Below are 115,343 nucleotides of genomic sequence, written 5' to 3'. Positions count from 1 at the left end.
CAAAAATGATTACATTATATTTTGAACTATGTAATCCCTTTTTTAAATATATTATTAAGATTTTCGAAAAAAGGTAGCGTTTAGTAGATTTATTTTACATCATAATTGATATAATATTATACATTAAACACAATTTTTTAAAAATTATACACTCAATATACCAAATAAATTGTGATATACTACGATTTTCATTTTTGATAAAAATAGTGATGTTATCATAACAAATTACTATTTTCAGATTAAGTAACTTTTTACGATAACTATTTAATGCGTTCAATTAAACTCGCTCTTTATAAATGCACTTTTAAAGTGTGTTTTTGACAAATCTCGGAAGAGTACCAAAATATGGCATTGAGGTATATTATGAACCAACAAAAAGTTCCCGAAATTAAGTATGTTCCGACGACTTGTCCATTTTGCGGGGTAGGCTGCGGCCTTAACCTCGTTGTGAAAGATGGGAAAGTCGTGGGAGTCGAACCATGGAAAAGAAGTCCGGTTAACGAAGGAAAATTATGTCCGAAGGGATATGGGTGCTATGAATTCATTCACAGCCCCGACAGGCTTACAAAGCCATTGATCAAGAAAGATGGCAAATTTGTCGAGGCGTCGTGGGATGAAGCGCTTGACCTGGTCGCAAGCAAACTGAAAGAGGTATATGGAAAATACGGGCCTGACGCCCTTGCATTCCAGGTATCCTGCAGGGTGCCGAACGAGGAATGCTACCTAATGAACAAGCTGGCAAGGGTCGGGTTCAAGACGAACAACGTGGACAACTGTGCCCGTATATGCCATGGCCCGTCAGTGGCAGGCCTGTCGCTTTCCCTGGGTTCAGGAGCGGCTACAAACCCGTTCGCGGACCTTCTTAACGCGGACTGTATATTCGTCATAGGCTCCAATGCGATGGAAGCACATCCGCTAGTGGGCAGGCGTCTTATACAGGCCAAGGAGAAAGGCACGACATTAATAGTCGCTGACCCGCGTTATACCCTTACGGCAAGGAAAGCCCACATTTATATGAGGTTCAACCCGTCCACCGTCATACCTCTTATCAACTCTATGATGTACTGGATCATCAAAGAGGGCAAAGCGGACATGGAGTTCATAAAGAACAAGACGAAGGACTTTGAAGAACTGAAGAAGACCGTCGAGAAATACGCTGACGTAGAAGCGCTGACAGGAACGCCCACGGAACTTGTCAAGGAAATAGCGTTAAAGTATGCCAGCGCAAAGAACGCTGCTATCGTATACTGCCTTGGCATAACCGAGACCACTAGCGGCACGGACAATGTCAGGTCACTGGCGAACCTCGCTATGCTGACCGGCAATATTGGAAGGCCGGGAACCGGAATTAACCCTCTCAGGGGCCAGAACAACGTGCAGGGCGCATGCGATATGGGAGCTTACCCGAACGTTTACTCCGGATATCAGAAAGTCGAGCTGGAAGAGAACCGCAAGAAGATGGAACAGGCATGGGGCGTAGAAGGGCTGCCGGGTAACTACGGCCTCACTCTCATGGAACAGATAGACGCCTGCGGTGACAGGGTCAAAGCGATGTTCATGCTTGGTGAGAACCCGATGATATCGTTCCCGGATATCAACCATGTGAGGGAATGCCTTAGTAAGCTCGAATTCTCTGTGGTCGAGGATATTTTCCTGACCGAGACCGCACAGCTGGCCGATGTAGTATTACCTGCGGCATGCTGGGCAGAGAAAGACGGAACGTTCACGAGTGGCGAAAGGCGTGTGCAGCGTGTAAGGAAGGCTGTAGATGCACCGGGAGAGGCGAAGCCCGACTGGGAGATCTTAAGCCTGCTCGGTCAGAAGCTTGGGCTGAAAGGATTCGATTTCAAGAGCGCCGAGGAAGTCTTCAACGATATGGCTAGGGTGACCCCCCAGTATGGCGGTATGACCTATGCCAGGCTCGAAAAGCCTGAAGCGCTTGTATGGCCGTGCCCCACCGCAGACCACCCCGGTACCCCGATACTTCACACACAGAAGTTCGCGACAGCCGACGGCCTGGGCAACTTCTTTGGAATAGACTACAAGCCTCCTGCGGAAGTCCCCGACGAGGAATATCCGTTCGCGCTGATGACAGGCAGGCTGCTGTTCCACTACCACTCAGGTACCCAGACCAGAAGGTCCAAGCAGCTCCACAACGAGGTACCAACAGGCTTTGTCGAGATAAGCGAGGCTGACGCCGCCGAACTGGGCATCAAGAAAGGCGACCGTGTCTTGCTTAAGAGCCGCCGTGGAGAGGTCGAGACCAATGCACTGGTAACGAAGGACATACCGAAGGGCGTCTTGAACATGACGTTCCACTTCAGGGAATGCCCTGCTAACCTGCTGACCAATACAGCGAGAGACCCGCTCTCGAAGATGCCGGAGCTGAAATACTGTGCCGTTTCAGTTGAAAAGGTAAAGGCGAGGTGATCGAGATGGTAAACATTGGAGACAAGTTCTATGTTAAGGCAGCGGACGCCGGCATACAGGCAAAAGGCGAGTGCGGCGGAGCTGTAACGGCAATATTAAAGTACCTGTTAGAGAACAAGATGGTGGATGCTGTCCTGGCAATGGGCAGAGGCAAGGACATATATGACGGCGTGCCAACGCTCGTCACCGACCCGGCAAAGATATCCGAGATATCCGGGTCACTGCACTGCGCACCCCTGCTTCAGTCCAAGTTCCTGCACAAGTATCTCGATGACGCAAAGGGCCTTAAGATCGCGGTCGTCGGTGTCGGTTGCGACGCTATGGCTATAAAGAAAATGGCCGAAAAGGGTGTTATAAACCTCGATAACCTTGTCCTGATCGGCCTTAACTGCGGCGGCACTCTGCCCCCAGTAAAGGCACAGGAAATGATACAAAAGTTCTATGAGGTGAACCCGCAGGACGTGGTCAAAGAGGAGATAGCGAAGGGCAACTTCATTATCGAGACCAAAGATCACCAGCACAAGGAGATCAAGATCGACGAGCTCGAAGAGCTGGGCTACGGCAGAAGGGCTAACTGTCGTCGCTGCGAAGTCAAGATACCCAGAGTAATGGATATCGCATGCGGCAACTGGGGAGTAATCGGGTCTGACGCCGGCAGGGCGACATTCGTAGAGGTCTGCTCCGACCTCGGTGCCGAACTTATCGACGGCGCCATCAAGGCCAACGCTGTCATCGCTACGGAACCAATACCCAAGGGTATCGAGATCCGCGACAGCATTGAAAAGTCCATGCTGAAGCTTGCCGAAAAGTGGCAGAAGCATGACTTCGTCGATGATGCGAAGAAAGAGGAGTACTGGCTCCAGCAGTTCTCAAAGTGCATAAAGTGCCTCGGATGCATCAAGGTATGCCCCGTATGCCTTTGCGCTGACTGTAAGATAGAGAGTACCGAGCCGTACTGGTTCGAGACTAACAAATACCCCGTGTCACCCAAACTTCAGTTCACCAGGGCCGCCCACCTTGCCAGCGACTGTGTGAACTGCGGGCAGTGCGAGGATGTTTGTCCTGTAGAGATACCGCTCTCGACCTTCTTCCAGCAGTCCGGCAAGGACTACGAAAGGATATTCAAGAAGTTCGATGAACTTACATCCTTGTAAAATAAATAAAATAATGGGTGTGATACCCATTATTATTTTTTTTATTAAACCGTAGATAATTTTTTCACACCTGTTCCGTAATTATAAAACGTACCTATAAGAACAAAGTTATAGTTTCTATTCTATACGGTCAATGTAAATTATAATAGGGCTTGATAATTTTCAGGTCTAAAACACCGTCGTTATCTTACATATAAAATAAATATGATCATAAAAATGCATCACATGATCCTTAATAGTTACCCGGAGTATATTATGGCTATATGGTCTGAGCACTTAAAATATGATCCTATACCTGCGTTTTTATCCTCGAACAATGAGGCTATCATATATTATGTTAAACGAGACCTGCTGGATGAAGAATCCGGGCCTGTCAGTCAATTATGGAAATTACCGGAAGCACAAAAGATCATCAGGAAACAACAGGCTGACGGAACATGGAAATATCCCGGTAAGCAAATAGTTGTTTATCCCGGGCATCATTACCGGCTTGTCGAGACATGGAAGCAGTTCAGGTATCTCGTGGAAAAGTATGAGATCACAAAAGAACATCCTGCCGCTGAAAAGGCTGCCGAGTTTCTTTTTTCATGCCAGACTGATGAGGGGGATATCAGGGGTATGATAGGTAATCAATACGCTACGTATTATACAGGGGCTATTATGGCGCTTTTGATCAGGGCCGGATATGCAGATGACCCCCGGATCAAAAAAGGGTTTAAATGGCTATTACCGATGCGGCAGAAAGATGGCGGGTGGACGATACCTTTATTGACTGTTAAATTTGACAGGAAGACGATATACCGGCTTACAAGCGAATATTGCGAGCCGGTGGAGCCGGACCGGTCCAGGCCGTTCTCTCATAACTGGACCGGGATGGTGCTCAGGGCTTTCGCGGCGCATCCGGAATACAGGAAATGCGAGGAAGCAAGGCTTGCAGGGGAACTGTTGAAATCCAGGTTTTTCAAAAAGGATTCATATTCTTCTTATATGTCGGCAAGTAACTGGATAAGGTTCCAGTATCCTTTCTGGTGGCCGAACCTGCTTACAGCATTCGACTCGCTTTCACTGATGGGCTTTTCCGGGAAAGATGCGGATATAAGAAAGGGATTAAACTGGTTTATAGGGCACCAGGAAATGAACGGCTTATGGAAAACAACTTATGTCCCGGAGAAAAAAGGATCGTCTAAGGATAAGGCTGAAGATACCCAATACTGGATAAGTCTTGCGATCTGCAGGGTATTTAAAAGATTTTATGGATCATGTAAATGATGGATATTAATTTTTTAAGATCATGTATACTTGTGTCTACTTTCCTATTTTTTATTATAGCTTACTTTATATAATAATCAATTATTCATTATCCATAAAAATTAGTGTGCAATGCTAGTATATTTTCGCTTAAAATCAACCTTATTATTATATATTCTGGATAATATGTTTTATTTGGTGATAATAATATGGCCAAGGAAGAGATGAGAGGAGCTGTATGCGCCGAATGCCAGCACTGTGGAGCAGAGATCCACAAAGAGGACAAGGAGTGTCCCGGCTGCAGGAGAGACGTAAAAGAATGCATCATCGATAAAGACGTAACGAGCTCAGTCTATCCGATGTAAGTATCTTTTATTAGCGGTAGTAAATACCAATTATGTCAAAACGAGGGGCGAAGTAGTAGAAAATTTTTTTGCTTTACGCCCCGATTTTTATTTAGGAGACGGCAATGTCATTGAAGAACATGCAAAACGGTATCATTCCCTTATCGATCACTGCTTTAATGATAGCAGTAACGGTATTTGCCTCCAGTATATCACTGGCACAGGATGTTTCGGCATCGCCGGTATTGCCTGAGCAGGTCAGGTTAGGGGACATAACGGGCACAGTAGTCACTCTTTACTATTATGATGAGGAAACAGGTGGTAAGGGAAATATCGTGCCTTTGCCTGATAATCCACAGGTGGTTACCGCGGACCCGGCCAAAGCAGCCCCCGGAACATACACTTTCACAAGGGTCCCTGTCGGGAAATATTACATTGAAGCGGTAAATGACGGTAATGTGTACTTTGCCATAATGGAGCTGAAAGAAGGCCAGGGGACAGGCACTGCGAACATTGCGATACCGAACTGGCAAAGGATAAGCGGTACTTCTGACGATACCGATAGCGTTCCGGAGACCATTCCTTCGCCGACATCAATAATTTCACCGACACCATCGCAGATGCCCGCATCGGCGACAAAGGCATCAACACCCGGAATGACCGGAGCTATGGCATTTATGGCGATCATGATGTCTTTATGTATCATAGCGCTGAAAAGAAAGTAATAGGATAACATTATTTGATATGCTCAAATAATGGCCGGCATCAGCTTAAAAAAGACAAAAACGACTAATTAAGGCTATTTTTATAGCCCTTATCCTGTCTCGTAATTTAATTTTTGAATGGCTTTTCCCGACGATATATCTCGTCTTACGTTATTCCGGTTTTTCAGAATAATGTCTTCAGAGCACCTATGGCGATCGCAGTTCCGATCAACAGGATCGTGGTTACTCTCATTATATTTATGCCAATGTTTGAATTAACCATGCTATCACCTCCTCGGACGGGCCCTGTTCTTACAGGTATATGCGCCAGATCCGAGAACAATAGCTTTGCTATCTTTTATTCCTGAAGTAATATGATAATAATACAGTCTATATAAATATTATTGATTAATTATGTACAATAATATCCATATTTTTAAAAAAACGTATTTTTTCGGACCGAATAATGAAATTTAAGGTTAATGGGAGCTTTTTTACTATTGCAGCCCTGTCTTTATTGTATATCTGAAAAATAAATTTTATAACTAAAATGATGCTTAACGGACAATTTATTTTAATGAATGGCGACGTTTTCTTATTTTATACCGGTCATTTATGATCCGTTTTCTGGATATTTTCATCATTCATTTAGAATATTCCTATATCCTTTCAGTAATTACGGGATCGATAAGTCTATCCTTTGTACACAATATCCAGTGAAAATTTCGCCTCACAACTATATCCCTGTCTTCCCTGCCCCTGGCAAACCGGGCATGGCATATAACCTTCAATATGTACGGCCTTTCCACGATAGGCAGCGGATATGAGATGCTTTATGGAATAGACGCCGTCGCAATCAACGTATTCGCAATTCACGAAATTGATATTAAGCCCGTCGCCGACACGGTAAAAATATTTCTTTTTAATATTTTTAGGATCAAAGTAATCTCTGACCTCGATATATCCCTCAGCATCCTCTATTTCCGGAAAATCCCGGCTAAAGCTGATCATATCAAAAAAAGATATCCCATGAGTAGAATAATTCGCCATCGTTTTTCCTGTAGCAAGGATATGCTCAGAACGTTTTAAAATATTATCAAAAATAATATCGAAATGCAGGGTATGACGCAAAAAAAGTTAAAAAATCGATGCCGTTAATATCACTGGTTCAACAGCATCTCATGCATTAACGCAGGGTTAAGCCATTCTATCGGGAATGTGTACGGGAGCTTAATGTACCCGAACTTGTTCAGCGCCAATATTACCACTATCGCTATCAGGATCAATAATACCACGATCGCGATGTATTCTAAGGCCTTTGACTTCTTTTCCCCGGTGGCTTCGGCTCCTTCACCCGGCATAACTACTGCCTCCGCCGCTTCGGGCTTTTGGACTCCCAGCTCCTTTAATATCTGGTCTACCACTAGCTCGACCTGGGTTATGCCATTCTTGCCGATCATGAGTATCTTATAGTACAGGTCCGACTTGATGTCTTCCGGCAGTTTCGTGCGGCTGACGATATTCTTCAGGCAGGACTCCACTATTCTGTAATCCTCATACATGCCGGTGTCCATTTTCGCCAGTTCTGTCGAAAGCCTGTATATCTGTGCGGAAGAATCGCCATCTTCCCCGGCACCGAAGCTCGCTAACAGGGTATTGAGCTTTCTCTGGATGATCTCAATATCCTTATGCAGCGTCGTAAGCTCTTTCTGGGACGTTCTTTTAGCCGTTTCCATTATCTCGGCTTCCTCGGCCAGGAACTCTTCCATCGTAAGGCAAAGGTCGACATATTCCGCGAACTTGTTGACGAACTTGTAGTTCTTATCCTCATAGGCGGTGCGCAATTGCGCGAGCACTCTTCCCAGAAGGAAAATTATCTCTTTCTTGTTCGCAGCTTTCTCTGCCTCTTTCTTAAAGTCATTGATGTCCTTATCGATGTAGTCCATTATCTCCGGCGACTTCGAGGTCATCAGTTTCAGGTATGAGCCGTATAACAGCCTGTAGGTTTTAGCGATGATGTTATCCTTCTCTATGAGGGACAGATCAAAACACTTGACAGACGTCTCGACGTTGGTCATGAAGTCCTCAATGTTAGACGGGCTTAAAGCCCTTGATACGTAGATCTTACCCAGGGAGTAGAGAGTATTATAGTTCAGGAGCATATGGGGCTTTAGCTGCTCTCCGAGGGTGTCGAGGAAACTGTTGATACCCTTATGTCCCTTCAAGTGCTGATAGTCCCGGGCCACGATGTTCGCGAGGCTGATCAATGACCATGCCTTCACGCTCTCGTCCATCGAGACGTTATAGATATTGTAAAGCACGTCAAACGATGTCACGCCTCCGGCTATGCCCAGCGCATAAATCACATCTTCACTTGCTTGCGGGCCTTTCTCGTTCAATGCGTTAATAAGGGCGGATTCAGCCTCCGGGCCAAGCTTACCCAGAGTGTAGGCCGCTATCCATTTTATTTCGCGGTCCTTATCCTCCAGCAGTTTAATAAGGCCGGGGACGGATGCTCTTCCGATCTTTATCAGGGCGTCGCTTATCCTGGAACGGACTTCGATGTTTCCCGATTGTATGTGGCTGATGAGTGGCTGTACGGACCTTTCATCTCCTATCTTGCCAAGTGTATAGATCGCATTTATACTGACTCTCAGGTCATCGCTGTCAAGGCATTTTACAAGCTGCTCCACAGTCATGTAGCCTATCGTGTAAAGGGCGTTGACGGTCTTGATGTCGAGGTCGTACCAGGTATAAAATTGCTTGCTCTCAAAGTTCTGAATAAGCGACTCTACCGCCTTATAATCGGACTTTTGCCTTATCTCGTTCGCGGCGAACCTTATCATGTCCTCGTTGGTGCTCTCCATCAGCACTTTAACGAGCCTTGGGGATGCCTTCGCAAAATCGATCTGCCTGTATGCCCATAATGAATATAACTGTACGTCTTTGTCCTCATCCGAGACGATGTGATATAACAGTGCGATCACGGCAAGCGGGTTCTTTATTTTGCCAAGCGCTATTGCAGCGTTGATCCTGACGAGCCTTTCCTGGTCGTTGAGCGCCTCTATCAGAGGTCTGACATGCTCCTCCTTTGGGTTTTCCTGCAATACTCTAATAGCGCCCAGCTTCATCATGACGTCACTGCCTTTGAGCGCTTCCTTTAACTTTTCCTGGTCCCAGCCTGCAGTCGGATATTCTACCACTTCAATCACCACACAATCAAAATTATATCTGCTCGAGCTTTCCCCACCTTAACCCCGATCGATTAATAAGGTATTTAAACTACTCGTAATAATTACACCCCTAAGTATTAATATTTACCTCTATCGCCGGTATTTTATTTTTTTACATGGGGGATACGCTTGCCCTTTTTTATTTGGAGGGCTTTTAAAAAACGAATACAAAGTCCTTTACATCATAATGCCTTTGCTTTGCAGGAATACCGTTTTCCAGCATTGTTTTCATGAGGCCTTTTTGCTACATGAAAATATTAAACGCCCGGGTTGCCGAATAGCAACATTTTATCAATATCTATCAGTCATAATTTCATATTAATTATTACTTTTGCATACCTCTTGATAAAATCATGACCAAAGCAAGTATTATTTGGAATTCCTGTCATACCTTCCGACAAGTTTATTTAAACTAAACATTATTTTAACCTATCCTATCAAAACGGTGATTACGTGAAACAATTTCGCATTAGTGATTCGGTCCTAAATTACATAAAGGAGCAGAAGAGGGATTACCGTGTGTGCACCTCCTGCGGAGGCGCGATACTTCTGCCGACCGCGATTAAGAGGCCAAAGCCCTCTGATATTAAGATCCCGGTAGGGGACAATTATCTTTATGTCTCCGCTATGCAGGCTAAATATATTGATATTATTGATGACAGCATGTTAGTGAGCTATTTATATTAGCTGTCAAATATTTTTTAGTGGCGTATTCGTATGAAAGCAGATTTTGAGTATTTGGAGCATACGGCAGACGCCGAATTTATCGCTTATGGCAGGACTGTCGACGAGGCGTTCGTCAATGCCGCCAGGGCGACATTTAACCTGATAATCGATGCCGGGAACGTAAATACGGATGTAGTCCGCGACGTGGAGGTCACTGACGATGACCTGGACTTTTTACTTCATGGCTGGATATCCGAGCTCTTATACCTGTTAGAGGTTGAAAAGCTCGTCTTCGGAAAATTCGAGGCCAGCGTGAAAAGATCCGATGGGCAGTATACTTTGACCGGAAAGGCTTACGGAGAAAAAATCGACGATGAAAAACATCAGATATCGATGCACATCAAAGCCGTCACTTTTCACGATCTTCGCGTTGAAAAGAAAGATAACCTATATGAAGCACAAATATTATTGGACATTTGAGGGAAACAGTCATGGTTGAACTTGTAAAGGTGGACGAAGATATCTGGGAAGTCCCGCAGAGCTACAAACCGGATATGAAAGTCCCCGGAAGGATATTTTTATCGGATAAGCTGATCAAGGACCTCGAGGATGGCAGCATAGAGCAGGTCGCGAACGTCGCCACTCTGCCCGGCATCCAAAAGTATGCCATGGCGATGCCTGACGCCCATATAGGCTATGGGTTTCCCATCGGCGGCGTAGCTGCTTTTGACCTGGATACCGGCGTGATAAGCCCCGGCGGCGTAGGCTTTGACATTAACTGCGGAGTAAGGCTGTTAAAGTCAGACCTTAAGGTCGAGGATATTAGAAAGGATGCCGATAACCTTATAGAACGGCTTTATCATAATGTGCCTTCCGGGCTTGGCTCGGAGTCAAAGCTGCGCGTTTCCGACACGGTGCTTAACGAAGTATTCGAGAAAGGCGCGAGATGGGCAGTAGAAAATGGCTATGGGGTCAAAGCTGACCTTGAGCACTGCGAAGAGAACGGGGAGATGAAAGGCGCCAATTTTGCGAAGGTCAGCAAAAAGGCGCATGAGCGGGGCAGGTCACAACTGGGCACACTGGGAAGCGGTAACCACTTCCTGGAGATACAGTACGTTGAAAAGATCTATGATGAGCAGGTAGCCAAAGCTTTCGGTCTCGAGGAAGGGAAGGTCACTGTCATGATCCACTGCGGCTCAAGAGGCGCCGGGCATCAGATATGCACTGACTATATTAAGGTACTGGAAAAGGCTTCAAGAAAATACGGCATAAAGCTCTACGACAGGCAGCTTGCATGTGCGCCGTTATCTTCTGAAGAGGCAAAAGACTATATTTCGGCGATGGCAGCAGCTGCTAACTATGCATGGGCAAACCGCCAGGTGATCTCTCACTGGGTCAGGGAGACGTTTAACGATTATTACAAGTCGGAAATAAAAATGGACCTGCTATATGATGTCGCTCACAATGTGGCCAAGTTCGAGGAGCACGACATCAACGGTAAGCGGGTAAAGGTCTGCGTTCACAGAAAAGGGGCTACAAGAGCGTTCGCGCCGGGCAGAGAGGAAGTCCCTGTCGCTTTTAGAAATGTGGGCCAGCCGGTCATAATCCCGGGAAGCATGGGAAGCGCATCATATGTCCTTGTAGGCACTCAAAAAGCCATGGAGACCACATTCGGCAGCACATGCCATGGGGCCGGCAGGGTCATGAGCAGGCATGCCGCTAAAAAAGAGGTCAGGGGAAGCGAGATCAAAAAGGAGCTTCTGGAAATGGGTATCATTGTCAAGGCTCCGAAAGACTCCGCCATTGCGGAAGAGGCCCCCGAGGTTTACAAAGATATAGACGACGTCATAGAGGTCGTTCACAGGCTTGGCATCTCCAAAAAAGTCGCAAGGCTTGTGCCGATAGCGGTAGCGAAGGGATGACCCTTCGCTGTACTATTTTAGTAAGGTCTTTTTTCGTCTGGTTATTTTTTACAGGTTGAAGGAGGGTTACCTTCAGAGTGTCTTCAACCCGGGCAAATATGATCCTGCACTTTATATTCTATATGTTCGTATCAATTTGCATCATTGAAAATCAGTCTATTTGGGTAAATATTATTTTCCGGACAGGTCATGAACTCTAAAATCCACAAATAAACCAATGGTGAGGCAATCGTGCTATCCGAAAAATATAGGCGATGTGATGCTGTAAAGGCATGTGACCAATGCAAATGCATCTTTAGTTAATTTTTACTCTTTCCTTTAGTTTACAGGTCTGACATACGCCTTTTATTCCCGGCTCTCCGCATATCTCGCATTTATTTAGAGGTACCTGCTGATACTTCGTTTTGATACAGTCGATCATATCGTCGAAGCCTCGCATTATGGAATACTTCGTTCCGGGGTGCCTGTTCTCAAAATCGTTGAGCATGTCCTTTATTTCGCCTCTCAGGGATTCCCTGGCGTAAGGGCATTCTCCCATATAGAACGGAAGGCCTTTTAAGAATGCATACAATGCTATCTCTTTCTCGGGCACATCCATCAGGGGCTTTATTCTCGGGACCAGCCCGTCCTGTATCCTGTCAGGGCGCATCCTCGCCAGCCTTTCGATGTCGCCGTTCATGATGTTCATGATTACGACCTGTGCGTCGTCGTCAAGATTGTGGCCGGTCGCTACCTTGTTAGCGCCGATGCTGCGGGCTGTCCTGTTCAGGAGAGTCCTTCTGAAAACGCCGCAGTACGTGCATGAAGCCTCTTTGCGCTCACGTTTCAATATATCGTCAAGAGTGTGACCGATCTCTTCCTTGAACGATACAACGATATGGTCTACTCCGAGCTCATCGCAAAGCTCTTTGACCTTTGGGATAGAAAAGTTCCTGTACCCGTCGATACCTTCGTCTATCGTTATGGCGGTGAATTTGATGTCCGGCCGCTTGCTGAATGTTTCGACCAGTATCGATAGCGTCACCGCGCTGTCCTTTCCGCCGCTCATACCTACGGCTATGTGGTCGCCGGGCAGGACCATCCTGTCCTGTCTCATCCTGCGCTTTATCTTACGCTCAACGTCAGCCATCTGGTGGGTCGAGCACAGGTGCATCCCGGAATATTTTTGAAATATGACAGCTTCCTTGTTGCACTTATCGCATTTCATTTGATTTCCGCACTCTCTTGTGAATTTCTAATATATATCCATTGTGCATTTCTATAAAATTTTGAACATATTAAAAATTAAACATAAGTTATAAGTACTAGTAATTCCTTTGTAGTGAGATGTCGGGCCCGTAGCTTAGCCAGGTCGGAACTGCTCAAAAAGCAGCGACAAGCGCTCGGCTGATAACCGAGAGGTCCTGCGTTCAAATCGCAGCGGGCCCATCAAACTCCGACAGGTTTAAGGAGCTTATAAATTCCAGCTTTTTTCTAAATTTTCATAAATCGTTCATGTTAAGGTTTTAAAAAATTATATTGCATATAAAATTTATAATATATTTTATTCATGTATAAATTGTTCAATACTTGATATGAGCCCGCGACCTTCCTTAAAAGGCCTCAGTGATGAGGAAAAAACCAGAGAAGAGCTTCTCAATGAATTAAAAGAGCTTCGCTTGCAGATGTCTGGCCGAAAAGAGCGAGGTTCAGGTCAATTAAAATATATGGACATGTGGGGGGATCGTGAAAAAGAAGTCTATACGATCCTTGATATGTTGCCTGCGTATGCGCTGATAAAGGATCCGAATGGTGTCATATTAATGGCAAACCAAAAATTTTGTGACGCGCTGGGTCTCTCCAAAAAATTTGTTTTAGGGAAAAAATTATCCGATATTCTTCCAGACTATCTGGCCGATAAATACCGCCTGGAAGATGAGGTGGTACTAAGGACCGGTAAGCCGTTATTCACGGAAGATGAATTTTTAGATCAGGGGAATCGTATCACAATAGACCTACGTAAAGCTCCCCTGATAGATGACAAAGGAAACATCGAGGGTGTAGTAAGCCTTGGATTCGATATCATCACTCGCAAAAAATTTGAAGAATATATGCGTCTCACCCAGTTCTCGATCGACAGGGCCGCTGATACCATTTTATGGATAAAAAAGGACGGGTCTTTATTTAATGTTAATGATACCGCTACAAGGAAACTGGGTTATACCAGGGGCGAATTAAAGTCGATGCATATCTGGGACATCGACCCGAATTTCCCGAAGGATATCTGGCCCGAACACTGGAAAGAGGTTAAAGAACGCGGCTCCTTCAAATTTGAGTCGGCTCATATAAGAAAAGATGGTGAAATGATCCCTGTAGAGATCACTGTGAATTTTCTTAATTTTAAAGGCGAGGAGTATAATTGTGCGTTCGCTAGAGATATCAGCGATCGTAAACGGGCTGAAGAGGTGCTGCGGGCAAGGGAGGCTATGATCGACAGCATATTCCGGGCGGCGCCTGTGGGCATCGGCCTTGTATCGGACAGGGTGATCAAGGAGGTTAACGTCCGGCTGTGCGAGATGCTTGGGTATTCGCGTGAAGAGCTCATAGACAGGGACTCTTTAATGATATACCCTACATTTGAAGAATATGCGCTGGTCGGAAAAGAAAAGTACAGGCAAATTGCCGAACAGGGCACAGGTACTATGGAAACACGCTGGAAGCGCAAGGATGGCACCATATTTAACGTCCTCTTAAGCTCAACACCCATAAATCCCGGTGACATATCCAAAGGCGTCACTTTTACCGCCCTGGACATCACGAAGCGCAAGCAGGCGGAAGAAGCTTTGCGGGAAAGCGAGAATAAGTATCGTAATATCGTCGAGACCGCGCAGGAAGGCATCTGGGTCATCGATAAGAATGACAAAACAGTCTTTGTCAATAAAATGATGGCAGAGATGCTAGGATATGATACAGGCGATATGATAGGGAAGACCCCTTATTTTTTCATGGACGAAGAAACTGCGGCAGAAGCCCGGTTCAGCATTCAGAGACGCCGTAAAGGGGTGATCGAGAGGATCCCTAATTTCCGCTATCGCCGTAAAGACGGAAGCGACCTACTGGCAATTGTCGCTGCCAGCCCGCTCTTCGATCAAAACGGGGAATATACCGGTGCTCTGGCAATGGTCACAGACATAAGAGAATTAAAACGGTCGGAGGACGAGATAAAGGTGGCAAAGACCCAGGCAGAGCTATACATGGACCTTATGGGCCATGATATTAACAACATGAACCAGGCGGCCATCGGGTTCCTGGAACTTGCGCAGGAAAAGATCGAATTAACGGGAATTCTGGAAGCCGATGATATGTTTTTAATTGAAAAGCCGATTGAAGTGCTTAAAAACAGCTCGAGGCTCATAGATAATGTAAGAAAGGTCCAGAGGGAGACAGCTGGCGAATTTAAGCCCGAGGTCATGGACATTGGAGAGCTTCTGGATGATATAAAGGCACATTACTCGGAGGTACCCGGCAGGGACATCACGATAAATTACGTTCCTGTCAGGTCATTTTATGTAAAAGCGAACGAGCTTTTAAGGGACGTGTTCTCAAATATCGTGGGGAACGCGATAAAGCATTCCACAGGCCCTCTTATCATAAATATCGTGGCGACAAGAGAGAATTATGAAGGGCGGGAATATTACAGGGTCACGGTCGAGGATGACGGCCCGGGCATATCAGATGAGCTCAAAAAGAGACTGTTTGACGGATTATGCCTGGTCGACGTCAGGGCCAGGGGTAAAGGGTTCGGGCTTTGCCTGTGTAAAATGCTCATAGATGACTATAATGGCAAGTTCTGGGTGGAGGATCGTGTGCGCGGAGACTATTCCAGGGGAGCCAGGTTCGTGATCATGCTGCCCGCGGCGAAAGAAATGCTCTGATGATGTCCTGTTATGTTTTATTCCTGGTAACATGGCAGTAAAAAATGAAAAAACGATCTTATTTTAGCCAATATCCTGTATTTAGAATTGTACGATATTTCCACTCCAAATTAATTAATATCTATACGTTAACAATCCATTGGGGTAGTTATGAGGGAGTGGTCTGAACTTTTCATATTGTCACTTATCTCGTTCATGGTAATGGCTTTATCATGCCAGAACGTTTTAGCCATGAACATAGGGCCGTCCATGGATTTTAGCGAACATGTCCCCGTAAACAAGGATGCTCTTGCCAGCAGCCTTTCATCAATAAACGTCGGGGAAGAAGACGACGGTAAGACCATAACGGTCAATATTGGGGAAACGTTAGTCGCAAATTTCCTTGAGTATGAATATGTATGGAATATGAGGCCAAACCAGGATGTCAGGATAATTGACAATATTTTCATGGAGTCCTATCCGGTACAGCATAAGATCAGCATGGAAGTCCTGAGGAGCACGCAGATATACTTCGATAAGGTCGATAAGAAGGATAACAGGGTCTTAAAGACGATAGTCATCAGCCTGGCGGTGGAAAATGATGTCAAGGGTACTAAGCCGGGAAATATCATTGATAGCTATCATGACATTGGGTCGATATTCTCGATCCCCGCATTTTCTGTGCCTTCCGTTTACCGGGAAACGTTCAGTATGCCATCATTCATGGAAAAAAGCATATTCGGCATATTTTCTTTTCCGCTGTAAAGGGAATAAAATATCCTTAAAATCAGTCGTCATATTCAAATCCCTGTTAAATAGCTACACCCATCCCTTTTTAAGGAACATAAAAGGGTGACTGAATATGCCGATCGCAAAAACCGGTATCAGGGCAATAATGAACCGGAGCCTTTTTTAATATTTATCTTTATGCCGCCGGAAGTTATCTCGAATACGTGGCTTTCCAGGGATATCATAGTGGAACGCATCTTCGAGATCTCGATATGCCTTTCCCTCATATTGGTGTAAGGATTATCCTTTATGCTAAGTTTTATGACTCCATGTACGGAGTATGTAGCCACTCCTTCAGTACGGCTGTTGGAAGTATCGTCCATTATATAAAGTGTCGTATATCCCTTCTTAGCCAGCAGTAAGTTCAAAGTGTCAAGCTGTTTCCTGAACTCGTCCATCGACATGTTCAGCGTGAACACGCCAAGGTTGTCTATTACGATAAGCTCTGTGTCCTTCGGGACTTTTTCGACGAGGCTTATGATGTCGGACTGCAGGCTGTCGATCTTTTCAAAACCTAAGGACATGGTCTGTATGGTGGTGTAAGCCCGTTCCTCGTACAGTTTTATGATCTTGAGCTGGCCGGATCCATAATGTTCGCGCACGTCAAGCCCGACGCTCTCGGCCTGGTATAATAAGTCCTCGAGCTCTTCCTCTGTGGCAATATATACGCATTTCTTGCCGTCCTTGCATCCCCTGTATATGAAATGAAGGGCTATTATAGTCTTGCCGGAACCCGCAGAACCGGTGATCAACACACCTTTTCCTTTAGGATAACCACCATCCGTGAGTTTATCAAGCTCCGGTATTCCAGTTGATACTCTTTCCATGGCCAGGCCTTTCTATTCAGTTGTGACGGTTAAATTGCATGTTATGGTATAAATTTTTTTATTATGGGTCATCAGGCATACGCTTAAGCCCATTTTTACCGTGTCCACCAATCATCCCTTTATTTATCCTTAAACGATACAGCCGTTAACTAATAATGAATTTGTATTTTAATGGATTTTATACTTTCGTTTGATTTTGTGTAATATTACAAATTTATGATAAAAACTTTCTCCAAAATTTTTATCAAACAAATAAAAATCCCGATATACTTTCGAGGTCAAGGTAAGTTTAGTTTATTCTCTAGAAACTATTTAAGCTATGTTTATCAATACGGTAATGACCTGATAAATAGATTGCAGCACTCCATTTTATATTATCGTATGCTGGCCGGATACATGGTGAGCAATAGATAACTATATATAGAAGTGCAAACATTATCTAAAAACCGACCATTGTAATATTGCCAGAAATGGAGGACTTTTATGGGCTCAACTAAAAAAACCGATGAAAACATCGATGAGGCCGAAGCCGATGAAAAGGTAAATAAAAAGGACCTTGAGGCCGAACTTATAAAAAAGACAAAACTTGCAGACGAATATCTTAATGGGCTGAAGTATCTCCAGGCAGACTTTGAAAATTATAAAAAACGCGTTGCCAGGGAGAAGGAGGACTACGTCAGGCAGGCTAACGAATCCTTGATCCTGGAGCTTATCGATGTGTATGAGAACCTCGAAAGGGCTCTCGATACTTCTCGAAAGTCCGGGGATGATAAGTTCTCTCGCGGACTGGAGATGATATACTCGGAAATGAGATCGGTCCTGGAAAAACATGGGCTGAAACCCATAAAAGCCGTGGGAGAAAAATTCGATCCTTACCTGCACGAAGCGATGATGCAGGCGGATTCCGGGGACCACGAGGACGAGACCATTCTGGAAGAGTTCCAGAGAGGCTATATGCTGAATTCAAAAGTCATTCGTCACTCTAAAGTAAAAGTATCCAAGAGGTGTTAAATATGGCAAAGATAATCGGTATAGACTTAGGTACCAGCAATTCAGAAGCATGTATACTAGAAGGCGGAAAGCCGGTCATAATTCCCAGCTCTGAGGGGGCCAGGATGTTCCCTTCGGTGGTAGCATTTACAAAGTCTGGCGAACGCCTGGTAGGAGAGGCGGCAAGGCGTCAGGCCGTCACGAACCCGGAAAGGACCATACAGGCGATAAAGAGAAAGATGGGAACAGATTACAAGGTCGAGATCGACGGAAAGAAATACACTCCCCAGGAGATCTCTGCCATGATACTGTCCAAGATAAAGCAGGACGCAGAAGCTTATGTCGGGGAGAAAATCACAAAAGCTGTCATTACCGTCCCGGCTTACTTTAACGACAACCAGAGACAGGCGACAAAGGACGCAGGGACAATAGCCGGACTGGAAGTCGTCAGGGTCATTAACGAGCCCACCGCAGCTTCGCTGGCATACGGGCTTGACAAGCAGGGAACCCGCAAGATCTTAGTGTTCGACCTTGGCGGAGGAACGCTGGATGTCACCATAATGGAGATGGGCGAAGGCGTATTCGAGGTCCTTTCGACGTCGGGCGACACACAGCTCGGCGGCACGGACATGGATAACCGCATCATTGACTACATCGCCGGCGAGTTCAAGAAGGAGCACGGCATCGACCTTCGCAATGATAAGATGGCGATGCAGAGGCTCAGGGATGCTGCAGAAAAGGCCAAGATAGAGCTTTCAAGCACTATACAGACAAACATTAACCTCCCGTTCATTACCGCTGACGCGAACGGCCCGAAACACCTTGACATGACTCTCACAAGGGCAAAGCTCGAGGAGCTTGTCCGCGATGTCGTCGACAGGTGCTATGCGCCGATGAGGCAGGCATTATCCGACGCAAAGCTTGCCGCGAACCAGGTGGACCACATCATACTGGTAGGCGGGCCGACCCGGATGCCCGTGATCCAGGAGACCGTCAAGAAGTTCTTCGGCAAGGAACCGGAAAGGGGAATAGACCCGATGGAATGTGTTGCTACAGGTGCGTCCATCCAGGGCGGCGTGCTCGCAGGAGAGGTCAAGGACCTGTTATTGCTTGATGTGACCCCGTTATCCCTGGGTATCGAGACTCTCGGTAACGTATTCACCAAGCTCATCGAAAGGAACACCACCATACCGACCAGGAAGAGCCAGGTATTCTCAACCGCCGCGGACAACCAGACCTCTGTAGAGATCCACGTCCTTCAGGGAGAAAGGCCCATGGCGTACGACAACACCAGCCTCGGTAAGTTCCATCTTATGGGAATACCTCCGGCACCGCGCGGAATACCTCAGATAGAGGTCACGTTCGACATAGACGCCAACGGTATCCTGAACGTCAAGGCGAAAGACCTTGGCACAGGTAAGGAACAGACCATAACCATCACGGCATCGACCAAGCTGTCCAAGGACGACATAGAGCGCATGGTCAGGGACGCGGAGAAATATGCCGATGATGACAAGACTAAGAAGGAAAAGGCTGAAGTGCTTAACCAGGCAGAGACCTTACTATATTCCTCGGAAAAGACTCTGTCGGAAGCCGGCGACAAGCTGACCGCAGACCAGAAGGACCGCATAACTAAGGGTATAGAGAGCCTTAAAGAAGCTCAGAAGACCGACGACATCCCGAGGATAAAATCTGAGACCGAGAACCTGACCAAGATCATGAACGATGTTGCCACTGTCATGTACCAGCAGGCAGCCCAGGCATACCAGGCCCAACAGCAGGCCGAGCAGCAGGGACAGCAGGGACAGCAGGGACAGCAGGGACAGTCATCAGGTGCCGGCTCCGCAGGCAAAGATCCCAACGTTGTCGATGCGGAATACGAAGTAGTTAACGATGATAAGAGGTAACACTCTTTTCATCCCCCTATATTTTTAAACAAAAACCATAATGGTGAGTACTGTGGCCAATAAAAGAGATTACTATGAAGTTTTGGGTGTAGAAAAATCGGCATCTGTGGACGATATAAAAAAGTCGTACAGAAAGCTCGCGATGAAATACCACCCTGACGTTAACAAGGAAGCAGAGGCCGAGGAAAAATTCAAGGAGATCTCCGAAGCCTACGCCATACTCTCCGACGAACAGAAAAGGGCGCAGTACGACAGGTTCGGCCACGCAGGCATGGAAGGCTATTCTCAGTCCGATATATTCAATAACTTCGATATTTTCAGAGATATGGGCTTTGGAAATTATGACAATCTTTTCGATATGTTTTTCGGAGGAAGGGGCAGAGGAGGCCAGAGTAACAGGGGATCAGACCTCCGCTACGATCTACAGATCGATCTCAAAGAAGCCGCTGCCGGCTGCGAAAAAGAGATAGTCGTGCCAAGGATGGAGACCTGCAACACATGTAACGGCACCGGGGCAAAGCCGGGCACACCCATAAACACATGCTCCGCATGCAACGGCACCGGGCAGGTGAGACAGGTATCCCAGAGCCTGTTCGGACAAATGGTCCGGGTCATGCCCTGTAACAAGTGCGGCGGTAAAGGTAAGACGTTCGATACGCCATGTCCCGAATGTAACGGCAGGACAAAGACCCGCAGGGTCAGAAAACTGACGATAAAAGTGCCTCCAGGCGTCGATACCGGCCTTCAGCTAAGGATGCCGGGCGAGGGAGAGTCAGGCACCGCTGGTGGGCCACCCGGAGACCTCTATGTGTATCTCTACGTGAAAGAGGACCCGCTGTTCAAGAGGAACGGTGTCGACCTGACATACGATCTTCCTATAAGCTTTAGCCAGGCAGCGCTTGGCGACGAGATAGAGGTAGAGACTCTCGACGGAAAAGTAAAGCTCAAGATACCCGAAGGCACCCAGACACATAAGATATTCCGTATCCGGGGAGAAGGTATGCCGAGCTTAAGGGCCTCCGGCACTAAAGGCGACCTGCTTGTCAGGGTGATAGTAAAAACACCTACGAAGATGAGCGAAGAACAGAGAAAGCTGTTCCTGGAGCTAGCCGAGAGAGATGGTATAGGGATAAAAGCCCAGTCGAAGGGCAAGAATATCTTCGAAAAGATCGGGGACGCGTTCAAGCCCTGATCCTTTGTTTTTTCCTTTTTAATTATCATAAAAATTAGAAACTCAATTTCTTTTTAATTATACCTACTCTGAGTTTTTCTAGTCGCCTGCAGATTTCTCACCACAAAGGCAATTATGGTTCACTAGCTTAACCACAAAGGACACGAAGGCTACTAAGGTTCACTATTTTTCACCACAAAGTACACAATGGCAACCAAGTAACACAAGCCTAACCACAAAGGACAGTAAGGTTACTAAGGTACACTAGCTTAACCACAAAGGACACAAGGGCAACCAGGGAACACAAAGAATTTTTTAAGTAGAACTTATAGAACACATATTTTCCTGTAACATAGATCTAGCTGCCTTAAAGAATGTGAAAAACGGGCCCGATCAGGACTGAACCTAACTTATCATATTAAAAGAACCTTAGTGTACCTTAGTAACCCTTGTGTACTTTGTGGTTAGGCTTGTGTTCCTTGGTTGCCATTGTGTACTTTGTGGTTAGGCTTGTGTTCCTTGGTTGCCATTGTGTACTTTGTGGTTAGGCTTGTGTTCCTTGGTTGCCTTCGTGCTCTCCCAAATATTCTCGAATATAGATAAAAATATCAATCTTCCATTTCATCCTCATCCGGGCGGACCACTGGCTCTACCCTGCTCGGCTTGCTTATCATGATGTTATACGAGTCGTTCTCTTTATTATAGCGAACAAGCACGTTATAGAGCTCAAGCACCTCGCCATAAGCGGCGGTTTTAATATACTCATTCTCAGGCGTGGTATTATGCGGTGGAAGTATCGCATATACCGGCTTTTTCGCGGTACCGTCACATATCTTGTAGAGGTGATACTTTTTATCGCCAAGGTCACCTGACATCAGAGAAGCGACTATGTTTATACGCTTGCCAGTATGCTGTTCCAGCTTTGACAGCCTTGCGAACTTCGCTTTCGGAGGTACCCTGTACTTTACACGCGTAAGCTGGTCTTTTCTTATTATCGCGTAGGAATATTTTATGTCAGTGTTCATGTAACGATACGGCTCGTCGCATTCAGCCAGCTTACTCATCAGGCGTGTAGGCTTAATGTCCTCTTTCTGTTCAAAGCTCCAGCATTCTTTCGGATCGCATCCCGTGCACCAGATGAACGAGCACGGGCTGTATATACCCATTCCCATGTTCTTAAGCGCGATGCTGAGCTTTCTGAACTCTATCGAGTTGAGCTTATCGGCAGGCTCGATTATCACAATATTGCCGTCATCATTCAGGTGTCCGGATAAGTGGCGTACGATGTCCGCTTTTTGCTCTATTCCGAAGCCCCTGATCTCATTAAGGACGTTGGAAAATACGATAAGATCCAGGTTTTCCGGAATATTCACATCCTTTATGTTCTTGATATCGGCCTTTATCGGGGGCTCTATCTCTGCCTTTGACTTTATGCCGGCATACTGCGTCACTATCGCATTGTACGCTTCAATGTTCTCGTCATATAGTTCAAGGGAATATATCATGGCCTCGCAATCGTCAAGCCTGTTCATGAGGTCGATGATAGATAGAGGTACTACACCGGGACCTGTGCCGATATCTAATATTTTCATCCTTGTCTTTAAGAGACCGTCTTTCGCCATACCGTATAAAATATGCTGGAACTGTACGAAATATACCGGGAACTGGTATGCGAGATACCCTAGCACGCTGTATCCCGTCTCATATGTCACCTTTCTTTTTTTCCCTTCCTTCCAGTAATCCTCTTTCTGCGAGACTATGGCCTTTCTGATCTTTTCAAGGACCGCATTGTCTTCCCATTTTTTGAAGGTTTTTTTCTCGATATACTGCTCAATGACCCTTTCCAGTCTTCTGGGGACTCTGGGAGATTTAAAGAATACTTCGTTTCTTTGAATTTCTTCATTATTTAGCTCGAGAGGCTTTTTCGGCTCCGTGCGGATTATCCTGTAATCATTTTTCTCATGCACCGCTTTAAGCCCCATATCAAATAGCATAGGATGGATGATATTGAATATCTCGCGTGTAGATAAGTCGCCCTTAATATAATCCCTGATCTCCGAAAGTAAGAATTCCGGTTTCATCCGCGAGACGTATTTTATCGCGGACACCACTTCTTTATTTATCATATCGTTGAGCCTGATGTTATCCATAGCATAAAACATTTTTTATGGTCTTTATATTTAGATATTCATAAATTGCTATGGAAATCTGATAAATCAATTAATAAAATCAATAAAAAAATTTGTGAAGGCAGAGCCTTCACATTGACCTTACCTTACATACATGGTATATGTTTGTATATCATATACTGCCGGGTTGGACTTCGATATCACTTTAACGGTAAACGTGTACGTTCCGACTGCTGTCGGCGTGATGACCACGTTCCCGTAACGTCCGTATCCCGGTGATAAGGCCTCGTCTCCATACATCGCTATCTTGCACCAGTTCGCCGGTATTCCTTCTATGACCACTGTATACGAGTCTTTCTTCGAGCCAGTGTTCTTGTAATATATGCCCTGCTCAACCGCTGTGTTGGGCTTGATCGTGACCTTCTCTATCGGTCCGAAATACCTGCTGTATTTTGCCCATCTGCTGGTCGTGTCAACGCCATACCCGTTCGGGTCCGGCGCTGGTGCCGGTGTCGGGTTTATGGTCGGCGTAGGTGTCGGTGTCACCGTCGGTGCCGGTGTCGGGTTTATGGTCGGCGTAGGTGTCGGTGTCACTGTCGGTGCCGGTGTCGGCGTCACCGTTGGCGATGCCGGTCCATCTACATACATCGTATATGAGACTGTGTCATATACCGCATTATTTGCGTTAGAGACCACCTTGACAGTGAACTGATAAGTGCCTCCGCTGGTCGGCGTGATGATCACGTTACCGTACACTCCCATTCCGGGGGATAACTGTGTGGACCCATACATTGTCACCTTGCACCAGTTCGCCGGTATTCCTTCGATCATGACCTTATAGGAATCGGTCTGCGAGCCGGTGTTCTTATAGTATATGCCCTGCTCGATCCCTGTGTTGGGCTTAACCGTGGTCTTTTCTATCGGTCCGAAATACCCGTTGTATTTTGCCCATCTGCTGGTCGTGTCAACGCCATACCCGTTCGGGTCCGGCGCAGGGGTTGCAGTCGGAGTTGCCGTCACTGTGGGCTTTGGAGTAGAGGTCGGGGTCACAGTCGGAGTGATCGTAGGCGTCACCGTAGGTACCGGCGTGCCTCCCGATACGACCTTGCTAAGGTATCTTGGATTTGCGACCCCGTCCTGGAATGCTTTTAATGATTCCGGACTTGAGCGGATCTTCCAGTTATCTTCCTTTATCACGTTGAACCAGACGAAAGCCTTTATCTTGGGATACTTGGTGTTCATCAAGTTGAACATGTCAGTTATCCACTTTGCCTTGTTCTGGGCTTCCGGGTTCTCGAAACCGGGATCCGGGTTAAATACTTCGGCGGATGATACCTCTCCGATCATGATCGGCTTCCTTCCTGCATATTCTGCATAAAAGTCCTTGACCATAGTATCGAAAGTCCTCGGCCATCTCGCCCAGTTATAAACGTCTATGCCTACCCAGTCGACATACGCGTCGCCAGGATAATAGTTCAGCCAGTTCTTTTTGCCGCTTGTATCAAAGGCCGGGCACCATACGAAAGCTACGTTGGTGGCTCCCTCTTCCTGGAATATCTGGTATATCCTTTGCGAGCTCTTTATGACATCGGCGGGATATTTTTGCCAGTCATACCATGCGCCGTTGGCTTCATGGGCATAGCGTATGAACATCGGCTTGCCGAATGCCTTACACTCTCGCGCCCTTTCCCTGATGTACGCATCATATTTTCCTGCGGCAATGTCGCGGACATAGGTCTGCGGCTGCCATGTAACTACAGGCGTTACGCCGTCCGCTGCCATTCTGCTGAGCGATTGCTCCTGGTGTGTCGGTCGGTTGTCAAATACATCTGATGGGAAATAAACGAACGTCAGCCTTAGGGCGGGCTGTTTTCCTGCATCGTTGACAAATTCGTACCATTGTCCGTCGTAAGTCCCGCCGCCAATATAGACCCCATCCTGAGGCTCAAATTTGGCAAGCGTAGCCTGGGAATCACTACCCATTGCTACCGGAAGTGCGGCGAGTAGTACCGTAAACAGCACTACCAATGCTACGACTTTCTTATTTTGCCTCACCTTCTTCATTGTTTAATCCTCGTCAAAATTTTAGCAATAATGGTGTATATAAAACTTTCTTAAAATGCTAAAAATTTTGTTTTTTTATATTTTATTGTCGAAAATTTTTTACTTTTTTCTGGTTTAATTTTAAAAATATTTTTCTAAATAATTGATAGCATCGACATAATTTTAACATATTTGAAAATAAATATGGTTTTTTTAGGAAACAACAAAATCTTGAAAATTTGTGTAAAAATTTTTGAAAGTGCTTGCTTAATGTGCGCACGTCACTCGTGTACGGCGATTTAATAGGCCTGCCGATAACGGGAAAAATGCGACCTTTTTAATTAACGGCTTACAGCACTCGTATTTTCTAATATCGTCCGTGCATCAAGAACATTATATTAGCCTGTTAGTTAAAAGAATAAATTCTCTCGTTCTATCATTACTATCATACGACCCTTATCTATCCGTCTCACATAATGTTAAAATGACATTTAACCATGTTGCGGCCTCTTCTTGAGCATGCCTGTTATTCCCGGATACCGTTTTACGATATCTTTTTTAAATGCTTCGGCCTCTTCCTGTTTTCCGAGCAATGTCATCGCCTGGTCTATCTGGCCGTATGCGAATAACACCCCTTCAAAATAGTCGATGCTAAAAGAATAGTTAAGCATGGACTTAAAATAGTCTATAGATGACTTATGGTCCTGTTTTGACTTATATACAAGGCCAATATTGCCGATCTGGTTGGCTATGCCTTTTTTATTCCGTATCTCCTTATTGACCTTTAGCGCCTTTCTGTAATATTCGAGCGCTTTATCCGGCTCTTTCATATTCAGGTATACGATACCCATGTTTCCATATGCAACCGATTTAAGGAACTTGGCTATGTTGCTGCCCATATACCTGCTTAATTCCTCCACCTCGTCAAAGGCGTTCAACGCACCCTTGAGGTCGCCGAGCAGCATTGAGCATGTACCAATATTGTTGCAGATGTTCATGAGGTCTATCTCATCCTCTATGCCCACCCGGGCGTCCTTGAAGCATTCGAGCGCATTCGAGAGATCACCGCACTCATAGTGGACTATTCCCAGGTAGAACCTGGTCATGGATCTCATTCGCTTGTTCCTTACTATGGCTGAACATTTCTCAAGATTTTCAATGGCTTTTTTGTGCTCATGACGGTTAATATATACGCAACTTTTTAAAACGCAGGTGTATGCTCTTTTTTCCTCGTCGATAGCTACCTCAAAAGCGCTTGTCGTGTATTTCTCGGCTATGTCGAGCTTACCCATCAATAAATAGTTCAATGCCATTATAGAATTGTATTCGTAGCACAGGAACTGGTTTTTTAGGCCGGGCTCAAGCTTTGACAGGTATTTGACTATCATCGGCGAAGGATATATATTAAAAAGCAATATTCCCAGTGCTGTCAGCAGGTCGTTTTTTTCCTGCCCATCCGCCGCCTCTTTCTGAAGCCAGGCTATCGATGTCAACACTGGCTTGATCTCCTCCATCTTTCTGGAATGGTCCATCACTCTAAAATAATTCGGATAATTGGACAGCTTGTCCATCATGTCGAGGATCTTTATGCAATCTTCATGAGGGATAGGGTCGTTCTCATACTTTTTCAATAAAGATTCCACATAAAGCGAGATCGATGTCGGGGGCCGCATCTTACATATCTCCCCAAAGTTCAGCTCGCCAAATCTCCTGCAAGGCAGCGATCTTAATTCTTCCACGTAATCCTTTATGCCGGAATTTTCCAGGCTGACGATCTCCTTATTTAAGCCCAGTATGAACATGATGCCATTCATGGCTGCCTTAAATCTTTCTAAAAACTCTTGAAAGAGCACATCAAACCCCTCGAACGAAATCTCCCCTGTATATTTAATACGTGAACAGGTCCTTCTGAACACATCATACGACAATGACCTTCTAAGTCGCTGCCCGTCACCTTCCAGGTCATCGAACCCGGTATCGAACACCGTCTCTACCAGTGTGTCGACTTCCGGCCCCGTCAGCTTATCCCTGAAGACGTTCGCGGCAGTATCCCGTACGATATTCATAAATTCTTCGCGATCATGCCGGCCTTTTATCATCTCGATAGCCGTCTCATCGATCTCAAGCCCTATGCATCTGCCGATCTTCTCGACTGCTTCCCACTCCGTCATAAATCTCATATCCCCTCTCAGGATGGACTATAGTATGTGTGCAGGGCTTTGAGGATACATGATAGATTTTATATTAGTAATTTTTATATATTCTCGAAAAAAAGGCCATAAATATCATTTTAAATCCTTGATTATTGCGATAAAAGTCAATAATTCTCAGCCGGATCATCCCTGGATAATTAACCGAAAGGTGTACTATCCATGTATCCTGGGCGGTTTTTAGAAAGCATTTATCTTACCATATGATATGCCAGGGTCACTGAGGATAGGAATACTTTAATATGGTCATGACCGACATGAGTCATGTCCCGGTATAGCAGGTCGGACGATGGTCGTTCACCACAATCTCTTTTAAAAATATGGGACAATTTTTCGGGGTCGAACGTTTTGAGTCGCCGGCCACCATTGTCTATGAAAAAAATAAGGCCTATATGTTCCCTCTTACCACAAGCACCGGACAGGGCGCTTTTTTGACGACTTCTTCCGATACGCTTCCTATGAGTAAATGCTCCAGTCCGGATTTTCCCAGGCTTCCGACAACTATCATGTCGACACGTTCCTGGTCTGCAAGTTTTAAGATCTCCTCTCCCGGATATCCTCTGGCAATGAACGTGTTCACTATCACTCCGGATTCGTTCCCTTTCCTGACGGCATACCGAAGCGCTTCTTCTCCCTCGTTTCTTAATTTACTGTTCGCCTCTTCATATCCCCTGATGTCGTCATGATGTCCCATGGCATAGATCTCAAGGGTTTTCATGCTGATCACATATAGTGCGATAACTTCGGAGCCGAGCCTCTGTGCCATGCCAATACAATAGTCGACGGCTTTTTCACTATACTTTGAGCCGTCCGTGGCGATCAAAATCCTGGATGTCATGATACCACTCATAGATGTAAAGATTATTTTAATCTATCAAAATAGTATCGAGATATGTATCCAAAAACAGTGCTGATTTAACGGCATGAACGTTAAAAACATTCACTTTTCTGCTTTTAAGATACTTAACAATTCAACTGTCTTCTTATCCACTAACGAGTAATATACCCACTTGCCCGACTTTTTATCCGATATTATGCCGGCATACTTCAGCACTTTGAGATGGTGTGAGACAACGGTCTGCTGCATGTCCATTATTGCCATAAGCTCGCAAACGCATCTTTCTCCGCCCGCCAGCGCATATACTATCTTTACTCTTGCAGGGTCGGATAGGGCCTTGAAATATTCTGCCTGCTTTTTTATATGTTCCTCATCGGGAAGATCCTGCTTACAGCAAATGATCGCATCACCGATCATATCCTCGCAGCATTTAGAGTCTTTTTCCATGCGTACTCCGATCGAATTCTTTGCAACAAAGCATACATTCCTGTGAAAAAATAAAATGTTTTTGGGGTCTCATTTTATTATCTTTAATATTACGTCCTCTTTACGCGGAGGCGTATACTGTTCGTCATTCCCGGGATATCCGAATATGACGGGGGCCATAAGCGTATGCCCTTCAGGGATTCCTAATTCTTTCATGACCTGGCTATCTGAGCCTATCGGCATTCCCAGGCCGATCCAGCAGCTCCCTATCCCGTACGACCTTGCCGCAAGCATCATATTCTCTGCTGCCAGCGCACAGTCAACCTCCGGCCTGTATGCGTCCGGCGACGAAAAGATAAGCACGAGCACCGGGGCGTCATAGAATATGTTAAACGTCGGGCTGGATGCCATTCTGGCAAGGGATGCTATCCCCGGATCGTTATTATTATTCGCTACCTTTTCCAGCCATGCTTTTTTAGCTATGTCTGATAATCTTTTTATCAGTTCCCTGTTTTTTATTATAACAAATCGCCACGGCTGCCTGTTCATCGAGCTTGGCGCGTACGTACCTGCCTTAATTATGTCTTTCATGATCTCGTCGGGAATATCTTCCTGCCTGTACTCTCTAACAGACCGCCTTGAATATATTGTATCTAAAATGTCGCCCATGATCATGCCTCTTTTGATTTTCACGGCTTGAAAGCCACGATCTTCACGGTCGCAACATTACTTTTCCCCGTCATTCCGGCAAGCTGTCCCACATCATCAGAGCCGCACCCGCATCCGCACGAGTCGCTGCAGAGCAAGTAATAAAGCTCGTCAAAGCCATATACATGTTCGCTTTCGACTTTTACGCCCACAAAACCGGCCGCTTTCATTTTTTCTAAATAGTCTTCCAGCTTTATCGCTCCGCCTATGCAGCTCGCCCAGGTCTTGAGCTTTTCTCTTTCGTCCTGGCTTACATCCCTGGTAAGGACCATGTCCGATACGGCAAGCTTCCCTCCCGGCTTCAGGACCCTGAATACTTCCTTGAAGACTCTGTCTTTGTCCGGGCTCAGGTTTATCACACAATTGCTTATGGCAACATCAATCGAGCCGGACTCTACCGGCATGCATTCTATTTCCCCGAGCCGGAATTCCGCGTTCTCGACACCTATTGTTTTAGCCGACTTCCTGGCCCTCCAGATCATCTCGGGAGTTGCATCGACACCGATGGCTTTTCCGGCAGGCCCGACTTCCCTGGCCGCGATAAAAACATCAATTCCTCCGCCGCTGCCGAGGTCCAGTACGGTCTGCCCTTTCTTCAGATCTGCGATGGCTGTGGGGTTTCCGCATCCGGCACTTACCGAAAGGACTTCGGCGGGCAGTCCGGACATAGTCTCAGAAGAATACCCTATCTTAGATACGTATTCCTTTCCGCATTCGCAGTCCTGCCTTTCCGTAGACGCGAGCTTCGAATATTTTTCCTTGACCACCTTTCTTACAGAGATTTCATCGATTTTATCGCTAATGTTATCACCGACTAGATATTAACACATTTACATATTTAAATATGTTGATATGTTATTTGTACAAAAAACCGATAGAAAAAATCTTAAAAATTATATCTTAATAGTATGTCACATTAATTCCCTGTTATTTTATATTTAAGAAATCACGGAGTTAAGGGCTTAGTTCCTACGACTGACAATTATTATTACTATTTTGGGATTCCCTTTTTCTTTATGTATACCATCGCATTTATCGCCGCACTTGCCCCTTCGCCGACGGCTTTTGATATCTGGTGTATACCGCTCGTCACGTCTCCTGCTGCAAATACTCCCTCGATGTTCGTTGTTTGTTCAGGCCTGTTCACTTTGATATTACCTTTGGCGTCAAGGTCAATACCTAGTTCGCCGGCAAGCAGCGTGTTCGGTATGCCTCCCTCTATGAACACACCCTCGACTTCCTCAGTTCTCTCTTCTTGCTTATCGAGTACATACCTGATCCGCTCGACAAATTCTTTCCCTTCGATCGCCACGACTTTTGCGTTTCCTGTGACCTTGATCCTTTTAGAAGCCCTCATCTGTTCTTCATACATCGGCGCTTCGAGGTCTTTCTTTTCAGTAAGCGCTATGACCTCGCTGCAAAGTCCTGCAAGGTAGAGGGCGGATTTTGCCGCCTGGTCGCCATGCCCGACAAGCGCGACCTTTTTCCCTTTGTATAGCGTGCCGTCGCAAATAGAACAGTAAGATACGCCTTTGTACACGAATTCTTTTTCTCCCGGAATGTGAAGCTCCCGGTATTTCGCCCCTGTCGCTATGATCACGCTCTTACTCCTGTACTCTCCTTCATCGGTATAAAGGGTGAATAGCTCTCCCCTTTTTATGCGGGTTATATTAGATGGTATTAAATTGACATCATACTTTTTTACCTGCTCATCGAATTTTTCGATAAGGTCTATGCCCGGGATCGATTCTATGCCGGGATAGTTTTCCACCTGTCCGGCCTTGGCTATCTGTGACTCAAATATGTTGCCAAATACGATGGTCGATAGATCCGCTCTGCCGCAATATAATGCGCTTGTGAGCCCGGCCGGACCCGCGCCTATGATGGCGACGTCGTATACTTTTTCGCTCATACACTTATCTCCGGCTTTTAAACTAATATACTAATATTTGATAAACCATGATATATTTTCATCGGTGACGCTCTTTGTTTGTACTTTTCGATGAAATTTTTTGACCGACCTCGGCCAACAGGGAACGTTTGAACTTAAAAAAGAGTATGACCAGGTATTATCAATAAGAGAATATCCTGTAATGTTCATGCTATTACAAATACCTCTCATCATTCAGGTCTTGTTGATCCATCTGTCCTTGTAGCCAGAAGTTCTTTTCCTTTTTCTACGACGATAGCTACATTTTCGTCTATGGCCGGCGTCTTACCTTTTTTCATTCCCATGTCCGATAATCGAATATGCTCAATGTCTCTGTAGCCTGCCAATATCAGGGTATTTTTTCCACAATCCATCGGGCATCCGTCGATGACGAGTATCTTTGAAGCGACCTCTGCCACTGCCAGTAATCCGCTGATATGGCCGCCGATACCTGCAAGGCATGACATCTTACCTGCGCCGTCAGCTGAAAGCAACCTTGCTGCCCTGTCTGCTATTTCCCCGACATCTGCGGAACCGGAACATGCATATATGATATTCGGCGCTTTACTGCACATACACCCCTGTTCATCATTCTTCTCGGAGACCTTACTGTTATCCATTTGACAGCACCTGCCATAGTCATAGTATCAATGTGATCGTTATAAAGAGATGCGATCAATACCGCACTAATTTTAACAACTATTAAAATTAAAATGTTTATATTCATCGATTATAAAATTTTATTTAGCGTGCCTCTGGGAACTCCTCGTCATAACAAAAGAACACTTACCGGTGAAAAGATTAAAAACAACCGGAAAGCATACTCCAACAATCACTGTACCTTGACCACAAGAACCCTGCAATCGCAAAAACCCGGCTAATACTCTTACAGAGACTCGATTTTTTAAGTACCCTATCGACAAACTCTAAAAAACACTACTTCTTAAACCATTAACCAAAAAAAGAACCCATTATCCAAAATGCCTGTTTAAAACCAAAAAACAGAAAATACCTAACCACTACTCAAACAATCGCATAGAAATCATCACAACTACTAGATACAACATGACTTTCATTCTACAAAAGCACAAAAACCCGGAAAAATAAAAAAATCAATACTCGACCTTTCTAAGATTGAGTTTCTGCATCACGCTGAGATTTTTTATTTGGATATTTTTTAAGCTTAATGCTTTGTTTTCGATCAGGTGCCAGGACATCCATGCCAAGGGCACTGTGATAAGAAGCGTAGCGATGAGCAGAGTTAATGTATCGAGACTGAAGAAGTTTAATAGTGTCTGCTGGATCGGGTAGTGGAAAATGTATAGGCCATAGCTTATATCAGCTTTACTGCCTATCCCATTAATGTAAGGTATGCTTGTAAATGCGATGCCCAATACGATGTATGGTATGCAGATGAATGATGTCAGGAGCAATAGTTCATAGTTCGAGAATGATAGCACCCAGACAATTGAAGCCATGAGTACAAGGCGCTTGTCGTACTTTATTTTATCCTGGTTGAGGTAATAAATCGACCCGACCATGAAATACAAGGGATAACCTAACATCTGTGAATATAGCTTAAGCTGGTCTAGTATGTCATGAGATATGACCGGCAAAATAGTATGTAATGTATGAACGTTAATATAAAGATGGGCTCCAAGTATCAATAAAGTAAAGAGTGTCACAAAGTATTTTCTATATAATATGCCAAGAACTCCTAATGCCAATATTATCAGATACATGGTAGATTCTACAGGTAATGACCATAAAGCGGCATTTACCATGTTACTGGGGTTGTGTATGAAAACATCGGGAAGGTAGTAAGACGGGAAGAACACCGTTATAATGCTTAAGTAACCCCATGTGGCACGGCTGGTAAAATAGTCCCACAGGTTTTGATGTGTGGTTAGGGGACCAATTATAAAAATCGTTACTAGTGCTACCCCTGCGAGAGCCGGTACCAGCCTCAGGAATCGTGCCCATAGGAACCTTGGGATGTTGCGCCTTTTATACCAGCTCATCGTTATCAGGTAACCGCTTATTATAAAAAATATTGCCACGCCTATGCTACCAGTGGTTAGTGCGCCGTTCGTCAGTCGAAACAACGGGTCAAACTTGTAGGCACCCAGGACACCGTAAGTGGTGAAGAAGATTACCAGTAATGCGCCAGCAAGTCTCAAAAAGTCAAAATTGTTATCGTGTCTGTTGATCTTATCATTCACGTTCAATCCCCCAGTATATCATATTTTAACTATTTAAAAATAATTTGAAATACTCATATTAAAATATAAGCAATTGAATGCGCGATTTACCGGTAATTAAACAAAAAAATACCAAGCTTAGTAATTCTATATGTCACTTTATCAAGTGATGATGTAATTCATATTATTATTACTGTTCTTGGGTTTGTTTCTTGTTTTGCGAGGTAGAGTACTTGTATTTGTCTTGTTATCATTGTTACTCCGATTTTTTTCTTGTTCTAACCATTCCCCGGGTATTTACTTCTGTCATGTCCAGGTGTTCTTTTAATAGGTTATTTGTGTATTCGCAGTCCATACTGTTTTTATATAATTTGTTCAGTCTGTTTCCGTGTACAGGGGTGATGGTCTTGTAACCTGTATTTTCTCTCTTTTATGGGTGTTGCATTTATTTCTTCTGCATATCATGGGTATTCCCGGGCTCAGATCTTTTTATATTCTCTTTGGAGCCGTATCCCCTGTCAGAGAAAAATCCTTTTATGTTAAGCGTATTTGTATCGAATATTTTTTATGAGTGGTCTTATCTGTATGTTGTCCTGAACGCTCGCTCTTATCAGTGTGAAACATAGCAGGATAGCGAGGAAAGATCGTAGAGTATGTGCACACGGTATCATTTGTAATTTTCTTTGCTTATATCATCGTAACAACAATCAGTGTCACAGTCTTTCATGCTGTATTCCTGTAATATCGTGCTGACTATACAGATAAGACTAATATGATCTTGATTGACAAGCCCCTGTCATACTGTTTAAAAGTGTCATAATGCGGTCAAGGTGCCCGGATAACAACTTTGTAAATTTGCTAGAAGTGTTATGGTCAGGCAAACGGTCAAAGCCAAGAATTTTCTTAATATATTTATCACTTCTTAGAACATTTACCAGTTGCCTGACACTTCTGATACTTCTCAATTATATGTTTATTAAAGACATGAAAATAGCCACCTTGCTATGAACAGGCCTTATAAAAGAGTTACATTTTCAAAAAACTTGTAAGAACCCTTATCAACCGCTTCCGTTACAGCGATATTAACATCAGATAGTCTTTTACAATGATAATCCAAAGATAAATGGGGCTTCTATAAACTCATAACAACGTTTTTAATCGACATAAAACGCCCATTTCAGAAGCCTAAAACACTTTTACCTCATTAAGCCGCATCCTCTATATAAATATATAAAATTATAACTATTATATATCTATGTTTTTCTGGATATGAAAAGAACGATTGATCAGGAGGATCAATATGGGGATGAACGGTGCTGGACTGGGTTTCATAAGTAAATTTTTGACCCTATGGATATTTCTGGCAATGGTGGCGGGAGTAGCTATAGGTTATGTATACCCGGAAGTCGTGGATGTGCTGGACTCAGTACGCATAGAAGAAGTATCCCTGCCTATTGCCATAGGCCTTATCTGGATGATGTATCCTCCTCTGGCTGCCGTAAAATATGAGGAGCTATACCGGATCAGACAACAGGGCAAAGCTTTAAGTCTGTCCCTTATACAAAACTGGTTTATCGGCCCTGTACTGATGTTCGCTCTGGCATGGATCTTCCTTCCCGACCTTCCGGAATACCGTATCGGGATCATTATAATAGGGCTTGCCAGGTGCATAGCGATGGTGCTCGTATGGAACCAGCTGGCAAGCGGCGATAATGAGCTTTGCGCAGTGCTTGTGGCACTCAACTCTGTCTTTCAGGTCTTCCTCTATTCAATACTGGCATATATCTTCGTCACGGTGTTATCCTCATGGATCGGCGGGGCAGGAGCAGGGGCGGTCGTTGATATATCTATCTGGCAGGTAGCGAAAGCTGTGTTCATCTACCTGGGAATACCTTTCATCGGCGGTATTTTAACGCGATATATGCTTATCAGCCGTAAAGGTAAAGGCTGGTATGACAATGTTTTTATGAAGAAACTCGGGCCAACGGCATTGATCGGCCTTCTATTCACTATAATCGTGATGTTCTCAATGAAAGGCGAATATATCGTCACGCTTCCATTTGACGTCGTAAGGATCGCAATACCACTATTGATATATTTCGCACTGATGTTCTTTATTTCTTTCATCATGTCATATAGGCTGGGGTTCAAATATGCGGATTCCACAACGCTGGCTTTCACGGCTGCCAGTAATAATTTCGAGCTGGCTATTGCCGTAGCTGTCGCAGTCTTCGGGATCGGGTCCGGAGAGGCTTTTGCGGCCGTGGTCGGACCTCTTATCGAAGTACCGGTCATGCTGGCGCTTGTGCATGTGGCCAGACGACTGAGCCTTGCATGGTATCATCCCGACGGACGTCCAAATTATATGCACGTAGAGCCATGCGATCGCGGAGGAAACTAGGGGGATTGGAATGTTCGAAAAGATATTATATGCTATTGATTTCTCAGAGCATTCACAAAAAATGCTTGAGTGCTTATGCGAGATCCCCGGGGCAAAAGAGGTTATCCTATTGCACGTTATCGACTCAAAGACACTTGGGTACTGGGAATATAAGGAAATTGATAATATAAAGGTCCGGGAAGCCGAACTTTTGATCAATGAAAAGAAAAAAGACCTGGAATCCCTGGGATTAAAGGTCGATGTAAAAGTTGCTATCGGCATACCATCAAAGGAAATACTCCGTATGGCCGACGAAGAATGCGTATCCCTGATCGTCATGGGGGCTAAAGGCATGAGCCTTATAAAAGGGCTTTTACTTGGAAGCGTATCCTCGGAAGTGATGAGGTATTGTAAGACTAACCTGTTAATCATGAGGTACCGTGTTATAGAAAATATCGACGGGGAACTATATGAAAAGTTTTGTGAAAGGACATTTTCACGCGTCCTGTACTCGATAGATGAACGGACAAGGGCTGAAGCGATGGCTGATCTGGTAAAAATGATGCCGAAAGCCGATGAGGCCATACTGGCATATATTGTCGATAGGGGCGAAACGGGGGCTGAAATTGAAAGCCTGGTCACTTCAGGAAAAAATAAGCTCGACGCTATCAAGGAAATGCTGGATAATATAATACCTGTAATTGATTGTCATGTGCATATCGGCGAACCCGCAAAAGAGATAAGCAGGGTTGCGGAAGAAGAAGATGTTTCTTTAATACTCATCGATTCCAGGCCTTACGATAACGGCGAAGGTCGTACCGGCACGGTAGTAGATAATATTGTCAGATATGCAAAAAGGCCTGTAATGATGATCAAATTTTTATGACTTTAAAAAAAGAAAATGGATTTCTATTCAGATCTTACTAAAAAATACCAAATATATACCTTAAAGAGTAGTATAAGCCCACGGCTATGAATAATATGCCCGTGATCCTTCTTGCTTTCGTCTCTATCTTTGTGATCTTATTGAAGGCTTTGCTGACTGACCTGGCGCTAAAAGCGATCAGTAAAGCGAAAAAGACTACTGGCAACGCTGTGCCTATTCCATATAGTGCCGGATACAGTGTGTTTGACCCGTCCCTGACAGATAGCGGTATCAAACCGCCGAAGAATAATGCCGCCGATACCGGGCAAAAAGCCATGGCGAATATTATGCCTAATAATCCAGAGCTCCATACGTTATCGCTCTTCACTTTCTGCAAAGCCTTCTGGCTTATGCCGGTGCCCCTAAATTCAAATTTGATCATTTCCAGCAGCATCATCCCCGTGATGATCAATATCGGACCCAGAAGCTCATTCATATATTTCTGAAGGAATACGGCAACTTCCTGTATCGATAGAACGCTGGCCACTAAAAGTGCTCCAAGGATTACATATACGACTGATCTTCCTAAGGTATACAGGATTCCTGAATATATGACGTGTCGTACATTTTCGATACGCTTTCCTATGAATGATATGGCCGCAATATTGGTCGCAAGCGGGCATGGGCTGATCGAAGTGAGTATGCCGAGCCATAACGCGGCCATTGAACCTACTATAAGGCTATCCATTATATGTCCTCCAGGTATTCTTTGGTATTTTCCTGAACATATCTTATAAATGAGCTTTTATCTCCCAGTAATTCCCAGACTCTGTCCAGGTTCTTCCAGTTTACCTCTTTTCCGTCCCTTATCCCGGAAACTATGACCGATTTAATATAAAGATCATAATCTTTTATATAATGCCTGTTTTCCAGTTTATCTATATTGACCGCATGCCATTCAAGGGTCCCGTCGCTTATCTCTTTCGGAAACCCTTCCATAAGTGCCTGTTCCGTATATGACTCCATGTTCAGGCACGATGTACACCTGGCGTTAGTGTAAAAATAGTACACTACGACTTTATTTGCCGGACCCTGAATGCCGACAATGTCCCCGCTGCCTTTTACCGCCTGTGCTCCGGAGTCGTCCGGTAGATGTTTAAAGACTAAAAAAACAATGCTTATCAGCACGAAACAGATAAGCATGATAGCCAGCAAGTTTTTAGCTTTATCTTTTTGTGTCATTATTCGCTAAAAAGTCTAGGATATTAATAGCTCTTCGCCTTTTTCAGTCACACTGGCGATGTTCTCTTCATTGACAGGTGTCTTACCCTTTGCCATGCCCATATCGGATAACATTATATGCTTAAATTCCATATAGCCTGCTTTTTCAAGGGTCTTTTTCGCACAATTCTGGGGACAGCCATCAATGACAAGTATGGCTGAAGCACAATCTGCCACTGCCAGAAGCCCACTGATACCGCCTCCTATTCCGGCAAGGCACGACATCTTTCCGACCCCGTCTTTGGTGAGCTTTCTTGCTGCTCTATCAGCTATCTCTCCCACATCTGCCGATCCCGAACATGGGTAAATGATTTTCGGCGCTGTCCCACAGCCACAGCTGCAGCCCTCCTTATTCTCAACTTTTTTATTGTCCATTGTATGATCTCCTTTTATTATATATGGGACGGCCGGTAGGCATCATGACCTATATGGCCTATCTATTTCAATATTTATTGAAATAACAGGTATTAAAACATTTCGAACTTATATTTTTCGATACGGCATTATTAAGATAAAAAAAATATCTCAAGAGGTTACGCCCTCTTGAGTTACCATTATTTCCTTTTTCTCAAACCACGCGTATTTAGCATATCTCGCAAAATACACTAGTGACAGCATGACCGGGACTTCGATCAACGGCCCTATTACTGTGGATACGGCTACCATGGGCATCGCAGCAAATGCTGTTAAAGCGATGGCTATGGAAAGCTCGAAGTTCCTTCCAGTACTGTTAAACGCTATGGCTACGGAGTCCTCGTAGTCGCATTTGAACAGCTTTGCCGTAACGAACGTCACCATGAAAAGCACGCCGAAGAAAAGAGTCAGCGGCACTGCCATGTAAAGGATAAGTTCCGGTGTCTGAATGATCACGTCGCCTTCTAGCGAGAACATCACTATGAGCGTGAAGAGAAGCGCCAGAAGCTGTATCTTGCCAAGCGGCGGCAATATCCTGTTATCATACCATTGCTGTCCCTTCCACCGGATCAAGTACTTCCTTGTGAGATATCCTAACAGCAAGGGGAGGCCAAGATATAGCACAACGCTTTGCCCTATCATCCACATGTCCAGCGCTATCTGGGCGCCTATGATAAGGGCAATATAAAGGGGCGTGGTCAGCATCTGTATGAGCGAGTTCCAGGCCATCAGCGTAATGGCCAGGGCATTGTTGCCATATGAAAGATCCGTCCATACGAGCACCATCGCTATGCATGGTGCAACCCCAAGGAGTATCAATCCTATCCAGAGGCTCTGCGCCATCTCCTGGCTTATCATGCCCGTGTTCTGGAAGATCAATATGAAGAACAGGTAGCCGAAAGCCCATAGAAGGAACGGGTTCACGGCATAATTAAAGAAAACTACGATGCCAGCTTGTTTCCCTCCTGTCAGTGCTTTTTTAAGATCTTCCATCCTTATCTTTGTCATTGCCGGGTAGATCATCAGGAACAACCCTATCGGTATGCCTATGCTTGCCGCTTCCCCGAAAGAAGGCATGTATTTCCCGAGCAGCAATCCGATCGCCATACAAACGATTATCCATACCGGCAGTAATTTATCTATAAGGCCAAGCTCTTTTCTCTCAACCATACTGTCACCTATTTAATATCCTCTTCTCAATATCGCCTCAAGCTCCGACGCATGCGGCATAGATGCCCGGATCTTTCCGCATGTCTTCTCAATGTCGTAGTCAAGCCTGATGATCTCCGCTTTCCTTGATAACGTATCAAATACCATGCAAGAAGCTCTTATGTCGCCGTCACGGGGCTGGCCCGCGCTCCCGGGGTTCAATATGGTCATCCTTGAGGTATTTAATATAGCGGGCTTATGGGTATGTCCGACTACCAGGTAATCGCTATCCAGTTCAGAAGTTATTCGCTCAAGTATTTCTCGGGTAGTATCCGGGTAAATATATTCGAAGAAAGAAGACGGACTTCCGTGAGTAAAAGTGAACTTAACGCCGTCTATCTCTTTGTTTATGATAAGCGGAAGCGAAGCTAAAAAATCTTCGTCCTTCTGTTCGATGTTATCCCATGTATATTCGCGCGTCGCTTCTGAAAGGTGTTTATATTTATACCCGCATCCGCAATCCACATGCATGGCAACCGCATTATCATGGTTCCCTTTTATAGTTGGCACCTTATTGATCCGCACCCACTCGATGCATTCTGAAGGGTCCGGGCCATAATCCACAAGGTCTCCCATACAGAAAATCTCATCGTAGCATACATTATCGACTATGGCTCTCAGGGCCTCAAGATTGGCATGTATGTCCGATATTAACAATAATCGCGTCATATTCCTCTACTGGATCATGCGATCCGAGCCATTTCAATAATAGTACAAATGAGCAGTATTTATATGTTTCTATTTCAACATTTCTTGAAAAAGCTATTTATATGAGATATTTCAATATGATTTGAAATGTGGTAGTATGATAGAACATTTATTCTTGGTAGGCGTTGAAGCGCTTAAAGAGTATATGGCGCTGCACGTCCTTTTCTGTCTTATCCCCGCATTCTTCCTGGCCGGGGCTATAGCCGCTTTATTCTCTAAGGAGTCCGTATTGAAATTCCTGGGGCCTGAAGCTAATAAATTCATGTCATATGGCGTAGCGGCTACCAGCGGCATATTACTTGCTGTTTGTAGCTGTACGGTGCTTCCATTATTCACAGGCATATATAAGAGGGGTGCAGGGATCGGTCCTGCTACAGCATTCCTGTTCTCGGCGCCCGCCATAAATGTCCTGGCTATTGTGTACTCAGCCCAAAAGCTCGGGCTGGATATCGGATTCGCAAGAGCCGTAGCTGCCGTAGGCATGTCTGTGATAATAGGCATCATAATGGCGTTCATTTATCAAAGATCTATCAACGAGGAGAAGAAAAAGGAAAAGGTAAAACCATTTATCGTGACCACAAGCGACGGCGGAGATACGGGATATAAGTACAGGACACCCATCACATTCATACTACTTGTTTCTATACTTGTCCTGGGCGGATGGACTATCGACTGGCTGCTAAAAGGTCCCGTCCTCGTATTACTGATCCTTGCAACTGCCTTCACATCATATCGATGGTATACCAGAGACGAACTGACGATGTGGATGAACGAGACGTGGTTCCTGACCAAGAAAATATTCCCGCTGTTACTTATCGGAGTGTTTTTCGGAGCCATTATCATAGAGCTGATACCTATCGAATATATCGAGACGTTCCTTGGCGGCAACGGGCTGTTCCCGGTCACGGTCGCCTCCGTGTCCGGCGCATTAATGTACTTCTCGACACTTACGGAAGTCCCTATCGTCGGCCTGCTCATGGCTCAGGGCATGGGAAAGGGTCCCGCTCTCACGATGCTTCTTGCCGGCCCGGCGCTTAGCCTGCCTAACATGCTCGTAATCACAAATATTATGGGCAAGAAAAAAGGATTTACATATATAGGACTTGTGATAGTGGTGGCAATTGCCAGCGGCTTAATATTCGGGGCAATAATCTAAAATAATCGTTAAAATATATAATATGGTGATAACATGAAAGTACAGGTATATGGCACCGGCTGCGCAAAATGCAATATGCTAGAGAATGTAGCAAAGCAGGCTATTAAAGAGCTTGGCGTGGAAGCGGAGGTCGTCAAGATCAACGACATTGACGAGATCGTCGATGCGGGCATACTGGCAACTCCCGGATTTGCCGTAGACGACGAGGTCAAGTCCATGGGAAGAGTACCGTCTATTGACGAGATCAAGAAATGGATACAGGCTAAAAAATAACGGTGGAAAAAATGAAAGAAGGATGTTCCTGCGGGATTAACTTCGCTGACCTGGCAAGGGGAACGCCTGCAAAGGACCTGGGCTTTCGTAAGGTCCGGTGCGTGAAGTGCGGAAAAGAGTTCTATACCGATATAAAGGATAAAATGCACTGCTTTGATTGCGAGAAGTGTTAGCGAGGGTATATGGAAGATATATGCGAGACTCCTTATAGGATAAGCGGGGAAGTGCGAAGGGAACTATCTAAGATCAAGAAAAGTGACGGTAAGCTCACCTCAGATATCTTTAAATCTCTCGCGGACCCTGCCAGGATCAAAATTATCGAAGCACTGGGTATGCAAGAATTATGCGTTTGCGTGCTTGTAGAAGTGATCGGGCTACAGTATTCGGCTTTGTCCTATCATCTAAAAAACTTGAAGGAGTCAGGCCTCATATCCTGTGAAAAGGAAGGGAATTTTCTTATTTATAAGTTGACAGAGAAGGGTAAAGCCGCTAACCAATTTATAAGCCTCTCAAAAAAATTAAAATGACCCGGGATGTCATTAAAAATATTGGACACCAATCCATAATATTGAAAATAAAAAGGGCAGATCAAATACTGCCCTGATAATTTTTATTAAAACGTTGCCTTGGTCAGCGGCTTGAAATTAAAAAGGCTTTCAGCTCCATTGAATGGATTGAGACTTTTCGAGATCGCCGGCATGCTGAAACTGTTCTCGGTCTTGTCCGCAGTGTTTTTCAACAGGTCAAAGCCATTATTGTTATATAAACCGCTTTGTTTGCTTAACAGTCCCGGTACTAACCCTTTTAAGCTAAATGCTGAGGATGATGGCATATTTTGGCCTATTCCTGCCGTGTTTGAGATTCCTATTGTGCCCTCAGGATTACTTATGGTGCCGGATTGAGCGGGAGTATCGCTGACCGGGGCATTTCCACCTGCAGGAGCCGTCGCGACGCTTATGGGCGAATAATTCGATACTGGCTGCTGTGCCTGTGAGCTACACCCGCACCCGCCAGTGCTCTGCACTGCCGGCTCTGCTTCCTCGATAATGTCGCTTTCCCGTGTCTCTGGGGCCGGCGTATTATATTCATTAACGAAATTTTGAGCGTTCGCCCACACTCCCTGCTCATCTACCAGCATCCCATCTCCCGGATTATCGTACGAAACTGATGAAGACGAGCCTGATGGCGGGCATGAGCCGCTGCAAGGGCATGCGGGTGCAGGAGCATCCACGCTCTGCGCCTCATTATTTATGATCGCGCAATAACATTGTGCCGGAATAAAAACAAGGCTGATGATCATCATAAAGATGATAAGCTTTACAGCTCCCGATCCTTTCTTTAAAAACATGCTTTCGGTCGAGCGAGACCTGCGATGTACGCCCGGATTGACCTCCCCTGGCATTTTAATAATTTTACTCATTTTACCCTCCTCCACTACTCATACATATTATTGGACCGATCGCTTTTGTCACAAGGACCCTATCGATCATATGTATAGAAATTAGTATTATTATTCTAACAATTAATATAATAATTTTATTATATTTAATTTTATTTATTGAGTTTGGGATCATCACGATCGTAGCAATAAAAAAACAAGGCGACGTCAACCCGCTATTCTGGAGTTTTAAAAACTATTTCAAATTTTATTTGTAAATATTTATGGTTAATAACTAAGTACTTTTACCTTATTCGATCGAATACAGAATATACTATTTTGTAAAGATTTAGGGTGTATTCATTATTTAAAATTTTGTTGAAATTGAAAATTTTTCACACACTATTCGATATTTATTTGGAATTAATATATAAATGCTTAATAATAATTGATTTTTGTGGTAGTATGAACATTATAAAAGCAGGGATATCAGTCACTTTAGTAATAATCGCTATACTGGCAGGGGTGGTTATTTTACAGTCTTCGGACCAGCAGGTCGTGAATAAGTCGGTCGATGTCACCGGCGAGCCTGATATGATCGAACTACTGTATTTCCACAGGTCCGAACGATGCATATCCTGTAACGATGCGGAACAATATGCACGGGATACCCTGAACAAGTATTTTAGCGATGAGGTCAAATCTGGTAAGATCACCATGCAAAGTATAGATTACCAGAAAGATAAGGAAATGGCCGAAAAATATAACGTTAAAGTACAGGGATTAAAGCTCAGGATCGTAAAGAACGGGCAGGAAACAGTCAAGGACGTCCCGGAAATATGGGCTTATGTGAAGGATAAAGATGCCTATATGAACTATCTAAGATCTGTGCTGGATAAGGAACTGGGCAGGTAGGCAGGCATGGATCTCTCCGCTCTTGTCTTCCTCAAAGATTTTCCTTTAATATATGCCTTTGCTATCGGTATTATCACGGCAATAGGCCCGTGTCCTCTTTCGGCAAATATCACTGCGATCGCGTACGTATCGTCAAAACTGGCGGATTCTCGCAGCGCCATGATCGCAGGGATCATGTATACCCTCGGGCGCGCTTTAACATATACTCTCCTGGGTATCATGATCTATCTTTTCGGGTCTGCAGTCATGGATAACGCACCCGCGCTTCAGGATTATGAAAAACTACTGCTCGGTCCTGTACTGATACTTGTAGGGGTGATCATGCTTGAGGTCTATAAGCCGAACATAATGTTCGGCGACGGGCTAAAGTCAAAATACGGCATTCAGCTATCCGACCGGGGGACAATGGGTGCGTTCTTGCTGGGTGTGGTATTCGCGCTGGCTTTTTGTCCGTACACGGCGGTGATGTTCTTCGGGCTTCTGGTGCCTCTGGCTCTTAATTCGGACCTGGTAGGGATGAGCTACCCGTTACTGTTCGGTATCGGGACCGGCCTTCCCGTCCTGATCTTTGCTCTGTTGCTGGGAGTGAGCGCCGCTTTCGCAAGATCCTATGTTAAAAAGATAGTCAAAGCGGAGCCATATATAAGAAAGCCCATCGGGGCGATATTTATCATATATGGCATTTACCTGCTCGGGAATTATCTCATGCAGATCATATGATGAGATATTCCCATTTATCCAATTGACCTATCTTTAGGGCCTATCCGTACCTTTATGGGTTATGGTATCATTGACTTGAACTTTAATATTAAGCGGTCCTTAAAGGCACCTAAGTTCGCTGATATTCCTGAAGTGCCCGGTGAAAACCCGGTTTGCCCTGAATTAGAATACCAATTTTCCGTCCCATACTCATCGGACACGTTGCCGATATCTTCACTCATTGCATTTATCGCAGTATCGTTATCGTCTAATGCTGCCGTATCATTACCTGACATGCCTTGATCTTCTGTTAACACGTCATATGCCTGATTTGTATACTGGCCGGTCCCTATTGCCGGGCTCTGCGAAAGCCATCCACCGGCACTTGCCGGGGCGAATGACATGGCATCCGATACATTCATGCCCGAAACACCCTGGGGGACAGATGTGCTATTACCAGCCGTACTGCTTTGCAGGCCAAACGGGACATATACATCTAACTGTATTCCGTCCATGGGCCCGGCCATACCGTTCATCGACAGAATGGCGATCAAAGGCACTGACATTAATAACACAATAGGCCATTTAAAAAATGAGCTCCGCAGTATCGAGCGTTTTTTTAGGGCTTGCTGCTCCCTGTTATCATTTGATATCTTAAAATAGCGTTCAGACCTCACCTAATTACCCTCCTAATAATTTTATTTTTATATATTATCTAAATAAAGCATCGTACAAAATTAAACAGTCTATATAGCAATAATATGGAATTTAACTAAATGTGTCCATAAACAGAGAAAATATGGCTTTTCATAAGTCTATTGTATATTTTTCGCTTTGCTGGCATTGGTTATTGGTGGCGGACCCGGAGGCAGAGTCCTGGCAGGCGGCGGCGAAAACACTTCCAGATCGGGGACTCCGAACCCTGGCGGGAACATATAGCTGAAAAAAGATGAGATTATGGGGGTATTCATCTTTAAGATCTCTCTCGTATAGGTAAGTTCGGGTATTCGGCTGCTTCCGTATCTTCCTGACGGCGCATATGGTCCAAAGCCCTCCGGGGACGGATAACCCGGAACACCCGCTCCTACGCCTATCGGGCAGGTCGGACATGTCCGATCAGCCGGAGGTGCCATGCTTTCTATCTGTAAATTAAAAACATCATTATCTATGGTATTATCCGGTTCGGCAGCAGTGATCGTTACGGTAAAAAGAAAAACAATCGAAATGATCATTAATGGAATTGCCTGTTTTTTGGCTTTTAGCCATGAAAAGTTCTTATGATCGTTTTTTGATCCTGCCGCGTGTTTATCTCCCATCCTGATCAATCCCCCGATATCCCGACGATCGATCGCCCATCTCAAGTATGGGTTTTATGATCTTTTCATTATAATATAAATCAAATTTATATAAAAAATTAATTATTAAATTATGGTTAAAGTGCACTAATATCCCGGGGGCCGGTGTATTGATCTTGAAGTCCTACAGGTTAAAGCCCTTGATAAGGTATCTTATCAGCAATAACACCGGTATGATCTCAAGCCTGCCGATCCACATATCGAAGATGAACAGTATCTTGCCGAGATAATGCAATCCGGGGCCGACTATTCCGCAGCTCAGGCCCACATTGCCATGCACGGAGCACACTTCAAATATGATCTTCGCGATATCGTACTGCGGGCCGAGGATGTGAGACATTATCATCACGCTCGCCAGAACTGAAACGACCCACAGGAAAGAGATAAGCGTGGCTTCAGACAGCTCCTGGTTCAGGGCATCTTCCGTGACTCTTTTGTTGCCCAGTTTTATAGTCACTATGGCGCTCTTTGACATCAGCGTCTTCTTTGACCATAGCTTAAACTGGTTAGTGAGGAAAATAGCCCTGGCCACTTTGATACCGCTGGCCGTGGAACCCGCGCATCCGCCTATTATCATGGCTACCGACATTATCAGCATCGCCGTCGGCGTCCAGCTTGCGATGTCCGCTGTCTGGAAACCTGTCGTCGTCACTGCAGAAATGAACTGAAATAAGGAATACCTGGCGGAATCAATGATATTGCCATATGTAAAGTAGTTCTCGGCAGTAAGGATCATAGCGCCAAAAATAATGATTATGAACATTGCCCTCGCCTGAATATCCTTAAAAAGGGCCATCTTGCCATCCCTTATCGTCCTGTAGATGACAACGAACGGCAGAGCGCCTATGATCACAAGCAACGATATGGCCATCTCTATCCAGATACTGTCGTATGCGGCGATACTCTCAGGGTATATCGAAAAACCGCCGGTCGCGAAAGAGGCTAAAGAATGGTTAAGGGAATCCCACAGGGGCATTCCTGCAATGTATAAAAGAAATATGCCCAGTATCGTCAATATCACATACAGTCCCCACATCGTCCTCACAGTGGACCTGACGCTGGGGTGGATCTTCTCTTTATGTGACTCGGACTGGTAAAGAACGTAAGTACTCGTACCCGGTCGTATCAGGATGGTGATCATCAGCACTATGACCCCGAAACCGCCGAGCCATTCTGTCGTGCTGCGCCATAGCTGGATCACACGATCCGAATTTTGAGGGTCCGCTATCATGGTCATTCCGGTCCCCGTCCACCCGGACATTCCCTCGAAAAACGCGTCAAGGGGCGGGATACCCTGTATCACATAATACGGTATCATGGTTATAGCGGCCACTATGGGGTATGCAAGGGCTGCAATGATTATGGCATGCCGAAGCTCAGGCTCCGGGATATCCGGGAATACCATCCAGAGTAAAACGCCAATTCCCAGGCTTACGATAAACGCGTCGATAAAAGCTATGGAGTTTTGTGGCTCGCCGAGCAGGAAACACACCCCGGCCATCACTAACATGATGATGGACATGACAAGGAATAATTCCTTGGTGTTACTCAGGATGACCTCAATGTCCCTGCCCGATGTCATCTTATTTCTCCAGGTTTCCTATAGAGAACAGGTTGAACACTCTTTCGACGAGGTTCCTTCTTACGAAAATATACACCGAATCCCCGGCCTGGATAACCGTATTGCCTTCCGGTATTATGACATCGTCCCCTCTTTCAATGGCGATGATAAGCACATTACCCGGCAGCCCCATCTCTTTCACGGTCTTATCCGCGGCATACGATCCTTCCTTGATGATTATCTCCAGGATCTCGGCTTTTCCGCCTGCCATGCTGACGAACTTATTGATGCTCGGCCTCAGCATCGTGTTATATATGTCCTCAGCGACAATGGCGGCAGGATTTTTGTGGATGTTAACTCCCGCACGTTTGAATATGTCTGTGTGCTCCCTTTCGTTGACGATCGTCGTGAGCTTCTTAACGCCTTTATCTTTAGCCAGCAGCATTATCATTAAATTATTTGCATCACTGCCGGTCGTAGCGATTACCGCGTCCGCTTCGTTAATGCCGGCTTCTTCCAGCACAACCATAGAAGTGGCATCGCCATGGATACTCACAAGGTCGATCTTTGTCGCGACGTCCTTACATCTATCGATATTCGTATCGATAACGACAACATTATGCTTCTCGGCGACAGCGATCATTGCCAGATTTCTGCCAATGGCTCCCAGCCCCACTATGATCATATACATAGTAAATCCTCAACAAGTCTAAAGCAGGTTAAGCTTTTATCTATAATAAATATGCTTAAAGTCTGGATAGATATTGCCTTTTATCATATATAAGGACATTAGTTTTTCACCCGATAAAAAAAGTGCCGACTATTTTGGAAAAGCATAATGATCGCGAAAATACAAAAAATCATTCTCTTCTCCTCCATTTCAATATTTCAAGATATGCTATCAATGTAAAGTTTTAAATTAAAAAAATGTAAATAGTAATCGAATGGACTTCGAGAAAAGGATCCGGGAGATCGCAGAGGGACACGGCGCGAACTTTTTTGGCATCGCCGACCTATCGACGGCAAGAGATGCGGTCCTTGACCAGGGCGGCCAGATGATCGCACAATACCCGCGGGCAATATCCGTCGGTATCGAGCTATTACATCCTATCGTCGATGAACTACCTAACCGGAACCGTCGCGAGGTCTCTATCAGCTACAGGCTCCATTGTTATGACATTATAAATCAAAGGCTTGACCTCATTGCCTCTCACATAAGCAGCGTTTTACAGAAGGAAGGTTACAGGGCATTCCCTGTGCCAGCTTCAGAGCGCGTGGACGACGAAAGGATATGCGCAATATTCTCTCACAAGATGGCGGCAAGGCTTGCAGGACTCGGGTGGATAGGCAAAAGCTGTCTTTTAGTGACTCCCGAAGCAGGGCCCAGGGTAAGATGGGTGACAGTGCTCACCGACGCTCCTTTAAATGCGACCGGTAAGCCTATAGAAGACCGATGCCGCGAATGCAGGGAATGTGTCAATATATGCCCCGTCCGGGCTTTTTCCGGCAGGCCTTTCGATGAAAAAGAGCCAAGAGAGGCACGCTATGATGCCTCAGTGTGCGAAAGGTACCTTCATTTTTTGGGCGAGACGACAGGGTCGGCAGTTTGCGGGCTTTGCCTTTACGTTTGCCCGTACGGTAAGGAGACGGTTTTCAAGCTATTCGGGAAGAAGCTTTTCTCAAGGATAGTACAGCAGTCTGATCTATCCAGCTACGATGGCCATGAAAAAAGGAAATAGCGGCCAGTTATCTACTATTTTAAACGCTATCATATTCCCTCTGAAAATTTTTCCTACAAATTTATTTCGTTTTTGAAATTTCTAACCTGTTACAAACTCTTTTTATACCCTTAGCCCGATAAAAGTTAAATTAATCCATAATAGATTGGTCCTAAGAGGCGATCATTCAATCCGGCCAGCGATCAAGCGATAATGAACTGGGCTGCGTGCTGTGGATAAGACTCATCGTATCAATAGATCAAAAGAGGTTCTAAAATGGCAGAAAATACGGGTATAAACGATACTCAACTCGTCGTGTTCCGCCTGGGGCAGGAAGAGTTCGGTGTAGACATCAGCCAGGTAAGAGAAATTATCCGCGTAAGCGAGATAACAAGCATACCGAACGCGCCCTCCTACATAGACGGCGTGATAAACCTTCGCGGACAGATAACGACCGTAGTAAATTTAAGAAAGAAGATGGGGCTTGAGGATAAGCCCGTCGACGGCAATTCACGCATCATCGTCGTAGAGATCGATAAGAACATCGTCGGTATGATGGTTGACAGCGTAACAGAGGTCAAGTATATTGCCGGCAGTCAGATAGAAATGCTTCCGGGTATGATCTCAGGCAGCGTTTCCGGCGAATATATCCAGGGAGTATGTAAGCTTCCTAACCGTCTTCTGATACTTGTCGACCTGAAGAAAGTAATAAGCGAGGTCGGGCTTGGTAACCTGATCCCGGCTGAGGCATGATCTTTCTTTTTTAATTATTTTTACTTTTTATCTCTGTTGCGTATCAGTTTTCCAAAAACCTGCATCCTGTGAGAACTACCAAAAACTTCTAAAGCATGTCTATAGCGGCAATCTTTACTTTTCCATATATAATGAAAACATTTTCAAAACATTGATGAAGACCAACACTATCAGAATTAGCACTATCAGGTAAATTCCCCACGTGACCTGCTCTCTCATGTAGATCCAGAAGAACGCTCCTATGGCGAGTATTGCGATCACCGACGCATAGTTTAGAGCCTGTAGCAATCTGTCACCGGCCGGATCATATTCTGCCTTTCCGCCCGCTTTTCTCCGGACATTGATACGATCAAAAAATAATTTTCTAATATTGATCCAGACCAGTAGCGATATGATCAGTATCGCTAATATGATCCCCCACATGAACTGCTCTCTCACATAGAACCACATAGATGCTACAACGGCTAGAGCCGCGATAACACCCAGGACGTTAATGATATTCAGCCATCTTTCCTTCATCATATCCATCTGATCAACTTTTAATTTGAACTATTTAATAGCCTGTCGAGTACGTATACCGCACAGTTACAGGAATAAAGCCCGTAGTATTACCCGGGATCGTTTCCCTTATAGTATACGTATGGAACTCGAAGCTTCTCACACCCTCCTCGGATGCGTTCAGCTTGTTATGGTTTAAATTGACCCTGAGCATGATCGAGATGTCCAGGCTGCTATTCTCGTTCAGCGGCCGTAAATTCTCATCGATATAGATATATGACATATAATCCTGCGGCCCCGAAGACTCTTTCACCGCCGGAAGCAGCGGGGAATCAAGAAACTTCGCGACCTCACGCCTGCCTTCCTCCGATGTCGAATAGTCCAGAAGGGCAACACTTCCGCCTGATAATACACTGATATCATCAAACGACCAGCTTTTATTTATCCTGTCGGGAACGACCGTCGGCACAGTAGACATGTTTTGTCCGGGGCTGACAGCGATGGGTGTCACCCGGGCATAACTGAGGTAATAGTCGGTCATATTGATATTCACCGCAAGCATGGGGCCGTAACTTGTATTCAACGGCCCGACACTTTCCGTACCATGTCGTTCCTGATCATACGGGAAACGGTCATTAGACGTCCATCCGTCCGCAAGAATCGGCGATCCGTACACTGCAGGCACAGGCAGCATGATCGTAGCCGAACCGTTTTCAGTGGCAAAATCTTCCAGTCCGGTAACCTCAGCAGAATACTGGTAAAACGGCGCCCTCGGCAGAAACGGATCGTCACAGCCGCAAACGGCTACCGATAAGATAATGATCATAAACAGAAATGCCAGCCTGTAATTCATGTTATCCCCTTTCGGGATAATATATACAAAGCAAGATATAAAAGGGCTCTCTCACAATCCGATAACTGCCAGAATTAATGAAATCAAAAATATGCCTTTCTATGACCACAATTGTCGCGTTCGGCGAGGCTTTTAGGGTCTGCCCGTAGCGAGCGAACGAAGTGAGCGAGCGAAGGGATGCGTAGATGGCAGGGTAATGGACGCGGCCTCAGTCCGCGTCGCTTAGGGCTTGCGAGCGAGCATTCTGCGAAGCAGAAATGCGAGCGGGGTGCAAGCCCGGCCCTGACATCGGAGCACCCTAAAAGACGAGTAGCGAGGCCAAAAGGCCGAGCGTCGAACCGCGTGAAAGAACAAATTAAAGACCAACAAACAAAACGAGCGTCGAACCGCGTGAATGTAGAAAATATAAATAATCAAACAGAACTATCGTCGAACCGCGTGAAAGAACAAATTAAAGACCAACAAACAAAACGAGCGTCGAACCGCGTTAACCAATAAGATATGGATTACCGAATAAATCAAGAATCGAACTGCATGAAAGAATAACATTTAGACGCAGGAAAACTTTTTGAAAAAAGTTTTCCGCTGGCCTTTCAAAAACTTTTAACCATAGCAACTCCTTCGGAGTTGCAAAATATTTTCTTAAAAACTAATAAAGATAATAAAATAGGAAGCGCTCGGATCGGGATTTGAACCCGAGTCGGAGCCTCGACAGGGCCCCATGATAGGCCTCTACACTATCCGAGCATTGAATTAAAATTCGGGAATCCTACTAGCACCCGATCGCATTTATACTTTTCCCTTCAACGAATAAAGGGAAAATGTCCCGCCTCCCGAATTTGAATCGGGGACCTGTCGGTTTCCGCAGTCGTAAGGTCTACAGCCGACCGCTCTAACCAGGCTGAGCTAAGGCGGGATTTGTACCTCATCACTGGGGTACAGCACAACACATATACTTCAACGTACTTAAAATTTTCGGAATATAACTCTCTATTTTAATGATGATATAAATCTTTTCTTTATATCAACAGCCGACATGGGGATATTCGGTACGTCAGCATTCACAGCAAGTATCACCGCATGAATAAAACGCGGACCTCTGCCGTCCTTTTCAAGAGCTTCAAGCAACTCTTCCGGCATAGATACCTTTGAGGTGTTCTTAATGCCATAAACCCTGGCCAGAAGCTCAAGGTCCATGCACGACGAAAACGTCTTCTGGTTACCCGTGGATCCGTGTGCGCTGTTATCAAAGGCGATGATGGTCAAATTATCGGGAAATTCCTGTGCCACGGTACCCAGCGTATTGGGGTTCATCAGCAGGCTGCCGTCTCCGTCCAGAACGACGACTTCCCTTTTTTGTCCCTGTGCAAGGCCATTCCCTATGGAAGATGCAAGGCCCAGGCTGCCCAGCATGTAAAAGTTCGTCGGCTGGTCAAGCGCCGCATAAAGCTCTTTGCAGGGGACCCCGATGTTCGCCACGACCACCTTATCTTTAAGGTATGGCACGATACCGATGATCATGTCAAACCTGGACTGTGTCGCTTTCGGGATGATCGTGTTGCATGCGATGTTGAATTTTCTCTCTTCCTGAGATATCTCCGGGATGAAAGGTTTTGCCGTCGATCCTTCCCATATCCTGGGGGAGAGCAGGATCACATACGGTGTGCATTTTTCGAAAGAAGCCTCGATCGCGCTCTTGACCTTTGGCAGGTCCTCGACGGTCTCAGCCACGACATAAGGTATCCCCGCACTATCCAGTATCCCGGGTAAACATTTGCCAAGGTGTAACTGGGCTTCGATTCCTTCTTTATAAGGGCCTCTCCAGCTTGCCAGTATCGGAAGGGGGATCTCAAAGGTCTTATGCAGTGATGACAGTGCATTGATCGAATTACCCAGCCCTGTGCTCTGGATGACCATCACAGGCCTCTTCCCGGCCATATATAGTCCTGCTGCGATGCCTATTCCGTCCTCTTCCCTGGTAAGGGGGATCTCATTAAAATTTTCAGAGATCAGCGGGAACAGGTTCTTCATCCTGTCGCAGGGCAGCGTCAGTGCCGTGTCGATCCCGCAAGATCTCATGACATCCACGACTTTTTGCTCGACATTGGTCATTCTATCACCTTTAAGATATCGTCCAGAGGCACATCAGGACCCTCAACTTCAATGCACGGCTTTACCGGGTTAAGCTTCATGTCTTTCTTCAGCCTCTCATAGCCGCCTCCGGTGATGTTTAAAAGCACCTTTTTGTCCGGGCTTATGGTGCCACGGTCACATGCCTGTATGAGAGCGCTCACGGCCACTGCCGATGCCGGGAGCAGGTCAATTCCTTCCAGGGACTCGAAGAGTTTTTTCGCCGATATTGCCTCTTCGTTAGTCACGCCATACATTATGCCGTCCGTATCTTTCATCGCGTCGTAGACTCCGCCTTTTACACTGTAAGGCGGGTTCCTGTTAGACAGTATGTCCGTGTACATCTGCGATATGAGCTCTTTTGCCTCGGGCATGTCCCTTTCCGGCATTATGTCTCTTCTTCCCTCCTCCCATGCATGCAGCATCGGGGCGAAAGGCAGGTTCTGCGCAAGATGAAGCCTCGGGAGCCTCTGCCCGAAACGGCCATCATCGCGTAATCGCAATGCCGCTTCCCAGGCTGCAACACCTCCAGTGCCGCTGCCTATCGCCTGGAAATATTCGTCGGGGAGCGTTTTCATGAATACCGCCCCATCCAGCATCACCGTGGCCATACCGTCTCTCCTGGCAACGTTCTTTGCGCCCCCCTCCGGGAGCAGTCCCGGTACTGATGCGATACGCCCTGCCAGATTAATGGCGTCTGTATAGTCATTACCTTCTCCCATCGCGATAAGATGTACGGACTTACCCGGTTCCCTTCCCGGTATCCACAGGTTACCCAGGTTTTTGCCGGGTACCACAATTATCAGCGGGAACCCGGTAATAGTCGATAGATAAGCAAAGGCCCTTGCAGTGTTACCCGCGGACGCCAGCACCATCGCCTTTCCCCCGTGCTCCATTGCCCTGAGGATCGTCGGAGGCGCTTCAAGCTCCTTAAAGCTGCAGGTGTGTATCATCGCGCCTATTTCGGGCCAGTAGCCGTTGAAAGCTATATAAAGCTCGCGAAGGCCGAGTTCCTTTGCCAGCGCCTCGCTTTTATAAGTGACAGTCTTGCCCGGTATGTCGATGAACCCTTTCGTAGGGAGCCAGTCGTAATACTTCCACATTCCCGGCATATCCCTTACAGTCAGCTGCCGGGCGTCATAAGCCGTCCTTACGAACCCTCCGCCGCAGGGGCAGCTAAGAGTATAGTTATCGACAATTGTACGATTGCATGAAAGGCAGATGAGCTTATAGGATCCCAATAGTAACTCTCCTGATTTTTACAAATTTAGTTTCATTTCAAATGTGATATATGTTTTTCTTTTTTCATATGTGTTCTTTACATATGGGTAATATTTTCTAAATAATAACCTTTTTGTATTATTTTTATATCTATTTGGGAAAGTATTAATACGTGCCAGATGTAAAATAATTTTTATGACACCGGAAGTCGGGAGAGGCACAAGGATAAGCCTTGCAAAAAAGTATGCCAGCCCTGATGATGTTCGCATCAGGTCCAGCGGCTATGAAAAGTGCTTACAGTGCGGACGATGCACTGCCAGTTGCCCTGCCGCGTACGCTTTCGGAGATTATGCGCCCCGTGACATAATGAGGCGGCTTTCGCTAGGCGAGATCGGCGAGCTGGCCCGCAGCGAGGACATATGGAAATGCGGACAGTGCTATTCCTGCCATGCCAGGTGTCCCAGGAATAACAGCGCAGGTCTTGCAATTTTAGCGTTGAGGGAGTATGCCTTGAAGCACGGCATTGCCCCGGAAAGCATCAAACGCCTCGCGTCACTGATAAAAAATAATCTTTATGATAAAGGCGAGATCTTACTGCCTTCCACGTTCGCCCAAAACGGCAGGGATAAAGTAGGGCCCCGAACTTATGCGAGATACCTTGAGAATCTGGACAAAAGGGTAAAGCTTGGATATTGCCGGGACGATGCCCGGAAAGTCCCCATACCTGAAGAGTCGATGGCAGAGATAAGGGCTATAATCGATCTGACCTATGCCGGGGAATAATGACATGCTGAATAATACGGCCATGGGAAAAGTACCAGATAATAATTATTATCTTTTCAAAAGCTGCGTCGCCGGGTCGATGTACCCGGGCATAGAGATAGCCATCCGGTTCGTGCTGGACAGGATCGGCGTAGATTACTCGGATGATCCCCGGCACTCCTCCTGCACCGGGTTCGCATATCATACGGGAGTAATGCCGCTGAGCACTAACCTGGCACTCAACGCAAGAAATTTTTCGCTGGCAGCAGGAGATACTAATAAAAACATCGTATGCAGCTGCCCTACCTCGTATGGCAATTTAAAAGAATGTAAGGACATCCTGTCAAAGGACGCGGACTTACGCGATCGCACAGCCGGTGTTCTTTATAAGATCGGTAAAGATTACGATATTTCCCCTTCGGTCAATCATATTTCTGAGATATTTCTAGCAAGGCTTGACGATATAACGGCAAAGTCAGTACGCTCGTTATCGGGCATAAAAGCCGTAACCCATCACGGCTGCCATTATACGAAAATCTTTTACAGGGACGTGGCATCGGGTAATTTCGAGCGTCCCATGGTGCTGGATAATATCGCTAAAGCTTTCGGCTGCGATATAGTGGAATACGGGGAACGCTCGCTATGCTGCGGCATGGGATTCCACCATACGCTCACGGAAAGCGAATACCCGGAAGAGGTACTTAAAAGAAAGTTCTCAAGCATCAGGGACGCCGGCCCCGACGTCATAATAACACAGTGTCCCGGCTGTATTTTTAATCTTGACCATTACCAGGAATCGCTGGCCGGCTCCATTGGCGACATTGACATACCCGTCCTGTACATTTCCGAGCTCGTAGCGCTCATGCTCGGGGCAGGCCCGGAAGAGATAGGCCTCGACATGCACATCGTGCCTGTAGACGGTCTTCTGGAAAAGATAGGTATAAAGGGGACTAAAAAATGAAAGACCCATCTATAGGCGTATTCATATGCCACTGCGGCGATAACATCTCCGGCACGGTGAACATCGAGGAGCTAAAAGCTCGCGTATCCGCAGAAGGTGTAAGGTGTGTAGAGGATTTTCCATACCTGTGCTCTGTAGCAGGCCAGTCGCTGATAAAGGACAGGATAAAAGAGCTTGGCCTTGACCGCGTCGTTGTCGCCGCATGCTCCCCGAACGTCCACGAGGGCACGTTCAAGGAATGCGTGACCGATGCGGACCTGAACCCTAATTTTGTCGACATAGCGAACATCAGGGAGCAGTGCTCCTGGGTCTCCGGCGATGATCCGACCGGAAGGGCGGCCGATATCGTGAGATCTTCGATATTTGCAATGAGGCAGGCAAAGCCTTTGAAAGAATACCATGTCGACGTCGAGAAAAGCGCAATGGTCATCGGCGGAGGCATTGCCGGCATCACAGCAGCTTTGTCGCTTGCTAAACATGGCATTAAGGTATACCTCGTCGAGAAAAACTCGAGCATCGGCGGAAATATGGTAAAAATAGGGAAAGTTTTCTCGCCCGAAAGGCTCACCGAAGAATGCGCCATGTGCTCGCTTGCGCCCTTGATGGGCGAAGTATCCAGGAATAAGAACATAGAGGTATTGACTCTTTCAAAGGCGGTAAACATAGCAGGCCATGCAGGGGATTTTCGAGTCACGATAGAGCAGGGCCCTGTATACGTGGATCCCGAAATATGCACATCATGCGGAAAATGCTCACGTGTATGCTGTGTAAGCGTGCCGGACGAATGGAATGCAGGGCTTTCGAAAAGAACTGCCATATACAGGCCTTTCCCGCAGGCGGTCCCGACGGCATATACTATAGATGATGAAGCCTGTAAAAAATGCGGCAAATGCGTCAAGGAATGCGGCGCAGGCGCCATAGACCTGTCAAGAGAGCCGGTTAAAAGGCTTTTAAGGGTCGGCGCCATTGTAGTGGCAACGGGCCACAACGAGCTTGACCCGTCGGAAAAATATGAGCTTGGCTATAAAAAATACGAAGGCGTGATCACCCAGATGGAACTCGCAAGGCTTCTTGCGGTCAACGGGCCTACACTGGGCAAACTTATGCTGCCGGTAAGCGAAAAGGTCCCGCAGCGTATAGTCATGGTACAGTGTGTCGGCTCAAGGGATGAAAAGCCCGGCTCATTACCGTATTGCTCAAAGATCTGCTGTATGACGGCGTTAAAACATGCGAACTTCATTTCCGATCATTTCCCGGGCACGGAAGTGTATATCTGTTATACTGACATACGTGCGCCGGGCACTTTTGAGAACTACTATCGCGAAGTCCAGAAAAAGGGCGTAAAGTTCGTCCGCGGCAGGGTGGGCGAGGTCATTGAGACGCCAGAAAAGACGCTGCTTGTCAGAGTCGAAGACACTCTCGGTAACGGCCCTCTTGAGATAGAGGCGGACATGGTCGTGCTGTCTTGTGCGCTGGAGCCTTCGGAGGGCACGATAGAGACTGCCCGGGCGCTGAATATCGGACTTACCCAGGAACTTTTCATCAAAGAAAAACACCCGAAGCTGGAGCCGGTATCGACTACGTCGCGCGGGGTTTTCGTATGCGGTACGGCACAGGGAGCAAAGGATGTCACCGACTCTATCATACAGGCAAAGGCAGCCGCTTCCATGGCGGCGGAACTCGTCAACGGCGGAACGATATCAATAGAGCCAAAATTCGCGGTCATCGACCCGGAAAAGTGCAGCGGATGCGGCAAGTGCATAGAACTTTGCCCTTACAATGCCCCGTATAAGAACGGCACGATAAAGATCGACCCGCTGTCATGCATAGGTCTCGGCGGCTGTATCAGCAGGTGCCCCGAGCACGCCATCAGCATGCCTTCGAACAGCGACGAGGAAATTTATGCCAGAATAGACGCCTTGCTGGCAGGAGGGCCTAAGATACTGGCTTTCCTTGATGAGATGATCGCATACGTGGCTGCCGATAACATAGGCACCAACAGAGTGCCTTATCCGTCATCGGTCCGTATAATACGGCTGCCTTCGGTTATGCGTCTTGAAACGAAACACCTCCTGTACGCTTTCGAAAGGGGTGCGCTGGGCATCTTTCTCGGCGACGGCACAGTGAACGCATCAAGCGGTGCCATTAGAGCTAACGTAGCAAAGCGTGTTAACGAGCATAAGGAAAAAGCGGCTGCTCTCGGCATAGATCCGGACAGGATATTTTATTACGAGGCTTACCTGCCTCACTTCCGCGGCATGGCGAAAAGGATGGAAAGATTTGCCCATATGCTGGAGTTAAAGAACATTAACGGGACGATCCAGGCAGGATCACAGGCAGTTCAGAACGAAGCGATACCTCGATAGCATCTTTCGGCGGTCAGCCATATGATCGTAGTATTTTTCCTGACGACAGGCATATAAACGTCTATAAAGAGCCGTTCGACCGATCAAAACCAAAATAAGCCCGATGGTCTGGTTTTTTATATTTGGTAGAGAAACTTTTTAATGTTATAGGTAGTCTAATATCTAAAGTGATCATGCTATACTTATTACTTTGATCCTTATTATATCAGAATTTCAGGAGTGACTTACATGAGCGAATCTACTACAATAACTTTAATCGGCAGTAAACTTGCAAAGGTGGGTACAGAGTTTATCTTTCGCGGCGCTGTGGGCGAGTGTGAAAAGTGCAAGTTAAAGAATACCTGTATAAACCTTGACCGGAATAAAAAATACCGTGTTGTCGCCTTAAGGAACGGCATGGAGCACGACTGCTACCTCCACGATACAAGCGTCAAGGCCGTCGAAGTGGTCCCATGTCCGATAATAGCGATGATAGAGTCACGCAAGGCTTTCAACGGATCCAGGATCATATATGAGGAGCCCGAATGTGAAGATTCCTGCCCTCATTATGAGATATGCCATCCTACCGGACTTGTCAGCGGTGACAAGTATACAATAGCCGAAGTGCTGGGCGATGATCACATCACATGCCCGAAGGGGCTGACCCTTAAAAAAGTAGAGCTTAGAGTATAAAATGACCTGGCTGTATAAATACAGCCTTCTCATCCAGTTTTCAAAGTTTTCCATCGCTGTTCTTGTATCGTTAACTCTTGCCGATATTTTGATATCCGCTCCGTGGCTTCTTTAGCTCTTATCTATTCTATAATTACATTGCTTTGGATCAGGGAGGATGAAAAAGAGCTATTTTTCACCACGAAATCTTTGATGAGCGGGGTCTTGATCAGGTTTTATGAATGAGAAATGTCTCTTACTAAATGGTCTTTGAGATATAGTTTTTATGGTTATGCCTGTCGGATGGCAGGTAGGCACGTAACCTCACAGAAACACGGAAACACAAAAATTTTTTATATGATTTTTTAAGGGCTCAAAGACCCCAAAATCCGACTCACAAAAACCACGAAGGGCTCCAGTATCACCGTCAACGCACTAACACCTCAAATGCACGGCTCAACGCTCGAAGTGCTCTAAGTCACCAACTCTAATACAAGGCCCGAACATTCTCCAAACCACTAAAGTTTAATATCCCGGTCTGTGTTCGCCTGACATATGGCAGGGATATATTAGTCGTGTAAGCGTCAACCGTGCAGTTAAACTTTCGTGTTTTTGGAGAATGTTCGGGTCTTGTTTTAGAGTTGGTGACTTAGAGAAGTTTGTGCGTTGAGCCGTGTATTTGAGGTGTTAGTGCGTTGACGGTGATACTGGAGCATTTGTGGTTTGGTGAGTGAACTTTAGAGATTTCGTGATCTTAAATTCTAAAAAAATTGTGGTTCTGTGTTTCTGTGAAATTACGTGCCTACCTGCCATCCGACAGGCACAACGGCAAAACATCGATCCCATGATGGATGTACATACACGTCTTTACAGAGACCATCAAAAGTGTTCCTTGTTCGCCTTTGTGGTAAGAAAAGGGTTTATCAACATATTAACTAAAAACCAGTAACTTGCAGGACAGATATACTTATTACAAAAAACAGGGATAGGGAAGCTGTTTACTTCCCGATCGCCAGTATTATCGCCTGCCAGAGATTTTTTACCGCCCCGAACAGCGTCATGATCAAGACAAACGCCAGCAGTAATTTTATACCGAGGACAATTTCCGAAATCAGTTCCGGATTGAACGGGAACATGGTGATCAGGCCGTATATCAGGATCGCGCTTGCTATACCGAGAACTGTCTCCAGTGCCGACGGTATCCATTTACTTTTTATCAGCAAATACAGGAGGTTAACGATTATCGTCGCAATTATCAGCATATTAATGTAAGGGATGAATGTCGCAAAATCCGGAGAGAATAACGACACAATGCCTGTGGGCTTATCTCCCTCAAAGACTATGATGGCAGGAACTTTATCCCAGTAGAGATTTATTACTGCCAGGAATACCAGGTTACATATAGTGATTATAGCCACTCTTATTGGTGAAGACGGCTTCTCAAGGTTTTCGTTCATCTTTTTGATCTTTTCCTCATAAGTCATCTTTAGCCTGGACTCGTAAATATAAATTATCGCGAAGATAATGCTTATTACAATGACAGCAATGATCATGGCCGGAACGACACCGGTCAGGATGAGATGTACCGGAAGCCCTAATTCCGGTGCTATCATCGTCATAACGATACCGGCGATAGTGAATGCTACAATTAATCCTGCCAGTACTTTTAACACGTCCATGAATTCTTTTGCTTTCTTGGATCCTTTCCTGGAAGGATACCTGGAGGCTATCTCTTTCGGGGAACCCATTTTTGAGATCACTTCTCTTACAATGTTCTCGTCCGCAGGAACATACCTCTCCGATGCAAGCGCTTCTGCGCTATCAAGGATATGCGTCTTAAGCTCTCTTTTCACGTCGCTCTTTAGTTTCGGGTCCATATCCCTTGTCACATCATTCAGGTAGTCATCTATAATCTTATCGTACATGCTCTCCCTCACACCATTTGTACAGCTATCTTATCCACTGCGAACATTATTGACCTTAGCGATGCCAGCAGTTTTACTCTAACATCTTTACCTTTGTCAGTAATGATATAGTACTTTCTTGGTCTCGGGCCCACGGTCTCCCAACGGCTCGACAGAAGCCCCTCATCTTCAAGACGCCTCAGTATGGGGTAAAGCGTCCCTTCCTCAACGTTAAGGCCGTTCTCCTTCAGGCTCTTTATGATGTCATAGCCATACATTTCCTGATCCAGCAGGCACATGACGGCTACCTGCATCACGCCTCTTTTAACTTCGGTCTCGAACCTTTCCAGGATATCAGCCATTCGCATCACTCATAGTCACTCTAAATATTATGTGACTCATATAGTTATATAACACACTATACTGTATATATCTAGGTATATAAAACTTGGGATTACCCCATAAGTAATGAGAGAATAAAAATGAGCGCCAGTCATTCAGGGTTCAAAAAAAGATCACGAAAGGTCTGAACAGGACTTTCGTGATACGGCTTCAATTATATCTCTTCTTTGAAATCGTTCTCATCTATGGTCTCGATGAGTGTCACTTTCTTGACATCGACGAACCTTATCAGGAACTTTGATACTATGAACTTGCCGATAAGCCAGTTGTCATCGAGGTAAAGCCCTTTGGGCACCTCTATCGTTACCATGTCCTTATCGACCTTGTATTTAGCGTCTTTGCCGACGTATTGCTTTATTATCTCGCCTATCTTTGTGTTTTTATCTTCGATCACGTCCTCTATCTTATATTCATAGACTATGACCTGGCCTGCGAGAGGGTCGTTAAAGTCGACCTTTACCCGGCCTCCTGACATGCTTTGCACTACGCCCATCCTGCCCTCGACCTCTACTGCATCTCCGGGCTTGACCTCAAAACCAAATTTCTTTTCAGGGATAGTCTCGACGAGCTCGACCCTCCTTAAACCGAAGCCGACCTCTGGCTGTACAGTGACGCTGCCTTTGTATCCTGCTTTTTTACCCGTGATGTCCTCTTCGAAACCCTGGACCAGGAAACCCGAGCCTATGACGACCGCTAAAGGACCGTACGGTCTTCCTTCCTGATGTATCCCATTCTCTTTGGCCACAGTCTCGTCTGTCGTATCAAATATAGTGCCGTCTTCGAGCCTGCCCGTATACGTAAGCTTGATAATATCTCCGATCTTTGTCGACATAATAAAAACCTGCAATAGTCGTTAAGACTTTATTTATAAGTTAAAACTAATTAATCTATTTATAAAAAGATCTAAAATGTTAATTGAAAGACAATGGCAGCCTTTCAAGTAACATCATAAGAGCTTATTCGCTCTGTTCCTCTGCCGCAACTTCAGCCTCTGGGGCTGCTTCTTCCTTTTTGTAAGTTTCCTGGAATATGACTGCGTTGACGTTCTCAAGTTCCATTATCTGTGCGGCTATGGCGCTCTTGGCGAATCCCCATCTCTGGTTGAAAGTGAACTCTTTCGGAACCTCAATGATGACTCTGTCGCCGTCTATGCTGTACTCGATGTCGCGGCCCGTGTACATCTCAAGGGTCGCTGCTATCCTTTCCTCTTTGCCTTCGATGATGGAGTCTACCTCGTACTGGTAGGTAAGCGTCTCGCCTGCCAGGGGTGAGTTGAAGTTTATCCTTGCCCTGCCGCCTGCTACGCTTTCGACCATGCCGGTCTGCTGGCCCATCGTGACTCTCATTCCCGGCCTTACAGGCTCCTTGAATTTCTTTACGGGCACTGTCTCGATGAGCTCAAGGCGCTTGATACCGAATCCCTTCTCGGGCGGTAATGTCACCTCGGTCTTCTTTCCGATTTCCTGTCCGATCAAATCCTCATCTAATCCCGGTACTATGAAGCCCTTTCCGACGATAACGGTCTGAGGCCCATATTTCGCGTTTTCATTATACAGGCCGTATTCCTTTGCCACGTTCGCATCCGTGGTGTCAAATATGGTGCCATTCTGTAGCTTACCGGTGAATGAAAGCTTAATGTAATCTCCTTTCTGAACTGCCATGATTTACACCTGTTAAATTCTTTTAGTCATAATTACGCTTTAGTTTGATAATTGTTACGGTGAAAAAGTGTGTCACCAGTATGAACTAATAATTATCCCATCACCTTTTCATGTATCGGAGAAGATCAGCCTTAGCGTCTCATCGGGTACTTCCTTCACCGCCAGGTCGCCGCGGACCATGTCGGCCACGAATAGCGACCTTGTTATAAGCAATATCGGGGGCTCGCCGGATAATTTTGGGATCGTCGACACATAATCCGCCCACCTGCCCATACTTTCGTCGAACAGCGCTTTTTGCCCGCGAAACATGCGTGAGATGATCATGCTGGTGACGTATGCCGGGAACGGGTTCGGCGGGAATAGCGGGTTGCTAGACGTAGAGTTCAGCATGTAGTCAAAAGCGCCCGGTGAAAGGCGTAAAATGGCCGAAAACTTTTCTCTCTGGCTTTCGGGGATAGCCAGCTCAAACATCAGCCTGCTGAATTTATCCCGGGCAGCTCCTGTATCCATCACACCGCTCAATTGCACGAAATCGTTCATGATGTCGCCAAGCCTGTCGATGTCTCCGGACTTTATCGAGTCGAGTACCAGCAGGAAGCCACCCGAATCCATATCGTCACGGTCATGACACCTGATCCTGTCCATCCATGCGATCAGCATCGCCCTGTCGTCTTCGGAGATGTCCCGCAGCAACGACTTGAGCTTTTCGTACTTTTTGTCGTCCATAATGCTATCGTATAGCGCCAGCGTCGTGTTCCGGCTGATGTTGGCCCTTGCCTTGACTATGAAGTCCCTTGAGGTCGTATAGTCACGGAAGTACCGGGTTTTCATCAATGCAGGCACAGCGCCGTATCTATTCAGGAAGTTATGAAGCCTTTTCAGGCCGGTGAAGCCATCCCTGATACGGTATGAATTAGCGTTGCCGTTACCATGGGGGATCTTGTCGATAAGCGCAAACCTGTCGTCGGATGCAAGGTCTTCCAGGTGCAGCCTTACGTCCTTGGAACTTTTTATGTTACACTGCTCCTGCAGGTGTATCCTGATCTGCGTGAACGTGCTCTCCCCGTTATTGGCCAGATACAGGAGAATGGTTGACTTGGTTTTGCCTGTCGGCTCTTTTTCTCCTCTCGCTCTTGTTCTGCCGCCCATCGCATATCTTACTCCAGAGTATTTAAAATTTAATGATATACCATGGTATATTAACTTAATCAATAATCAATAAATAGCTTACATAACATCGATTTAATTGGTAATAACAGTATGTTAAACATACCTTTTTACCTGATATTATGAGCGCTTCCCGCGAAATATCCGGCGAAGCCGCTATAAAGCCGATGATCGACAGGAAAAACACGAACCGAAATGGAGGGATCATCAATTACTCAAAAAATATCCAGTAAGACATATGATGAAAACATTGATACAAGAGATTGCTTACCGCTAAGCTCTTTATATTATTATTTAAAGACAAGGGTGACCGGCAGCCTGAATGAAAAAGACCTTGACGGACTTTACAGGTGTGCATTATGTAATAACTGCAGGCTGGCGGACCTGAATCTGAGCGTAAGAAACACTGCTGTGAACAAAGGCCTCGTTGCGCCTCATTTGACCAGGATAAACAAAAACATCAACGAGTTCGGTAATCCATACGGCATGATGCCTGTACGCAGGGAAAATACCGGGGGCATCAAAGAGACCGTGCTATTCAGAGGATGCACACCCACCTATAAAACTCCGGAAATACTAACGGCGGCAGAAAACCTGCTAAAACGCAAGGGCATCGAATACAGCACGATAAGCGATGAGACCTGCTGCGGCAACATATTATTCAACATGGGGGACCGGGCATCTGGATCCGGGGCCGTCAGGAAAAATATACAAAAATTCAAAACGGCCGGCGTTAAACGGATAATAACGATCTGTCCGGGCTGTTACAATGCTTTCAATAAATATTACCGGGGACAGGATGGATTCGACCCGGAGGTCATCCTTGCCGTTGACTTATTGAGCGGATCGACTACTTTAGAAGGCGACTTCGCGATCCAGGATCCATGCCATGCCAGAGAAAAAGCCGGTACCGTGCGTAAAATACTCCCGGGTTCCAGAAAGGAAAGCGCAGGCCCATGCTGTGGCGCCGGAGGGGGCGTTATGTCCTTCGATAAGTCACTTGCAAGCTCAAAAGCAAGGAAAGTTGTAGACGGAAATTCCGCAAAGATAGTCACATACTGCCCGTTCTGCTACGTTAACCTGTCATCTTTGAAGCCGGGTAAGGTCTCGGATATCTATATGTTACTGGATGGTCACGGCTGCTGACAATCCATTATCCTTTTCCAGCACCATTACTGTCATTAATGCTTAACGTCTTTACTGTACGTTACTTTGATCGTTTTTATCATGAAAAGCGCAATCATTCTTTTCTTCTATCAGTTTCTTTAGCTCGCTCCATCCATCGACCACAAGATCGGCAAAATCAAATCTTATGGGCGGGTAGCTAGTCGTTATACCCACGCTGAATATGCCGAAGTCCTTGAATACTCTGAGATTCCGGGGAGTATCCTCCATAGCCCATAAAATATCATATTTTCTTTTCAAAGAAGATATGGCGTCTTTTTTAAAGTCCCGATCATGTACGCTCGACGAGGGCTTGAAGATAGCCACGTCGCCGTCTTTGTAAAGGTCATGCCTCTTCATATGCTCTATCGTGATCTTTTCCTTATCCGCAGGGCTTTTGAACCTGCCGGAAAGATACACGATCTTCACGCCTCGGTCCCTTATGACCTCTATGGTATCGACAGCCAGGGGATACGGCACGTCGACGGACATCAGGCGTGTTGATAAAAATGCGTTAAAATATCTCTCCTGCATTTTCCCGGACAATAACCTGCTGCAATAAAGGTCATGCCTGACCTCTTCCTCGGAAACATGCCTGCCCAGGATCTCCGAACAGAACAAAGCCCGCCTGAGGTCGCACGAGAGTACTGTATTATCTATGTCCAGTATGACCGCCTCAGGCTTGTTTGATACTGTCATAAAATACTATTTAAAATGGATATTTAAAAAATTATCCGGTAACAAATATACTTCATGATACCGGGTCGCGCCATATTATCTGCAATATATCGATATAAGGCATTATCATAGCCCGCTAATGTCATCCGTTTATCTTTTTCAACTTTTCTAAGGCCGCCGAAGCTTCCTTATATGCTTCGAGCCTCATCTCTTCGGCTTCCCACAGGTCAGATCTCACATCCAGTCTCATAATGGTGCGGAATAGGTTATATGCCCGTATATTGTGATCCCCGGCCTCCGATAAGTACACGGCTTTTTCGCTCGTAAGCCCGCTATTCATTCTGATCCTTTTAATATCGCTCCGCATCGAGGCGGTCAACGCGCATCCTTCGGCGCTGGACGGGAGTAATTTGATCAGATGCCATTTATCAAATATGCCCGTAGTCACTTTATTAAATCCCGCCTCTCCCTTCGCCGATGCAATTTTTGACCCGAGCTCCTTGAGCCATCCTGTGCCTTCCTCAAGCTTTCTGATCAGCCATCTCTTCTCTTCTTCGCTTATCGACGCAGCCTTAACCCTTGACTTTGCCAGTTCTAGCCTTGCCCGCGTCTTATCTGCGCTGGAAATGTAATATTGCTTATACTTTTCAAGAACGTCTCTTGCGGATACTCTGTCGCTCCCTGCCAGGTATTCCATCAATCCGGACATGTCCACTGCCTTCATGGCATCATAGCTCATGCCGCCCGCTACCGATGAGGCTCCTTTCGAAAACCGGTAGGTAAATATACTTATTAAAGCAAGCGCTTTGGCCAGGTCTAATGCGCTCATGATATGATTTATTACACTCCGAACTCATCACTTATACTGCCATTTTTTACGGGATAATCTAAAATGATGGGGCAAATATCTGAAAAGATTATATCCATTATTGACCTTTGATACATGGATGATAGAAGTTGAAATGAAAGTAAGGTCCGGCAATAATGACATAATACAGGTTTTAAAGGACGCCGGCGCAGTATTTGAAAAATCGGTTCGCCAGACGGACTCTTATTATAACGCGCCTCACAGGGATTTCGGGGAGACCGATGAAGCGTTAAGGCTAAGGGAGCAATCCGGTAAAGTCTATATGACCTATAAAGGTAAAAAGCTCGACCTTAAAAGCAAGACCAGAAAAGAGGTTGAGGTTGAGGTCGATAATTATTCAAAAATGGAGGATATTCTCCTGTCGCTGGGATTTAAGAAGACTCTGAGCGTATCAAAGCAGCGTGAAATATATCATTTAATGGACGCGGAGATATGTGTTGACAGAGTGGACGGTCTGGGGGATTTTATCGAGTTCGAGATGCAGGCGAACGGCATGGGCGAGGTCGATGAAAAAAGGGAAAAGCTGTTCTCTTTGATAAAAAGCCTTGGCATCGAGGGAGAGTTCATTCGCGAATCTTACCTTGAAATGATACTTCTAAAAAATAAAGGGCTTTAAGGATTTTAAAGCTCCATGATTTTTTTATGATGGTATAGTTAATTGATGGATTTTTGATCGTTTTAATGAATTAACTCGTCTTTGAGTCGTTGAGATGAACTTAATAAATGGTGTGTCCTGTTAATTCTAAGTTTTATAGTTTCTTTTTCACCACAAAGCGCACGAAGGCGAACAAGGAACACTATATTGTTAACCACGAAGCGCACGAAGGCGAGTAAGGTACACTATACTGTTAACCACGAAGCGCACGAAGGCGAGTAAGGTACACTAGACTGTTAACCACGAAGCGCACGAAGGCGAACAAGGTACACTAAACTGTTAACCACGAAGCGCACGAAGGCGAACAATGAACACAAATTTTTTTTAGTATATGCTAATCTTCTAAAAAAGTTCTTTGTGTTCCTTGTTCGCCTTTGTGCGCTTTGTGGTTAACAAATAACTTTCGTATATCCTTCATTTCTGTAATCAGGATATCCATATGACTCACGAATATGGGGAATAGACTACTAAGCGTTACTGTTGTTAACGACTCAATCACCTAATATCTAATACCGGGCCATGAGCATATATGCAGTTACCAGCCATTCCAGTGCTCTATCCTGTCTCCAAGCCTGGGCGGCGCTTCGGGCTTTTCATCCGGATATCCGAGAGGAACTATTGCCACCGGGCGTACGCCGTCCGGTAAACCCAGTATTTCCGCAACTTTATTTTCATCGAAGGCTCCCACCCAGCAGGTGCCCAGTCCCAGATCTCGCGCCATCAGCATCATGTTCATGACCGCGATGGACGCATCCTGAATAGCATACATCGCGGCGCGGGAACCGTACTTGGAGGCGCTTCTGGGTGTATTGGCGCAGGAGACTATGCAAACAGGGGCCTCCATGATGAACGTCTGGCCAAGAGCAGCTATACTCAGGCTCCTCTTGATACTGTCCTCCTCGATAATGATGAAATCCCTTCCCTGAAGGTTCCCCGCGGAGGGCGCCATATGGCCCGCATGTAATATCCTTTTGATCTGCTCCTTTGACGGCCTTTCCTTTTTAAAAGACCTGATCGCACGTCTTGTTTCTATCGCTTCCGATACATCCATTGTCGCACCAATAAACTTATATTTGTCCGGGCTACTAATAGTATCGAGCCTTTTAAACGGTCAATTGTACAGCGGAAGGCATTTTTATGAGAATAACGATGGATCTAGAGCTAAAGGACATCCCCGGACAGCTGGTAAGGGCCCTTGAGCCGATATCGGACGCGGGAGGTAATATTGTAAGCGTAGTGCACCACCACGAGAACCGGACACCGCGCGGCACTATCCCCATACAGGTCATAGTCGACATGGAGGACGGCCTGACCGAGCTGAAGAATAAGCTCGAATCGAGGGATATAAAGGTGGTCAGGGTAGATGAGGCAAAGCTGCTGGTGCACGAGACCATTCTGATAGTGGGACACATAATCCATTCCGACATTCGCGATACTATTGACCAGATCGACTCAACGGGCTATGCGGAGGTAGTCGACCTCGCAATGAGCATGCCCGGCATTAACTTAAAATCATCCGCACGCATCGGGATAAACGCGACCGGCAAAGATGAGATGAAGAAGGCTGTAAAGCTTCTCAGGGACATCTCAAAGGAAAAGGAACTGCTTATCATAGAGCCCATAGACACGGAGGGGATGTGATTGAGGTCATTTAAGGTCGCTATCGTCGGCTTCGGAAGTGTCGGCCAGGGAGTCGCAAAGGTCATCGCGTCCCGCAACGGCATATTCGATGAGGCGCATGCCGAATTCAAGATAGTCGCCATCACAGATTCTAAGGGCGCAGTGCTGGACCCGAAAGGGATCGATATATCGTCTGCGCTGAAGCAAAAGCGCGAAGGCACACTAAAAAGGGTGAGCATGTCAAGCTTGGACGTCGTAAAGAACGTCGACTATGACATCCTTGTAGAGGTCACGCCGACGGACGCCAGGACCGGAGAGCCTGGCTTATCCTATATAATCGAGGCATTATCCCGCGGCAAACATGTTGTGACCTCGAATAAAGGCCCACTGGCAAACCAGTATAAGATGCTCCTGGGCCTGTCGAAGGAGAACAACGTTAAGCTCTTATTTGAGGCCACCGCAGGGGGCGCTATGCCCGTCTTTAACCTGGCCCGCACTCCGCTGGCTGGTAATAAGATAAAGAGCATTATGGGCATATTCAACGGTACCTGCAACTACATTCTCACGCGCATGATCACCGAGGAGCTGCCTTATGATATGGTCCTGTCCGAAGCAAAGGAGCTGGGCTATGCCGAGGCGGACCCGACCTATGACGTGGAAGGCATAGATACTGCACTTAAGCTCGTGATACTGGCTAACGCAGTATTCGGCATGGACGTAAAGCTGGACGACGTCGACATCGTAGGCATCTCAAGCATCACCCTTGACGCCCTGAAACTGGCGAGCGATGACGGCTATGTCGTTAAGCTTATCGGAGAGGTCAGGCCGAACGGGGAGGAGAGCATCCTTAGAGTAAGCCCGAGGCTTGTGCCGAAAACACATCCGCTGGCAGTCCAGGGAACACTGAACGCCGCCCTCATGCAGACCGAACTCGCCGGAGACATCATGGTCATAGGGAAAGGCGCAGGGTCTATAGAGACAGCGAGCGCGATACTCAGCGATATGATGTATATCGCATCGAGCAAAGACTAAAAGCTCTAACTATTTTTGGCTCAGGACATATGGCGTTTAGCCATAGTCCTCATAATTTCAAACAAAAACGAAAAATAAATTAATATTTTTGTACTTTTTATCATCAACTGATTTCTATATACCATTTCAAGTAAAATGGGGATACGAAATTGACCAGGAAAAAACGGTTCATTTTATCATCTAATTGTCTTCTAAACCCTTTTTGCAGAGTATATCTCTCCGGCAGGAATTTTCAGTTGTCGAGCAGGCTGTTCTCATATCTGCTGGAAAATGGGGTGGGTATAATACAACTTCCATGCCCTGAAACTACGGCCAACGGCCTCATAAGGTGGCCTATGGGCAGGCAGCAGTATGATAATACCTTTTACCGAAAACACTGTAAAGAAATAATGCAGCCAGAAATCGACCTTGTCGAAGAGTTCGTATCAAGACACTATCAGCCTGTATGCTTTTTGGCAGTCGAGGGCAGCCCAAATTGCGGACTTTCATGGGGCAGCCACAGGACTGACAGGCGTGGATTCGAGATAATCGAAGTGCGCGAACTTGAGTCCGCATGCGAGGTCAGGTCATCCGGGATAAACGTGGAGATACTTGCGGAAGAGCTAAGAAAAAGAGGTATCTATATACCGTTTATGGAAGTGCCCATAAAAGCTCCGAAAGACTCGGACAGGGAAGCTTCATTTTTCAGGGAACTAAGGCATTTACTGGGGGATCATCGGGGGGATACTGTCCCTTTAGCATCCGGGGCTGCTGAAACATCTTGATATGCGATATACCCCGAATAAGCCGTCATTCGTTTTATCCGGCTTTAACAAAAAAGTTTTAAAGCTTGTACGTGCATGATAACCCCGTTAATCTGGTGCAGTAAAATGAAGATCGGAGTTATAGCTTTACAGGGTAACGTAGAGGAACATGTCGAGGCCGCTAAGAAAGCGCTTAATGGTAAAGGCGAAGTCGTTAAGATAAAGCATAAGGGCATAGTCCCCTCCTGCGACGCGATCATAATCCCCGGGGGAGAAAGCACTACTGTTTGCAGGCTCGCATGGTCCGAGGGCATAGCTCAGGAGATCAAGGACCGGGTAAAAGAAGGCATGCCCGTGATGGGTACCTGTGCCGGGCTTATCATGATGGCAAATAAAGGCGACGATCAGGTCGAAAAGACTTGCCAGAGGCTGCTGGGGATCATGGATATATCCGTCAACAGAAACGCTTTCGGAAGGCAGAGAGAATCATTCGAGATGGAGCTTGACATGCCTGAGCTAATAAACGGCCCGCCATTTAATGCTATATTTATAAGGGCGCCAGCAATCACCGGGGCGGGGGAGAATGTCGAAGTACTGGCTAAGATCGACGACCTCATAGTGGCCGCCAGGCAGGGAAATTTACTTGCGCTTGCATTCCATCCGGAGCTTACGGATGATCTCCGGATCCATAAATATTTCTTTGGTATGGTAGAGAGTAAAAATAAGTAATGACATTACTTTTTTTTAAAAACAAAAATACGTTAAATTTATTTTCATTTGATTGATATGTTTATTATTTATACTTAAAGGATAATTATTATAAATCGATTATAAAACATTGTACAGTAAGGATAAGGCCGACCTTATATAATAATTGCTTGCTCTAATAATGATTAATATACTTAGAAATATATAAAATGAACGAATAATATGAAAAATGGTAGTTAGCGTAGAAATAATGCTGGCGCATAGATATGTTCGAGAGAATAAGCTCACAGAAGAATAAATTCCGGCTTATTATACTGGGATCGCTTCTTTTATTATGCATACTCCTGACCATCTATGTTAACATATACCTGGGTATTGACATCGTTTTCACTCACCTATTTTATATCCCTATTATCCTGGCAGGCCTCTGGTACCGTAAAAAAGCCATATATGTCGCTCTGTTCCTGGGCTTGTTCCATGTTATATCTAACGTGATAATTTCAGGCACGGTCATGCCTAACTCTTTAATAAGGGCGATAATATTTGTCATAGTGGCGGTCGTCGTCGGGTCCCTGTCAGAAAGAAAGGACCTCCTGTACGATAAATTGAATGAATCGCACAGGATGCTATCTAACATCATAGAATTTTATCCGGATGCCACATTGATCATCGATAATAACCATAATGTCGTAGCATGGAACAAGGCCATGGAGGATATGACCGGTGTCCAAGCCGGAGACATGATGGGAAAGGGCGATCATGAATACTCCGTTCCGTTTTACGGGCGAAGAGGCCCGATGCTGATCGACCTTGTGGACCTGCCTGATGAGGAGCTAACAAAATATAAGTATGTGTATAAGGCTGACGGCAAGCTCGAATGCCCTTCGATAAAGGCCAGGCTCAAAGGTAAGAACGTTTATCTACACGGCACTGCCACAAAGCTTTGCGATAAAGAAGGCAATTTCATCGGCGCTATCGAGTCCCTGAGGGACATCACCGAAAAGAGACTTGCAGAAGAAGCTCTTATGGACGCTTTAAAACGTTTCGAGGCTATTTTTGAGAACACGCCTCTTGTGGCTATACAGGGCTTTGATAAAGAGGGGACGATCCTTCACTGGAACACGGCCAGTAAGGATCTGTATGGATACAAAGTCGAAGAGGTCATCGGGCGTAAGATGCAGGATATACTGATATGTCCGGACCAGACGGACACCTTTGAAAAAACGCTAGGTCACATAGTGCGAACAGGGGAGTCTTCATCGGGTAATGAATGGAAAGTCCTTACAAAGGCCGGTAAACAGCGATGGGTATATTCTTCGATTTTTCCCATATTTGAACACGGCTCGGTCGTTGAAGTCTACTGCATGGATGTAGACATCACCGACCGCAGGAATATGGAGGAGGAGCTGCGAAGAGCCCGCGATCAGCTTGAGATAAGGGTTGAAGAAAGGACTGCTGAGCTCGCCCGGGCCCGCGGGACGTTACAGACGATCCTGGACACCGTCCCGATAGGGGTAGTCGTGGCTGAATCCAACACAGGTAAGATATCGTATTTTACGAACTGCGCAAAAGACCTTTTTGATATACCTGCGTTCGGATATGCGGAAGATATGGGGCCGACCTCTTATGAGCTTTTAAATCCGGACGGAAGCCCGGTACATCCGGAGGACCTGCCGCTTTCCAGGTCATTGTACCATGGCGAATATATCAACAACAAAGAAGTGGTGATCTGCCATAAGGACGGCAGGAGACTGACAGTGCTCATGAGCAGCGCTCCGGTGATAGATAAGGATGGCCGTATCATGTCTGCAGTCTCGAGCATCGTCAATATCACAAAGCGAAAAGAGGCCCAGGAAGAGCTTGAATTCAAGTCGCTGCTGCTTGACAGCGCCACAGACTCCGTTTTTGTACATGACTTTGATGGTAAGATAATTTACGTAAACGAAGCCGCATATAAGACCCGCGGATATACCAGAGAAGAGCTCCTGGGAATGAAACTGAGGGACATTCTGACGGAGGACTACAAAAAGCTCATAAGGCCTCGTATGGAGTCACTATTTACCACGGGACGTGCAGTGTACGAGTCCGCCCACTTGAAGAAGGACGGGACTGTAATGCCGGTGGAAGTCCATATCCAGGTGGTGAACATAAAGGGCAGAATGCTGTACGCGAGCATTGTAAGGGACGTCACCGAGCTTAAGCGCGTGGATAATGCGCTCAGGGAAAGCGAGGCAAAGTACAGGGAACTCGTGCAGAATGCGAACAGTATCATTTTAAGAATGGACCCCGCAGGCAATATAATATTTTTCAACGAGTTCGCGCAGTCTTTCTTCGGATATAATGAAGAGGAGATAATGGGAAAGAACGTCATTGACACCATCGTTCCGGAAACAGATACTTTTGGCCGTAATCTTTCAGGTGTCATCAGAAATATAATCTCACATCCTGAACAATATCAGTACAATGAAAATGAAAATATCCGTAAGAACGGAGAGCGTGTATGGGTCGCATGGACTAACAAGGCTATTTTTGACGAGACGGGGAAAGTCTCCGAGATCATCTGCATAGGCACGGATATAACCGGACGAAAGAAGGCAGAAGAAGAGCTGTACGAGAAGCGGGAGATGCTTCAGCTTGTTATAGATAATATCCCCCAGTCAATATTCTGGAAAGACCTTAACTCGGTATATCTGGGATGTAACACTAATTTCGCGAAGGTGTCGGGTATCGGTGCCCCGGAGAACATTGCAGGAAAGACCGATTTCGACCTTGCTTGGAGTAAAGACGAAGCGATCACATTTAGAACGTATGACCGCCGCGTGATGGACTCTGACAGGCCGGAATACAACATAATCGTAAAAGTCAGGCAGGCGGACGGTAAAAAGGCATGGCTTGACATAAATAAGATACCCCTGCATGATAAATGGGGTAACGTCATCGGCATGCTGGGTACCCATGAGGACATTACCGAAAGAAAGCGCGCTGAGGAGGCTCTGAGAGAGGCTAAGTCTCAGGTAGAGCTTTATCTCGACCTCATGAGCCATGATATCAATAATATGAATCAGGCGGGGATGGGATATCTTGAAATGGCCCTGGAAAAACTCGAACTCTCAGAAGAAGACCGGCTTTTGCTGATCAAGTCCCTGGATTCATTGAAGAACAGCTCCCAGCTTATAGAGAACGTTCGAAAGATCCAGATGGTCAAAGAAGGGGAGATAAAGTCCGAGATAATCGATGCGGGAGAATTACTAAAAACCATTAGCGAAGAATATTCTCATATACACGGTAAGGACGTGACCATTAATTATGTTCACCGACCCGGATTCAAGGTCCTTGCTAACGTATTATTAAAGGACGTTTTTGAAAACCTCGTATGGAACGCTATTAAGCATTCTGCGGATAGTGTGACCATAGACATCAATATCACTAAAATATACGAGGACGGTAAAAAATATTATAAATTCATCATAGAGGATAACGGCCCGGGCATATCGGATGAAATGAAGGAGATCATATTCACCCGGCTTCAAAGAGGTAAGACGAAAGCCACTGGAAAAGGCATAGGTTTGTACCTTGTGAAAACCCTTGTGGAAGAGTTCAACGGCAGGGTCTGGGTTGAGGACAGGGTCCCCGGAGACCATGGCAAAGGCAGTAAATTCGTGGTGATCGTGCCTGCCGCTTACGAAGAGAACGTTTCTGTCGAATGATTTACTTAGTGATGCGTTTCGGTAATTCATAATATTATTATATCTTCTATTTCAACACAAAGGCAACAATGGAACATTAGCTTTCACCACGAAGCGCACGAAGGGCTCAAAGGACCACCATTTTTTTAAGATATGTTAAACCTTCTAAGAAAGTCCTTTGTATACCTTATTCGCCTTCGTGCGCTTCGTGGTTAACAAATTAGTGTACCTTATTCGCCTTCGTGCGCTCCCATGAAAAACTTTTAGATGGTCATTGTAAAGACGTGCATATAACAATTCATTACGGGATTGATGTTCTGCCGTTGTGCCTGTCGGATGGCAGGTAGGCACGTAATTTCACAGAAACACGGAAACACTAAATTTTTTTAGAATTTAAGATCACGAAATCTCTAAAGTTCACTCACCAAACCACAAATGCTCCAGTATCACCGTCAACGCACTAACACCTCTAACGCCCGGCTCAACGCTCGAAGCGCTCTAAGTCACCAACTCTAAAACAAGGCCCGAACATTCCCAAAAACACTAAATTTTAACTGCACGGTTGACGCTTACACGACTAATATATCCCTGCCATAGTTCAGGAGAGCACAGACCGGGATATTAAACTTTAGTGGTTTGGAGAATGTTCGGGATTTGTTTTAGAGTTGGTGACTCTGAGAGGTTAGTGCGTTGAGTCGGGCGTTGGTGGTGTTAGTGCGTTGACGGTGATACTGGAGCATTTGTGGTTTGGTGAGTAAACTATTAGGGTTTTTGTGACCTTAAAAAATCATATAAAAATTTTTGTGGTTCTGTGTTTCTGTGAAATTACGTGCCTACCTGCCATCCGAAAGGCACAACCATAAAAACTTCATCTCAAAGACCATTGAGTAAAACACATTTTCATTCTTAAAACCTGAGCAAGAACCCGCTCATCAAAGATTTCGTGGTGAAAAAACCGTGTCCTTAGTTGCCTTGGTGATTGACTTGATAAAAAATGAAATGATATTACATATAAAAAAAGGGATAGATACCTTAGCAGGCGCGTTTAAATGTCGACCTTGATACCAAGTATATCTTTTTCTCCCGCATAGACGTCTCGTGCTATCTGCGCAAGTCCTATGGCAGCCGATAATTTTCCGAGGACATGGACTTCCTTTTTGATAAGTCCCGATATCCTGTCCCTGACCATATCCATTGAACCTACCGATCCGGCTGTGAACACGGTGCATTCAGGGCATAGCATCAGGAAAGAGGCAATTTCCATCGCGGCAAAAACAGCTATCGTATCGAATGCCCACAACGCATCTTCATCGTTCTTATCTTTAGCCGCAAGCAGTTCGTCCAGGCTTTTATGCGGTATCACCCTGGTCACGCCTGCCGTAGAAAACGCGTCATTGGCGCTCATCAGTCCTGCATCAACGTCCCTTATGGCGTCAAGGTCAAGGGGCCCGTGATGCACTCCCGGGGCGAAAATGCATGCATCGATGGCGCCAAGCATTTTCAAATCCTGTACGCACATAGTTACAGTGTTCGAGCTTATGTCGGATACGATAAAGCTCCTGTCCTTTCTTGCCATATATGCGTTATAGGCGATCCCGAGCTTTTCAGGGCTGGCTCCATGTGAAAATAACCTGAAGCAGGGGTGAGCCGAATTATGGCGGTGTATTCCCGGTATCACGACTGCCCTGATCCCCGATGAAGCTATGGCGTCATAGACGTTGGTACCTCCTCCTATATGTACGCCGGCTCCCTTCTGGCTGATGACTCCCCTGTTCTCTACTTTGTTCACGCCGGTGATCTTAGATATTCCGTCACCCATGGAATATGTCAGAGCTATCAGCTCTATATCATTTACTTTGACGTCAAAGCTCGAAGTCATCTTAGAGATTATCTGCTCCTTTGTCATATCCCGGGCCTGCTTTCTCGATATCTCGAACCATTGCCCTTCGGTGTTAGCGAAACGTATGCCTGTGGTGCCATGATCTATGCCGATGAACAAAATATGACCTTCCTTGTAATTACTGGTCTTACTCTATCATTTATAATACATAATAAGTTTTACTTAAGCTGCACGTGGATTCAATTAATATTATATGAAAATATTTTATAAAACGGTAAAAGCTATCTAATATGACAGGATAGTATATGCGGAGCTTTTTCCGGTAATGACGCCAGAATTAATACCTTTGATAGACTCCCCGGCGCTCGAGGTCAAAAACGAGGATGTATCGCTTGTCATCGCGGATATACACCTCGGCATAGAATATGACCTCTATTATAGCGGCATCAATATCCCTTCGCAGATAGCGAAGCGTATAGATCGAGTCAGGAACTATATCGCGGAAGTCGGCCCCGACCGTATAATATTGCTGGGCGATATCAAACATAACGTCCCGAGGACATCTTACCAGGAAGTCGACGAGGTGCCGAGGTTCCTGAACGAGCTGGCAAAGCATGCTATCGTAGACATTATTCCCGGGAACCATGACGGCGGCATAGAAAAGCTGATACCGGACAACCCGGACATTGACCTTCACGATCCCCGCGGAGCGGAGATCGACGGGGTATCTTATTTTCATGGGCATACGTGGCCGGACGTTTCGCTACTAAAGAACTCATACCTTGTAATGTCGCATAACCACCCTACCATAAAGCTCACTGATGCGCTGGGACATACTCTCACGAGACAGAGCTGGATACGCGCAAAGCTCGACCGCGACATCGTGGCGGCTAACTATCCGGGCGAGTTCGATTGGGGCGATCCGGAGCTTATCATAGTCCCGTCCTTTAACGAGCTATGCGGAGGCATCGCTTTTAACGAATCCTGGCATGATGACCTTCTCGGCCCGCTGTTCACATCAAAAGCCGTGCACCTTGAGGAGTCGCAGGTGTACCTGCTGGACGGCACATACATGGGCACTATAGATAACTTGCGAAAGTATTCCCGGGAAAAATACCGGTCTCCATCCTCTGAAAAAAAGATACGTCGCCGTAGAAAAAAATCATTCAGGCCGTAAAATATTTTAATTTCAGATAGCTGCTACAGACTATACTTTCGCTACATCTTACCGAAACCATCTTTAGCCTATGGAATTCAATCTTTATCCTGTCTGAGTGATAAAATGATAGGATATTCGGAGATCGGCATATTTGGAAGCATATTACTGGCCCTGGCGTTCTTACCCCAGTGCTACAGGATACTTAATACGAGAAAAGTTTCCGATATTTCTCTATACTATTTACTAGTACTGGTAGTCGGATCTTTATGTCTGACCCTATATGGATACGGCATACATGACATCATTATATTCGGGCTGAACCTGTACGCATTCCTTTGTAATACGGAATTGCTCGGTTTAAAAATATATTATGATAGAAGATATCCTGCCAATTATCATATTCCGGCATGATGTTTTTGTGTTTACCTGCCATCCGAAAGTAACAACACTAAAAAAACATCAAAAAACCAAATAACTTGACCTTTAATGTAAGCTGAATTTATAAAAAATAGATGTCAGGACCGGTATTTGCCGGTCCTTTACAATGGATTTTACTCTAACAGTATCTTTGCCATCAGGTCGTTCTCAAGCTCGGATATCATCGGGATGCCGGTAACTGCCGCGGCTCTCTCGGTGAGCGAGGCTATGTCGCCCCTGGATATGTACTTGAGCTTGAACTTCCTTGAGCCGGCCATGAGCTGCTGTAAGCCAACACCTAAGCGGTCGTGCCAGTAGGTGTACAGGCCGATAGCTCCGATCGGGATGTTCTTGGCATCGTTGCCGTACTTGGCGACGAGATCGCTGTAGGCGATCATGAACTTCTCGGGGTCTGTGGAGTATGCCCTGGTAAACTGGCCTGGCAGGTCGTTCTTCTGGGCAAGCTCGCTGAAGTACTGCGCCTTCATGACTGCAGTGATTGGCGGGCGGGCCATTGCTATTGCCTTGACGGTCGGGCCGCTGCCGAGGTCGGACATTGCCATGGACTTGAACATCTGGGTCTCGTTGACGAAACCGCCTGCAAATGCTATGTCCGGGACATACATTCCGTTCTCTTTCATGATCTTGACGCAGTCCATGACCTGTGCCTGTAAGTATACGGTCGGGGTCGAACAGTCGTTCATCATGGGCACCGGGCTCATTCCGGTTCCTCCGCCTGCGCCGTCGAAGGTCAGCAGGTCGATCTTTGCGGCCGATGCGCACTTAAGCGCGAACGCGGTGGTGACTGGCCTGTATGCGCCGGTCTTTAAGAATACCTTCTTTGCGCCCTGGTTGCGGAGCCACTCGATGTCCTCTACGAATCCCTTGAATTCCGGGAAGCCTACCCTGGAGTGCCTCTCGAAGGTCTTGAACGCGCCTTCCTTGAACGCCTTCTGAACAGCGGGGTCCTCGGGGTCCGGCAGGACTATGTAGCCTCTCCTCTTCAGCTCGAGTGCTTTGTTGAGGTCATAGATCCTAACTTCGCCTCCGATGGCCTTTGCTCCCTGTCCCCACTTTCTCTCGATGATGTTAACTTCTAATTTTGATAATGCGTAAACGTCAGTGCCGAGCCTCTGGTCCTCGACGTTGGTCTGGACGACGATCTCTCCGTTCTTACCGTCCCAGAAGTCCCTGAACCTCTGGACCCTGAACGTAAGGTCCGGCGAGTGAGTGACTTTGCCGCCGGTTATGACTGAGTCCATGTCCATGCCGCATACGTTCTCTCCGATGACCTGCATGGAGCCTGATATTGCGGCACCTACTGCGAGGCCGTCCCAGTAGTTCTTGGCCACTGCGGTGGAGCCGAGGCCTGCCGTGAATACAGGTACGCTTAATGGTACGCCGCCTGCTACGGTTCTGATGTCCACTGCCGGGAACGTCGCTGCGTCCGGGTTCGGTGCTATGCCTTTTGCACCTATACAGTCGGTCAGTATCTGGAAGTCTGACCAGTCAAGGCCATAATCCTTGTTTGATGATGCGGTCGAGTGTCCGAACTGTTCGGTATCCGGGTAGAGGACTTCTCTGCCCCTTAACGCGGACTTGCCTACTTCACAAAGGACCTTACAGTCTTTTATGCATATCGGGCACATACCGCTGGTCGGATTTACGTCCCTCTTTCTTACAGACGTATCCGTAGTTGAACGTGAGTTTGCGTATATGTCGCTCATGATGGTTTCACCGACAATAGGCTACACAGTTCTTATTTATAAATATTTCCGTAACATTTTTAAATAATGGTATAGCCACAACTTTCCTACTTAAATATATTAATATATTAATATTATTCGTATCATTTTTTTTAAAAAGCCAATAAAATTATTCGATATTTCTTGATAATAAGAAAGTATTTAATTATAGATAATATTTTTATATTAAAATCATAAGGGTGCAAATGTCTTCTATACATATACAACCCATATCCCATGCCACTAATTATACTAGACTGGAGCTTTACCGCATCTCAGGAAGGGTTATCGATGGGGATGGCTACACAGTCAGAGGGGCTGATGTGCTTTTAGAATCCTGCGTCGACAGGAAAATGACATCATCTTCCGAAGGCGGCAGGTTCGAACTAAATATATATGTAAGCGGCAATAACGATATGATAACCATTCAGGCATTTTTTGGCCTAAAAAGCGGATGTGAACGAATGTCCGCCCGCAGTATTCCGGGCCATCTGGAGATCGTAATAGGGGAATCCTCTATCGATGACCTGTGTAAAAAGGTCGGTCAATAGTGTTTTCCTACCAAAATATTTATATTCTCCAAATGCTTGATTTTTTCCATCCTGGATTCAGTCGAATTTTACTTATATAAGTAATGCAATAGTACGCGGACAGGTAAAACTTATAAATAATCATCAGTATGTAGATGAGAGAACCTTAAGGAGATATTAAAATGGCAGATTTCAAGTTAGTAGTTTCAGACCCTAAGACCGGAAAGGCATACAAGTTCGATGTTACCGGCGCAAAATCCAACAAGTTCGTCGGTAAGGAGATCGGCTCCGAGATCGAAGGAGAGACCGCAGGTCTTCCGGGTTACACGCTCATGATCACCGGTGGCTCCGATAAGACTGGCATCCCGATGAGGAACGACCTCCCCGGACAGGTCCGCAGGAAGCTTCTCGTAGCGGGCGGCGTCGGATACGATCCAAAGACCCAGGGCATAAGAAGGAGAAAGCTTTTCAGGGGTAACGAGATCAGCAGCGAGCTCGTCCAGATCAACGCAAAGATCACCGCATACGGCGATAAGCCCATAGAAGAGCTTTTACCGAAGGAAGAGCCCAAGAAATAATTTTTTTAAAAAGGAGCTTTGGCCCCTTTTTATTCTTGCATTTTATTTTCTTAACTTTGACAATTTAATTCATTTTAGGTTTTAAGCTTGCTCACAGATCATTTGAGCTTTTGTTCAAGCTATAGATATGCAGGTTATTTTTGCCCTTATTTTTAGATTTACCTCATAATTACTTATTTTATTTATAAAAATCATATTTATCATGTTAAATTGAAATTATAGAATTATTTGGCCATTTAATTCACTACAAACGCTAATAATATATTTAAAAATGAATAATAAACATTGTCTTGCCTATTGAGGAGGGTAGTATATGAGTAAGGTGATAAGATACGGAATGTTTTTAGTGCTGGCTCTTGCCATCGCGGGTATGATCTTGCCTGCAGGTGCCAGCCTTGTCGCGACTCAGTTTGGTTTCCCGACCATTTACCAGGCTGGCGAGACTCTTGCGTTCAACCGTGACACAGCGGCAGCTTTTGATAATGAGGCAGTAGCGATCTGCTTCACTCCTGCAGTGACTGAGACCAACGGTCTCTATCTCGCACAAGAAGGGGCAACCGCTATCCCGTTCTGCGGAGCATCTCTTGCGTTCCCGACCATAGTCCAGACTGTTGATCAGGCTCAGGTCCTTACGCACTGTGACTTCGCACAGACCAAGGAGACAGCGTGCTTCTCATATCCGTTCGCAGGCGTTGGCGGCGTACCATTACCTGGCTTCGGCTTCGGGTTCTAAGCTGGTTGAATGAATGTGGCAGGAGGATAAACTCCCCTGCCGATCAATTTTTAAAAATTTCATCCATATTTTTTTATCAATATCTTAACTACAAAAAATATTATTTTCTTTCCAGGAGAAACCGGATCTGATCATAAAAAATGATAATGATCTTTTCTATGTACTCCTCTTAATTCACTCATCACTTTATACATGTCTTTATATCCATACTTTCATATCAAAAAAGTGATAAAAAACGGAGTCGTATATCATATTATAAGATCCATTTTACATGATATACTAACGCTATGTTTTACTATGCCCGGCTTCCATACGTTGTGGTTATGGCAGTCGATGATTGCTTTTATTCTACCAGGATTTAAGGATTTATTTGTTATAAGCCCGTTTTAATGGCTTATTATTCGCATTTATGATTAAATATGTATTAATTCAGGGTTGTATAACACTCTTTTAATAATTGAGGAGGGTAGTTAATGAAGGTGAAAAATTTCGGAATTTTCCTGTTACTGGCTATCGCAGTAGCTAGTATGATAGTACCGGCCGGTGCGTCTCTTGTCGCGACTCAGTTTGGTTTCCCGACCATTTACCAGGCTGGCGAGACTCTTGCGTTCAACCGTGACACAGCGGCAGCTTTTGATAATGAGGCAGTAGCAATTTGCTTCACTCCTGCAGTGACTGAGACCAACGGTCTCTATCTCGCACAAGAAGGGGCAACCGCTATCCCGTTCTGCGGAGCATCTCTTGCGTTCCCGACCATAGTCCAGACTGTTGATCAGGCTCAGGTCCTTACGCACTGTGACTTCGCACAGACCAAGGAGACAGCGTGCTTCTCATATCCGTTCGCAGGCGTTGGCGGCGTACCATTACCTGGCTTCGGCTTTGGGTTCTAAGCAGGTAGTGTTATGCTAGCAGGAGGATCACTTCTCCTGCTAATTCATTTTTTTTAAACTTTAGACAAAATCAGTCTATTCAAATATCTCTAAAAAATTTCAAGAAAATAACATTTACTTTCTTTAATTTTTAGGGTTATGTTCCCCCATGCGAACCAATTTGCCATTTATTTATGTGCGATCCATGTGTGGATAAATACTATGGAATAGGCCAGAAGCTAAAAAATCACAAAAATTCTCGAACAAAAACCTGTAACGAAATTATAAATTTAGAAAAACGTCCGTGAAAAATTTTAACGTATTGGAATATCAATCATCTTTACATTAAGCGATATATCTTATTATCTATCATTTAGTAGATCTATCTGTTAATACCCCGCTTTTATGGCTTATTATTCGCATTTATGATTAAATATGTTTTAATTTTTAGTTATTATACTCTCATTAAGAAATTGAGGAGGGTATTATATGAGTAAGGTGATAAGATACGGAATGTTTTTAGTGCTGGCTCTTGCCATCGCGGGTATGATCTTGCCTGCAGGTGCCAGCCTTGTCGCGACCCAGTTCGGTTTCCCGACTATTTCTCAGACTGGCGAGACTCTTGCGTTCAACCGTGACACTGCGGCAGCTTTTGACAACGAGGCAGTTGCGATCTGCTTCACTCCTGCAAAGACGGAGACCAACGGTCTGTCTCTCTGCCAGGATGGCGCAGTAGCGATCCCGTTCTGTGGAGCATCTCTTGCGTTCCCGACCATAGTCCAGAGTGTTGATCAGGCTCAGGTCCTTACGCACTGTGACTTCGCTGAGACTGCAGAGACAGCGTGCTTCTCATATCCGTTCGCAGCCGTCGGCGGATGTGCATTACCTGGCTTCGGCTTCGGGTTCTAAGTAAGCATAAGTGAATATGATGAGAGCCCTTAAACCTCTCATTATATTTTCATTTTTTTAGATCGGATTTACGGCGTTTTACAGGTCTTTTAAAACCCTGTAATTATGCGGTGCTCCCATGCGTTTGATGAACAACGTATTTTATTTGGATTATTATTGGTTAATACTGTATAATATTGGATTAAATGGCTGAATATTCGTTTTTATATATACTAATATATTAATTATCGTCCGCGATACATATTCAATAATTATTGAGGAGGGTAGTATAACATGGTGAGAAAATTAGTAGCTATTATCATGCTTGCCTTTGCTGTTGCTCTGATCACGTTGCCCGCGAGCTCCAGCCTTGTGCCTATGTCCTGGGGTTTCCCGACGATGAGTTCGGATCACTCGCTTACCGTATTCGAAAACCAATTCGCACAGGCAAGAGATGTACAGGGCGCAGAGATAGCGTTCGGCAGCGGATTCTCGGATTTCGGCGGTGTAGGTGTCAGCTCGGCATTCCCGACGATCCTTCAAAACGCGGACTCTGAAAGCTTATTCAAGCAATGCAGGTTCATGGAAGAGCGGGAATCGTTCTGCTTTGCATACCCGTACTTAAGCATCGGATGCTCGCCCATACCATCTATGGGATTCATCTAAACAAAGTAAAGCATATATGATGCGGGCGGAGGGATACAGGACCCTGCGGGTTCATCCTCCCACACTTTTATTTTTTCCGGACCTATCATAAGGTACGTCTGGCATCATAAAAGTGTAATAAGACATCATATATTACGGGCTCTCGGTCATAATTGGATAATTAGCAACTACAATGACCCATTCAGCAAATAATATCTGTATTTTTTTATCCGATTGCTGTGATAATAGAATCGGAACCGGTACGATTTCGTTATAATAAATAATAATATATTTATTATCGTTTCCTCTATTTTTAGATTGTCAAGTAGGGGGGATTGTATGAGTACCTTAAAGAAATCGGCAGTACTTACGATGCTGGTCGTATTACTTATTGCCTTTAACATACCAGCATCCGCTCAAACAACAGGAATATCCAGTTCAAATGTGGCTCAGACGCAAGCAGTGGCAGCCACTTCTGCTGTCTCGACAGCAGCAGCGCCTATAGCCGCGCCTGCAGCTGCGCCTATCGCAGCACCGATCGCGGCAACTACTGCAGCGGCAGGATTCGGACCATTTGGCGGAGCCTACTTCCCATTCAACTGGGGATTCGCACCATTTGGCGTAGGCTGCTTCCCGTTCAACTATGCTCTTGGGGGAGGCCTGTCACCGTTCGGACTTTGCTGGAATAAGTTCAGCCCGTGTTTCGGCACAGGGTGCGGAGGATTCTTCAGCCCGTGCTTCCTGGGAGGCTGCGGTGCAGGATTAAGCTATCTAGCGGCTCCGTTCATTCTTGGTACGGGTTCTGTTGGCGGCTTTGGCTGGGCTCTTTCGCCGTGGGCGTTCGGTCTTGGAGGTTGCACGAAATCTGCTCCGTTGTACTTCGGTTCGCATGGCTTCGGCTTCCCGTTCACCATCGGCTGTGGACGCGTAGCATTCACGCCTGCGATCTGCGCGGCGGCTCCGTTCATTCTTGGTACGGGTTCTGTTGGCGGCTTTGGCTGGGCTCTTTCGCCGTGGGCGTTCGGTCTTGGAGGTTGCACGAAATCTGCTCCGTTGTACTTCGGTTCGCATGGCTTCGGCTTCCCGTTCACCATCGGCTGTGGACGCGTAGCATTCACGCCTCCGTCCATCTGTTAGGCGTAACAAAAGTCTAGACCTGTATCGCTGACGAGAAAGACTGGGGAATTTCATTCCCCATTATTTCATTTGTTTTTTTATTTTATTCTCAACAGTTTGACTCGATATTTGTGTATCTTGCGTATATGATCGTTTAATCCAGGATCTTTTTCATATATTCTGTTCAGTCTCTGGATCGATCCCGGCATATGATTATTACCTTTATATTCTGCTCTCGTAATACTCATGATACAATTTTATAATGCTCTGTAATTTTTATTTAGATCAAACGATTATACCCCGGCTAATTCTTATTAGTGGAGTTACACTTTATAAAAAAGCATTCCAAAAACAGGTATTTATTGTAAAAACACTGATAATATCGATAGATTGGGTATTTTAAGACTGATTTTGGATTAAATTTGATAATATAGTATTGTTAAAGGCTTTTTGATACTATAATTAAATATGGGACCTTTTTTCGTGAATTAATTATAATAATATTTTTATCATTAATCGGAATGTTTTATATTGTAGGGGGGAACGAAGTGAAACACTGGACAAGAATTGCATTATTCGTTCTTCTCGTATTAGCTGTGTTAGCCCTTGTAGCTATTGCACTTCCAACAGTCACCGCATGGTGGGGTGGCTGGGGCTTCGGTCGCGGCTTTGGCTGGGGCGGCTGGGGTCGCGGCTTTGGCTGGGGCGGCTGGGGCTGGCCTGGCTGGGGCGGCTGGGGCTTCGGTCGCGGCTTTGGCTGGGGCTGGCCTGCATGGGGTGGCTGGGGCGGCATGTGGTGGTAATCACCTTACCGCTTAATACCCACACCATATCATGCACAGTAATATGAGAAGCGAAATAAAATATTTGTTAGTAGGTGACACCCACCTACTATCTTTTCTTTATTGTTTTCAAGAACTTCTTATGAGGCGATCAATACGGGCTATTTATGCCTTGTTTTTATTCCTTGATAAGTCATGATCAGCCCTATATTCTGATAATTCTATTTTTTAAGCTTTTATTCCATTTAATTCTAAAATATATGGTTAATTCGCTTATTGTATTACTAATATATTTAAAATCAATGGTAAAAGATATACGTGCTATTGAGGAGGGTAGAAAATGGATAAGGCGAGAGTATTGATCGTGCTCGCCACCTTGTTCCTCGGGCTTTCGCTGGCAATGCCGGCAGGAGCTTTCGTGGGTGCGGGGGTGAGCGTAAATAAACATCTTGGGGACACCTTAAACTTTAATTTTGGAAATAACATAAACGCTTTAAACACGGGATATAGTCTTACCGGTCTAAACATCGGGGTAGACTGGGGCGTTGACGTTGATGTGGGCAGTATGGCAGGATATCCATATGGTTATGGTGGACTGGGCTCAGTCACGGTCGGAGACCTCGGGTATAACCTGGGCGTGACTGTAGATCAGGCTGTCGGGACCGGGTTCGACGGATCCGCGTTTGGTCTGCCGATAGCTCAGGGAGATCTCCAGACCACTCATCTTGGCCAGTTCGTCCAGAACAACAGACATATCGAACAGACACAGGTAATGCTCCCGTTCGCTTTCCCTGTACTGGCTTAAAAAAGCAGGAAGGTACGCCCCCTCCATTTTTTTAAAGGCCAGTAAGCTTTTTGTCTATTTACGGGTGTTGTTTAGTTCATCCTGTTGATAAGAAAACCGTATAAAAATATGCATCTATTTTTCAAATACAAGCCTGATTATTCAAATAAGGGCTATCGCATTTAAAATAGATGGTATTTTATCAAATTAAGCGTATTTATTGTTCTAATGTTAGGTATTGCCCTGCATTAACTCTCTTTTTAATTATTATCATTGGTTTATACTTAGAATGCGATAAAGCGACCTAAAACGGTTATATTTCGTATTTTTATATAATAATATATTTATTTTGTGTAGTAGGACATAAAAGTGCAGTTCAGAGGTGTAGTTATGAAGATGGCAAGAAAAGTAACTGTAGCTATTATGCTGATAATGGCTACTCTGTTAGTTACATCACCCGCTTTAGCACAATGTGGATGTGGAATCCCAGGCGGATGCGGTTTATGTGCAGCACCTGTTGCATATGGCCCGCCACAGGATTGTGTAGCCCAGGTCTATTGTAATATACCTGTTACGAGCCAGGTACCTGTAACAGTACCAGCGACAAGTGCAGTCCAGGTCCCGGTCACTGTACCGGTCGGAGATGTTTGCCCTGTCACCGTCCCCAGGGCGGTCATAGTCCCGCAGACAATACCCGTGCCAGTAGTCAGGCCTGCATGTACTTCTACCACCGTGCCTGTCACAGTACCGGTCACGACTACCGTACCTGTCGTGTCTAAGATACCCCAGGTATACACGATGCCAGTAAGCTCGGCATGTATACCTGAAGGTGCTCCTGCAGCAGCTGCCCCATGCGGCCCGATCGGAGCAGGTCTTGGCGGATATGGTCTCGGAGCAGGTCTTGGCGGATATGGTCTCGGAGCCGGTATCGGCGGATGCGGCCTTGGAACCTGTGGCATTGGCGGATATGGTCTCGGCACAACCGGCATTGGTGGATATGGTCTCGGCGCTGGCATTGGCCAGCAATTCCCGATGATGCAGCAGCAGATGCCGATGATGCAGCAGCAGATGCCGCAGATCCAGCAGCAGATGCCGCAGATCCAGCAGCAGATGCCGATGGAAATGGCACCGCAGCAGGTACAGCAATAAACACCCATATCCTATCAAGTAGATAACCTCCATAATCAGGAACATAGGTTGGGAAAAATCGGCTTGAACGAATTGGGGCATTGCCCTCAATTCGTTAACTTATTTTTAAAATATCGCTGGCCATATGCTATCTATCCAATAGTTATATTAAATACCGATAAATATAGCTCTATTTGTTATAATATATGCTAATTGCAGTTTAATTTTTTATATTTGGGCTATTGAATCGTTAAATTAGTTAATAATATATTTATTTAGCCGGGACTAATTGTATTTAAGGTTGGAAGGGTGTTGCATGGTACATTATAGAACCCCTGGCATTATTATCGCTTTAACGCTATTATCTGTCATATCGACGAGCTTTGCTTTCGCCGACGATGGCCTGCAGTACGGCGGAGCGAACATATACGGTTTTCCTATGTCCATAGGGCTCGGCGGCACGAACGGTGCCGGAGTGCCCGGCCAGGGCGTGACCTATAATAACCTCGGGGTGAACCTTCCCGGAGATCTTACGACAAGGTACGGCGTGGTCGCGAGCGAAGTATCCCCTAACTATGGCGTTCAGGGAAGCACAGGGGGCTATTTCGGCCCGAACTGGAACGGCATCACGCTCGGGATGTCTACCTACGGTTATCCCGGAGTAAATTTCGGAAGCTCCGGCGCATTCCGCGACGCCTCGACCACTATGTTCTCAAAAGATCTCGCATATGAAGCGGCAACCGATAATACGTTCATAGGGTTCCCCGGATTCGGGGTGGGCTCCGCAGGCCTATCGTTCCCGACAATAACATCCGATAAATCCTATGTTAAATACGCCGAAAGCATAGACCTCATGGTAGCAAAAGAGACAGAACGGATCGATTTCGGCAGCGCCTATACTTTCCCGCTGGGGCTGGGACTGGGCTATACCGGTGCAGTGATGGACGGCACAAGCTCCTACACGCCCGCGACACAATATTTCTTCGGTTATTCTCCGTAATTATTTTTTAATGCCTGCACATATCATTGTGTATGTATCAGACCTCCACGCCCGGCGTCACCAGATTGACATCCTATCTTGAGCTCGCGAACCTGTTGATAGCCAACGCGGACAAGATCGCTATCTCAATCGGGATCATAATTATCGCATATTTGCTGAACGGCGTGTTCATCGGTATCCTGGACCGGTATAGCCGCGATAAAAAAATGCCTGCGGAGATGCTCAAGTCGATAAAACGGCTCGTGTCTTACCTGATCGCAGCACTTGTCGTGGTAACTGTCCTGGGCATATTTGGCATACGACTGGATTCATTGATACTCAGCCTCGGGCTTATCAGCCTTGTAGTCGCCTTAGGCTCACAGACCCTGATATCTAACCTTCTGGGCGGAACTATCGTATTCCTTGAACGGTCGTTTGTCATAGGTGACTTAATAAAGGTCGGCGACAATATCGGGGAAGTCCAGAACATCAGCATAAGGACCACCACCATCAAAGGCCTGAACGGCCTTAACATCGTGGTGCCCAACGCCAGTTTCCTGAACTCGCCCATAATAAACTATACCCGTAACAGGTCATATCTCATAAAAATACCATTTATGATGCCAAGAGGAGCGGACATATCCGGACTGGAGGGAGAATTGATGGAGCGGGCAGGGGAGATACCCGGCTTAAAACCTGAACTCGGCATCAACATCTATAAGACTAACATAAATAAGGATAATGTCAGCTATGAAGTACACATATGGATAACCGATCCCCGGGAATCCGAAAAGGCGCAGACCAGTATTATCAATATCATCAACGGCTTTTATCCTTCTTAATTGTCATATGATGAAGAAAAATCCTTTGAACTATCAGAAAAATTTTTTAATATGTAGCTTGATATGCAACTGGCTCTGCCATAAAGAGCGGGCAGTCTCTTTAATATTTAGAAACGTTCGCATCGAAAGTTTCATATAGGAAAATGGCATTAAGAGATTCGCACTATTACATAGTCAGCAATCAAACCGTAGGATAGCCAGGTGCTATCCGGCGCAGGGATATGAAAAATGTCCGAACGTGCCGCATTTCCCCTTTCACGAGGGCTTTGCGCTATGGCATGTGAGTCAGGCCGAATGTGGCCTTACGGAGGATAACATCATGAAGAGAGTTAAAAAGACTAACCCAAGGTTGTTAAAGCTTATCAACGACCTCAAAGCAAAATCCAGGGAACAGAACGTTGGTTTCTGGAGAGACATCGCCGAGAGGCTGGAGAAGCCGAACAGGAATTTCGCAGAGGTCAACCTCAGCAAGATAAACAGGTTCAGCAACGATAACGAGTTCATTATAGTCCCGGGTAAGGTACTGGGCGCAGGAAGCATCGACCACCCGGTGAACGTTGCGGCACTTAACTTCAGTTTAACTGCAGAGGTACTGATCACCGGTGCTAACGGCAAGTGCATGTCAATCGAGCAGCTTATGCAGGCAAATCCGACGGGCAAGGGAGTCCGTATCTTAAAATAAGGAGGACCTAAGATGGTATTAATCAACGCACAGGGACTTATTGTCGGCAGGCTCGCAAGCATCGTCGCGAAAAAGCTTTTAGAGGGCGATGAAGTCACTATCATCAATGCCGAAAAGGCAGTATTATCCGGTTCTAAGAAGAGCACTTTCGAGGAATACAAGCAGGCATACGAGCGCGGTACCAAAGAAAAGGGCCCGTACTTCCCGAAGAGGCCGGACGCCATCCTTAAGAGGACTGTCAGGGGCATGCTCCCGTACAAGAGACAGCGCGGAAGGGACGCAATGGCAAGGCTTAAGATCTTCATCGGAACGCCTATTGAATTCAACGGCCAGCCCTCCATAACACTGGAGAAGGCAAGTGTAGACCGCCTCAGCTCATTCAGGTACATGGAGCTGGGCGAACTCTCAAAGCAGCTAGGAGCAAAGTTCTGAAGGTGAGATTATGGTAAAAGTATTGACCACCAGCGGAAAGAGAAAGACCGCCATCGCAAGGGCCGTTGTAAAGAAGGGTACCGGCGTGATAAGGATCAACAAGCAGCTCTTGAAGAACATGGAGAATGAGCTTCTGAGATTAAAGATATCCGAGCCCTTATTAATAGCAGGGCCCGAGATAGCAAACAGCTTCGACATTGACGTAGATGTCCGCGGCGGAGGCATAATGGGCCAGGCAGAGGCCGCAAGATGCGCCATCTCAAGGGGCATTGTCAACTGGACGAACGACGTAGCACTTCGTGACGCTTTCCTGACACATGACAGAAACCTTCTGGTCAACGACGTCAGGCAGAAAGAGTCGAAGAAATACGGCGGACCCGGAGCAAGAGCAAAGATCCAGAAGTCGTACCGTTAAATTGATCGCGGAGGTACATTAAAATACCTCCATGATATAATTTAAAAGGTAGAATAACTATGATACCTGTAAGATGTTTCACCTGCGGAAAGGTCGTCTCAAACGTATGGGAAGAATACAAGGCCCGCGTTGAGGAGCGCAAAAAGAACCTTCCCAAGGGTGAAGTATTAAGGGTCGGGGACATCATGGATGACCTTGGCCTTGAGCGATACTGCTGCAGACGCATGCTGTTATCGCACGTCGAGCTAGTCGACGTACTGGCACCGTACCAGTAATAAAGATATCAGTATGGGATCGTGGGGTAGCCTGGTCCATCCTTTCGCGTTCGGGACGCGGAAACCTGAGTTCAAATCTCAGCGATCCCACCACTAATCTTTATTCCCGTGCAAAAATGCATGGTGTGTGAACCTCTCAAGGGGATCCTTGAGCAAAATCCAGGGCGTACTTAACCCGTATGAGATCAATCTTCACAAAAGGATTATCAGTAACTCTATTTTCATACATTAGTTTACATCAGGAACTTTTTATAGAGGTGTCTCTTTGAGCAATAAGGCAGCAAGTAAATTACAAAAAGAAGAGTATACACGCTATGAGCGTGCCCGTATAGTAGGCGCCAGAGCATTACAGATATCAATGGGAGCGCCTGTCCTCGTAAAAGACATTAACACGGTCGAGCCGATAGAGGTGGCATTAATAGAGCTGGAGCGTAACGTTATCCCAATTACTGTTAAAAAGACCAATAAATCAGCGAGGCGGGAAGTAACAGCATCCTAATATTATATAATCACGTGCACAATATTTTATGGGAGGTATATTGTATGACAATAATTCAGGATATTCTCGCCAGAAAGATCTTTGACAGTAGAGGAAACCCGACCATAGAGGTCGAAGTATATACTGATAGCGGCTTTGGCCGGGCAGCAGCACCTGCGGGCGCATCAACGGGCACGTACGAGGCTGTCGTGATACCGGTGGACGATGCAATATTAAAGCTCGAGACCGAAGTGGCAGAGCAACTGGTCGGCGAGGACGCGTCAATGCAGGCCGATATCGATTACCTGCTCCATGAAATAGACGGCACGGATAATTTTAGCAACATAGGTGGAAACACTTCCGTCGCAATATCGATGGCAGTGGCCTGGGCGGCAGCGGACGCTTATAACTTACCGCTTTACAGGTACCTGAGCGGCCCTTACCAGAGAATACCTTACCCGCTCGGAAACGCACTGGGCGGAGGAGCTCATGCGAAGGGCGCTACCGACATTCAGGAATTTCTTATCACACCCGTAGGCGCGTCTCTCATCGACGAGGCTGTATATGCGAACACACTGGTCCATAAGAGGGTCAAGAAGCTCCTTACGGACGAGGGCGTCGTGTGCGGCAAAGGCGATGAGGGCGGATGGGCGCCACAGGTAACTGATGCAAAGGCGTTCGAAATAGTCAGCAAAGCTGTAGACGAAGTTTCCGACGAGATGGGATTCGAGATAAGGTTCGGCCTTGACGTGGCCGCTACCGAGCTCTGGAACGGCAGCCATTATGTCTATAAGGACCGTAAGCGCACCACAGAGGAACAGATCGAATACATCGCAGGCCTCATCGACGAGTATGACCTATACTACGTCGAGGACCCATTACATGAGAACGACTTCGAAGGCTTCGCGAGCCTGACGGAGAAGGTAGGCGACAGATGCATAATCTGCGGAGACGACCTCTTCGTGACGAACGTTGACAGGATCACAAAAGGTATCGAGATGTTCGCCGCTAATGCGGTACTCATCAAGCCGAACCAGATCGGTACGGTCACCGATACCTTCAACGCGATACAGCTCGCCAGAAAATATGGCTACTCATGCATTATGTCACACAGGAGCGGCGAGACGACGGACAATACAATAGCACACTTATCCGTCGCTTTCGGATGCGAACTGATCAAGACGGGCATCGTAGGTGGAGAGAGGATCGCTAAACTAAATGAACTGATCCGTATAGGAGAAGAGATAGGAAGCGACAGGATGACGGAAAGCTAAGGCTTTCCCGTTCCTTCATGCTTACACAATACAGAAAAACAGAGATACAGAATATCGAAAACACAGGAGTGTCAAAAATGGCAGAAAAATCAGACGTAAGAGAGATCAGAGACGAGACTTACCAGTCATTAATACCGATGGACGAGTACCTGGCAGCAGGAGTTCACATCGGTACGCAGCAGAAGACCGAGGACATGAAGAAGTTCATATACCGCGTCAGGAGCGACGGTCTATATGTGCTTGATGTCCAGAGCACCGACGAGAGGATCAGGTCCGCAGCAAAATTCTTAGCACACTACGACCCCGCAAGCATTCTCGTCGTATGCGCAAGGCAGTACGGCCAGCACCCGGCAGAGATGTTCGCAAAGGCTATCGGCGCAAAGCACAACGTAGGCAGGTTCATACCGGGAACTCTGACGAATCCGGACTACCTGTTCTTCACCGAGCCGGACGTCGTGGTCATCACTGACCCCATAGGCGACCAGCAGGCTGTCTCGGAATCCATAAACATCGGCGTACCCGTAGTCGCGATGTGCGACACGAACAATATGACCATGAACATCGACCTGGTCATACCGACGAACAACAAGGGTAGAAAAGCACTGGCACTGGTATACTGGTTGCTGGCCCGCGAAGTCATTCGCGAAAGGGGCGAACAGGGCTTCAACTACACCGTAAGTGATTTCGAATCGGAGATATAATCAGATCATTATGAGAAGACCGGCAGTTGCAGGGCAATTCTACCCGGGTAACGAAAATGATCTTCGAGAGCTTATCAAAAAGCTCGCACCGGAGCATACTCCTTCGAAGATCCCCGCGCTCGGTGTGGTAGCCCCTCATGCAGGTTACATATATTCGGGAAGGGTCGCGGCCGAGGTTTACGCATCCATAGAGGAGGCGCCGACATTCGTCATCCTGGGCCCTAACCATTACATGTATGGATCCGCAGTCGCACTATCCACGCAGGAGTGGATGACGCCTCTGGGGAATGTCCAGGTCGATGAAGATTTCATCGACTGTCTGCCGATCGGTATCATAGATAAGGATGAACTGGCTCATCGAAGCGAGCACTCGATAGAAGTTCAGATCCCCTTTTTACAATACTTTTTTAAGGATTTCAAGATCGTCCCGATAGCATTGGGGCTTCAGGACTACGATACTATAAAAGAATTAGCCGGCGAACTTGTCAAAGCCATAGAAAAATATGATGAGCGTGTCGTGATCATCGCATCAAGCGACTTCACACATTATGAGGACGTTGACGTTGCGCACAGGAAAGACCGTGCGCTGATCAAGACTATAGAACAGCTTGATGTCCCGGCATTCTATGATGAGCTTTACAGGATCAACGCGAGCACATGCGGCTACGGACCGATAGGCGCGATGATGATGGCCTGCAGGGAAAGGGGAGCTAAGTACGGTAAACTTTTAAGATACGCTACGAGTGGAGATGTCACCGGTGACCGCCAGGTAGTAGGATATGCAGGAATAGCAGTTTATTAGTCAGGGATATCTAATGGTCATCTGTTCTGCCCCGGGCAAGATATTTTTATTTGGAGAGCATGCGGTAGTCTATGGAAAACGCGCCATCGCATGTGCGATAGATCTAAGGACTTCTGTCGAGATAACGAGCGCCAGCGGAATTCACATTAATTCTGTTTTCAAGGACGATCCTGATAAAAATTTATATATTAAAACAGCAATAAAAAAAGTGCAGAATTATGCGGAAGTCAATAACATAAACATTTCAGTTTCATCTAAAATACCTGTGGCATCAGGTCTGGGATCCTCTGCAGCAGTTACGGTCGCTACTATAGCGGCATTGAATAAAGAGTTCCAGGCGGGACTCGATAATGATCAGATAGCTTTTTTGGCATATCAGACCGAGCTAGAGGTCCAGGGAGCCGCAAGCCCCACAGACACTTTTGTATCCACCATGGGAGGCACGGTCATAGTGCCGGACAGGAAAAAACTTCCGCCCATAACATGCGGTGTCGTCGTCGGCCATACCGGCATATTCAAATCCACGTCAAGGATGGTCTCTCGCGTAAGGGGATTAAAGGATAGATATCCCGAGGTCTTCGAGAATATACTGAACGCTATCGGGCAGATGTCCGAGAGAGGAGAAAAACTGGTACTGGAGAACGATTATCGCTCCATAGGGGAACTGATGAACGTTAACCAGGGCCTGCTTGACGCAATGGGCGTTTGCATACCTGAGCTGTCTCATCAGATATATGCAGCCAGGCAGCATGGGGCGTACGGCGCCAAGCTTACCGGAGCAGGTGGCGGCGGCTGTATGGTCGCCATATGCGACCCGGATAAATGTAAGGATATCGCAGATGCCATAGGAAGGTCCTATGGGGATAGCTTTATTACCAGTCCTACCGCAGAAGGTGTGCGGATAGAATGAGAGACCTGGTAGTCCTAAAGGTCGGGGGCAGCGTCCTGACCGATAAAAATAAAAGCTCTACTGCAAGGCCGGAGCAGATCGCCCGCGTTGCCCGTGAGATCCACGAGGGGTTGAGCGGCGGCCTGGTCCTGATACACGGCGCCGGCTCTTTCGGCCATCATCAGGCAAAAGAGTACGGGCTGAAGAACGGCCTTAACGAAAAGAGCATCAAAGGTATATGGCCTACTCATTATGCCGTTAAATCTTTAAACAATATGATAATAGAAGCACTAGCTAAAAACGGCGTCAATGCTCTGCCCGTGCATCCCTTATCCGCATGCACGCTAAAGGACGGGCGCATTGATAGCATGTGCACGGACGTTATCGAGCTAATGCTCGACGCGAACGTCGTCCCGGTATTACACGGCGATGCCGTCCTCGATAGAGAAAAAGGCATCGATATACTCTCCGGGGACCAGCTTGTGGTTTATCTTGCAAGGGAACTCAGGGCAAAAAAAGTCGGTATCGGGACAAACGTCGATGGCGTCTATGACGTGAAAGAATTTAATGTAATACGTGAAATTACCCCCGGGAACATAGAGTCCGTTAGGGGTATGCTGTCCGGGTCAAGCGGAGTGGACGTGACCGGCGGCATGTATGGCAAGATCATGGAATTAATGGAACTGGCGAACGCAGGGATACCCTCGCAGGTGTTCAACGCTGAAAAAGAAGGCAACATTGCCAGGTTCCTGAACGGCGGCGTGTGCGAAGGCACGTCAATCAGAGGAGAATGATCATATGGTGACCTCAAAAAGGAAGATAGAACACCTGGATATTTGTACTAGAGAGAACGTGGAATCATATGGCAACGGCTTTGACGACATCGAGTTCGTTCACCGGTGCCTTCCAGAAATAAACAAGTCTGAAATATCCACGAAGACGTCTTTCCTGGGTCACAAGTTCGAAGCGCCCATCATGATAGCATCGATGACGGGCGGACATCCGGAAACTAAGGCGGTCAATGCGAACCTTGCCGTCGCAGCCGAAGCCTTGGGGATCGGAATAGGAGTAGGGAGCCAGAGAGCCGCGCTGGAGGACAGCAGGCTGGAAGACTCTTACCGGATCGTAAGAGACAGCGCTCCCAGCGCTTTTATTTACGGTAACATCGGAGCACCGCAGCTCTCCAAGTACAGTATAGAGGACCTTGAGCGTGCAGTGGAGATGATAGACGCTGACGCAATGGCTATACACCTCAACTTCCTCCAGGAGGCCATACAGCCCGAGGGAGATATAGATGCAAGAGGATGCCTTGAAAAAATAGCCGAGGTCGCCTCATCATTATCAGTGCCCGTCATAATAAAAGAGACCGGGGCTGGCATATGCCATATCGACGCGTACACGCTGAAAAAAGCAGGTATAGGGGCGATCGACGTTGGCGGAAAAGGCGGCACGAGCTGGGCAGGCGTCGAGGTCTATCGCGCAAGAATGGAGTCCGACGAGCTTGGGGAACACCTGGGAATGAAATTTTGGGACTGGGGAATACCCACTGCGGTGAGTATTGTTGAAGCTGACATAGGCCTTCCGTTAATAGCTACGGGCGGGATAAGGGATGGCATCATGGTCGCCAAATCCATTGCATTGGGCGCATCCATGAGCGGTATCGCCCTTCCGCTGGTAGCACCGGCAAGGGTCAGCGCTGAAAAAGTAAAAAAACAGCTGGAATTATACATCGAGGAACTTAAGGCTACGATGTTCCTGACAGGCTCAAAGTCTGTGGAAGGCCTTAAGAGAGCCCCTATAGTGATCCATGGGAAGACCAGGGATACGCTCGAGGCTAGGGGCTTTAACTGGAAGAATTATTCTCAGCGCTAAATTAAAAAAGTGTGATCATAAATGAAAGATGTAGGAATTATCGCGGTCGGAGGCTATGAAGAAGTCGGCCGCAACATGACAGCGATCAGAGTTGGAAAAGAGATAGTCATTATGGATATGGGAATAAGATTAGACCGTATCCAGATCCATGAGGAGACCGAGATCGAAAAAATGCACTCGCTGGACCTTATCCAGATGGGCGCTATTCCCGACGATAAGATAATGAACAACGTTGACGGCAACGTCGTGGGCATCGTATGTTCCCACGGCCACCTGGACCACATAGGCGCCGTGCCAAAGCTGGCACACAGGTATAACGCGCCCATCATAGGGACGCCGTTCACCGCAGAACTGATCAAGCAGGAGATAGAGTCCGAGAGAAAGTTCGAGGTTGCGAACAAGGTTCACCCCGTACAGTGCGGAGAATTTTTTGAGCTTTCAAGGAACATATCCGTCGAGCTCATAAGAGTGCAGCACAGTATCATCGACTGCGCGTTCGCAGCGTTACATACCCCTTACGGTATCATTCTTTACGCCTGTGACTTCAAGATCGACAGGACGCCCATAATCGGCGAAATGCCGGACTTCAAGAGGCTCAAGCAGATCGGAAAGGAAGGCGTGCTCGCAATGATAACGGAAAGCACTAACGTTGACAAGTCGGGTAAGACCCCCTCGGAAAAGATCGCCCGCGACCTTGTATGGGACACATTGCTGGGTACCGAGGAGACCGAGAACGGAGTGCTCGTAACGACATTCTCATCGCATATCGCAAGGCTTAAGTCTATCATAGACGCGGCCGAGAAGATGGACCGCATACCCGTGCTCCTGGGTAACAGCATGGAGAGGTACTTCGGCACGGCATTGAAGATGGGATATGTCAAGAAGCCGGACAACCTCAGGATATTCGGCTACCGTAAATCCATTAACAAGGAGTTCAAGAGAATAATTGATGACGGTAAAGAGAAATACCTGCCTATCGTCACAGGGCACCAGGGCGAGCCGGACGCTATCCTTGGCAGGGTGGCAAGCGGCGAGACCGACTATAAGCTCGAGTGCGGCGATAAGATCATATTCTCCGCCAACGTCATACCGAACAGGCTGAACGAGGCGAACAGGTACTCTCTCGAGACCAAGCTTAAGATGAGGGGCGCCCGTATATACGACAATGTGCACGTATCCGGACACGCTTTCCGTGAGGACCACTGGGAACTCCTGAGGATGGTCAAGCCGGAGCACGTCATACCTGCACACGGTTCGCTTGATATGCACGCAGCTTACACTCAGATGGCCGAAGATACCGGCTACGAGTTTGGCGAGACTGTGCACATCTTAAGGAACGGACAGGAACTGAGCCTTTAATAAGGCTCACATATCTTTTTTTCTTTTTTGAAAAAACTTTTTATTAATTATTGTCATTTTAGTTATGATATCATGACCAATATTTTTCCAGAACCTATCTTAAGGCTGCCAGAAGCTGATATACCTTTGAAAGGCATCAGTGCATACCTGTCCCAGGGCGAGAACCACCAGGTGATCTTCATGTACTTCGGAGAGGACGTCGACCTGCCGGAGCATTCTCATAAAAGCCAGTGGGGCGTGGTCTTTGAAGGGAAACTGGACTTGACGATAGGCGGCGTTAAAAAGACTTACCTGAAGGGTGATCACTATTTTATTCCCGAAGGCGTCAGGCATTCCGGGCACATATATGCCGGGCTTAATGTCATGGATTATTTCGACCAAAAGGACAGGTATGGTATAAAACCCGGACAAAGATTATAGCTTTAGGACTATTCGGTTAACTTTTTTGTATGGAATCAACAAAAATTTATTTTACAAGCTCACCACAAAGGCAACCAAGTAACACAATTTTTCACCACTAAGGACACAAGGGCAACCAGGTAACACAAGCTTAACCACTAAGGACACAAGGGTTACTAAGGTACACGGTTTTTCACCACTAAGGACACAAGGGTTACTAAGGTACACGGTTTTTCACCACTAAGGACACAAGGGTAACCAGGGTACACAAGAAATTTGGTAGTGTCCATATTTGTCTGTAAATCTTATATGACAGCCTTATAGCACTTGCATAGATTCTCAAATTACAGCAATATGGGGACTGCACCAAAAATTTTTAAAAAATAAATAGTTTGTAGTGTTTTTATATTTTAATCCATATATGTGGTAATAGTCATTATATTGAATATATGGAAAAAGGAACCACTATAAAATGTTTTTGAATATCTTAAAAAAATTTTGTGTTACCTGGTTGCCCTTGTGTCCTTTGTGGTTAAGCTTGTGTTACCTGGTTGCCCTTGTGTCCTTTGTGGTGAAAAATTGTGTTACTTGGTTGCCTTTGTGTCCTTTGTGGTTAAGCTTGTGTTACCTGGTTGCCTTTGTGTCCTTAGTGGTGAAAAATTGTGTTACTTGGTTGCCTTTGTGGTGAGTTTGATAAATGTAAAACCAGTATATTATATTAATGAACTTAAGGGGTAGAATCGCGGTACATATATTATAAAAAATTGAAACGGGAAATCTTGGTCGTTCCCGTCTCTACTTTAAGTGATTAGATCATTATACCTAGATCATGATACCTTGTGCATCACCTTATCGAACCGCTTTAGCAGTAATCCGATCAGTATCAGGTGGAACACGATCGCGCCCAGCACGTATAGCCAGAAGTTCGGGCCGTTTATAGTGCCTACCCAGAACGCTTTTACCGGCCAGAAAGTGGGGATGATATAGAATACGAACTCCCATTTCGGGTCCAGTAAATAGGCGATCATCGGTATCATCAATAAGGAACCCATCATCTTCTGTATCGCGAATCCCTGCACTTTGTTTTCTGCGAAACAAGCCAGTACCAGCGCGAAGAACGGCGCCTCGAACGAAGCCACCAGCGCTACTACTATCAGGATTAACGGGTCGATGCCTGTCAATCCGGCTAGCGGGTATGCTATCAGCGTAGACACAAAGCTCAACAGCATAGGCGCCGTGATACGGTATACCAGATAGCTGGATAGTGATACAGGGGTCACTTTTAGCGCAGTCAGCATTCCTTCGTCTCTTTCATCCAGCAGTAGGAACCCTATGCATACGCCGTACATCGCGGGTACGAAAACGACCACTATCGCCATGATCATCGGATAGTACGGCACCAAGTCTATCATAGGGGCCGCCCAGGCTGTCAGCTCCGGCACAAGGAACCTCAGCAAAATGGCTATCATGAACGGCATCGCTATCATCCATTTTAGCAGAGGGTCACGTACCACGTTCAGGAGATCGCCAAGCCCGAAAGACCTTATGATCTTGATATAGTTCATCTCAGTTACCTCCGATCCTGTTCACTATGTGTTTATTGAAGGCTCTCTTTGACAGTACGAACGCGACGACGATCCATACAAGCGAATACAGTACGCCATATGCAAGCTGCCATGTTTCTACCGGCACGAACGCTGCTTTCATGAGTATCAGCGGCGCCTGCATCGGGTGCAGGTAGAACAGCGGGCTTTCCAGCACCTTCAGGTAATCCAGTAACGGGATCATAAAAGCGAATGAATAAACGACCGACGGCATCAGATATTCGCTTATGGAACTGTACTTGGACACGACCATGAATCCCAGCAATATGTATATCATTGCTGTTATTATTGTGCCGAGAACCAGCAACAATACATTAAAGCCGGTGCCAAATACAAGGGTCACCATCGCTATGTTCTCCGCTATCGCAAGCGCTGTCAGCGTGAACACTTTTGAGCCGAGGTACTCCTCTATTTTCAAAGGCGTCACTATAAGCCCTTGCAGCACTCCCTCGCCCTTTTCAAAGAGCACCATGCCGGCTATGAAATAAAACGTGCTGAGAAGCAGGTTGGTCAGTAAGAATACCGGTAGGAATAGTAATGACCCATGAGTGTCCAGCTGGCTGAGCATCAGGACAAATATGATCACCGATAATGCCGCCACATAGACAAAGCCGTACCTTACCTGCATTTTAAAGTCTAGCTTTACCGTAGGGACGAACCTGTTGATCATGCGAGACTCCTGCCTGTCACCTTTATGAATATGTCTTCAAGCGTCGCCTCTTCAGTGTGAATGGTCTGGACTTCCTTGCTGCGGAGTATCTGTATAAAGTCGTTGTTGTTCGCCAGGTCATTTAGCTGGAATTCGCGCGTCTCGACATGCGAGTTCTCGTTGTACTCAACCCTGACGACACGCTTGCCGTGCTGAAGTTTTAGCTTACGCGGCGAGTCTATGAGCTTTATCTCTCCGTCAACTATGAACCCGATGCGGTCGCAAAGCTCATCGGCCAGCGTCATATTGTGAGTTGTAAGGAATATTGTTTTACCTTCTGCCTTTTTCTTAAGGATGATGTCTTTGATAATACGGCCGTTCACAGGGTCAAGGCCTGTCGTGGGCTCATCCAAAAACAACAGCTCCGGCTTGTTTAACATAGCCCTGACGAAACCCAGCCTCACTTTCATACCTTTGGAAAAGTTTGATACTCTGTTGTTTGCGTCAGTCTCCAGGCCGACCAGCTTCATGAGTTCCATCGGGTCCTCTGTCTCTCCGCCATACAGTGCGCGGAAGTAGTTCAGGTTCTCCATCGCGGTCAGCTTGAGATAATGGTTCGGTATCTCGAAAGACACGCCGATATTCTCGTAGAAATCGGACTTTAAAGAAGCCATGTCTTTTCCCATGACCGAGATCTTGCCTTTATATCCCGTCAGCTGGCCGGTCAGTATTTTCTGAGTAGTGCTCTTTCCGGCGCCGCTCGGGCCGAGGAAACCAAAGATCTCTCCCGGCTTAACGCTAAAGGAGATATTCCTTATCGCCTCTTTCTTACCCCCGGGATACGTAAAGGTTAAGTCTTTAACTTCTATCATGTAGTTTCAACTCCCTGTTAAAGGTGAGCATTGTTCACTAGGTATTATAGCGTAAGATATTAATAAAGTTTTTGAACATTGTTCACTTTATATGTATAAAATATTGAGTATACTTTAGAAGCGTGTGTTAAGGATGGAAGCTAAAAAATACGTGAGGAACAAGGAAGAAAAGATAAACATCATTCTTGACTCCACAAAAAAGCTGATAGAGGAGAACAAATACGAGAACGTCACTATCAGGGACATATCAAAAGAGGCTAATGTCAGCGTAGGCCTTATCTATAAGTACTTCCCGGGAGGCAAGCCGGAGATCGTAAGGATAATAGGCATGAAGTTCGTCAATGAGCTTACAGCTGCAAATAACCCCGGCAGCATCGACTTTGATGATTTTCCCGGTTTCTTAAGGAACTTCTTTTCTAATAATCTTGCATACTTCAAGAACAATAAGCGCTTTATAACCGCACTTGTATTGAGCGCGGTACAGGATAGTAAGGTACATGAAATATTCGAAGATGTAGACGAAAAGAAAATGATGGCTATATTCAATTTCTTCGGGCGCTTTAAAGGGGTGGATATTTCTAATAAAGGCGAATCATGGCGATTCATGGCAAAGTGGTCCGACGTGACCAAGCATATTATGCTGCATCATGCGATCTATCCGACGCCGTTTGACTCGGATGAAGAGGTCATTGAGCTTTTAGTAAAGATATCCCTGATGATGTGGGATTATAAAAATGAATGATCGGAAGGCTGGAAATAGCAAACAATAAGTATATCTTGAATGATATTCTATCCCATCACCTATAAACTCATTAATCTATAACGGAGCATCTATTCATGGAAACGAAGGATATAGAGGTCCTGGTACAAAAATTCGCGCTCCAGAACGCGTATAAGTATGGCAAGGTCCCGCAGGCGGGATCCGTGACAGGCAAACTGCTCGGCACACACCCTGAGCTTAAGCCTCATGCAAAAGAACTGATGCCTATCATCCAGAAAGTCCTCGCCGAAATAGGCGAGATGTCACCGGAACAGGTCCAGTCAAAGCTGAAAGAGATCGCCCCCGAGCTCATCGAAGAGGTCCACACTAAGAAAGAGGCGAGGAAAGGACTGCCAGACCTTGACATTTCCAACGTTAAGCCCGGCCAGAAGGTCACTTTAAGGATAGCCCCGAACCCGAACGGCCCGCCGTCACTCGGCAACGCCCGCGGCATTGTCGTCAATTACGAGTATGCCCGTAAATATGATGGCATTTTCATCATGAGGTTCGACGACACAGACCCGTCCATTAAGAAGCCGATGCTTGAGGCGTACCAGTGGTACGTGGAGCAGGCGAAGTGGATGGGATGCCCGCCCGATAAAGTCGTAGTGGCTTCCGACAGGATACCTCTTTATTATGAATATGCCGAGAAGCTCATAGCGCTGGGCCATGCATACGTCTGTTTCTGCGAACAGGAGACTTTCAAGGAACTTAAGGACGCAGGCAGGCCGTGCCCGCACAGGGACACATCCCCCGAAGAGAACATGAACAACTGGAAGCGGATGCTGGCAGGCGATTTTGAGGAGAAGGTCGTATTAAGGATAAAGACTCAGATCGACCACAAAGACCCGGCATTAAGGGACTGGGTAGCATTCCGTATCGTGAGGGAAGAGCACCCCAGGGCAGGAAATAAGTATCTTGTGTGGCCGATGCTTGACTTCGAGTCGGCGATGGAAGACCACTTCCAGAACGTCACGCATATCATCAGGGGCAAAGACCTCATAAAGACCGCGCAGAAGCAAAAGTACGTATATGATTATCTTGGCTGGGAATACCCGAAGGTCTACCACTGGGGCCGTGTCAGGCTTCTTGGCTTCGGCAAGTTCTCCACCAGCGTAATGAAAAAGGGCATACAGGACGGCGAATATTCCGGCTGGGACGACCCGAGGCTTCCGACCGTGGCAGCGCTCAAGAGAAGGGGTATCGAGCCGGAGGCTATCCGGAACGTCATGGTAAACATGGGCGTGACGGAGACCGACATCGAGTTCAGCATGGACACTCTCTACGCGGAGAACCGGAAGATAGTGGACTCAAAGGTTAACAGGTATTTCTTCGTACACAATCCGGTCGTAATGAAGATCGACGGGGCTCCCGAGACGGTAGCAGGCGCACCGTTACACCCGATGGACGAGTCTCGCGGCGTAAGGAAGATCCATGTGCCGGAGAATGCCGATATTCTGGTCACCATGATCGACGCGGACAACATGAAGCCCGGCGACCTGATAAGGCTCAAAGACCTGTACAACGTAAGGATAAAATCGTTAGATCCGCTTTGCGCCGAATACATAGGTAATGATATTTCTGTCCTTAAGAAAGGTGCAAGGATCATTCACTGGGCGCCGAAGGATGGTGTCTCTGTAAGGGTGATAAGCCCGGACGGAGAGTTCCACGGCGTGGCCGAGGCCGGCGTCAAGGATGAACTTCATAATGTCGTGCAGTTCGAGAGGTTCGGATTCGCAAGGATCGACTCTATAAATGGCGTTATAGTCGCGTACTACACTCACCCGTGAGTACGCTTTTTTTGAATTTTTTAATATTTTTATATTGTTGTACCTGTCGGATGGCAGGTAGATACTAACCTCACGAAAACACAGAAACACAAATTTTTTTTATGATTTTTTTAAGGTCTCAAAGTCACCAAAAACTTACTCACAAAATCTCTAATTGCCCTAGTATCACAGTCAACGCACAAACATCCCCAACGCTCGACTCAACGCACTAAATTCTCAAATTCACTAACGCTAAAACAAACACCGAACCTCTCCAAACCACTAAAGTTCAATAGCGCGGTTTCCGTTTAACTCGACTGAAGCATATCGGATATGATGATCAATAAGGCGCAACATAAACAGTGCTATTGAACTTTCGTGCTTTGGGGAGGTTCGGTGTTTGTTTTAGCGTTAGTGCATTTGAGAATTTAGTGCGTTGAGTTGAGCATTAGAGACGTTTGTGCGTTGACGGTGATACTAGAGCCTTAGAGGTTTAGTGAGTAAATTCTTAGAGCTTTCGTGCCCTTAAAAATCATATAAAAAAATTTTATGTTTCTGTGTTTTCGTGAGGTTAGTATCTACCTGCCATCCGACAGGTACTACTATATTAGAATATTAAATTTTTTTTACTTTCGTCCCTCTTCACAGGGATATTCTCCCGAAGGCTCAAATGCGCATTTTAATTCTCCTCGCAAGAACTTCTCAATAGCTTCATCTAAAGTTCCCTTAGCGCCAGGGTAAACCGGTATGTTCTCATCCTTTAACATGTCTACCGCACGCTTGCCTATTCCATCGGCTATGATATGAGTGACTCCTATCTTCGGCATCATTTTCGGCGATGAAGCCTGCTCGCGGCTCGGGTTTTTTATCAAGTCTCTACCGATGATCTTTCCATCCTCGATCTCATAAAGCACGAACTCGTCAGCGTTCCCGAAATTCCTGGCCACCTTATTCCTGTCCTTAGGTATGCAGACCTTCATAACTATCCATGTTCCTTTCTTTTTGTCAATAATATTATACTTTGGTCAAGACAGGCTAAAACAGAAGCGCGACTATCATCGCGATGCTCATTATGATTATCGTAATGGACATCAGCTCTATGTACCTCACCATGCTCTGTGGCTTCATATAGAACTTTATAAGGCCGATGACCGTCAGTATCATTACGGGCACCGATACCAGTGTAAATAATGCCTTTACAGTGACGGAACCAGAAATAACGCTCGCCATGAGCGATATATATGATAGCAGGCTTACCAGAATGAACATATAGAGAAAATTCTTCCTTCCCATAAGCACAATGAGGTTATTCTTTCTCGCCGCCCTGTCAGCGTCATGGTCCGGGAATTCCAGTATCAGTAGGCCTGAAGAGCTGAGGAACGCGATCGGTAATGTTGTGATGACGGCTGCCAATGCCGCATCGTATGTCCCGATAAGTTCGGATATCGACATCACCGGCTTCTGGACATACAACGCTCCCAGGGCCATCAGCGGGGTGGACAGGAACCACATCAATTCACCGGCGCCGTGGTATGAAAGCTTCAACGGCGGCGCAGTGTAAAATATTCCCATGGCCACGCCTGCGATGCCTATCGGGAGCACCATAATGCTTCTCGCGAACACTATGTAAAGGCCGATAATGATACACAAAATAAAGCAGACGGTCCCCACTATAACGACGTGGGACGGCTTAAGCACATTGTCTACCAGTAATCCCGTGCCTCCCGTGTATGGCGTCCTGTTCTCATTGATCACGTCCGCGCCGCTTTTAAAATCAAAATAGTCGTTATACGCTATAGTGCCCGCATGGAGTAACAGGATAGCAACGATGGATAGTAAGAAATAGGGCACGCTGAAATCTTCAGGGTAATACTTGTATGAGATTATGGAGCCTAATATAACGGGCACTATGACATAAATAAGGAAAAGTAAACGAAATTCTTTGACCCATGCCCGTAAATTAAACATATTTTTACATGTCATTTACCGCTTATTTAAGGGATACGGTCAACGACTGTAAAATAGTTTAATATTTAAAATATCAGATTAATATTATAATTGGATATTTATGCCAGTGGAAAGCATGTCGTCGATAGATGATCTAATGTCAAGGATCGAATCCGACCCTTATGACCATGAAGCTCATTTTTTACTCGGGGTGGAATATCTCCGGCAAGATATGGTAGAGCACGCGTTTAAAGAATTTAAGGAGACTGTACGCCTGAAACCTGAATTCGCACCTGCTCACTACTTCCTCGGGAATATTTACATGTACAAGGAATGGATAGACGAAGCCGAAAAAGAGTACGAGACAGCAATAAATCTAGATCCAGGCTACCTCGATCCTCATATTTCCATGGCCGAGATATTCCGGATCAAAAATAAGGTCCCTGAAGCCATGACCGAGTATAATAAGGCTTTATCTCTAGACCCGAATAGTGTTCAGGCCCATCTGGAGCTTGGAGAGCTATATCTGGAGGTATGCGAACTTGAAAAGTCCGAAAAAGAGTACAGGCAAGTCGTCAGGCTAATGCCGGAAGATTCCGACGCGCATCTTAGCCTTAGCGGCATACTTTACCTGAGGCTTAATATCGAGGAATCGATAGCCGAAGCCAGGGAGTCTATCCGGCTTGATCCGGGTAACGCATATGCTCATATTATCCTTGGTAACCTTCTTTCCATGAGGGGTAATAATAAAGAGTCTCTGGAAGAGATCAAAAAAGCTATCGGGCTTGAGCCGGAAAACCCTGAATTTCATTATTCCTACGGGATGGCCCTTTTAGCTAATGAAATGTATGACGAGGCTATGGCGGAGCTCAGGAAGACTATAAAGATCAATCCCTATCACCAGGAGGCGTATATAGCAATATCCGACTATCTGCTGGATGAAGATCGTGCGGATGATGCAGTCTCGGAATTGAAAGGCGGATTGAAGGCCTTTCCTGATGGTGATGAGCTGCATTATGCTCTCGGCCTGTTGTATCTGGACCTTGAGAAGCCTGATGAGGCTATCGAAGAATTGTGTGCTGCTATCCGGATTAACCCTGAATATGCTGAGGTGCGCTATGATCTCGGTGTCGTTTACCTTGAAAAAGGTATGCTGGATGAAGCCGAAGGGCAGTTCAGGAAAGTTCTGGAGATAGACCCGGATTATGAGGATGCTAGAAACGCTCTTGACATGGTCCTGGAAAAAAGTGTTAAAAAGGGCTGATAGATTTCTACTGGTGATATAAAATCGGCTTATTGCAGTAAGAATAATTTGAAAGACACTATCTTCATCAAGAAGGGCTGTAAGTGCTCGAAGGTACACTAATTTTGTTAACCACGAAGCGCACGAAGGCGAATAAGGTACACTAATTTTGTTAACCACGAAGCGCACGAAGGCGAATAAGGTACACTAATTTTGTTAACCACGAAGCGCACGAAGGCGAATAAGGTACACAAATTTTGTTAACCACGAAGCGCACGAAGGCGAATAAGGTACACTAATTTTGTTAACCACGAAGCGCACGAAGGCGAATAAGGTACACAAATTTTGTTAACCACGAAGCGCACGAAGGCGAATAAGGTACACTAAAATTTTTTTTATACTATGAGTATGCTTTTTCTAAAAAGTCCTTCGTGTTCCTTTTTCGACTTTGTGCGCTTTGTGGTTAACGTTTTGTGGTCCTTATTCGCCTTCGTGCGCTTAGTGGTTAAAAAATCGTGCCCCTGGTTGCCTTTGTGGCGATGAACTTGCTATATACACTACTATGGATCAGAATTTGTTAAAGATCATCATACAAATCACTTAGAATATAAATTTTATATAATTAAATTAATAAATTAATTATTGATGATAGATGATAATCAGGACCCGATAAAATCGTTGAGAGAGGAGATAGAGAAAAACCCTGATAATTTTGACGCGCACAAGCAACTGGCTTATGAGCTAACCATGTCAAAGGACTTTGATGAAGCAATAAAGGAGTTCAACAAAGCTTTAAAAATAAAACCTGACGACGCTGAGGTACATTTTGGCCTGGGTAACGTTTATGCCATGACGCTCGATTATGACGATGCCATTAGACATTTTCAAGAAACAATAAAAATCAATCCCATGCATCCGGAGGCGCACTATCTCTTAGGATATTGCTATATCCTCACGAATCATGCGGATGATGCTTTCAAAGAATTTAACGAGGCCATCTACATTAACCCGAGATATGCCGACGCTCACGACGGTCTCGGGATCGTGTATAAGTTTAAAGGAAAATATGGCGATGCGATAAGGGAGTTCAGGGAAGCCCTGGATATCGAGCCGGGTTCCGACATCATTCACTATCATCTGGGAAGGACGCTCCTCCTGAACGGTTTGCCCGATGACGCTATCGATGAGCTAAAGGAAGCGATACGTTTAAATCCAAGGCTTGTAGACGCCTACAACCGGATAGGTAACGCTTACCGCATAAAAGGCATGCCCGACGAAGCCGCTCATATCTATGACGAAGCTATCAAGCTGGATCCCGATAATCCGCAATTACATTATAATAAAGCCAAAGCGCTTGAGATGAAATGCTCTCTGAACGAGGCTATCCTTGAATACCAGAGAGTGATACGGAGGAACCCGGACGATCCTCTCGCTCACAGCATGCTGGGGGACATTCTCGGGATACAGGGAAGCCTGGACGAGGCTATCGACGAGTTCAGGAAATCGCTGTCTATCGACCCCAATTCTGCCGAGGTCCACAGCAGGCTGGGCAGGGCGCTAGAGGCTAAAGGCGAGATCGAAGAGGCGATAAAAGAATATCGGGAAGCTATCAGGCTGGAGGAGGATTTCCCCGAGGCGCATAATAATCTTGGACGTGCCCTTTTCGTTAAAGGCGAATTCGATAAAGGGATAAGCGAGCTCCGTAAGGCCATTGACCTTGACTCCGGCTATCTTGAGGCCAGGGATAATCTTGCTACGGCGCTTTACAGGGCCGGGAAGATCAATGAATTACTGGGATTGCTGGAATACACAGCGAAAATGTTCCCTGACCATGCCGAGGCACATAACAGGCTCGCCATCATCTACTCGATGCTGGAGAGATACGGGGAGTCATTAAAAGAGCTTAAAGAAGTAGTAAGGATCTGCCCCGATAATCCACAGGCAAGATATAACCTTGCATTAATGTATGAACAGCTGAATAGCCCCGATGAGGCCATACGCGAGCTCAGGGAGGCCATCAAATTAAAACCCGGCTACCTTGAAGCTCATTACGATCTCGGGCTGCTGTACGTTTACCTGGAAAGGATCGATGATGCAGTAAAAGAATTTAAAGAGTGCATACGGCTTCTTCCGCTGTATGCTAAAGCACACGATAAGCTTGGCGTATGCTACTTTAAAAAAGGTATGTACGCAGATGCGGCTAAAGAGTTCAGGCAGGCCATTGATATTGATCCCGGAATGGTCAAGGCACATTTTAACCTTGGTGTGACGCTGGCGACGACCGGGGATATGGAAAGCGGTTTGATGGAGCTTTCGGAGGCGCTGAGAATAGACCCGGACTTTGAAGAGGCTAGAGAGAAAATGGAAGAGATCAGGGGTAAGATCGGGGCTACGTAAAGATAGCTTCATTTTTTAAAAGTGATACTGATATTTTATTGCTATTTTTGTGCATGGCTACAAACAGTATTCAGCGAAACATGATCGTAAAATACTTAATATATCATTTACTTTCAAAAATGTAAATTTACTTTGCTATATTTCATATTTATAACAAAAATTATATTTCATTCACTATCATTGTTGTAATTATACCCTGGGACCCTCTATGCTTAACCACCTTTTTAATAGCCTGAAAAGAACGAGCATCATCGCTATGTTCATATGCCTGATAATATCGCTGAACTTATTATCATCGAACGCGAATGCTGCGGCACAGATCATTCAGGCGAACGGAGAATATTTTACATTTGCAGGCCATACGACGCCGAATAGCCCGGTAAGCATAGTATGTACGACGACGATCAGCATACCTGTTACAGGCGGGAACTATGAGTATAGTATAAATGGATTACAGATACCTGAAGGCAGCGGCCTGAGCATGTCGATCAGCCCCGTAACTACTTTAACTATCACAGGTAAAGCATTCGGGGTTACTCAAAGCATGGATATGGCCGTGGTTAACAATAAATGCGGCTTCGCCGTGAATAAGGTCCCGGGAGGTAAATATGATGTCGGTGTATCCGGGAAATCTTCCGCGGATAAAGTATCTCTCATTGTCAGTGCTACTATGGAAACTATCTCAGATGCGCAGGGAGATTATAGCGTATCCATGAGCACCTCCGGTCTTCCATATGGAATATATCATGTAAAAGCTAACGGGGAACATATATCGGATATTTACTATGGTATACCTGCACCCGATATGACATCAGACACTGAAGATACGGGTGATGTCGTAATATACACTACAACGACCATGGGTGTAACTCCTACACCTTCCGGCACCATAACACCATCCGTAACTGCGACTCCCGTGCCATCAGCTACAAAAGTGCCAGCGTCCGCTCCTAGCGCATCATTAACCAGTTTTTTAAATATCGACTGGATGGACGGTATAATAGGTCTGATAAGCAAATATTTCCCGATATGATCCTAAATGAAAAATTCCATCTTTGATTATGTCTAACACAAAGGAAACTAAGGTCACCATTTTTTCACCACTAAGCGCACAAAGGCACACAAAGGACCACTAAACAGTTAAACCCGAAGCGCACGAAGACGAATAAGGTATACAAAATTCTTTTAAGTATAAGCTAATATACTAAAAAGTCCTTTGTTTTCCTTGTTCGCTTTTGTGTGCTCCCATGAAAAACTTTTAGATGGTCTCAGTTAAAATGGACATATTACATCTGTTCTGTGATTGAGTTCTGGCGTTGTGCCTGTCGGATGGCAGGTAGGCACGTAACCTCACAGAAACACAGAAACACAAATTTTTTTATATGATTTTTTAAGGTCACTAAATCACAAAAAATGCTCACGAAATCACGAAGGCTCTAGTATCACCGTCAACGCACAAACGTCTCTAATGCACGGCTTAATGCTCGAAGCGCTCTAATTCACTAACGCTAAAACAAGACCCGAAGATTCTCCAAGGCACAAAAGTTTAAAACCGCTGTTTGTGTATCCCTGATCCCATCAAGGATTATATCGATCATGTAAGCGTCAACCGTGCAGTTAAATTTTCGTGCCCTTGGAGAATCTTCGGGTCTTGTTTTAGCGTTGGTGACTTAGAGAGGTTGGTGCGTTGAGCCGGGCGTTAGAGGTGTTAGTGCGTTGACGGTGATACTGGAGCCCTTCGTGATTTAGTGAGTAAGATTTTGGGGTCTTGGGGCTCTTAAAAAATCATATAAAAAATTTTTTGTGTTTCTGTGTTTCTGTGAGGTTACGTGCCTACCTGCCATCCGACAGGCATAACCATAAAAAACTTCATCTCAAAGACCGGGTAAGTACGACACGTTCTTTCATTCTTAAAACCTGAGCAAGAACCCGCTCATCAAAGATTTCGTGGTGAAAAAGTTGTGGGACTATGAGTGATCTATTTTACCCGATTAATTATCTGATGTATCTACTGGTAAACCTGTTCCTGTCTTTCGATAGTCCTTTCCTTGTCTTTTAACTCGGAAATATGCTGCTTTATATACTCCAGGCGCTCATCTTCCTCTGGCGCGAGCTTCAGGAACTTTTCGTACTCCTCTATGGACTTTTTCAAGTCCTCTACCCTTTCATGGACGTAGCCCAGGTGGTAATACACATCATAATAGTCCGGGTTCAGGCACAGCACCTGCGCGAACTCTTTCATGGCCTCTTCGTACAGGTCTCTCTTTAACAGCGCGACGCCGAGGTTAGTATGGGCAAGGAAGTCGTCAGGGTTCAGCCTTATCGCCTCGCGGTACTCCAAAATCGCATCGTATATCATGCCTTTTTCCATGAGCAATAACCCGAAATTGTTGTGAGTCTTATAATCATTCGTGTTAAGCATCAGCGACCACTTGAACTCTTCGATAGCCTCCTCTAGCATCTCTTTGCTCATGTAGGTGTTAGCAAGGCAGTAATGGACCTTGTAATCATACGGGTCCATTTCCAGCGATCTCTTATACTCTTCTATGGCCTTATCATACTCGCCTTTGTAATGATATGCGTTACCAAGATTGTTGATAGCGATGATGTCGTCCGGAGTTATCTCCAGGACTTTGTTGAACTCTTTGATGCCCTCGTCGAATTTACCGGTCTCTGTCAGGGATATGCCAAGGAACAGATGTGCTGAAACGTTCTTTGAGTTGATCTTTAGGGCTTTCTTGAACTCTTTGATCCCCTGCTCATACATGTTCTTTTCACAGTAGATGTTACCCAGGTCGACATGATACTCGGCGTTTCCGGGCTCAAGCTTCACTGCCTTCTTGAACTCTTCAAGGGACTCGTCCATCATGCCTTTATTGGCATAGCAGGCTCCAAGCGCGTTATGTACTATGGCGCTGTCGTGGCCCAGTTTTTGTGCCTCTTTGAAATTAGAAATGGCATCGTCTATCTTTCCTTTCTTGAACAGGCTGTCGCCGAGATGATAGTAAGCTTCGGCATCCTGAGGGGCCAGCTTCATAGCTTCTTTAAATTCCCCTATGGCCTCGTCGAAAAACTCCTGTTTTGCCAGGATGTAGCCGAGGCTCTTGTGGAATAGCGGGTTATCCTTTTGCAGGTACACGGCTTCCCGGAACTCATGGGTGGCCTCGTGGAACCTTCCCTTTGCGTCAAGCGCATATCCGAGGTTATGAAAAACGTTAGCGTCGTACGGGTTTAGCTTGATGGCCTCATGGTATTCCTTGATAGCCTCGTTATAGCTGCCTTTTCTTGCGAGCGCGAGGCCGAGGTTGTTGTGGCCGTCGGCATATTCCGG

109 protein-coding genes and 4 tRNA genes (1 of these 113 only partly in view) are annotated in these 115,343 nt (G+C 46.0%); 67 read left to right on the top strand and 46 right to left on the bottom strand.

The window, feature by feature from the left end; genetic code table 11:
• The first annotated feature begins 363 nt into the window (after positions 1-363).
• From fdhF to CUJ83_RS03060, 5 genes are all read left to right on the top strand, one after another.
• The gene (gene fdhF, locus CUJ83_RS03080) at positions 364-2,430 is read left to right on the top strand and encodes a formate dehydrogenase subunit alpha (RefSeq protein WP_230740505.1); all 2,067 of its coding nucleotides are present in this window, start codon (positions 364-366) and stop codon (positions 2,428-2,430) included.
• Positions 2,431-2,435: 5 nt separating this feature from the next.
• A complete protein-coding gene (locus tag CUJ83_RS03075; protein WP_230740503.1) occupies positions 2,436-3,584 on the top strand; it encodes a Coenzyme F420 hydrogenase/dehydrogenase, beta subunit C-terminal domain in 1,149 nt (382 codons plus the stop codon).
• Positions 3,585-3,839: 255 nt separating this feature from the next.
• Positions 3,840-4,853 carry a hypothetical protein gene (locus CUJ83_RS03070; RefSeq protein ID WP_230740502.1) on the top strand — a complete coding sequence of 338 codons (1,014 nt, stop codon included), beginning with the start codon at positions 3,840-3,842 and terminating at the stop codon, positions 4,851-4,853.
• Between the two features lie 188 nt (positions 4,854-5,041).
• Positions 5,042-5,197 carry a hypothetical protein gene (locus CUJ83_RS03065; RefSeq protein WP_230740500.1) on the top strand — a complete coding sequence of 52 codons (156 nt, stop codon included), beginning with the start codon at positions 5,042-5,044 and terminating at the stop codon, positions 5,195-5,197.
• A 104-nt stretch (positions 5,198-5,301) separates the two neighbouring features.
• Complete coding sequence (locus CUJ83_RS03060) at positions 5,302-5,901, top strand: hypothetical protein (RefSeq protein WP_230740498.1); 600 nt, start codon at positions 5,302-5,304, stop codon at positions 5,899-5,901.
• A gap of 672 nt (positions 5,902-6,573) precedes the next feature.
• Here the strand turns inward: CUJ83_RS03060 and CUJ83_RS03055 are convergent.
• Together CUJ83_RS03055 and CUJ83_RS03050 are read right to left on the bottom strand one after the other, a co-directional pair.
• On the bottom strand, positions 6,574-6,891 hold the full coding sequence (locus tag CUJ83_RS03055) for a hypothetical protein (protein WP_230740496.1): 318 nt from the start codon (positions 6,889-6,891) through the stop codon (positions 6,574-6,576).
• 149 nt (positions 6,892-7,040) lie between these two features.
• Positions 7,041-9,083 (bottom strand): HEAT repeat domain-containing protein, encoded by a 2,043-nt coding sequence (locus tag CUJ83_RS03050; protein WP_230740494.1) that lies wholly within the window; start codon positions 9,081-9,083, stop codon positions 7,041-7,043.
• A 483-nt stretch (positions 9,084-9,566) separates the two neighbouring features.
• On the opposite strand from CUJ83_RS03050, the gene CUJ83_RS03045 reads away from it, so the two are divergent.
• The 3 genes from CUJ83_RS03045 to CUJ83_RS03035 are packed head-to-tail and all read left to right on the top strand — an operon-like array spanning position 9,567 to position 11,701.
• Entirely contained in the window at positions 9,567-9,800 is a 234-nt protein-coding gene (locus CUJ83_RS03045) for a hypothetical protein (RefSeq protein WP_230740492.1), read from the top strand.
• Positions 9,801-9,830: 30 nt separating this feature from the next.
• Complete coding sequence (locus CUJ83_RS03040) at positions 9,831-10,259, top strand: archease (RefSeq protein ID WP_230740489.1); 429 nt, start codon at positions 9,831-9,833, stop codon at positions 10,257-10,259.
• Positions 10,260-10,270: 11 nt separating this feature from the next.
• The gene (locus CUJ83_RS03035; RefSeq protein WP_230740487.1) at positions 10,271-11,701 is read left to right on the top strand and encodes an RtcB family protein; all 1,431 of its coding nucleotides are present in this window, start codon (positions 10,271-10,273) and stop codon (positions 11,699-11,701) included.
• Between the two features lie 295 nt (positions 11,702-11,996).
• Here CUJ83_RS03035 and CUJ83_RS03030 read toward each other — a convergent pair whose 3' ends face one another.
• A complete protein-coding gene (locus CUJ83_RS03030) occupies positions 11,997-12,908 on the bottom strand; it encodes a TIGR00269 family protein (protein WP_230740485.1) in 912 nt (303 codons plus the stop codon).
• A gap of 124 nt (positions 12,909-13,032) precedes the next feature.
• On the opposite strand from CUJ83_RS03030, the gene CUJ83_RS03025 reads away from it, so the two are divergent.
• From CUJ83_RS03025 to CUJ83_RS03015, 3 genes are all read left to right on the top strand, one after another.
• Positions 13,033-13,129 (top strand) — tRNA-Ile (locus CUJ83_RS03025).
• Between the two features lie 146 nt (positions 13,130-13,275).
• Positions 13,276-15,615, top strand: coding sequence for a PAS domain-containing protein (locus CUJ83_RS03020; RefSeq protein ID WP_230740483.1), 2,340 nt, complete (start codon positions 13,276-13,278; stop codon positions 15,613-15,615).
• 150 nt (positions 15,616-15,765) lie between these two features.
• The gene (locus CUJ83_RS03015; protein WP_230740481.1) at positions 15,766-16,359 is read left to right on the top strand and encodes a hypothetical protein; all 594 of its coding nucleotides are present in this window, start codon (positions 15,766-15,768) and stop codon (positions 16,357-16,359) included.
• A gap of 119 nt (positions 16,360-16,478) precedes the next feature.
• Here the strand turns inward: CUJ83_RS03015 and CUJ83_RS03010 are convergent, their stop codons facing one another.
• Positions 16,479-17,210: an RAD55 family ATPase gene (locus tag CUJ83_RS03010; protein ID WP_230740479.1), complete on the bottom strand. Its 732-nt coding sequence runs from the start codon at positions 17,208-17,210 to the stop codon at positions 16,479-16,481.
• Positions 17,211-17,693: 483 nt separating this feature from the next.
• Here CUJ83_RS03010 and CUJ83_RS03005 point away from each other — a divergent pair, with 483 nt between their 5' ends.
• Genes CUJ83_RS03005 through dnaJ form a run of 3 tightly spaced genes read left to right on the top strand, consistent with a single transcriptional unit; the run spans position 17,694 to position 21,299 of the window.
• On the top strand, positions 17,694-18,221 hold the full coding sequence (locus CUJ83_RS03005) for a nucleotide exchange factor GrpE (protein ID WP_230740477.1): 528 nt from the start codon (positions 17,694-17,696) through the stop codon (positions 18,219-18,221).
• Positions 18,222-18,223: 2 nt separating this feature from the next.
• Positions 18,224-20,107 (top strand): molecular chaperone DnaK, encoded by a 1,884-nt coding sequence (gene dnaK / locus CUJ83_RS03000; RefSeq protein ID WP_230740475.1) that lies wholly within the window; start codon positions 18,224-18,226, stop codon positions 20,105-20,107.
• Between the two features lie 52 nt (positions 20,108-20,159).
• The gene (gene dnaJ, locus CUJ83_RS02995; protein ID WP_230740473.1) at positions 20,160-21,299 is read left to right on the top strand and encodes a molecular chaperone DnaJ; all 1,140 of its coding nucleotides are present in this window, start codon (positions 20,160-20,162) and stop codon (positions 21,297-21,299) included.
• A gap of 587 nt (positions 21,300-21,886) precedes the next feature.
• On the opposite strand, the gene CUJ83_RS02990 is transcribed toward dnaJ, so the two are convergent.
• The 10 genes from CUJ83_RS02990 to CUJ83_RS02945 all read right to left on the bottom strand — a co-directional run bounded on the left by CUJ83_RS02990 (position 21,887) and on the right by CUJ83_RS02945 (position 33,784).
• Positions 21,887-23,428, bottom strand: coding sequence for a small ribosomal subunit Rsm22 family protein (locus tag CUJ83_RS02990; protein ID WP_230740471.1), 1,542 nt, complete (start codon positions 23,426-23,428; stop codon positions 21,887-21,889).
• Between the two features lie 120 nt (positions 23,429-23,548).
• The gene (locus CUJ83_RS02985; protein ID WP_230740470.1) at positions 23,549-25,471 is read right to left on the bottom strand and encodes a glycosyl hydrolase; all 1,923 of its coding nucleotides are present in this window, start codon (positions 25,469-25,471) and stop codon (positions 23,549-23,551) included.
• Between the two features lie 470 nt (positions 25,472-25,941).
• Positions 25,942-27,630 (bottom strand): tetratricopeptide repeat protein, encoded by a 1,689-nt coding sequence (locus CUJ83_RS02980; protein ID WP_230740468.1) that lies wholly within the window; start codon positions 27,628-27,630, stop codon positions 25,942-25,944.
• 418 nt (positions 27,631-28,048) lie between these two features.
• Positions 28,049-28,498, bottom strand: a complete 450-nt coding sequence (locus CUJ83_RS02975) for a universal stress protein (RefSeq protein WP_230740466.1) — start codon at positions 28,496-28,498, stop codon at positions 28,049-28,051.
• 102 nt (positions 28,499-28,600) lie between these two features.
• A complete protein-coding gene (locus tag CUJ83_RS02970; RefSeq protein ID WP_230740464.1) occupies positions 28,601-28,945 on the bottom strand; it encodes an ArsR/SmtB family transcription factor in 345 nt (114 codons plus the stop codon).
• Between the two features lie 69 nt (positions 28,946-29,014).
• Positions 29,015-29,617 carry a nitroreductase family protein gene (locus tag CUJ83_RS02965; RefSeq protein WP_230740462.1) on the bottom strand — a complete coding sequence of 201 codons (603 nt, stop codon included), beginning with the start codon at positions 29,615-29,617 and terminating at the stop codon, positions 29,015-29,017.
• Entirely contained in the window at positions 29,614-30,414 is an 801-nt protein-coding gene (arsM, locus tag CUJ83_RS02960) for an arsenite methyltransferase (RefSeq protein ID WP_369423869.1), read from the bottom strand. The genes CUJ83_RS02965 and arsM overlap by 4 nt, the downstream gene beginning before the upstream one ends.
• A 209-nt stretch (positions 30,415-30,623) precedes the next feature.
• Positions 30,624-31,544 (bottom strand): NAD(P)/FAD-dependent oxidoreductase, encoded by a 921-nt coding sequence (locus tag CUJ83_RS02955; RefSeq protein ID WP_230740458.1) that lies wholly within the window; start codon positions 31,542-31,544, stop codon positions 30,624-30,626.
• Between the two features lie 209 nt (positions 31,545-31,753).
• Positions 31,754-32,182 (bottom strand): putative zinc-binding protein, encoded by a 429-nt coding sequence (locus CUJ83_RS02950; RefSeq protein ID WP_230740456.1) that lies wholly within the window; start codon positions 32,180-32,182, stop codon positions 31,754-31,756.
• Between the two features lie 492 nt (positions 32,183-32,674).
• On the bottom strand, positions 32,675-33,784 hold the full coding sequence (locus tag CUJ83_RS02945; RefSeq protein WP_230740454.1) for an acyltransferase family protein: 1,110 nt from the start codon (positions 33,782-33,784) through the stop codon (positions 32,675-32,677).
• A 1,285-nt stretch (positions 33,785-35,069) separates the two neighbouring features.
• On the opposite strand from CUJ83_RS02945, the gene arsB reads away from it, so the two are divergent.
• Positions 35,070-36,164 (top strand): ACR3 family arsenite efflux transporter, encoded by a 1,095-nt coding sequence (gene arsB, locus CUJ83_RS02940; protein WP_369423868.1) that lies wholly within the window; start codon positions 35,070-35,072, stop codon positions 36,162-36,164.
• Between the two features lie 10 nt (positions 36,165-36,174).
• Positions 36,175-37,029: a universal stress protein gene (locus tag CUJ83_RS02935; RefSeq protein ID WP_230740449.1), complete on the top strand. Its 855-nt coding sequence runs from the start codon at positions 36,175-36,177 to the stop codon at positions 37,027-37,029.
• Positions 37,030-37,066: 37 nt separating this feature from the next.
• On the opposite strand, the gene CUJ83_RS02930 is transcribed toward CUJ83_RS02935, so the two are convergent.
• The 5 genes from CUJ83_RS02930 to CUJ83_RS02910 all read right to left on the bottom strand — a co-directional run bounded on the left by CUJ83_RS02930 (position 37,067) and on the right by CUJ83_RS02910 (position 40,581).
• Positions 37,067-37,756, bottom strand: coding sequence for an aromatic aminobenezylarsenical efflux permease ArsG family transporter (locus CUJ83_RS02930; protein ID WP_230740448.1), 690 nt, complete (start codon positions 37,754-37,756; stop codon positions 37,067-37,069).
• Positions 37,756-38,250: a nitrophenyl compound nitroreductase subunit ArsF family protein gene (locus CUJ83_RS02925; protein WP_230740446.1), complete on the bottom strand. Its 495-nt coding sequence runs from the start codon at positions 38,248-38,250 to the stop codon at positions 37,756-37,758. Before CUJ83_RS02925 ends, CUJ83_RS02930 begins: the two co-directional genes overlap by 1 nt.
• Positions 38,251-38,265: 15 nt before the next feature.
• Entirely contained in the window at positions 38,266-38,664 is a 399-nt protein-coding gene (locus tag CUJ83_RS02920) for a putative zinc-binding protein (protein WP_230740444.1), read from the bottom strand.
• A 150-nt stretch (positions 38,665-38,814) separates the two neighbouring features.
• Positions 38,815-39,873, bottom strand: a complete 1,059-nt coding sequence (locus tag CUJ83_RS02915; protein WP_230740442.1) for an arsenic resistance protein — start codon at positions 39,871-39,873, stop codon at positions 38,815-38,817.
• A gap of 12 nt (positions 39,874-39,885) precedes the next feature.
• Entirely contained in the window at positions 39,886-40,581 is a 696-nt protein-coding gene (locus CUJ83_RS02910; RefSeq protein WP_230740441.1) for a metallophosphoesterase family protein, read from the bottom strand.
• A 136-nt stretch (positions 40,582-40,717) separates the two neighbouring features.
• Between CUJ83_RS02910 and CUJ83_RS02905 the strand changes: the two genes are divergently transcribed.
• The 4 genes from CUJ83_RS02905 to CUJ83_RS02890 are packed head-to-tail and all read left to right on the top strand — an operon-like array spanning position 40,718 to position 42,576.
• The gene (locus CUJ83_RS02905; protein ID WP_230740439.1) at positions 40,718-41,776 is read left to right on the top strand and encodes a permease; all 1,059 of its coding nucleotides are present in this window, start codon (positions 40,718-40,720) and stop codon (positions 41,774-41,776) included.
• 33 nt (positions 41,777-41,809) lie between these two features.
• On the top strand, positions 41,810-42,049 hold the full coding sequence (locus tag CUJ83_RS02900; protein WP_230740437.1) for a thioredoxin family protein: 240 nt from the start codon (positions 41,810-41,812) through the stop codon (positions 42,047-42,049).
• An 11-nt stretch (positions 42,050-42,060) separates the two neighbouring features.
• Complete coding sequence (locus CUJ83_RS02895) at positions 42,061-42,222, top strand: hypothetical protein (protein WP_230740436.1); 162 nt, start codon at positions 42,061-42,063, stop codon at positions 42,220-42,222.
• A gap of 9 nt (positions 42,223-42,231) precedes the next feature.
• Entirely contained in the window at positions 42,232-42,576 is a 345-nt protein-coding gene (locus tag CUJ83_RS02890) for an ArsR/SmtB family transcription factor (RefSeq protein WP_230740434.1), read from the top strand.
• Positions 42,577-42,662: 86 nt separating this feature from the next.
• Here CUJ83_RS02890 and CUJ83_RS02885 read toward each other — a convergent pair whose 3' ends face one another.
• Entirely contained in the window at positions 42,663-43,469 is an 807-nt protein-coding gene (locus CUJ83_RS02885) for a hypothetical protein (RefSeq protein WP_230740432.1), read from the bottom strand.
• Positions 43,470-43,892: 423 nt separating this feature from the next.
• Between CUJ83_RS02885 and CUJ83_RS02880 the strand changes: the two genes are divergently transcribed.
• Both CUJ83_RS02880 and CUJ83_RS02875 read left to right on the top strand, forming a co-directional pair.
• Complete coding sequence (locus CUJ83_RS02880; RefSeq protein WP_230740431.1) at positions 43,893-44,342, top strand: nitrophenyl compound nitroreductase subunit ArsF family protein; 450 nt, start codon at positions 43,893-43,895, stop codon at positions 44,340-44,342.
• 6 nt (positions 44,343-44,348) lie between these two features.
• Positions 44,349-45,062, top strand: coding sequence for an aromatic aminobenezylarsenical efflux permease ArsG family transporter (locus tag CUJ83_RS02875; RefSeq protein WP_230740429.1), 714 nt, complete (start codon positions 44,349-44,351; stop codon positions 45,060-45,062).
• Positions 45,063-45,121: 59 nt separating this feature from the next.
• Here CUJ83_RS02875 and CUJ83_RS02870 read toward each other — a convergent pair whose 3' ends face one another.
• From CUJ83_RS02870 to CUJ83_RS02855, 4 genes are all read right to left on the bottom strand, one after another.
• Entirely contained in the window at positions 45,122-45,718 is a 597-nt protein-coding gene (locus CUJ83_RS02870) for a hypothetical protein (protein WP_230740427.1), read from the bottom strand.
• A 138-nt stretch (positions 45,719-45,856) separates the two neighbouring features.
• Entirely contained in the window at positions 45,857-46,357 is a 501-nt protein-coding gene (locus CUJ83_RS02865; protein ID WP_230740425.1) for a hypothetical protein, read from the bottom strand.
• A gap of 163 nt (positions 46,358-46,520) precedes the next feature.
• Positions 46,521-47,978, bottom strand: a complete 1,458-nt coding sequence (locus CUJ83_RS02860) for a TrkH family potassium uptake protein (RefSeq protein ID WP_230740423.1) — start codon at positions 47,976-47,978, stop codon at positions 46,521-46,523.
• 1 nt (position 47,979) lies between these two features.
• Positions 47,980-48,648, bottom strand: a complete 669-nt coding sequence (locus tag CUJ83_RS02855; protein WP_230740421.1) for a potassium channel family protein — start codon at positions 48,646-48,648, stop codon at positions 47,980-47,982.
• 253 nt (positions 48,649-48,901) lie between these two features.
• On the opposite strand from CUJ83_RS02855, the gene CUJ83_RS02850 reads away from it, so the two are divergent.
• Complete coding sequence (locus CUJ83_RS02850) at positions 48,902-49,696, top strand: 4Fe-4S dicluster domain-containing protein (protein WP_230740419.1); 795 nt, start codon at positions 48,902-48,904, stop codon at positions 49,694-49,696.
• A 255-nt stretch (positions 49,697-49,951) separates the two neighbouring features.
• The gene (locus CUJ83_RS02845; protein ID WP_230740417.1) at positions 49,952-50,428 is read left to right on the top strand and encodes a chemotaxis protein CheW; all 477 of its coding nucleotides are present in this window, start codon (positions 49,952-49,954) and stop codon (positions 50,426-50,428) included.
• A 114-nt stretch (positions 50,429-50,542) separates the two neighbouring features.
• On the opposite strand, the gene CUJ83_RS02840 is transcribed toward CUJ83_RS02845, so the two are convergent.
• The 6 genes from CUJ83_RS02840 to CUJ83_RS02815 all read right to left on the bottom strand — a co-directional run bounded on the left by CUJ83_RS02840 (position 50,543) and on the right by CUJ83_RS02815 (position 55,150).
• On the bottom strand, positions 50,543-50,956 hold the full coding sequence (locus CUJ83_RS02840) for a hypothetical protein (protein ID WP_230740415.1): 414 nt from the start codon (positions 50,954-50,956) through the stop codon (positions 50,543-50,545).
• Between the two features lie 25 nt (positions 50,957-50,981).
• The gene (locus CUJ83_RS02835) at positions 50,982-51,779 is read right to left on the bottom strand and encodes a hypothetical protein (RefSeq protein WP_230740413.1); all 798 of its coding nucleotides are present in this window, start codon (positions 51,777-51,779) and stop codon (positions 50,982-50,984) included.
• Between the two features lie 674 nt (positions 51,780-52,453).
• Positions 52,454-52,526 (bottom strand) — tRNA-Asp (locus CUJ83_RS02830).
• A 77-nt stretch (positions 52,527-52,603) separates the two neighbouring features.
• Positions 52,604-52,695 (bottom strand) — tRNA-Tyr (locus tag CUJ83_RS02825).
• A gap of 74 nt (positions 52,696-52,769) precedes the next feature.
• Positions 52,770-53,891, bottom strand: a complete 1,122-nt coding sequence (comE, locus tag CUJ83_RS02820) for a sulfopyruvate decarboxylase subunit beta (protein ID WP_230740411.1) — start codon at positions 53,889-53,891, stop codon at positions 52,770-52,772.
• Complete coding sequence (locus CUJ83_RS02815) at positions 53,888-55,150, bottom strand: cysteate synthase (RefSeq protein WP_230740409.1); 1,263 nt, start codon at positions 55,148-55,150, stop codon at positions 53,888-53,890. Before CUJ83_RS02815 ends, comE begins: the two co-directional genes overlap by 4 nt.
• 175 nt (positions 55,151-55,325) lie before the next feature.
• Between CUJ83_RS02815 and CUJ83_RS02810 the strand changes: the two genes are divergently transcribed.
• The 4 genes from CUJ83_RS02810 (at position 55,326) to CUJ83_RS02795 (ending at position 59,891) form a co-directional block, all read left to right on the top strand.
• Positions 55,326-55,913: a 4Fe-4S dicluster domain-containing protein gene (locus CUJ83_RS02810; protein ID WP_230740407.1), complete on the top strand. Its 588-nt coding sequence runs from the start codon at positions 55,326-55,328 to the stop codon at positions 55,911-55,913.
• Positions 55,914-55,917: 4 nt separating this feature from the next.
• On the top strand, positions 55,918-56,853 hold the full coding sequence (locus tag CUJ83_RS02805) for a CoB--CoM heterodisulfide reductase iron-sulfur subunit B family protein (protein ID WP_230740405.1): 936 nt from the start codon (positions 55,918-55,920) through the stop codon (positions 56,851-56,853).
• The gene (locus CUJ83_RS02800) at positions 56,850-59,219 is read left to right on the top strand and encodes an FAD-dependent oxidoreductase (RefSeq protein ID WP_230740403.1); all 2,370 of its coding nucleotides are present in this window, start codon (positions 56,850-56,852) and stop codon (positions 59,217-59,219) included. The genes CUJ83_RS02805 and CUJ83_RS02800 overlap by 4 nt, the downstream gene beginning before the upstream one ends.
• Before the next feature lie 228 nt (positions 59,220-59,447).
• Positions 59,448-59,891: a UPF0179 family protein gene (locus tag CUJ83_RS02795; RefSeq protein WP_230740401.1), complete on the top strand. Its 444-nt coding sequence runs from the start codon at positions 59,448-59,450 to the stop codon at positions 59,889-59,891.
• A gap of 977 nt (positions 59,892-60,868) precedes the next feature.
• Here CUJ83_RS02795 and CUJ83_RS02790 read toward each other — a convergent pair.
• From CUJ83_RS02790 to CUJ83_RS02770, 5 genes are all read right to left on the bottom strand, one after another.
• A complete protein-coding gene (locus tag CUJ83_RS02790; RefSeq protein WP_230740399.1) occupies positions 60,869-61,795 on the bottom strand; it encodes an HAAS signaling domain-containing protein in 927 nt (308 codons plus the stop codon).
• A gap of 8 nt (positions 61,796-61,803) precedes the next feature.
• Complete coding sequence (locus tag CUJ83_RS02785; protein WP_230740397.1) at positions 61,804-62,136, bottom strand: PadR family transcriptional regulator; 333 nt, start codon at positions 62,134-62,136, stop codon at positions 61,804-61,806.
• Positions 62,137-62,330: 194 nt separating this feature from the next.
• Entirely contained in the window at positions 62,331-63,008 is a 678-nt protein-coding gene (locus CUJ83_RS02780; protein ID WP_230740395.1) for an FKBP-type peptidyl-prolyl cis-trans isomerase, read from the bottom strand.
• 124 nt (positions 63,009-63,132) lie between these two features.
• Complete coding sequence (locus CUJ83_RS02775; RefSeq protein WP_230740393.1) at positions 63,133-63,837, bottom strand: peptidylprolyl isomerase; 705 nt, start codon at positions 63,835-63,837, stop codon at positions 63,133-63,135.
• Positions 63,838-63,945: 108 nt separating this feature from the next.
• The gene (locus CUJ83_RS02770; protein WP_230740391.1) at positions 63,946-64,986 is read right to left on the bottom strand and encodes a hypothetical protein; all 1,041 of its coding nucleotides are present in this window, start codon (positions 64,984-64,986) and stop codon (positions 63,946-63,948) included.
• Between the two features lie 213 nt (positions 64,987-65,199).
• Between CUJ83_RS02770 and CUJ83_RS02765 the strand changes: the two genes are divergently transcribed.
• Positions 65,200-66,150: a heterodisulfide reductase-related iron-sulfur binding cluster gene (locus CUJ83_RS02765; RefSeq protein ID WP_230740389.1), complete on the top strand. Its 951-nt coding sequence runs from the start codon at positions 65,200-65,202 to the stop codon at positions 66,148-66,150.
• A 51-nt stretch (positions 66,151-66,201) separates the two neighbouring features.
• Here CUJ83_RS02765 and CUJ83_RS02760 read toward each other — a convergent pair whose 3' ends face one another.
• Positions 66,202-66,867, bottom strand: coding sequence for an HAD family hydrolase (locus tag CUJ83_RS02760; RefSeq protein ID WP_230740387.1), 666 nt, complete (start codon positions 66,865-66,867; stop codon positions 66,202-66,204).
• 121 nt (positions 66,868-66,988) lie between these two features.
• Positions 66,989-67,675, bottom strand: coding sequence for a hypothetical protein (locus CUJ83_RS02755; RefSeq protein ID WP_230740385.1), 687 nt, complete (start codon positions 67,673-67,675; stop codon positions 66,989-66,991).
• A 118-nt stretch (positions 67,676-67,793) separates the two neighbouring features.
• On the opposite strand from CUJ83_RS02755, the gene cyaB reads away from it, so the two are divergent.
• Positions 67,794-68,330, top strand: a complete 537-nt coding sequence (cyaB, locus tag CUJ83_RS02750) for a class IV adenylate cyclase (RefSeq protein WP_230740383.1) — start codon at positions 67,794-67,796, stop codon at positions 68,328-68,330.
• A gap of 574 nt (positions 68,331-68,904) precedes the next feature.
• Here cyaB and CUJ83_RS02745 read toward each other — a convergent pair.
• Positions 68,905-69,420: a nitroreductase family protein gene (locus tag CUJ83_RS02745; protein WP_230740381.1), complete on the bottom strand. Its 516-nt coding sequence runs from the start codon at positions 69,418-69,420 to the stop codon at positions 68,905-68,907.
• Between the two features lie 86 nt (positions 69,421-69,506).
• Here CUJ83_RS02745 and CUJ83_RS02740 point away from each other — a divergent pair, with 86 nt between their 5' ends.
• From CUJ83_RS02740 to CUJ83_RS02720, 5 genes are all read left to right on the top strand, one after another.
• On the top strand, positions 69,507-70,010 hold the full coding sequence (locus CUJ83_RS02740; RefSeq protein WP_230740379.1) for an amino acid-binding protein: 504 nt from the start codon (positions 69,507-69,509) through the stop codon (positions 70,008-70,010).
• The gene (locus CUJ83_RS02735; RefSeq protein ID WP_230740377.1) at positions 70,011-71,021 is read left to right on the top strand and encodes a homoserine dehydrogenase; all 1,011 of its coding nucleotides are present in this window, start codon (positions 70,011-70,013) and stop codon (positions 71,019-71,021) included.
• Between the two features lie 149 nt (positions 71,022-71,170).
• On the top strand, positions 71,171-71,785 hold the full coding sequence (locus tag CUJ83_RS02730; protein ID WP_230740375.1) for a hypothetical protein: 615 nt from the start codon (positions 71,171-71,173) through the stop codon (positions 71,783-71,785).
• A 105-nt stretch (positions 71,786-71,890) separates the two neighbouring features.
• Complete coding sequence (gene pdxT / locus CUJ83_RS02725; RefSeq protein ID WP_230740373.1) at positions 71,891-72,493, top strand: pyridoxal 5'-phosphate synthase glutaminase subunit PdxT; 603 nt, start codon at positions 71,891-71,893, stop codon at positions 72,491-72,493.
• A gap of 245 nt (positions 72,494-72,738) precedes the next feature.
• Positions 72,739-76,179, top strand: a complete 3,441-nt coding sequence (locus CUJ83_RS02720; RefSeq protein WP_230740371.1) for a PAS domain S-box protein — start codon at positions 72,739-72,741, stop codon at positions 76,177-76,179.
• Positions 76,180-77,203: 1,024 nt separating this feature from the next.
• On the opposite strand, the gene CUJ83_RS02715 is transcribed toward CUJ83_RS02720, so the two are convergent.
• Positions 77,204-78,157, bottom strand: a complete 954-nt coding sequence (locus CUJ83_RS02715; RefSeq protein WP_230740369.1) for a methanogenesis marker 12 protein — start codon at positions 78,155-78,157, stop codon at positions 77,204-77,206.
• 166 nt (positions 78,158-78,323) lie between these two features.
• Between CUJ83_RS02715 and CUJ83_RS02710 the strand changes: the two genes are divergently transcribed.
• A complete protein-coding gene (locus CUJ83_RS02710) occupies positions 78,324-79,175 on the top strand; it encodes a metallophosphoesterase (protein ID WP_230740367.1) in 852 nt (283 codons plus the stop codon).
• A gap of 105 nt (positions 79,176-79,280) precedes the next feature.
• Entirely contained in the window at positions 79,281-79,568 is a 288-nt protein-coding gene (locus tag CUJ83_RS02705) for a SemiSWEET family sugar transporter (RefSeq protein ID WP_230740365.1), read from the top strand.
• 140 nt (positions 79,569-79,708) lie between these two features.
• On the opposite strand, the gene CUJ83_RS02700 is transcribed toward CUJ83_RS02705, so the two are convergent.
• Positions 79,709-81,301: a beta/alpha barrel domain-containing protein gene (locus tag CUJ83_RS02700; RefSeq protein WP_230740363.1), complete on the bottom strand. Its 1,593-nt coding sequence runs from the start codon at positions 81,299-81,301 to the stop codon at positions 79,709-79,711.
• A gap of 224 nt (positions 81,302-81,525) precedes the next feature.
• Here CUJ83_RS02700 and CUJ83_RS02695 point away from each other — a divergent pair, with 224 nt between their 5' ends.
• From CUJ83_RS02695 to CUJ83_RS02575, 25 genes are all read left to right on the top strand, one after another.
• On the top strand, positions 81,526-81,870 hold the full coding sequence (locus tag CUJ83_RS02695) for a hypothetical protein (protein WP_230740362.1): 345 nt from the start codon (positions 81,526-81,528) through the stop codon (positions 81,868-81,870).
• A 161-nt stretch (positions 81,871-82,031) separates the two neighbouring features.
• Complete coding sequence (locus CUJ83_RS02690; protein WP_230740360.1) at positions 82,032-82,427, top strand: 30S ribosomal protein S6e; 396 nt, start codon at positions 82,032-82,034, stop codon at positions 82,425-82,427.
• A gap of 313 nt (positions 82,428-82,740) precedes the next feature.
• Positions 82,741-83,160 carry a hypothetical protein gene (locus CUJ83_RS02685; protein WP_230740358.1) on the top strand — a complete coding sequence of 140 codons (420 nt, stop codon included), beginning with the start codon at positions 82,741-82,743 and terminating at the stop codon, positions 83,158-83,160.
• 473 nt (positions 83,161-83,633) lie between these two features.
• On the top strand, positions 83,634-84,050 hold the full coding sequence (locus tag CUJ83_RS02680) for a hypothetical protein (protein WP_230740356.1): 417 nt from the start codon (positions 83,634-83,636) through the stop codon (positions 84,048-84,050).
• Positions 84,051-84,518: 468 nt separating this feature from the next.
• Positions 84,519-84,938, top strand: a complete 420-nt coding sequence (locus tag CUJ83_RS02675) for a hypothetical protein (RefSeq protein ID WP_230740354.1) — start codon at positions 84,519-84,521, stop codon at positions 84,936-84,938.
• 273 nt (positions 84,939-85,211) lie between these two features.
• Positions 85,212-85,583 carry a hypothetical protein gene (locus CUJ83_RS02670; protein WP_230740353.1) on the top strand — a complete coding sequence of 124 codons (372 nt, stop codon included), beginning with the start codon at positions 85,212-85,214 and terminating at the stop codon, positions 85,581-85,583.
• A 318-nt stretch (positions 85,584-85,901) separates the two neighbouring features.
• Positions 85,902-86,699: a hypothetical protein gene (locus tag CUJ83_RS02665; RefSeq protein ID WP_230740351.1), complete on the top strand. Its 798-nt coding sequence runs from the start codon at positions 85,902-85,904 to the stop codon at positions 86,697-86,699.
• 1,101 nt (positions 86,700-87,800) lie between these two features.
• Positions 87,801-88,265, top strand: coding sequence for a hypothetical protein (locus tag CUJ83_RS02660; RefSeq protein WP_230740349.1), 465 nt, complete (start codon positions 87,801-87,803; stop codon positions 88,263-88,265).
• A gap of 369 nt (positions 88,266-88,634) precedes the next feature.
• On the top strand, positions 88,635-89,393 hold the full coding sequence (locus CUJ83_RS02655; RefSeq protein ID WP_230740347.1) for a hypothetical protein: 759 nt from the start codon (positions 88,635-88,637) through the stop codon (positions 89,391-89,393).
• Between the two features lie 295 nt (positions 89,394-89,688).
• Positions 89,689-90,372, top strand: a complete 684-nt coding sequence (locus tag CUJ83_RS02650) for a hypothetical protein (RefSeq protein ID WP_230740345.1) — start codon at positions 89,689-89,691, stop codon at positions 90,370-90,372.
• Between the two features lie 32 nt (positions 90,373-90,404).
• On the top strand, positions 90,405-91,193 hold the full coding sequence (locus CUJ83_RS02645) for a mechanosensitive ion channel family protein (protein WP_230740343.1): 789 nt from the start codon (positions 90,405-90,407) through the stop codon (positions 91,191-91,193).
• 319 nt (positions 91,194-91,512) lie between these two features.
• The gene (locus tag CUJ83_RS02640) at positions 91,513-91,875 is read left to right on the top strand and encodes a 50S ribosomal protein L18e (protein ID WP_230740341.1); all 363 of its coding nucleotides are present in this window, start codon (positions 91,513-91,515) and stop codon (positions 91,873-91,875) included.
• A 12-nt stretch (positions 91,876-91,887) separates the two neighbouring features.
• Positions 91,888-92,307, top strand: a complete 420-nt coding sequence (locus tag CUJ83_RS02635) for a 50S ribosomal protein L13 (protein ID WP_230740338.1) — start codon at positions 91,888-91,890, stop codon at positions 92,305-92,307.
• A gap of 10 nt (positions 92,308-92,317) precedes the next feature.
• A complete protein-coding gene (locus tag CUJ83_RS02630; RefSeq protein ID WP_230740337.1) occupies positions 92,318-92,722 on the top strand; it encodes a 30S ribosomal protein S9 in 405 nt (134 codons plus the stop codon).
• 59 nt (positions 92,723-92,781) lie between these two features.
• The gene (locus CUJ83_RS02625) at positions 92,782-92,997 is read left to right on the top strand and encodes a DNA-directed RNA polymerase subunit N (protein WP_230740334.1); all 216 of its coding nucleotides are present in this window, start codon (positions 92,782-92,784) and stop codon (positions 92,995-92,997) included.
• Positions 92,998-93,012: 15 nt separating this feature from the next.
• Positions 93,013-93,090: transfer RNA gene (locus tag CUJ83_RS02620), tRNA-Pro, on the top strand.
• Positions 93,091-93,262: 172 nt separating this feature from the next.
• Complete coding sequence (locus tag CUJ83_RS02615; protein ID WP_230740332.1) at positions 93,263-93,496, top strand: DNA-directed RNA polymerase subunit K; 234 nt, start codon at positions 93,263-93,265, stop codon at positions 93,494-93,496.
• A gap of 44 nt (positions 93,497-93,540) precedes the next feature.
• A complete protein-coding gene (gene eno / locus CUJ83_RS02610; protein ID WP_230740330.1) occupies positions 93,541-94,749 on the top strand; it encodes a phosphopyruvate hydratase in 1,209 nt (402 codons plus the stop codon).
• 77 nt (positions 94,750-94,826) lie between these two features.
• Positions 94,827-95,450: a 30S ribosomal protein S2 gene (gene rpsB / locus CUJ83_RS02605; RefSeq protein ID WP_230740328.1), complete on the top strand. Its 624-nt coding sequence runs from the start codon at positions 94,827-94,829 to the stop codon at positions 95,448-95,450.
• A 10-nt stretch (positions 95,451-95,460) separates the two neighbouring features.
• Entirely contained in the window at positions 95,461-96,252 is a 792-nt protein-coding gene (locus CUJ83_RS02600) for an MEMO1 family protein (RefSeq protein ID WP_230740326.1), read from the top strand.
• A gap of 13 nt (positions 96,253-96,265) precedes the next feature.
• On the top strand, positions 96,266-97,162 hold the full coding sequence (locus CUJ83_RS02595) for a mevalonate kinase (RefSeq protein WP_230740325.1): 897 nt from the start codon (positions 96,266-96,268) through the stop codon (positions 97,160-97,162).
• Positions 97,159-97,935: an isopentenyl phosphate kinase gene (locus tag CUJ83_RS02590; RefSeq protein WP_230740322.1), complete on the top strand. Its 777-nt coding sequence runs from the start codon at positions 97,159-97,161 to the stop codon at positions 97,933-97,935. The genes CUJ83_RS02595 and CUJ83_RS02590 overlap by 4 nt, the downstream gene beginning before the upstream one ends.
• Before the next feature lie 4 nt (positions 97,936-97,939).
• Positions 97,940-99,013 carry a type 2 isopentenyl-diphosphate Delta-isomerase gene (gene fni / locus CUJ83_RS02585; RefSeq protein WP_230740320.1) on the top strand — a complete coding sequence of 358 codons (1,074 nt, stop codon included), beginning with the start codon at positions 97,940-97,942 and terminating at the stop codon, positions 99,011-99,013.
• 21 nt (positions 99,014-99,034) lie between these two features.
• Positions 99,035-100,372, top strand: a complete 1,338-nt coding sequence (locus CUJ83_RS02580) for an RNase J family beta-CASP ribonuclease (RefSeq protein ID WP_230740318.1) — start codon at positions 99,035-99,037, stop codon at positions 100,370-100,372.
• 72 nt (positions 100,373-100,444) lie between these two features.
• Complete coding sequence (locus CUJ83_RS02575; protein ID WP_230740316.1) at positions 100,445-100,792, top strand: cupin domain-containing protein; 348 nt, start codon at positions 100,445-100,447, stop codon at positions 100,790-100,792.
• Positions 100,793-101,598: 806 nt separating this feature from the next.
• Here the strand turns inward: CUJ83_RS02575 and CUJ83_RS02570 are convergent.
• From CUJ83_RS02570 to CUJ83_RS02560, 3 genes are read right to left on the bottom strand one after another with little or no spacing between them, the layout of a single operon-like run.
• Positions 101,599-102,336, bottom strand: coding sequence for an Rv2686c family ABC transporter permease subunit (locus CUJ83_RS02570; RefSeq protein ID WP_230740314.1), 738 nt, complete (start codon positions 102,334-102,336; stop codon positions 101,599-101,601).
• A 1-nt stretch (position 102,337) separates the two neighbouring features.
• Entirely contained in the window at positions 102,338-103,045 is a 708-nt protein-coding gene (locus tag CUJ83_RS02565) for an ABC transporter permease (protein WP_230740312.1), read from the bottom strand.
• Positions 103,042-103,896, bottom strand: coding sequence for an ABC transporter ATP-binding protein (locus CUJ83_RS02560; protein ID WP_230740310.1), 855 nt, complete (start codon positions 103,894-103,896; stop codon positions 103,042-103,044). The genes CUJ83_RS02565 and CUJ83_RS02560 overlap by 4 nt, the downstream gene beginning before the upstream one ends.
• Positions 103,897-104,029: 133 nt before the next feature.
• Between CUJ83_RS02560 and CUJ83_RS02555 the strand changes: the two genes are divergently transcribed.
• Entirely contained in the window at positions 104,030-104,638 is a 609-nt protein-coding gene (locus CUJ83_RS02555) for a TetR/AcrR family transcriptional regulator (RefSeq protein ID WP_230740308.1), read from the top strand.
• 95 nt (positions 104,639-104,733) lie between these two features.
• Positions 104,734-106,446, top strand: coding sequence for a glutamate--tRNA ligase (locus CUJ83_RS02550; protein ID WP_230740306.1), 1,713 nt, complete (start codon positions 104,734-104,736; stop codon positions 106,444-106,446).
• 605 nt (positions 106,447-107,051) lie between these two features.
• Here the strand turns inward: CUJ83_RS02550 and CUJ83_RS02545 are convergent.
• Together CUJ83_RS02545 and CUJ83_RS02540 are read right to left on the bottom strand one after the other, a co-directional pair.
• Positions 107,052-107,405 (bottom strand): NifB/NifX family molybdenum-iron cluster-binding protein, encoded by a 354-nt coding sequence (locus CUJ83_RS02545; protein WP_230740304.1) that lies wholly within the window; start codon positions 107,403-107,405, stop codon positions 107,052-107,054.
• A gap of 55 nt (positions 107,406-107,460) precedes the next feature.
• A complete protein-coding gene (locus CUJ83_RS02540) occupies positions 107,461-108,393 on the bottom strand; it encodes a prenyltransferase (RefSeq protein ID WP_230740302.1) in 933 nt (310 codons plus the stop codon).
• Between the two features lie 100 nt (positions 108,394-108,493).
• Here CUJ83_RS02540 and CUJ83_RS02535 point away from each other — a divergent pair, with 100 nt between their 5' ends.
• From CUJ83_RS02535 to CUJ83_RS02525, 3 genes are all read left to right on the top strand, one after another.
• The gene (locus CUJ83_RS02535) at positions 108,494-109,636 is read left to right on the top strand and encodes a tetratricopeptide repeat protein (protein ID WP_230740300.1); all 1,143 of its coding nucleotides are present in this window, start codon (positions 108,494-108,496) and stop codon (positions 109,634-109,636) included.
• Positions 109,637-110,260: 624 nt separating this feature from the next.
• Positions 110,261-112,012, top strand: coding sequence for a tetratricopeptide repeat protein (locus tag CUJ83_RS02530; RefSeq protein WP_230740298.1), 1,752 nt, complete (start codon positions 110,261-110,263; stop codon positions 112,010-112,012).
• A 208-nt stretch (positions 112,013-112,220) separates the two neighbouring features.
• Complete coding sequence (locus tag CUJ83_RS02525) at positions 112,221-113,045, top strand: hypothetical protein (RefSeq protein ID WP_230740297.1); 825 nt, start codon at positions 112,221-112,223, stop codon at positions 113,043-113,045.
• Between the two features lie 975 nt (positions 113,046-114,020).
• Here the strand turns inward: CUJ83_RS02525 and CUJ83_RS02520 are convergent.
• Positions 114,021-115,343, bottom strand: the 3' portion of a protein-coding gene (locus CUJ83_RS02520; protein ID WP_230740295.1) for a tetratricopeptide repeat protein. The gene runs 1,116 nt beyond the window's last position; the window shows 1,323 of its 2,439 coding nt (coding positions 1,117-2,439); its start codon lies off the right edge, out of view; it ends in the stop codon at positions 114,021-114,023.

This window comes from Methanooceanicella nereidis (assembly GCF_021023085.1).
Classification (GTDB): Archaea; Halobacteriota; Methanocellia; order Methanocellales; family Methanocellaceae; genus Methanooceanicella; species Methanooceanicella nereidis.
This window is presented reverse-complemented; position numbering and strand designations above follow the sequence as displayed.

Bases quoted from the DNA above. Each gene is read 5' to 3' on its own strand.
- fdhF (WP_230740505.1), top strand. From the start codon at position 364: ATGAACCAACAAAAAGTTCCCGAAATTAAGTATGTTCCGACGACTTGT.
- CUJ83_RS03075 (WP_230740503.1), top strand. From the start codon at position 2,436: ATGGTAAACATTGGAGACAAGTTCTATGTTAAGGCAGCGGACGCCGGC.
- CUJ83_RS03070 (WP_230740502.1), top strand. From the start codon at position 3,840: ATGGCTATATGGTCTGAGCACTTAAAATATGATCCTATACCTGCGTTT.
- CUJ83_RS03065 (WP_230740500.1), top strand. From the start codon at position 5,042: ATGGCCAAGGAAGAGATGAGAGGAGCTGTATGCGCCGAATGCCAGCAC.
- CUJ83_RS03060 (WP_230740498.1), top strand. From the start codon at position 5,302: ATGTCATTGAAGAACATGCAAAACGGTATCATTCCCTTATCGATCACT.
- CUJ83_RS03055 (WP_230740496.1), bottom strand. From the start codon at position 6,891: ATGATCAGCTTTAGCCGGGATTTTCCGGAAATAGAGGATGCTGAGGGA.
- CUJ83_RS03040 (WP_230740489.1), top strand. From the start codon at position 9,831: ATGAAAGCAGATTTTGAGTATTTGGAGCATACGGCAGACGCCGAATTT.
- CUJ83_RS03035 (WP_230740487.1), top strand. From the start codon at position 10,271: ATGGTTGAACTTGTAAAGGTGGACGAAGATATCTGGGAAGTCCCGCAG.
- CUJ83_RS03030 (WP_230740485.1), bottom strand. From the start codon at position 12,908: ATGAAATGCGATAAGTGCAACAAGGAAGCTGTCATATTTCAAAAATAT.
- CUJ83_RS03020 (WP_230740483.1), top strand. From the start codon at position 13,276: ATGAGCCCGCGACCTTCCTTAAAAGGCCTCAGTGATGAGGAAAAAACC.
- CUJ83_RS03015 (WP_230740481.1), top strand. From the start codon at position 15,766: ATGAGGGAGTGGTCTGAACTTTTCATATTGTCACTTATCTCGTTCATG.
- CUJ83_RS03010 (WP_230740479.1), bottom strand. From the start codon at position 17,210: ATGGAAAGAGTATCAACTGGAATACCGGAGCTTGATAAACTCACGGAT.
- CUJ83_RS03005 (WP_230740477.1), top strand. From the start codon at position 17,694: ATGGGCTCAACTAAAAAAACCGATGAAAACATCGATGAGGCCGAAGCC.
- dnaK (WP_230740475.1), top strand. From the start codon at position 18,224: ATGGCAAAGATAATCGGTATAGACTTAGGTACCAGCAATTCAGAAGCA.
- CUJ83_RS02990 (WP_230740471.1), bottom strand. From the start codon at position 23,428: ATGGATAACATCAGGCTCAACGATATGATAAATAAAGAAGTGGTGTCC.
- CUJ83_RS02985 (WP_230740470.1), bottom strand. From the start codon at position 25,471: ATGAAGAAGGTGAGGCAAAATAAGAAAGTCGTAGCATTGGTAGTGCTG.
- CUJ83_RS02980 (WP_230740468.1), bottom strand. From the start codon at position 27,630: ATGAGATTTATGACGGAGTGGGAAGCAGTCGAGAAGATCGGCAGATGC.
- CUJ83_RS02975 (WP_230740466.1), bottom strand. From the start codon at position 28,498: ATGACATCCAGGATTTTGATCGCCACGGACGGCTCAAAGTATAGTGAA.
- CUJ83_RS02970 (WP_230740464.1), bottom strand. From the start codon at position 28,945: ATGGAAAAAGACTCTAAATGCTGCGAGGATATGATCGGTGATGCGATC.
- CUJ83_RS02955 (WP_230740458.1), bottom strand. From the start codon at position 31,544: ATGAGCGAAAAAGTATACGACGTCGCCATCATAGGCGCGGGTCCGGCC.
- CUJ83_RS02950 (WP_230740456.1), bottom strand. From the start codon at position 32,182: ATGGATAACAGTAAGGTCTCCGAGAAGAATGATGAACAGGGGTGTATG.
- arsB (WP_369423868.1), top strand. From the start codon at position 35,070: ATGAACGGTGCTGGACTGGGTTTCATAAGTAAATTTTTGACCCTATGG.
- CUJ83_RS02935 (WP_230740449.1), top strand. From the start codon at position 36,175: ATGTTCGAAAAGATATTATATGCTATTGATTTCTCAGAGCATTCACAA.
- CUJ83_RS02930 (WP_230740448.1), bottom strand. From the start codon at position 37,756: ATGGATAGCCTTATAGTAGGTTCAATGGCCGCGTTATGGCTCGGCATA.
- CUJ83_RS02925 (WP_230740446.1), bottom strand. From the start codon at position 38,250: ATGACACAAAAAGATAAAGCTAAAAACTTGCTGGCTATCATGCTTATC.
- CUJ83_RS02920 (WP_230740444.1), bottom strand. From the start codon at position 38,664: ATGGACAATAAAAAAGTTGAGAATAAGGAGGGCTGCAGCTGTGGCTGT.
- CUJ83_RS02915 (WP_230740442.1), bottom strand. From the start codon at position 39,873: ATGGTTGAGAGAAAAGAGCTTGGCCTTATAGATAAATTACTGCCGGTA.
- CUJ83_RS02910 (WP_230740441.1), bottom strand. From the start codon at position 40,581: ATGACGCGATTATTGTTAATATCGGACATACATGCCAATCTTGAGGCC.
- CUJ83_RS02905 (WP_230740439.1), top strand. From the start codon at position 40,718: ATGATAGAACATTTATTCTTGGTAGGCGTTGAAGCGCTTAAAGAGTAT.
- CUJ83_RS02900 (WP_230740437.1), top strand. From the start codon at position 41,810: ATGAAAGTACAGGTATATGGCACCGGCTGCGCAAAATGCAATATGCTA.
- CUJ83_RS02895 (WP_230740436.1), top strand. From the start codon at position 42,061: ATGAAAGAAGGATGTTCCTGCGGGATTAACTTCGCTGACCTGGCAAGG.
- CUJ83_RS02890 (WP_230740434.1), top strand. From the start codon at position 42,232: ATGGAAGATATATGCGAGACTCCTTATAGGATAAGCGGGGAAGTGCGA.
- CUJ83_RS02885 (WP_230740432.1), bottom strand. From the start codon at position 43,469: ATGAGTAAAATTATTAAAATGCCAGGGGAGGTCAATCCGGGCGTACAT.
- CUJ83_RS02880 (WP_230740431.1), top strand. From the start codon at position 43,893: ATGAACATTATAAAAGCAGGGATATCAGTCACTTTAGTAATAATCGCT.
- CUJ83_RS02875 (WP_230740429.1), top strand. From the start codon at position 44,349: ATGGATCTCTCCGCTCTTGTCTTCCTCAAAGATTTTCCTTTAATATAT.
- CUJ83_RS02865 (WP_230740425.1), bottom strand. From the start codon at position 46,357: ATGGGAGATAAACACGCGGCAGGATCAAAAAACGATCATAAGAACTTT.
- CUJ83_RS02860 (WP_230740423.1), bottom strand. From the start codon at position 47,978: ATGACATCGGGCAGGGACATTGAGGTCATCCTGAGTAACACCAAGGAA.
- CUJ83_RS02855 (WP_230740421.1), bottom strand. From the start codon at position 48,648: ATGTATATGATCATAGTGGGGCTGGGAGCCATTGGCAGAAATCTGGCA.
- CUJ83_RS02850 (WP_230740419.1), top strand. From the start codon at position 48,902: ATGGACTTCGAGAAAAGGATCCGGGAGATCGCAGAGGGACACGGCGCG.
- CUJ83_RS02845 (WP_230740417.1), top strand. From the start codon at position 49,952: ATGGCAGAAAATACGGGTATAAACGATACTCAACTCGTCGTGTTCCGC.
- CUJ83_RS02840 (WP_230740415.1), bottom strand. From the start codon at position 50,956: ATGGATATGATGAAGGAAAGATGGCTGAATATCATTAACGTCCTGGGT.
- CUJ83_RS02835 (WP_230740413.1), bottom strand. From the start codon at position 51,779: ATGAATTACAGGCTGGCATTTCTGTTTATGATCATTATCTTATCGGTA.
- comE (WP_230740411.1), bottom strand. From the start codon at position 53,891: ATGACCAATGTCGAGCAAAAAGTCGTGGATGTCATGAGATCTTGCGGG.
- CUJ83_RS02810 (WP_230740407.1), top strand. From the start codon at position 55,326: ATGACACCGGAAGTCGGGAGAGGCACAAGGATAAGCCTTGCAAAAAAG.
- CUJ83_RS02805 (WP_230740405.1), top strand. From the start codon at position 55,918: ATGCTGAATAATACGGCCATGGGAAAAGTACCAGATAATAATTATTAT.
- CUJ83_RS02800 (WP_230740403.1), top strand. From the start codon at position 56,850: ATGAAAGACCCATCTATAGGCGTATTCATATGCCACTGCGGCGATAAC.
- CUJ83_RS02795 (WP_230740401.1), top strand. From the start codon at position 59,448: ATGAGCGAATCTACTACAATAACTTTAATCGGCAGTAAACTTGCAAAG.
- CUJ83_RS02790 (WP_230740399.1), bottom strand. From the start codon at position 61,795: ATGTACGATAAGATTATAGATGACTACCTGAATGATGTGACAAGGGAT.
- CUJ83_RS02785 (WP_230740397.1), bottom strand. From the start codon at position 62,136: ATGGCTGATATCCTGGAAAGGTTCGAGACCGAAGTTAAAAGAGGCGTG.
- CUJ83_RS02780 (WP_230740395.1), bottom strand. From the start codon at position 63,008: ATGTCGACAAAGATCGGAGATATTATCAAGCTTACGTATACGGGCAGG.
- CUJ83_RS02775 (WP_230740393.1), bottom strand. From the start codon at position 63,837: ATGGCAGTTCAGAAAGGAGATTACATTAAGCTTTCATTCACCGGTAAG.
- CUJ83_RS02770 (WP_230740391.1), bottom strand. From the start codon at position 64,986: ATGGGCGGCAGAACAAGAGCGAGAGGAGAAAAAGAGCCGACAGGCAAA.
- CUJ83_RS02765 (WP_230740389.1), top strand. From the start codon at position 65,200: ATGGAGGGATCATCAATTACTCAAAAAATATCCAGTAAGACATATGAT.
- CUJ83_RS02760 (WP_230740387.1), bottom strand. From the start codon at position 66,867: ATGACAGTATCAAACAAGCCTGAGGCGGTCATACTGGACATAGATAAT.
- CUJ83_RS02755 (WP_230740385.1), bottom strand. From the start codon at position 67,675: ATGAGCGCATTAGACCTGGCCAAAGCGCTTGCTTTAATAAGTATATTT.
- cyaB (WP_230740383.1), top strand. From the start codon at position 67,794: ATGATAGAAGTTGAAATGAAAGTAAGGTCCGGCAATAATGACATAATA.
- CUJ83_RS02745 (WP_230740381.1), bottom strand. From the start codon at position 69,420: ATGGATGTATCGGAAGCGATAGAAACAAGACGTGCGATCAGGTCTTTT.
- CUJ83_RS02740 (WP_230740379.1), top strand. From the start codon at position 69,507: ATGAGAATAACGATGGATCTAGAGCTAAAGGACATCCCCGGACAGCTG.
- pdxT (WP_230740373.1), top strand. From the start codon at position 71,891: ATGAAGATCGGAGTTATAGCTTTACAGGGTAACGTAGAGGAACATGTC.
- CUJ83_RS02720 (WP_230740371.1), top strand. From the start codon at position 72,739: ATGTTCGAGAGAATAAGCTCACAGAAGAATAAATTCCGGCTTATTATA.
- CUJ83_RS02710 (WP_230740367.1), top strand. From the start codon at position 78,324: ATGACGCCAGAATTAATACCTTTGATAGACTCCCCGGCGCTCGAGGTC.
- CUJ83_RS02705 (WP_230740365.1), top strand. From the start codon at position 79,281: ATGATAGGATATTCGGAGATCGGCATATTTGGAAGCATATTACTGGCC.
- CUJ83_RS02700 (WP_230740363.1), bottom strand. From the start codon at position 81,301: ATGAGCGACATATACGCAAACTCACGTTCAACTACGGATACGTCTGTA.
- CUJ83_RS02695 (WP_230740362.1), top strand. From the start codon at position 81,526: ATGTCTTCTATACATATACAACCCATATCCCATGCCACTAATTATACT.
- CUJ83_RS02690 (WP_230740360.1), top strand. From the start codon at position 82,032: ATGGCAGATTTCAAGTTAGTAGTTTCAGACCCTAAGACCGGAAAGGCA.
- CUJ83_RS02685 (WP_230740358.1), top strand. From the start codon at position 82,741: ATGAGTAAGGTGATAAGATACGGAATGTTTTTAGTGCTGGCTCTTGCC.
- CUJ83_RS02680 (WP_230740356.1), top strand. From the start codon at position 83,634: ATGAAGGTGAAAAATTTCGGAATTTTCCTGTTACTGGCTATCGCAGTA.
- CUJ83_RS02675 (WP_230740354.1), top strand. From the start codon at position 84,519: ATGAGTAAGGTGATAAGATACGGAATGTTTTTAGTGCTGGCTCTTGCC.
- CUJ83_RS02670 (WP_230740353.1), top strand. From the start codon at position 85,212: ATGGTGAGAAAATTAGTAGCTATTATCATGCTTGCCTTTGCTGTTGCT.
- CUJ83_RS02665 (WP_230740351.1), top strand. From the start codon at position 85,902: ATGAGTACCTTAAAGAAATCGGCAGTACTTACGATGCTGGTCGTATTA.
- CUJ83_RS02660 (WP_230740349.1), top strand. From the start codon at position 87,801: ATGGATAAGGCGAGAGTATTGATCGTGCTCGCCACCTTGTTCCTCGGG.
- CUJ83_RS02655 (WP_230740347.1), top strand. From the start codon at position 88,635: ATGAAGATGGCAAGAAAAGTAACTGTAGCTATTATGCTGATAATGGCT.
- CUJ83_RS02650 (WP_230740345.1), top strand. From the start codon at position 89,689: ATGGTACATTATAGAACCCCTGGCATTATTATCGCTTTAACGCTATTA.
- CUJ83_RS02645 (WP_230740343.1), top strand. From the start codon at position 90,405: ATGTATCAGACCTCCACGCCCGGCGTCACCAGATTGACATCCTATCTT.
- CUJ83_RS02640 (WP_230740341.1), top strand. From the start codon at position 91,513: ATGAAGAGAGTTAAAAAGACTAACCCAAGGTTGTTAAAGCTTATCAAC.
- CUJ83_RS02635 (WP_230740338.1), top strand. From the start codon at position 91,888: ATGGTATTAATCAACGCACAGGGACTTATTGTCGGCAGGCTCGCAAGC.
- CUJ83_RS02630 (WP_230740337.1), top strand. From the start codon at position 92,318: ATGGTAAAAGTATTGACCACCAGCGGAAAGAGAAAGACCGCCATCGCA.
- CUJ83_RS02625 (WP_230740334.1), top strand. From the start codon at position 92,782: ATGATACCTGTAAGATGTTTCACCTGCGGAAAGGTCGTCTCAAACGTA.
- eno (WP_230740330.1), top strand. From the start codon at position 93,541: ATGACAATAATTCAGGATATTCTCGCCAGAAAGATCTTTGACAGTAGA.
- rpsB (WP_230740328.1), top strand. From the start codon at position 94,827: ATGGCAGAAAAATCAGACGTAAGAGAGATCAGAGACGAGACTTACCAG.
- CUJ83_RS02600 (WP_230740326.1), top strand. From the start codon at position 95,461: ATGAGAAGACCGGCAGTTGCAGGGCAATTCTACCCGGGTAACGAAAAT.
- CUJ83_RS02595 (WP_230740325.1), top strand. From the start codon at position 96,266: ATGGTCATCTGTTCTGCCCCGGGCAAGATATTTTTATTTGGAGAGCAT.
- CUJ83_RS02590 (WP_230740322.1), top strand. From the start codon at position 97,159: ATGAGAGACCTGGTAGTCCTAAAGGTCGGGGGCAGCGTCCTGACCGAT.
- fni (WP_230740320.1), top strand. From the start codon at position 97,940: ATGGTGACCTCAAAAAGGAAGATAGAACACCTGGATATTTGTACTAGA.
- CUJ83_RS02580 (WP_230740318.1), top strand. From the start codon at position 99,035: ATGAAAGATGTAGGAATTATCGCGGTCGGAGGCTATGAAGAAGTCGGC.
- CUJ83_RS02575 (WP_230740316.1), top strand. From the start codon at position 100,445: ATGACCAATATTTTTCCAGAACCTATCTTAAGGCTGCCAGAAGCTGAT.
- CUJ83_RS02570 (WP_230740314.1), bottom strand. From the start codon at position 102,336: ATGAACTATATCAAGATCATAAGGTCTTTCGGGCTTGGCGATCTCCTG.
- CUJ83_RS02565 (WP_230740312.1), bottom strand. From the start codon at position 103,045: ATGATCAACAGGTTCGTCCCTACGGTAAAGCTAGACTTTAAAATGCAG.
- CUJ83_RS02560 (WP_230740310.1), bottom strand. From the start codon at position 103,896: ATGATAGAAGTTAAAGACTTAACCTTTACGTATCCCGGGGGTAAGAAA.
- CUJ83_RS02555 (WP_230740308.1), top strand. From the start codon at position 104,030: ATGGAAGCTAAAAAATACGTGAGGAACAAGGAAGAAAAGATAAACATC.
- CUJ83_RS02550 (WP_230740306.1), top strand. From the start codon at position 104,734: ATGGAAACGAAGGATATAGAGGTCCTGGTACAAAAATTCGCGCTCCAG.
- CUJ83_RS02545 (WP_230740304.1), bottom strand. From the start codon at position 107,405: ATGAAGGTCTGCATACCTAAGGACAGGAATAAGGTGGCCAGGAATTTC.
- CUJ83_RS02540 (WP_230740302.1), bottom strand. From the start codon at position 108,393: ATGTTTAATTTACGGGCATGGGTCAAAGAATTTCGTTTACTTTTCCTT.
- CUJ83_RS02535 (WP_230740300.1), top strand. From the start codon at position 108,494: ATGCCAGTGGAAAGCATGTCGTCGATAGATGATCTAATGTCAAGGATC.
- CUJ83_RS02530 (WP_230740298.1), top strand. From the start codon at position 110,261: ATGATAGATGATAATCAGGACCCGATAAAATCGTTGAGAGAGGAGATA.
- CUJ83_RS02525 (WP_230740297.1), top strand. From the start codon at position 112,221: ATGCTTAACCACCTTTTTAATAGCCTGAAAAGAACGAGCATCATCGCT.